This is a genomic window from Thioalkalivibrio sp. AKL10 (genome assembly GCF_000381845.1).
Taxonomy (GTDB): domain Bacteria; phylum Pseudomonadota; class Gammaproteobacteria; order Ectothiorhodospirales; family Ectothiorhodospiraceae; genus Thioalkalivibrio; species Thioalkalivibrio versutus.
The window spans coordinates 568207-683549 of record NZ_KB907142.1; the positions used below are offsets into that span (position 1 = coordinate 568207).

A 115343-nucleotide genomic window follows, 5' to 3' on the forward strand; every position below is an offset into this window, starting at 1 on the left:
GGCGCTCCTGTGCATGGCGGGCGGCAATCACCACGTTGTTGAACAGGCAGAACCCGGCCGCCCGGTCGGCACGGGCGTGGTGCCCCGGTGGCCGCACCGCGCAGAAGGCCCGCCGGTTCGCCGCCCCCATCACCCAGTCCACCGCGCCAATGCCCGCGCCGGCCGCCAGCAACGCGGCCTCGCGACTCCCCGGCGACAGGGCCGTGTCGCCATCCAGCATCACCCGCCCCCCTTCCGGGACGTGCTGCTGGATAGTGTCGATAAAGTCGCGTGTGTGAACCCGGCGCAGGTCCGCCCGCGTCGCCGGGAACGCCTCGCGATGCAGGACCCACGGATCCAGCCCGCTGGCCACCAGCTGGTCACGGATTGCGCTCAGCCGCTCCGGACATTCCGGGTGGCCGGGACCATTGTCGTGCTCAAGGCCGGCGTCCGGCGAGAAGAACGCTAGATTCATGTTATGAAGACACTTGGCACGTCATAACCGAGAGCATGCATGGGAACCCATATCCTGGACAAGCTGTTCAATCCGCGCGGTGTCGCCGTGTTCGGCGCATCCGAACGCGAGGGCAGCGTCGGCCGCACGGTGCTGGCCAACCTCCTGGCGGCCGGCTTCAAGCGCACCCTGCTCCCGGTAAATCCCAAATACGCCGAGGTACAGGGCCTGCACTGCGTGCCCGAGCTGAAACCCGGCGAGCACATGGTGGACCTGGCGCTGATCGCCACCCCGGCTCGGGCCGTCCCCGGCATCCTGCGCAACTGTGGCGAGGCGGGCCTGCGCGGCGCCGTCATCCTCTCGGCCGGCTTCGCCGAAGCCGGCCGAGAGGGCGAACGCCTGCAGCAGGAATGCGTCGAGATCGCACAGCGTTACCGCATGCGCCTGATCGGCCCCAACTGCCTGGGCATCATGCGCCCGGGCATCGGGCTCAACGCGACCTTCAGCCACAACCAGGCGCTGCCCGGCAAGCTCGGGCTGATCTCCAGCTCCGGGGCGCTGATCACCGCCGTCCTGGACTGGGCGGAGCCCACCGGCATCGGGTTTTCCAGCGTGGCCTCGACCGGCGACGCCGCAGACGTCGACTTCGGCGAGCTGCTGGACTACCTCGCGGTGGACCCCGAGACCCAGGGCATCCTGCTGTACGTCGAGGGCATCCGCCACACGCGGCGCTTTCTGTCGGGCTTGCGCGCCGCCGCGCGCATGAAGCCCGTGGTAGTCCTCAAGTCCGCTCGCCACGCGGCCACCGCCCAGGCGGCCGCCACCCATACCGGGGCGATGATGGGTTCGGATGCGGTGTTCGACGCGGCCCTGCAGCGCGCCGGCGTGGTCCGGGTGGAGCGCGTGTCGCAGTGGTTTTCCGCAGCCCAGACACTGGCCAGCGGCGTGCGCCTGCGCGGCGAGGATCTCGCCATCCTCACCAACGGCGGCGGACCCGGCGTGATGGCCGTGGACCGGGCCGCCGACCTCGGCCTGAACCTGGCCACGCTGGCCGACGGCACGCTGGCGGCGCTCAACGCCCTGCTGCCCGCCCACTGGTCGCATGGCAACCCGGTGGACATCCTCGGCGACGCCACCCCCGAACGCTATGGCGAAGCCCTGCGCATCGTGCTCGCGGACCCCGGGGTTCACATGGCGAGCGTCCTGCTCACCCCCCAGGCCATGACCGACCCCGACGCCTGTGCCGAGGCCGTGATCGAACAGGCCCGCAAAAGCCACAAGCCGGTGCTGGCCTGCTGGATGGGCGACCCGCTGGTGGCCCGCGCACGGAATCGCTTCGACGCGGAAGGGATCCCCCAGTTCCGCACGCCCGAAGGCGCGGTCGAGACCTTCGCCTGGCTGATCGAACACCGACGCAACCAGCGCATGCTGCTGCAGGTCCCCGGCCCCCGCAGCGATGACCAGCCCGCGGATATCGAGGGCGCGCGCCTGATCCTGCAACACGCACGCAGCCAGGGCCGCAGGGTCCTGAGCATGCGCGAGTCCCGGGCCGTGCTGGCCGCCTTCCACATCCCCTGCAGTCCCAGCATCCTCGCCCGCGATCCGGCCGACGCGATGCTGGCCGCCGAGACCCTGGGCTTCCCGGTCGCGCTCAAGATCAGTGCGCCCGACCTCACCCACAAGAGCGACTTTGGCGGTGTACGACTCAACCTGCGCAGCGTGCAGGCCGTGCGCCAGCAGGCCCAGGAGATGCTCGACCAGATCCACGAGCAATTCCCGGAGGTCGAAGTTGAAGGCGTGAGCGTGGAACGCATGGCCGAGGTCGGGCATGTTCGCGAACTGCTGGTGGGGATCTCGCGCGACCCGGTGTTCGGCCCGGTCATCGCCTTCGGACTGGGCGGGACCGCGGTGGAGGTCATCGGCGACCAGGCCGTCGCCCTGCCGCCGTTGAACCCCTCGCTGGCCCGGCGCCTGATGGCGCAGACTCGCGCGGCGCGCACCCTTGGCACCTTTCGCGGCGCGCCCCCGGTGCGCGAGGGCGCGGTGGAACAGGTCCTGCTCCGGGTCTCGGAGATGGCCTGCGAGCTGCCTGAACTCGCCGCGCTGGATATCAACCCCCTGCAGGCCGGCGAGAACGGCGTGATGGCCGTGGACGCCCGCATCGAACTGGCCGATCCCGCGCACGACGGCCGTGACTACGCGCACATGGCCATCCACCCCTATCCCGGCCACATGGCCCGGAAGGTCACCACCCGCGACGGCCATGAACTCGAGCTCCGGCCGATCCGGCCCGAGGACGCTGCCATCGAGCAGGAATTCGTGCGCAGCCTGTCGGAGAAGTCCCGCTATCTCCGGTTCATGCGCTCGATGGACGAACTCACGCCCGAGATGCTCGTACGCTTCACCCAGATCGACTACGACCGCGAGATGGCCTTCATCGCGGTCGACCACCACACGGGCCGGGAGGTGCAGGTCGGCGTCGCCCGCTACACCACCGAACCCGACGGCGAGAGCGCGGAGTTCGCCGTGGTCATCAGTGACGCCTGGCAGGGCCGCGGCGTGGGCAGCCTCCTGATGGAGGCCGTCATCGATTCCGCCCGCAACGCCGGCCTGCGCGAACTGTTTGGCGAGGTGCTGCGCCACAACGGCGGCATGCTCGCGCTCGCCCAACGCCACGGCTTCCAGCGCGAGATCCTCGCCTCCGACGAGGAGATCATCCGCGTCAGCCGGCGCCTCCACTGACCACCGGGACGGTCGCCCGCAGCCGCCGCACCCGACTCGGCGGGCATCCGGCACCCCGGCGCGTCGCTTGCGAGTGCCCGGGCGAATGGGTAGCGTCCCCGGGCATGCATCGACCCCTGGCCCGCCCGTGAATCGCGCCGAGCGCATCTTTCACCTGCACCGATTGTTGCAGGGGCGGCGGCCGCCCTCACTGGCGGACCTGATGGAGCGTCTCGAGGTCTCGCGCGCGACCGTCAAGCGCGACCTCGAATACATGCGCGACTTCATGCAGGCGCCCATCGAATACGATGCCCAGGCCAATGGCTACCGCTACGCGCAGGATGCCCCGGCGTTCGAGCTGCCGGGGCTGTGGTTCAACGAATCCGAGCTGCTGGCGCTGCTGACCATGGAGCAACTCCTGGAGGACGTGCAGCCCGGGTTGCTGGCGCCCACGCTGGGGCCACTGAAGGGCCGCATCCGCGAGCTGCTCGCCAGCGGCGGGCACCAGCCGGACACCGTGCGCCGCCGCATCCACATCCAGCCGCTGGCCCAGCGCGGCAGCCGCGGCGAAAGCTTTCAGGCCGTGGCCACTGCGACCCTGGACGAGCACCCCGTCGAGATCGAGTATCACGGCCGTGCCCGGGACGCCGCGAGTTGTCGCGTCGTGCACCCGCAGCGCCTGCTCTACTACCGCGACAACTGGTACCTGATCGCCTGGTGCGAGCAGGCCCGGGACCTGCGCACCTTCGCCCTTGAGCGCATCCGCTCGGTGCAGCCGGTGGAGTCTGCCTACCGCTCCATCGACGAGGCGACCCTGGATGCTCATACCGGGGACGCCTTTGGCATCTTCACCGGTCCCGCACAGGAATGGGCCGTGCTGCGCTTCACCCCGGAACATGCCCGCTGGGTCGCCGACGAGATCTGGCACCCGGAGCAGATCGGCGAATACGAGGGCGACGCGTATCGCCTCCGTATTCCCTACGCCGACCCGACCGAGCTGGTCCAGGAGATCCTGCGCCACGGCCCGGGCGTCGAGGTGCTGGCGCCCGCCGACCTGCGCCAGCGCGTGGCCAGCGACCTCGCGCGCGCCGCTCACCAGTACACCTAGGGAAACACGGATAAGAACCGATTTCGGGGGTGGCTCATCCTGTGAGCCACCCCCGGTGCTACAACGGACACCCAGGCCACACCGAGGAGTCCGAACATGTCGCACAACCGCCAGGCACGCCCCGTCCCGCCGCTCGCCGGCTACTACGCCGAGCGCGGCACCTACAACCGCACCGCCACCACCGAGGAACTGCTGGACCGCATCCCCCTGGCCGGCTTCCGCCACCACGAGGCGCCCCGGCTGTGGGAGATCCTCAAGCGCGGCCAGGCCCTGACCGTGGAACGCGAACGCACCAACACCCACGACGGCCAGGCCGTCGCCGTGCGCTGGATGGACCATCACCTGGGCTATCTGCCTCGCGACCGCAACGGCCTGGCCGCCCAGCTACTGGACCAGGACCAGCCCCTGATCGCCCGCATCCTCGAGAAGCGCGATCACGCCGACCGCCACCACCGTCTCGAGCTCGGCCTCTACCGCGCGAAGTCGAGGCCCACCCCGGCCCACTAGACCCATGCACTCAAGGCGACGCGGATCAACCTTCAACGGGCATGAATCAACCCACCCAGATGGTCTTGGCGTTCTGGAACTCGCGGATGCCGAGCTCGGAGAGTTCGCGGCCGTAGCCGGAGTCCTTCACGCCGCCAAAGGGCAGGCGCGGGTCGCTCTTGACGATGCCGTTGACGAAGGCGCAGCCGCATTCCAGACGCCGAGCCAGGGCCTCGCCACGTACCGGATCGGCGGTCCAGACGCTGCCACCCAGGCCGAAGCGCGAGCGGTTGGCGAGCTCGATGGCATGATCCGCGCCGCGCGCCCGGGTGACCGCCGCGACCGGGCCGAAGGTCTCCTCGTCGAAGGCCGCCATGCCGGGTTCCACGGCATCCAGTAGCGTGGGCGGGTAGAAGTACCCCGCCCCGTCGCGGGGCTCGCCACCCGCCACCAGGCGGGCGCCGGCCGCCACGCTGCGGGTCACCTGGTCGTGCAACTCGCTACGCAGATCATCGCGCGCCAGCGGCCCGATGTTCGTTCCCTCGGCCATCGGATCCCCGATGACCAGGGCCTCGATGGCCGCCTGGAAGCGCTCGACGAAGGCATCCGCGATGGCCTCCTCGACGATGAAGCGCTTGGCGGCGATGCAGGTCTCGCCGTTGTTCTGGAAGCGCCCGCGTACCGCCTGCTCCACGGTGTGATCGAGATCGGCATCCGCCAGCACGACAAAGGCATCCGAGCCGCCCAGTTCCAGCACCGAGGACTTCAGGGCCTTGCCGGCCGCAGCCCCCACCGCGCGGCCGGCGCCTTCGGAGCCGGTCAGGCTGACGCCCTGCACGCGACGGTCAGAGATGATGCCCTCCACCGCATCGGAGCCAACCGGCAGGTTGCGGAACACGCCCTCGGGAAAACCGGCCGCCGTGAACACCTGCTCCAGGTGCTCGGCGCAACCGGGGACGTTGGAGGCGTGCTTCAGCAGAACGGTATTGCCGGCCAGCGTGGCCGGGATCGCCTGGCGAAAGGCCTGCCAGTAGGGAAAGTTCCAGGGCATCACCAGCAGCACGGTCCCCAGCGGCTGCCAGGCGATGAACGACCGGCTCGCATCCGAGGCGACCATGGTGTCCTGCAGGAAGTCCGGGCCGTGCTCGGCATAGTACTCACAGGCGTTGGCACACTTGTCGACCTCGGCGCGCGCCTCGACCAGCCGCTTGCCCATCTCGCGGGTGGCCGTAGTCGCCAGGGTCTCGCGCGCGTCGCGCAGCACCCCGGCCAGGTCGTGCAGGCGGGCGGCGCGCTCCGCCACCGGTCGTGCCGCCCAGTCCGGTGCGGCGCTGGCCGCGCGTGCCAGGGCGGCCTCCAGCCCGTCCCGATCCATGCGGGGATAACGCGCGAGCATGTCGCCGGTCGCAGGGTTGATCGCGGTCAGTTCGGTCATGTCGGCGCCTCGGTTTGGTGACCCGGAAACAGGCCATGGGAAACACAGGTCCACTATTTGCTAGTTTGAACAATGCGGGTCACCCGAGTATAAGACGATCCGCATTCGCTTTCGGAAGGACCTTGCCCCATGTCGATCGATTCGATTCGCAATGTCTGCCTGCTCGGCGGCACGGGCTTTGTCGGCCACCACATCATCCGCCGACTGATTGACCGCGGCCTGAAGGTCCGCGTGTTGTCGCGCCGCCCGCACCGCCATCGCGACCTCCTGGTCAACCCCGAGGTCGACCTGGTCGAGGGCAGCGCCCATGATCCCGCCACCCTGGAACGCCTGTTCGCGGGCCAGGACGCGGTGATCAACCTGGTCGGCATCCTCAACGAACGTGGCCACAGTGGCGCCGGCTTCCACGCCGCCCACACCGAGCTGACCGAGAAGGCCCTGGCCGCCGCCGAGTCGCAGGGCGTGCGCCGCTTCCTGCAGATGAGCGCGCTGAAGGCGGACATGGACGACGCCCCCAGCCACTACCTGCGCAGCAAGGGTGCGGCCGAGCAGGCCGTGTTCGCCAGCGAGTCCCTGGCGGTCACCGTCTTCCGTCCCTCCGTCATCTTCGGGCCGGAAGACTCCTTCCTGAACCGCTTCGTGACGCTGCTGAAATTCTCGCCCGTGATGCCGCTGGCGCGTGCCCGGGCGCGCTTCGCCCCGGTGTTCGTGGGCGATGTGGCCGAGCACTTCGTCGAGGCCCTGGAAGACCAGGATACCTTCGGCCAGGGCTTCGAGCTGTGCGGCCCGAAGACCTACACCCTGGGCGACCTGGTGCGGTATGTGGGCCGGGTCTCCGGCCACCGGCGCCCGGTAATCGGCCTGCCCGACTGGGCTGGCAAGCTGCAGGCCAGCGTGCTCGAGTTCGTGCCCGGCAAGCCGTTGTCGCGCGACAACTTCGCCTCGCTGACCATCGACTCGGTCTGCGACGGCGAACAGCAGCTGCCCTGCCCGACCCGCCTGGAATCCATTGCCCCCAGCTATCTGGGCGGTGGGGGCGCGGGGCGCGAGGCCCGCATGCAGCACCTGCGCACGCTCAATCGCGGGGCCAGCCGCGGCTGATCGAAGGGTGAACCGGTAACCGCCATGCAGACCTATCTCGTCGGCGGTGCGGTTCGCGACCGCCTGCTAGGGCGCCCGTTCACGGAGCGCGACTACGTCGTTGTCGGCAGCTCGCCGGAGGCGATGGAGTCCAATGGCTTTCGGCCGGTCGGGCGCGACTTCCCGGTCTTCCTGCATCCCGAAACCCACGAGGAATACGCGCTGGCGCGCACCGAGCGCAAGACCGCACGCGGCTATCACGGCTTCCAGTTCAATGCCTCGCCCGAGGTCACCTTGGAGGACGATCTCGAACGCCGCGATCTCACCATCAACGCGATGGCCGAGGACGCCGACGGCCGCTTGATCGACCCCTACAACGGCCAGGCCGACCTGGAGGCGCGCCGACTGCGGCATGTCTCCCCCGCCTTCGCCGAGGACCCGGTGCGCCTGCTGCGCGTGGCGCGGTTTGCCGCCCAGCTCGCGCCATGGGGCTTCGAGGTCGCGCCCGACACGCTGACGTTGATGCGCGAGCTCGTCACCTCCGGCGAGGTCGACGCCCTGGTACCCGAACGCGTGTGGGCGGAATGCGAGAAGGCCCTGAAGAGTCCGGCACCACGGCGTTTTCTGGAGGTGCTGCGCGAGGCCGGGGCGCTCGCCGTCCTGTTCCCCGAGATCGAGCGGCTGTTCGGCGTGCCCCAGCCGGAGCGCTACCACCCGGAGATCGACACCGGCGTGCATACCCTGATGGTGCTGGACCAGGCGACCCGGCTTTCCGACGCACCCGAGGTCCGTTTCGCCGCGCTGGTGCACGACCTCGGCAAGGGCACCACTGACCCGGAGATCCTGCCCAGCCATCACGGGCACGAGGAACGCGGGGTGGACCTGATCCGCGCCCTGACCGAACGCCTGCGCATACCCAACCGCTACCGCGACCTGGCGGTGCGCGTGGCGCGCTACCACGGGCTGGTGCATCGCGTATTCGAGCTGCGCCCGAAGACCGTGATGAAGCTGGTCGACGGCCTGGACGTCCTGCGCCGCCCGGAGAACGTGGAGCCCTTCCTGCTGGCGGTGGAGGCGGACTTCCGCGGCCGCACCGGCTGGGAAGACAAGCCCTATCCACAGGCCGACGCGGTGCGCCGCGCAGTGGCGGCCGCGCAAGGCGTGCAGCCGGCGGCCCTGATAGCCGAGGGACACAAGGGCAAGGCACTGGGCGAGGCCCTGCAGCGCGAGCGCGTTCGCGCCGTTGCCGACGCCCTCGACGAACACCCCGACGCGTAGGAACCTGCTCGCAGGCTCCTACTTGCCTGTTTCGGCCCGTGAACGTACTCTTTCGCGGCTGTCGAGCGCACTGAGGAAACCGCGATGGATTACGCCAAGGCCCGGATCAACATGGTCGAACAGCAGGTCCGCCCCTGGGACGTGCTGGACACCCGTGTACTGGACGTAATGGAAACGCTCCCGCGCGAGCGTTTCATGCCCGAGCCCTATCAGGCCCTGGCGTACGCCGATTCCGAGATCCCCCTGGGGCACGACGAGAACACCCTGCCGCCGGTCGTGATCGGCCGCCTGCTGCAGGCCGTGTCGCCGCAGCCTACCGAAACCGTGCTGGAGATCGGCACCGGTTCCGGCTACGTCACGGCCTGCCTGTCCCATCTGGCAGCCCAGGTCGACAGCGTCGAGCGCATCGACGAGCTGCGCCTGGCCGCCCGCAACCGCCTGACCGATCTCGGCATCGAGAACGCGCAACTGCGCACCGCCTCGGTGACCCCCGACTGGACCCCGCCGCGCCCGCGCTACGACGCGATCATCCTGACCGGCGGCATGACCGAATATGACGACTTCCTCGAGCCCTACCTGACCCTGGGCGGGCGACTGTTCGTGATTACCGGTGACGGTCCGATCATGGAGGCCCAGCTGATCATCCGCACCACCGAGGACGGCTGCCGCCACGAGGAGCTGTTCGAGACCCGCGTGAAGCCGCTGGTTGGATTCGAGCCGAAGCCCGCCTTCGAATTCTGAGCGGCACCCGAGGGGCCCGTTTCAGGCGCGGGCAACCAGGGGTGAAGGTCCCATGCCCGAACCGGCTCTGATAGGATAGGCTTTTCCTAATATCCTTCCGGAGTCGCGTCCATGAACCGTCTGCCGTCGCTTCTCGCCACCGCCGGGCTGGTCCTTGTGATCTCGGCCCCCGCCGCCGCCTCGAGCCTCCTGGAGGTCTACGAGCGCGCCGCCACGGAAGACGCGGAGCTGCGCACCGCCGAGGCGGAATACCGCGGCGTGCTGGAAAATCGCCCGATCACTCGCTCTGCCCTGCTGCCACAGATCTCCGGGCAGGCCGAGGCCGGCGCGTTCTACCGCGACGACCGCGATTCGCAAACCGGCAGCCTCGACGGTCGCCAGACCAGCTTTGGCGTCAATCTCTCGCAGAGCATCTACGACCGCCGCAACTACATTGATCTTGTGCAGGTGGATCTCGAGATCGCCCGCGCCGAGGCGGAACTGGATTCCGCCCGTCAGGACCTGATCCTGCGCGTCTCCCAGGCCTACTTCGACGTGCTGATCGCACAGGAGACCCTGGCCTTTCGCGAGGCCGAGGTCGAGGCAATCGAGCGCCAGCTGGAACAGACCGAGCGCCGCTTTGAGGTCGGCCTGGTCGCACGCACCGACGTCACCGAGGCCCAGGCCCAGCGCGACCTTGCCGAGGCCGAGCGCATCAGCGCCGAGAACCAGCTGGACCTGACCCGCGAACAGCTCGCGGTGATCACCAACACCTACTGGGACCAGCTCGACATGCTGCGCGACGACGCCGAGCTGACCCCGCCGGATCCGGCCGATCCGCAGGCCTGGGTGGATATCGCCCTGGCGAACAACCTGGAACTGGCCGCCCAGCGTCTGAGCACGGAGAGCGCGCGCGAGCAGATCCAGCGCCAGCGCGCCGAGGGCCTGCCACGCATCAATCTGAACGCCTCGGTCAACGAGAACCGCTATCACGGCCTTGATGCCGGCACGACCGGCGGGGCGATGTTCTTCGAGGGCACCGAAGCCCAGGTCGGGATCCAGCTGGAGATCCCGTTCTACACCGGCGGTCGTGTCAGCGCCCTCACCCGTCAGGCGCGCGAGAATTTCCAGGCCGCGCAGGAAGGCCAGTCGCTGGTTGAACGCCGCACGACCCAGGACACCCGCAGCGCTTATCTGTCGGTGATCTCCAACAACTCGCGCGTGCGCGCCCTGGAGCAGGCCCTGGCCTCCACCCAGTCCGCGTTCGAGGCGGCCGAGGCCGGCTTCGAGGTGGGCACCCGCACCCAGGTGGACGTCCTGCTCGCCCTGCGCGAGGTCTTCCGCGCCGAGCGCGACTACGCCGAGGCCCGCTACGGCTTCCTCAGCGAGTCGCTGCGCCTGCAGCGCGCCGCCGGCCGCCTGAGCGTGACCGATCTCGAGGCCATCAACCGCCTGCTGGAGTAATGGCCGCTGCCGCTTCCAATCCGCGAGCCCGCTGCGAACGTGAGCGCTCGCGTCTGGTCCTGATCGACCTGCAGGAACGCCTGCTGGCCGCCATGCCGGACGCGCGGGACGAGGTCGAGCGCAATACCGCCCGCCTGATCGAGGCCGCGCGCAAGCTGGATATCCCGATCGAGGTCTCGCGTCAGTATCCGCAGGGCCTGGGCGAAGTCACCGCCACTCTGCAGCAAGCGCTCGACGGCTACGGCACGGTCACCGACAAGACGTCCTTCTCCTGCTGCGCCGAGGATGACCTGCGCGCGCGCCTGACAGGCGGCGACCAGGTCATCCTGACCGGTTCGGAGACGCATATCTGCGTGACCCAGACGGCGCTGGAGTTGCTGGACGCGGGCGTAACCGTGTTCGTGGTCGAGGACGGGGTCTGCTCGCGCGACGCCGGGCGCAAGCGCAACGGGCTGGAACGCCTGCGCGCTGCCGGCGCCATCATTACCAACCACGAATCGGTGCTGTTCGAATGGCTGCGCGACGCGGCCGATCCGCAGTTCCGCGAACTGAGCCAACTGATCCGCTAACCGGAGGATTCCGCAGGGATGCGCATACTCGGCAACATTCTATTGGGCGTCTGGCTGATCCTGTTCGGCCTGCGCGGCCTGCTGGGACTGCAGTTCCAGTACGACCATTACGTCATCAGCGGCCTGGCGGTGATCGCCGGTATCCTGTTCATCCTGCGACGCTAATCGAGTCCCCATGCGCCTGACACCCGACGAATACCGCAACCAGGAGCACCGCCGCATCACCCTGCTGGGGATGTCCGGTGTCGGCAAGACGCGCCTGTCCAACATGCTCCGGCGCGAGGACTGGTTCCACTATTCGGGGGACTACCGCATCGGCACGCGCTACCTGAGCGAGCCGATCCTGGACAACATCAAGGCCCAGGCGATGGCGGTGCCGTTCCTGCGCGACCTGTTGCGCTCGGACTCGATCCAGATCATCAACAACATCACCGTGGACAACCTGCACCCGGTGGCGAGCTTCCTCGGCAAGCTCGGCAACCCGGAGCTGGGCGGCCTGCCGCTGACCGAATTCAAGCGCCGCCAGACCCTGCACCACCAGGCCGAGGTGCAGGCGATGCTCGACGTGCCGGACTTCATCCACAAGGCACAAACGCTGTTCGGCTACCCGCATTTCGTCAACGACGCCGGCGGCTCGGTCTGCGAACTGGACAGCCCCGGCGTACTCGAGACGCTGGCCGAGCACACCCTGATCCTGTACATCAAGGCGACGGACGAAGACGAGCGCCAGCTGATCGAACGCGCAGAGCGCGACCCCAAACCGCTGTACTACCGCGAGGCCTTCCTCGACCAGCAGCTGGCCGAATACATGCGCGACGAGGGGCTGGACTACGTCGCCCAGATCGACCCGGACGCCTTCGTGCGCTGGGTCTTCTCGCGCCTGTTCCGCGCACGCCTGCCGCGCTACGAGGCAATCGCCGAGACCCACGGCTACACGATCAGCACCACCGAACTGGCACGCGTACGCAACGCGGGCGAGTTCGATGACCTGGTCTGCATGGCCCTGGAACGGGAGGCACGCCTCTAATGCCACTTGTCGCCTATTCCGATCTGCCCACCTTTGCCCGTCTGCGGAGCGAGGGCGAGACCGTACTGCCCAGCGACTTCGCGCAGCAGCAGGAGATCCGTGCGCTGCACATCGGGCTGCTGAACATGATGCCGGACGCCGCCCTGTCGGCGACCGAACGTCAGTTCTTTCGCCTGATCGGCGAGAGCAACCAGATCGCGCAGTTCTATATCCACCCGTTCACCCTGCCGCAGCTCAAGCGCGGGCCGAAGGGGCGCGATCACATCAAGCAGTACTACGAGGACTTCGAGGACCTGAAGAAAGAGGGTCTCGACGCGCTGATCATCACCGGGGCCAACGTCACCCAGCCGGACCTGGCACTGGAACCCTTCTGGGAGCCGCTGGCCGAGGTGGTGGACTGGGCCTGGGAAAACGTGACCTCGACGCTTTGTTCCTGCCTCGCCACCCACGCCGTGCTGCAGGCACGCTACGGCGAGCGTCGCGTGCACATGGGCGAGAAGCTGTGGGGCGTGTTCCCGCACCGGGTGGTGGACCGCGGTCACCCGCTGGTCACCGGCGTCAACACCCGCTTCGATGTGCCGCACTCGCGCTACAACGATGTCTCGCGCGAACAATTCGAACGCCACGGCCTGCGCGTACTGGTGGACAGCGAGCAGTCCGGGATTCACCTGGGTGCCTCGCCGGACGGCTTCCGCATGGTCTTCTTCCAGGGCCACCCGGAGTACGACTCCATCAGCCTGCTCAAGGAATACAAGCGCGAGGTCGTGCGCTACATCCAGGGCGAACGCGACGCCTACCCGCCGCTACCTGAGAACTACCTGATGCCGCAGGCCGCCGCGATCCTCGGCGAGCATCGCGAGCAGGTCGAGGCCGCGCTGGAGCACTGCACCGAAATCCCGGCGCTGCCCGAGGCGCTACTGCTGGACCGCCTGGACAACACCTGGCATGACACCGCCCTGGCGGTGATCAACAACTGGCTGGGCAACGTTTACCAGCTGACCAACCTCGACCGGCGCAAGCCGTTCCGCGACAGCGTCGATCCGAGCGATCCGTTGGCCGGACGGCGTTAGTCAGCCGCCGTCATTGCGAGGAGCCGAAGGCGACGTGGCAACCTCCCGAAGTTGGCAACGCGCCAGGTCCCGGTGGCTCCGGTGGGAGATTGCCGCGTCGCTGCGCGCCTCGCAATGACGGGGGGCAACGCAACGGAAGGACTCCATGGCCGAACATGACCCGGACAAGCTGCCGCGCCCGCTGATCTCCCTGTACGAAACCATCGCCGGGGACGAGGATGCGCGCGTCTGCAAGGACATTCCGGAAAACGCCTGCAGCGCCCAGCCGACTAACTTTTTCGTCCACCTGGTCTCCAACACCCTGAGCAAGATCGGCGACGAGCTGGCCTCGGCCCGCCTGGTCCTCGCCTGGCTCTTGGGCGCCCTGGGGGCCCCGGCCGCCTTCGCCGGCTTCCTGGTCCCGATCCGCGAGTCCGGCTCGCTGCTGCCGCAATTGTTCGTGGCCGCCGCCATCCGGCGGCGGGCCATCCGCAAGGGCTTCTGGATCCTCGGCAGCCTGCTCTCCGGGCTCGCGGTGGCCGGCATGGCCGTGGTCGCGCTGACCCTGGAGGGCGCAGCCGCCGGCTGGGCCATCCTCGGGCTGCTGGTGGTCTTTGCGCTTTCGCGCGGGATCAACTCGGTCGCGGCCAAGGACGTGCTGGGCAAGACCATCGCCAAGCATCGCCGCGGCACGGTGATGGGCTACGCCGCGTCGCTGGCCGGGTTCTTCACCCTGGGGCTGGGCATCTACCTCACGCTCGCGAACCTGGAAGAGGCCGGCATTGGCGTGTTCGTGGCCCTGCTGGCCGCCTCGGCCGGGGCCTGGTGGGTCGCCGCCGCGACCTTCACCCGGCTGCGCGAGGATCCGGGTGCCACCGAGGGTGGCGGCAACGCCGTCACCGAGGCCATCAAGTCGATGCGCCTGCTGTGGACCGACCGCGCCTTCGGTCACTTCGTCCTGACCCGCGCGCTGCTAATGAGCACGGCCCTGGCACTGCCCTTCTACGTCCTGCTCGCGGAGGACGCGACCGCCGGTGATCTGGGCACCCTGGGCCTGCTGATCCTCGCCAGCGGCCTGGCCTCGGCCGTCAGCGCCCCGGTCTGGGGCCGGCTGTCCGACCGCTCCGCCCGCTGGGTCCTGATCCTCTCGGGACTCCTTGCAGCCGGCCTCGGCATCGCGGTCGCCCTGAGCGTCTGGCTCGCGCCCGTCGGCACCGACCATGCGCTGGTTCCCGGCGGCTGGGTCTATGCGACCCTGTTCTTCCTGCTCGGGGTCAGCCATGCCGGCGTGCGTCTGGGCCGCAAGACGTACCTGGTCGACATGGCAACCCAGGAAACGCGTGCCGCGTTCACCGCCGTCAGCAACTCCGTCATCGGCGGCCTGCTACTGATCGGCGGCCTGTTCGGCCTGCTGGCCCAGCTGGCCGGCACCGAAGTCGCCATCTTCGTGCTCGCGCTGATGAGCCTCGCCGGCGCCGTGAGCGCCTGGCTCATGGGCGAAGCCTGACGCCCGCCTCGTCCCCGCCGACTCCGCCGGCTGGCCACGGCTCGTCGTCGGTGTTTACATGCCTTCGCCCAGCCGCCTGCCTAGTTGTGGCTGGTCCGGGTTCGTCCTCCGGTGTTTACGGTGCCTTCGTCCGACCGCCTGCCACGCGCTCTCTCGCGAGCGCACCGCGAGGTACTTCTTTGCTCGTGCAAAGAAGTACCCAAGAAACACGCCCGACTGCCGCGACCCCGGCCCGCTGCGCGGGCCGGGGTTTCCCTCGCTCCGAGGCTTTTCGCGGGCGGCGCTGAACTCGCTACGCTCAGACATCCAGCGCCTTGAATCCCGCGAAAAGCCTCTCCACTCGGCGCGACGACAACGGGGAGGCAGGTCAAAACAACGGCTATCCCAGCGTTCTTGCCAGTGGATGATGGCTAGGTCTTCATACATCTTCGGCACGCGTGGCCTTTGGCCATGGCGTGCCGCGCCCGCGTGGCGGGCGCCGGGGGGGTAGGGGCGTAGGATGTGATGAGCGCAGCGAATCGCATCAGGGTTTCGCACGGCGTGGGAGATGGTGCGTTTCGCTGGGCTCAACCGCACCCTACGAGATGCCGACTGTTTTGACCTTCTCCTCCCGTATGGAGCCCCTCGCGGAGGGCGTGATGGGCCGGAAGAAGGCGCTGGATGTCTGAGCGAAGCCGTAGGCGTAGCGAGTTCAGCGCCGCCGGCCCAGCACGTCCGGAGCGAGGTTCCCGGGCGGAATCCGGGTGCCCTTCTTTGGGTCCTTTCTTGGGCAAGCAAGAAAGGACCTCGCGTTGCGCTCGCGAGAGAGCGCGTGGCAGGCGGCGGACCGGAGCCACCGCAAACACCAGATGCCGAACCATGGTCTGCCACAACGCGGCAGGAGGCCCGACGAAGGCACCGTAAACACCGACGACGAACCAGGGCCAGCCTCTCCCGGCAGGCAGTAGAAAGAACGCAATTCGCGCTCCGGGATGGCGAGCCTGAAAGGCCTCACGGTGCGCGCTACGGCACGCCAAGGTGATAGTCTTGGCGCCCGCAACAACACTTGCTCGCGACCGGAATTCGAATGGCACTGCTCACCCTGCGCAACATCCACCTGGCCTACGGCATGGCCTCCCTGCTCGATGGCGTCAACATGAGCCTGGAGCCCGGCGAACGCGTCGCGATCGCCGGGCGCAACGGCGAGGGCAAGTCCACCCTGCTCAAGGTCATCACCGGCGAGGCCCAGGCCGATTCCGGCGAACTGACCCGCCAGGATGGCCTGACCACCGCCTACCTGACCCAGGAACTACCGCCCGGGATCGAGGGCACCGTTTTCGACGTGGTCGCCGAGGGCCTCGGCGAGGCCGGCCGGTTGCTGGAACGCTTCCACCACCTGAGCCAGGCCGCGGCATCGGGTGACATGGACGCCCTGGACAAGATGGGGCCCGTGCAATCGAAACTCGACGCCATCGACGGCTGGAGCCTGCAGAACCGGGTGGAGACCACGATTTCGCACCTGAGCCTGGATCCCGAGGCGCAGTTCGCCGCGCTGTCGGGCGGGCTGAAGCGACGGGTGTGGCTGGCGCGCGAGCTGGTGCAACGCCCGCAATTGCTGCTGCTCGACGAGCCCACCAACCACCTGGACGTGGCCGCGATCCGCTGGCTGGAACAATTCCTGATCGAGAGCGGACTGACCGTGGTGTTCATCAGTCATGATCGCCAGTTCATGGAGAGCGTGGCCACGCGCATCCTCGAGCTGGACCGCGGGCATCTGTACGAGCACCCACCATCCATCGAGGCCTTCCGCGAGCGCCAGGCCGAAAGGCTGGAAACGGAGGCCACCCAGCGCGCGGAGTTCGACCGCAAGCTGGCCCAGGAGGAGGTCTGGGTGCGCCAGGGCATCAAGGCGCGACGCACCCGTAACGAAGGCCGCGTGCGGGCACTTCAGGCATTGCGTCGCAAGCGTGCCGAACGCCGCGAACGCGGCGGCCAGGTGAAGATGAAGCTGAGTCCGGAGCAGCGCTCCGGACGCCTGGTGATCGAGGCGGAACACGCCGATTTTGGCTACGACACCCCCATCGTGCGCGACGTGAACCTGCTGCTGCAGCGCGGGGATGCCCTGGGCATCGTCGGACCCAACGGGGCGGGCAAGACCACCCTGCTGCGCGGGCTCCTGGGCCAGATGGAGCCGCTCGCAGGCAGCGTCAAGCTGGGCACCCAGCTGGAGATCGCCTACTTCGACCAGGCCCGTGCCCGCCTGGACGAGGCGACCACGGTTCAGGATGCGGTCGGCGAGGGCCGCGACCGGGTCATGGTCAACGGCGAGAGCCGCCACATCCTGTCCTATCTGGAAGACTTCCTGTTCCCGCCCGCGCGTGCCCGCCAGCCGGTATCGGCGCTATCGGGGGGCGAGCGCAACCGCCTGCTGCTGGCGAAGCTGTTCCTGCGCCCGGCGAACCTGCTGGTGCTCGACGAGCCGACCAACGACCTCGACGTGGAGACCCTGGAGCTGCTGGAGCAGCTCCTGATCGAGTACACCGGCACCGTTATCGTGGTCAGTCACGACCGCTCGTTCCTCGACAACGTCGCGACCTCCACCCTGGTCCTGCCGGGCGATGGCGCGGTCGAAGAGTTCGTCGGCGGCTGGTCCGACCTGCCCGAACGGGTCACCCGGCGCCTGCTGGAGGGCGAGTCCGGAGCGACCGCGAAGGCCGAGCCCGCGGCCAAACCCGCGGCGCCCGCACCCGAGCCGGCACCGGCGACCCCACGCAAACGGTCCTACAAGACCGCGCGCGAACTGGAGGCCCTGCCGGCACAGATCGAGGCCCTGGAACAGGAACAGCAAAGCCTGACCACGGCCATGACCGAGCCGGATGCCCTGCGCGACGGTGACCGCATGCGCGAACTGCAGACGCGGCTCGAAGCCGTCGAGTCTGAACTGGCCCTCTGCTACGAGCGCTGGGAACAGCTGGAATCCGACTGAGCCCCGGCACGTCTATCCTCCGGCGACTCCCTGAATAACCGGCTCAACTCTGAGCGCGGCCGGCCGTAACAGGGGTTGAATCACCACCTTTCGAGTCCGCGGTCGTAATGGTCGCGGCCGGTTCGTGAAGCGCCGGACACAAGGCGCCCAGAAGGAGTCATCGCATGCTGGACAAACTCTCCATTCGGGGGCTACTGATCGCCGGCTTTGGCCTGGTGGTCGCCATCCTGATCATCAACTCCCTGCTGGCCCTGCGCGCGATGAGTACGGGCAGCCAAGGGGTTGAACAGCTCACCCAGTCCGACTACCCGGCGGTAGCCCGGGTCAATGACGTCGAGCAATTGCTGCAGGAGAGCGCGGCGTTTCTCGGGTTCTACCTGATGAGCGAGGAGCAGTCCCACCGCGACGCGTGGCAAAACGCGATGCGTGACCTCGATGGCGCAACCCGCGCCCTGAACGAGAACCCGGTGATCGCCGCCGACGAGGAACTGTCCGCCAGCGCGACCGAGGTCCGCCGGCTGGTCAACCAGTTCGCCAGCTTCGAGGACCGACTGATCGAGGTGGCCGAAAACCCCGCCGAAAACATGCCGGCGCTGGGCATCGCCAATGCCCGGGCCAACCCCGCCAGCCGCGAGATGACCCAGCAGACCAACATGATGATCAGCGCCGAGATGGGGCTCCCGCGCTTCCAGCGGTCCTGGGATCGTCTCGACACCCTGCATGACCTGCGTATGTCGGTGGTGCAGGTCACCTCGAACCTGCGCGGCTTTATCGCCTTCCGGGACGATGCCTTCCGCGAGAATGTCCGACTGTTCTCGACCCGCACCAACGACATCACCGCACAGCTGATGGACCAGTTCGACGATCTGGACTTCGAACAGCAGATCGCGCTGGAGGACTTCCAGGGGGCGCTGGACACCCAGAACACGGCGCTGGATGACCTGATCGAGATCCACGGCAGTGAACAGGCACTGCAAGACGCCTACCTGATCCGTACCGAGATCGGGCCCGTGCTGATCGAGGCGCGTGACCACCTGCAGGGACTCAGCGAGCGGATTACCAATCGCGCCGAGCGCAGCGCCGCCGCGCTGACCGCCGACATGCGCGCGACCCAGACCACCCAGGGCGTACTGGCCCTGATTGGCGTGATCCTGGGCTTGGCCGGCGCGGTGTTCATCATCCTGGTGGTCCGGCGCGCCCTGGCCCACTCGACCGCGGCACTCGAGGAGATCGCGAACGGCGACGGCGACCTGAGCCGCCGCCTGGACGAGAACGGCCTGATCGAAACCGCACAGCTGGGCCGGGCCTTCAACCGCTTCACCGACAAGATCGCCCAGGCCATCGGCAATGCCCGCGGCGGCACCGAGACGCTGAATCGCGCCACCGAGAACCTGAACCAGGAGGCCTACCAGGCCCGCGAGGCCGTGTCGCGCCAGCGCGACGAGACCGACCGCGTCGCCACCGCGATCAACGAACTGCAAAGCAGCGCCGAGGAGATCGCCCGCAACACCGATGCGACCTCCCAGGCGGGCCAGGAGGCCGGGAATGCAGTGAACAACGGCTCCGAGGTGATGAGCAAGAACATCGAGTCCATGGCCTCGCTGCTCGGGACGGTCGAACAGGCGGCCGACACCGTGGCCAAGCTGGGCGAGGACTCGAAGCAGATCGGGACCATCCTCGAGGTGATCCGCGGCGTGGCCGAACAGACCAACCTGCTGGCCCTGAACGCGGCCATCGAGGCCGCCCGCGCCGGTGAACACGGCCGCGGCTTCGCGGTGGTGGCCGACGAGGTACGCAAGCTGGCGACCCGTACGCAGGAATCCACCGACGAGATCGAGACCATGATCGCGCGCCTGCAGTCCGCCACCACCAGCGCGGTGAAGGCCATGCAGCACGGCCAGGAAGAGGCCGAGGCCACCATGGAACACACCTCCGAGGTGAACGGTGCCCTGCAACAGATCCGCCAGTCGGTGACCACGATCGTGGAGATGACCGAGCAGATCGCGGTCGCCTCGCGCGAACAGAGCACGGTAGTCGAGGACATCAACCGCAACATCGTGCAGATCTCCGACGAGGCGGATCAGTCGGCCAATACCGCCGACCGCGTCAGCGCCGCCTCCGACGAGCTCAAGCAGGTAGAGAAGGAGATCCAGCAGGCACTGGCCCAGTTCCGGCTCTGACCGGGCGGGTTACAGACTCCGGGCCTCCAGCCAGTTCCGGGCGGCGCGACGCAACCTTCGGGTGACGCCGCGCCGCCCGGAAACCTCCAGCTCGCGTGCCAGTCGGTCCCAGTCGATGGGCTGCGCCAGGCTCGCCTCGAGCAGCTGACCTTCCGGCTCGTCCGGCGGCGCCACCGCCAACTGCCGCAGCAACGCGGGAAGCGCCCACTCCAGGGGCCGCGCCCGCTGGGAAAAGGCACGGACCTCCTTCAGATCCGCCACCGGGTCAACCGGCGACAAGGGACCATCTCCCTCCGCATCCTGATCCCCAAGGACTTCACTCACCATGGCTGCGGTCGTGTCCGGCAGGAACTGTGGATGCCAGGCCGGCCAGTCGCGCCGAAAGGCCGCCAATGCTTGTTGCAGCCGGGGCTGCAATCGGGGCGCGGTCGCACGCAGGACCACACCGCTCACCTGGCCACTGGCCGCATCCGGCTGGATGCCGACTCGCACCAGGCCATAACCCGCGCGCTGCCAAAGGTGCAGCAACACAGGTTGCAGCCCGAAACTCGCGCCAATCAGCGCCACCCCCTTGGCACCAGCCCGGTCCTCGACCGCACGCAACAGACGGCTCCCCAGGCCGCGCCCCTGCCAGTGCGGATGCACCGCAATGCGCTGAATGCGCCACGCGCCCTCCCCCGCCAGGTCGAAGTCACCCCGGGCCGCAACGGTGCACGGCAGGAAATGCCCCTGCGGGCGCCGTTCGCCCGACCAAACCGCTTCGGCTATCGCGCGCTCCAGTCCGCCCTCTTCCTGGATCAGAACCACCCCGAACAGGGCGCCATCCGCCGCCCCTTCCAGCAGCAGCAGGTGAACACCCGCATCATCCAGCCAGCGCGCCAGATCGGAGGGCCGTGTGCGGTAATGGGCGTCCGCCAGCAGGCCCATTACCGCCTCCAGGGTTTGCGGCGTGCCCGCGAGCGCCGCGCCCGTGCTCCAGCGCAGCCGCACGGCCTGGGAGACCGGGGGGCGACTTGCCGCCTCCAGCAGGAACAGCCGATTCAGCCAGTCCTCGAGCGGATCGCCCGGGGCCCAGCGAACCGGTGTATCCAGGGTCTGTAGCCGTACGCGAAAGCCCGCCCCCTCCAGGGCCGGCAGCGCACGCAGCCGAAAGCCCTGGCCGCTCCCCTCGAAGCCGCCGGTCGTGGTCGCCAGCACCAGGCGCCGTGCCAACCGGGCCAGCTGAAGCAGGCGCTCGACCGGCATGCTCGCAGCCTCGTCGATGATCAAGGTATCCAGCGGTTCCGCCTGTTCCAGCAAAACGTCCGGGGCCCGGTAGTACCGTTCCGGCGCGGGTGTCCAATGTCGGGCGCGTGCCAGCAATGCGTCCACGGCCCGTGGTCCCGGCGCCGTCAGCGTGATCGTGGATTCGCCGCGCTGCAGTGCCGTGCCCAGGAACTCGCCCAGCAGGGTCGACTTGCCGCGGCCACGCGGGGCGGTCAACGCCACACATGCGCCCGGCGCGAGTCCCGCCAAATGCCCCAGCGCGACGGCCTGATCCGGCGTCCACGCAAACGGGCCCGCCGCCCTCGGCATGATTCCGGGCCGTCGATCCGCCGACGGTGGCTCCACCGTCCGCACCCACGGCTCGGCCAGCGCCGCCTGCCAGCGGCGGGCAAACGCCCCGTCTCCGCCGGTGCCGTCGAGGATGACCAGGGTGCCACCGCCGAGCAGCAGGCCTGCGACCTTGACCAGCGCGTCCACCGCGAGCGGTTGCCCGGCCTCGAATACCAGGGCCTGTACCTCGTGCCCCAGCCAATGCCCAGCCTGCGCCGGTGCCACATGTGGCACCCCGTCGGGCGGCGAGCGGCCCACCCACAGCACCGGCCCCTCCACCGCCGCAGCCCGCAGCCAGTTCGCAGCCACCTGACAGGCTGCGGCATCGGTGGTCAGGCGATAGAGCGTACGGGCCTGCATATCGGCGGCTCCTTCCGATCAAATGACACGTGAGACAAGCGGGTTTCCTGAGCTGAAAGCGGCGAGATGTCCAGACTGTCGAGCCAAAAATCCAGCCCTTTATCGGCTGATCAAGGTGAAGCGCGTCTCAAGTTTTCTTGCTCCCAGCCGTACAAGATTTCTACACAGGACTGGAACAAGCCTGTACAAAACCTGTACAGTGCTCACCCAGACAAGAGAAGGTTACTGCAGATGAACCCCATTGCGTTGCCGGAACGCCTGCGCATCGATACCGCAGCCGAATGCTGGCAGGAACTGCGCGCGGCACTGGATGCCGGCGAAGACCTGCAGCTGGATTCGGCGGCCGTGAATGATGTGGACGCCGCCGGCGTGCAGGTCCTGCTGATGGCCCGCCATTCCGCCGCCCGCAAGGCGCAGGGCTGTTCGCTCATCGGGACCAGCGCGGTTCTGGCCCAGGCCCTGCAGGCACTGGGCGCACCCGAAGACGGTTTTGCGTCGAGCGGCGCACAACACGACGACAAGGATTCAGGAGACATCAATGGCTAAGGTTCTGGTGGTGGACGATTCCGCCTCGATGCGCCAGATGGTCGCATTCACCCTCAAGCAGGCCGGGCACGAGGTCGTCGAGGGCCGCGACGGCAAGGATGGCCTGAGCAAGGCCCAGGGCGCCAAGGCGGATCTGGTGATCACGGACGTGAACATGCCCGCCATGGACGGCCTGCAGCTGACCCGCGAGCTGCGCAAGCTGGGCGACTACAAGTTCACCCCCATCCTGGTGCTCACCACCGAGGCCGGGCCGGAGAAGAAGCAGGAAGGCAAGGCGGCCGGCGCGACGGGCTGGCTGGTCAAGCCGTTTGACCCCGACCAGCTGATGAACACCGTGAACCGGGTGCTGCGCTAGTCATGTCGATCGACATGGCCCAGTTCATCGATGCCTTTCTCGAGGAGAGCTTCGAGGGGCTGGAGCGCATGGAGACCGAGCTCCTCGCGCTGGACGATGGCGACCCGGAGACGCTGAACACGATCTTCCGCTGCGCCCACTCGATCAAGGGCGGAGCCGGGACCTTCGGGTTCGGCGCGATCTCCGGGTTCACCCATGGCGTGGAGACCCTGCTGGACCGCATGCGCAACGGCGAGCAGGAGGCGGCCCCGGACACGGTGAACCTCCTCCTGCGCGCGGTGGACACTCTGCGCGCGCAATTGCACGCCGCCCGCGATGGCGGCGAGGCCGACCCCGCCGAGGTAGCCGAAGTGCGCGCCCTGATCGAGGCCCATCTGGGAGATGCCGCGCCCGCCAGCGAAGCCGGAAACCCGCCGGCAGCCGGTGGCAACGATGGTACCGATGCCTCCAGCGGCGGGGACCACGGTGGCCCGCGCGGCTGGCGAATCCACTTCCGGCCCTACGCGGACCTGATGCGCACCGGCAACGACCCCCTGCGCATGTTCGAAGTGCTGGAGGAACTGGGCAGGCTGACCGTGCACTGCGACACCGACCGCCTGCCGGACAGCGTCGATGCCTTCGATCCGGAGGACTGCCACCTCGCCTGGACCCTGGAGCTGGAAGGCGATGCCACCCGCGACCAGATCCAGGAGGTCTTCGAATGGGTCGAGGACGAATGCGATCTGGAGATCGAGCCTCTCGAGTCGGGCGGCGAATCGGGCGACGAACCGACCGCTGATGCGCCCGCACTAACCCCCGAGACGGCTGCACCATCCGACAGCCAGCCGGAGACACCGGCCGCACGCGGCGCCAGTGGCGCACGCGGCTCGGAGTCCAGCTCCATGCGGGTGAACACCGGCAAGATCGACGCCCTGATCGACATGGTGGGCGAACTGGTCATCACCCAGTCGATGCTGACGGACATCAGCGAACAACTCGAGGAAGACCCTTCGCAGATGGAGGCGCAGATCGAGCGCCTGCGCACCGGCCTGGGCGAACTGGAACGCAATACCCGCGAGCTGCAGGAAAGCGTGATGAGCATCCGCATGGTGCCGATCGCGCAGGTCTTCAACCGCTTTCCGCGGCTGGTACACGACATCTCCGGGCAGCTGGGCAAGCAGATCGAGCTGACCCTGAAGGGCGAATACACCGAGGTCGACAAGACCGTCATGGAACACCTGGGCGACCCGCTGGTGCACCTGGTGCGCAACGCGGTGGATCACGGCATTGAAATGCCCGAAGAACGCGCTGCGGCCGGCAAGCCGGAGACCGGCCAGGTCACCCTGGAGGCCTTCCACCGGGGTGGCAACGTGGTCATCGAGATCCGCGACGACGGCAAGGGCATGGACGCCGACCGCATCCTCGCCAAGGCCCGCGATGCCGGCCTCGTTGGGCCCAACCAGCATCCGGACCGCCACGAGATCCTGCAGCTGATCTTCGAACCCGGCCTGTCCACGGCCGACCAGGTCAGCGACCTGTCGGGTCGCGGGGTCGGCATGGATGTGGTCAAGAAGAATATCCGCGGTCTCGGCGGCAACGTCGAGCTGGAGTCGGAACCCGGCAAGGGTTCGCGCCTGACCATCCGCCTGCCGCTGACGCTGTCGATCATGGATGGCCAGTTGCTGAAGATCGGCGAGGAGACCTTCGTGATCCCGCTGATCGCGATCGTCGAGTCGCTCCAGACCCTGCCAGAGAGCGTGAAACAGGCCTTCGGCAAACTGCCGCTGTACCGCCTCCGGGACGAATACATTCCGATCGTCGACCTCGCGGCCCTGTTCGGTCGTACCGAGCCCAGCCCACTGCCGGAGCGCGCCCTCCTGGTGGTCGCCGAGGCCGACGACCAGCGCGTGGCGCTGCGGGTCGATGACCTGCTCGGTCAGCAACAGGTGGTCATCAAGACGCTGGAAACCAATTTCCGCAAGGTCCCCGGCACGGCCGGCGCGACCATCCTCGGGGACGGCCAGGTGGCCCTGATCCTGGATGTCGCCGGGATCGCGCGCATGGCCAGCGGGCGCGATACCCGCGCGGCCTGATCATCAAGGAGCCGAACGCAATGGCGAACGACGCAACCCAATCGATCCACGACCCGGCCACCGCCGGCGAGGACCAGTACCTCACCTTCATCCTCGCGGAGGAGGAATACGGCGTGGACATCCTGCGGGTGCAGGAGATCAAGGGCTGGGAACGCCCCACACCCCTGCCCAACACGCCGGACTACATCCGCGGCGTGATCAACGTGCGCGGCATGATTGTGCCGATCATCGACATGCGTCTGCGCTTCGGCATGGAGCCGCTGGAATACGGCCCCACCACGGTGGTCATCATGCTGCGCGTGGTCGGCGAGGAACGCGAACGCGTAATGGGCGTGGTCGTGGATGCAGTCTCCGAGGTCTACAACATCGGCTCGGACAACCTGCAGCCGGCACCCGACTTCGGGACCCGCATCGGGGTCAACTTTGTACGCGGTCTGGCGACCGTCGAGGAACAGATGATCCTGGTGCTGGACATCGACACCCTTCTGGGTCCGGGCCTGATCGCCAGCGCCGATGCCATCGAGGCCGAGGCGACGGCGTAAGCCCGACCTCGCACACGGACCATGCGAACCATCGCGGTGATCAACCAGAAAGGCGGGGTCGGAAAGACAACGGTGACCCTGAACCTCTCCCATGCCCTGGCCCTGCAGGGCTACCGGGTGCTGGCGATCGACGCCGACCCGCAAGGCCACCTGAGCATGGCCTTCGGGCTGGAAGACCCCGCCGGCCTGGACCGCGTACTGCAGGACGGGGCCCGGTTGCAGGATGCCTTCAGCGAGGCCGGCAACGGACTGCAGATCGTCGCCGCCGGGGATCAACTGCAGGAGGTCGAGAACCTGAACCAGGGCGGCGCCGAACGCGGCTGGCGCCTGAAAAAGGCCCTGGACGCACTGGATCAGCCATTCGATTTCGTGCTGATCGACTGTCCGCCTTCGGCGGGCTTGCTGGGAATGAACGCGATCATCGCGGCCGACGAGATGCTGATCCCCGTGGCCGGTGACTTCCTGGCCCTGAACGGCCTGTCGCGTCTGATGCGCATCCTCCAGGGCGTCGAGGCGCGCCTGGGCTCGACCCGCAAGAAGTGGATCGTGCTGTCGCGCTTTGTCGAGCAACGCCGGCATGCCCGCGAGGTCCGCGAACGCATCCGCGAGCACTTCGCCGAGGCGCTGCTGCCGACCACCATCCGCGAGACGGTGGTGCTGGCCGAGAGCCCGAGCTTCGGGCAGACGATATTCGAGTACCAGCCGCGCCACCGCGCGGCCGGGGACTTTCAGCAACTGGCCGCCGACCTGGTCGCGGCCGGGGCACCAACAACCACCCGCCCGACGGCGGCACACGCCTGAGCCTCGAGCCAGGGAGAACGGGCCATGACGACACGCAAACGCAACAAGCTGGGCAACGACCCGCTGGGCTGGCTGGACGAATCCGGCGCGGCCGGCGAGGCGAGCGGCGACGAGCCCTCGACCGCGCCCCAGCCGACCGCTACGGCCACGCCCGAGCCCCTATCCGGCCCGCAAACCGACACTTCCAAGAAAACGAACAAACCCGCGCGTCGCCGCACCCCGGCATCACGCCAGACGAACAAGCAAAGCGAGGACACCCCGATGGCCGCCACTCCGCAAACCGACGCCGCACACAATGCCCCGAACGAGATGATGGACGGGCACTTCATGCGTGCCGCCTGCGAAGGCTCGCAGATGGCCGTGATGATGTGCGACACCGACATGAACATCATCTACGCCAACTCGGCCGTGATCAGCCTGCTGCGGAAACGCAGCCATGTCCTGCAGCAGCACTTCCCGAACTTTGACCCGGATAACCTCGTGGGGCAGTCCATCGACCAGTTCCACAAGGACCCGTCGCATCAGCGCGCCATCCTGTCGAACCCGGCACGCATGCCGTACACCGCCGAGATCGAGGTCGGTGGCATCGATTTCAAGCTGCAGGCTTCCGGCATCACCGATGACAACGGCGCGCTCGTCGGCAGCATGGTGGAGTGGCAGGACATGACCGAATGGAACCAGTCGGAACGCGAGCGCGCTCGCTTCAAGGCGGCGATCGATGGCGCTACATCGTCACTCATGATGTGCGACGAGAACATGACCATCACCTTCTCCAACGCAGCGCTGACAACCATGTTCCAGAAGCATCGGGCAGCCTTCACCAAGGCGTTCCCAAGCTTTGATCCGTACAACATGGTTGGCCAGTCCATTGACCAGTTTCACTCGGTTCCGTCGCATCAGCATTCGATCCTGAAAGACCCCTCCAAGCTGCCCTACCAGACCGAAATCAGCCTGGGTGATCTGCGCTTCTGGATTAACGCCACAGCGATCATTGACGAAGACGGCAATTACGCCGGCAACATGCTGGAGTGGCGGGATGTCACCGAGATGCGAAACGCCGAGGCCGAGATCGATACCCTTATCCGGGATGCCGCAAGCGGCAAACTGGGTGAACGCCTTGAGGCCGAGCGCTACAGCGGCTTTACCCAGAGCGTTGCGGAAAGCGTAAACGAACTGCTCGACGCCGTCGTGCCGCCCGTTCGCGAGGGCTCCCGCGTCATGCAGGCCATGGCGGAGGGCGACCTCAGCGTCCGCATGGAGGGCGAATTCCAAGGCGAATTCGGCGAGTTCCGCGACGCCATCCACACCTCGCTGGAAAACCTCGACGACCTGGTCGGGCAGATCCTCGAGGGCGCCGGCAACGTGCGCTCGGCCTCGGCCGAGATCGCCCAGGGCAACACCGACCTGTCCCAGCGCACCGAAGAGCAGGCCTCCTCGCTGGAGGAGACCGCCTCGTCGATGGAGGAGATGACCTCCACGGTGAAATCCAACGCCGACAATGCCCGCCAGGCCAATCAGCTCGCCAGCGCCGCGCGTGACAAGGCTCAGGAAGGCGGCCAGGTCGTGGAGAAGACAGTCTCGGCAATGGGCGAGATCAACCAGTCGTCGAAGAAGATCGCCGATATCATCGGCGTGATCGACGAGATCGCATTCCAGACCAACCTGCTGGCGCTCAACGCGGCAGTGGAAGCCGCCCGCGCCGGCGAGCAGGGCCGCGGCTTCGCGGTGGTCGCCACCGAGGTGCGCAACCTCGCACAGCGCAGTGCCCAGGCCGCCAAGGAGATCAAGACCCTGATCAACGACTCGGTGGAGCGCATTGGCGAGGGCAGCAAGCTGGTCGACAACTCCGGCAAGGCGCTGGAGGAGATCGTCGACTCGGTGAAGAAGGTCTCCGACATCATTGCCGAGATCGCCGCGGCCAGCGAGGAGCAGTCCACCGGCCTCGACGAGATCAACAAGGCCGTGACCCAGCTCGACGAGGTTACCCAACAGAACGCCGCCCTGGTCGAAGAGGCCGCGGCCGCCAGCGAGTCACTGGACGACCAGTCACGCGAACTGCTGGACCTGATGAGCTTCTTCAAGGGCGAACAGTCCGCGGCCGCTGGCCGCTCGATGAAACAACCGAACGCCAAGCCGGCACCGCAGCCCGCCTCCGGGAGCGCCGGCGGGCTGAAGCGCCCGGCCTCTGCCGGTGGCAACGCCGCCGCCAAGCGTCCGGCTGCAGCGCCCTCGCGCCAGGAAAGCTCGGAAGAATGGGAAGAGTTTTGAGTCCTGACACTCAACCCATGCCAGGGAGAGACTGATTGGCCGCCTCCGATCGCCTGAGCGAACGCGACTTCCGGCGCGTAGCCCGCCTGACCCAGGAACGCACCGGGATCATGCTCAACGAGAGCAAGAAGGAGCTGGTGTTCAGCCGGCTCTCGCGGCGGCTGCGCGTGCTCGGTCTCGACGCCTTCGACACCTATCTGGACCGGGTCGAGGGGGGGGACGAGGGCGAACTCGAGGAGTTCATCAATGCGCTGACCACCAACCTGACCGCGTTCTTTCGCGAACCGCATCACTTCGAGATGCTGGGTGGCCCAGTGCTGCAGGAGATCCGACGGCTCAACCCGAACGGCCCGCTGAAGGTCTGGTCGGCGGGGTGCTCCACCGGCGAGGAGCCCTACTCCATCGCCATGACCCTGGCCGAGGCCCTGCCCTCGCCGGATGACGTACGCATCCTGGCCACCGATATCGACTCGCGCGTGGTCGAACATGCCGACGCCGGGGTCTATGACGCCAAGCGCGTCACCGGCATCCCGCGGGCACGCCAGAAACGCTGGCTGCTGCGCGGCAAGGGGGCTAACGAGGACCGGGTGAAGATCCGCGACGAGCTGCGCGCCATGGTGCACTTCCGCCAACTGAACCTGTTCGATCCGTGGCCGATGAAGGGCCCGCTGGACGTGATCTTCTGCCGCAACACGCTGATCTACTTCGACAAGCCGACCCAGAAGCAGCTGGTGGAGCGTTTTGCCACGCTGCTACGCCCGGAGGGCTACCTGTTCATCGGCCATTCGGAGTCCCTGTTCCGCGTGACCGAGGACTTCCGGCTGCTGGAACAGACGCTGTACCGGCGGGCCGGCTGATGTCCGCCCTGCCGCAGCTGCACGATGGCGCCTTCGCGCACATCAATCGCTACTGGGATCGGGTGCATGCCTGCCCGGCGGCGAAGCTGCTGCCGGGCGAATGCTATGTCTCGGTCTCGCATTCGGAGCTGATCACCACGGTGCTTGGCTCCTGCGTCTCCGCCTGCGTGTGGTCATCCGAAGCCGGGGTCGGGGGCATGAACCATTTCATGCTGCCGGATGGCGACCGCGACAGCGGCTGGGGGCCGGCCGTCTCCAACGCCACCCGCTACGGTACGCACGCGATGGAGTTCCTGATCAACGAGCTGCTCAAGCTGGGAGCCCGGCGCGAGGATCTGCGCATCAAGATGTTTGGCGGTGGCCGCGTGATGGCCGGAATGAGCGATATCGGCGCGGGCAACATCGCCTTCATGCGCCGGTTCCTCCGTGACGAGAAACTGGAATTGGTAGCGGAAGACGTGGGCGGGCGCTGGCCGCGCAAGGTCGTGTTCTTTCCCGCCACCGGGCGGGCACGGGTCAAGAAACTCGTGTCCCTGCACAACAACACCCTGCTCGAACGCGAGCAGGACTACCGCCGCCGACTGCAGGACGACCCCCTGCAGGGCGACGTGGAGCTCTTCTAGATGTCTGCCACCTCCAAGCCCATTCGCGTCCTGGTCGTCGACGACTCGGCCCTGATCCGCAAGCTGCTTACGGAAATCCTGTCCCAGGCGCCGGACATCGAGGTCGTGGCTGCCGCAGCCGACCCCTTCGACGCTCGCACCAAGATCAAACAACACGAGCCGGACGTGCTGACCCTGGATGTGGAGATGCCGAAGATGGACGGCATCACCTTCCTGCGCAATCTGATGCGGCTGCGCCCGATGCCGGTCGTGATGGTCTCGTCACTGACCGAGGAAGGGGCCGACGTGACCCTGGAGGCGCTGGAGGTCGGCGCGGTGGATTTTGTCACCAAGCCCAAGGTGGATGTCTCCCACGCCCTGCAGGACTATGCCGACGTGCTGATCGACAAGGTCCGCACGGCGGCGCGCGTCCGCCTGCAGGCGCGCAGCGCCACCCCCGCCCCGGCACCGCAGCGGCTGGCCAGCGCGGGCAGCGGACGTTTCCGAACCACCGACCGGGTCATCGTCCTGGGCGCCTCCACCGGTGGCACCGAGGCCCTGCGCGAGGTCCTGGTCGCCCTGCCACCGGACGCCCCGGGTATCCTCATCACCCAGCACATCCCGGCGGGGTTCAGCCGCGCCTTCGCCGAGCGCATGGACCGCAACACCGCGCTCAGCGTAAAAGAGGCCGAGGACGGCGATATCGTGATGCCGGGGCATGCCTATGTGGCCCCTGGCAGCGACTACCACCTGCGCCTGGCGCGCGACGGTGCCCGCTACATCTGCCGGCTCGACCAGGGCGGCCCGGTAAACCGCCACCGCCCCAGCGTCGACGTGCTGTTCAACTCCGCCGCCGAGCAGGCGGGGGCCAACGTCGTCGCCGCCCTGCTGACCGGCATGGGCGACGATGGCGCCCGCGGTCTGCGAGCGCTGCGCGACGCCGGCGCCCACACCATCGCCCAGAACGAGAACACCAGCCTGGTCTGGGGCATGCCTGGCGAAGCGGTCAAACTGGACGCCGCGGTGCAAGTCCTGCCGCTGGGAGGCATCGCCGCGTCCCTGATCCGTGACCACCGCAACGCCGCCGCATCCGGCCAATAGGAGCAATGTGAATGGACGACCGCATGCAATGGCTCACCCGTGATTCGGCCCAGAAAGGCCTGGCGCTGGCACTGACCGCCCTGCTCCTGCTCGCGGCCATCATCGCCGGCTTCTACGCCGCCTGGTGGCAGGCACTGGCCGCCGCGATCCTGGCCGGGCTGGCAGCGCTGCTGGCCCTGGGCATCCAGCAGCGCGGGCCGACAACCGCTGACACCGTGTCCGATGAGCGCGCATCCCCGGGCCAGCCCACCGGCGGGAGCGAACTCTCCGACGAGCTGGATCAGGCAATGGACTTCGAACTGGGGCAGCTGTCGGCCGAGATCGGCCGCCAGCGCGGGCTGATCGCCGAGGCGGTGAAGGAACTGGGTTCCAGCTTCAACGAGATGCACCAGATCGCCGGACGCCAGATGGAACTGATGACCAGCGAGGTCGCCCAGGACGGTGACGACGAGGGCATGACCCATGCCGAAGTCATCACTGAGCTGACCCGCAAGTCCGACCAGACCCTGCAGATGTTCATCGACACCCTGGTCCAGATCAGTCGCCAGAGTGTCGAGAGCGCCCACCACATGGAAGACATGAGCCAGCACATGGACGGGGTGTTCAAGCTGCTGGACAGTGCCGGCGCGATCGCCGGGCAGACCAACCTGCTGGCGCTGAACGCCAGCATCGAGGCGGCCCGCGCCGGCGAGGCCGGGCGCGGCTTCTCGGTGGTGGCGGACGAGGTGCGCTCGCTGTCGCAGCGTTCGGCAACCTTCCACGACGACATCCGCAAGCAGATCGACCAGGCCCGCGAGTCGATCAGCAAGGTGCATGGCACGGTGCACGACATGGCGTCGCGCGACATGAGCGAAAGCATGGGTGAAAAAGAGCGCATTACCCACCTGTTCGACTACGCCCGGCGCGCCACCGACGAACTGGACGAGCGCATCCGCGAGGAGGCCGAGTTGAGTGAGCGCATGAATCAGGCGGTTTCCATCGCCGTGCGCTCACTGCAATTCGAGGACATTGCCCGGCAGTCGCTGGGCACCGCCGAAGAGGCGGTTACCCACCTGCAGGAACTGCAGGGTATCCTGCACGAGGCCCGCTCGACCGAAGACGCCCGGGCCATGGCGCAGCGCGTGCGCGAGTGGCGCGACCGGCGCCAGGAGAACTACCACCGCGCGGTGGACCAGCAAAACATGGGCACGGGCGAGGTGGAATTGTTCTGAGCTTTTGCCGTCCTACTCTCCCCTGACGGCTACCTTGTTACGAAACGCCTGTTGGTCATTTTTCGGCGGGGCTCAGATCCCGCTTGCCGTGCACCATACGCTGAGGCCACCAGAAAGGGTTGCGTCAGTGTTTCCATTACCGGGCAGCAAGCCCGCCAGAACGCCAGGAACCACACATGAGCATCGAGCAACACGCCTCCGACGATGGCAAGGATGTCCGCATTCGGATCAAGGGTCGGTTCGACTTCGAACAGCACCAGGACTTCCGCGCCGCTTACCGCGCAACCGCCGGGACCGGCGTGCGCTACACCGTGGACCTCTCGCAGACCGAGTACATGGACAGCTCGGCGCTGGGCATGCTGCTCCTGCTGCGCGAGCACGCTGGGGGTGAATTTTCCGATGTCACCATCGCCGGCGCCTCCGAGGGTGTGCGCAAGGTCCTGGATATCGCCAATTTCGGCCGCCTGTTCCGCATCCAGTAACGCGGCATCGTGAACCAGCCGACCGATACCTCAGCCACCTACCCGCCCCCTCCGGATGAACTGATCTCCGGCCAGGGCTTGGTGCTAGTCGCGGACGACGACCCCCACAACCGCCGCCTCCTGCGCATGATGCTGATGGGGGCCGGATACCGAATCCGCGAGGCCAACAACGGCCTTGCCGCGGTCGAGGCCTGCCGCGAGCAGGTACCGGACCTGGTCCTGATGGACGTAATGATGCCGGAGATGGACGGCTACCAGGCCACGTCCATCATCAAGACCGAGATGGGAGATCACTTCGTGCCGGTGATCTTCCTGACTGCCCTGGATGACGAGAACGCCCTGCTGCGCGGTATCGAGTCGGGCGGCGACGACTTCCTCAACAAGCCGCTGAATCTGGCGATCCTCAAGGCCAAGATCCATGCGATGGAGCGCCTGCGCGATCTGCACACGGGGCTGCAAAGCCGCAACGAGGCCCTGCTGCGGGCCCAGGCGCGTCAGGCCTGGGAGGAAGAAACCGCCGAGGGCCTGTTCTCGCGCGCCATCACCCGCCGCAATCGCGGCCTGGATCGGTTGTGGCTCCACCGCTGCGCCGCTTCCACCTTCAGCGGCGACGTGGTGCTCTCCGATTACACCCCCGACGGGGCCCTGCGCGTGCTTGTAGGAGACTTCACCGGCCACGGCCTGACCGCCGCCATCGGCACCTATCCGGTCAGCGAGACCTTCCACACCCTGACCCAGGAGGGCGTGGACGACCAGGAGTTGTTGCACGAACTGAACCACGTCCTGCACGACTTCCTGCCCGCGGCGATGTTCATGGGGGCGGTTCTCGCCACATTCTCCCCCGACGGGCACCGCGTTCGCCTGTGGAACGGCGGCATGCCCGACGCCTGGCTGTGCAACACGCACCAGGACCGCGTGCGACGCATCCAGTCGCAGGCCATGCCGCTGGGTATCCTCGACCGTCTCGACCACGATACCGGCGCCCGTTCCTTCGATCTCGACGAGGGCGACTGGCTCACCCTGGTCAGCGACGGGGTGCTGGAGGCAACCGATGTTGCCGGGGTCGCCTTCGGCGAAGACACCGTCTTTCGCCAATGCCGCGCCAGCCATTCCGCTGCCGACGCCTTCGAGCACATCCGCGAGGCCCTGGACACCCACTGCGGGGACCAGACACCCGCCGATGACATGACCCTGGTGACCATTGACTGCACCCCCACCGTGGTGACCGAGAGTGGCCGCCCGCAAGGCCGCCAGCTGCGGGGCACCCTGCGCTGGTCGCTGGATGCCAGCGACCAGCGCCTGGCGGAAGTCGATCTGGTCGGCGCGGCCCGCACCCAGCTACTCGAATGGCTGCCCAACCTGGGGGGCGGGCACGCCGAGGCACTGCAAACAGTGATCGCCGAGCTTTGCAACAACGCCTTCGAACACGGCGTTCTGCGCCTGGACTCCGACATGAAGGCCACGGTGGAAGGCTTCGAGCAGTACTACCAGCAGCGAGCCGAGGGGCTGCGCGACATTCGCGGCCGGATCGGCGTATCCCTGCGCTACCGACCGATGGCCACCCAGCACTGCATCCGCATTCGGGTCCGCGACAGCGGGCCGGGCTTTGACCACCAGCATCTCCAGGAAACACTGGAAGGCCGGGGAGACAAGCGGCTGTGGGGCCGCGGGCTGACCCTCGTACGCCAGCTCTGTGAAGACGTTCGCTACCACGGCAGTGGCAACCTGGTGGAGGCGGATTACCGCTGGGATGTCGCCCCGGGCGTGACGGACAAGAAGAGGGCATCCGCATGACCTACGCCCTGGAGTCCGTGCGCAGTCCGGCACCGATCAATTTGGTCAACGCCCTGGGCGAGGCGGTCCTTTTCGTGGCAACGGATGGCCACGTGCGTTACGCAAACCCCGCGGCGGAGCGCCTTTTCGGTGCTACCGCCTGCAGCCTGGACGGATGCGATCTGACCACCCGGATCACCCCCCACGACTCGGCCTTCGATCTGATTGAACAGCTACGCGAATCGACCCTGGCCGATGGCCTGATCCCCCGCCGCGACCCGGTGGAGATCCTCTGCGAGGATGGACAGACGCGGTCCGCCCTGCTGGACATCGGAAGCTGCCAGCACCCGCATGAAAGCGTGCAATTCGTGGTGCTGCGCGAGCCGCACACGGACCAGCCCTACGACACGCCGGAACAGGTCGAACACCTGCGCGAGGCCATCGACCTGCTGACCCGCCAGGTGCAAGAACGCATGCGCGCCGAGCAGGCCCTGCAGGATAGTCACCGACGCCTGCTGGCCGCCCAGCGCGTGGCCCGTATTGGGCATTGGGATCTGGACTTGGTGACCGACGAAATCCAGCTTTCTCCGGAAGCCAGTGTGCTGTTCGGGCATGACGACCGCCCCCGCTCCATGACCCGCGAGGCGCTGATCGAAGCGACCCACCCGGATGACCGCGCAGCCCTGGCCTTCGCCCTCCTGCGTCTGGCCAACGGCGAAACCCCGCGGTTCTCCATCCGTCACCGCCTGCTACTGCCGAACGGCGAAGAACGCTACATGCTGGCCGAGGGTGAACGCGCCGGAGACACCCCCGGCCGCATCCTCGGGATCCACCAGGACCTGACCGACCGCGAGAAGACCGAACAGGCGCTGTTCAAGCTGGTCAACTTCGACGCCCTCACCGGCCTACCCAACCGCACGGGTTTGCGCACCCGTCTGCGGGCGGCCCTGGAAGACGCCGAACGGCAGGGTGAATCGCTGGCGGTGCTGCTGCTCGACATCGACCGGTTCACCTCGATCAACAGCACCCTGGGACACGACGCCGGGGATGCGCTGCTGCGCGCCTTCGCCCAGCGGCTGCAAAACCTGCTGCGCCCGCGCGACACCCTGGCCCGCCTGGCCGCCGACGAGTTCGCCGTGGTCCTTACGGAAATCGACAATCTCGAGCAGGCGAAAGAACGTGCCAACGCCATCCTGCAACACTGTTCGGAACCGTTTGCCGTGAGCGGCGGCCAGCATGTAGCCACCAGCAGTATCGGCGTCAGCCTGTTTCCTCAGGATGCCCATGGCAAGGACGACCTGTTGCGGCATGCCACCGGCGCCCTGCACGAAGCCAAGAACCTCGGGGGCCACACCTACCGCTTCTATACCCAGGAGCTGAACAGCTTGGCGCGCGAACAACTGGAGCTGGAGCAAGCGCTACGCGCCGCGATCCGCCAGCAAGAATTCGAGCTCCACTATCAGCCGCAGACCGGGCTCAATCGCGGCGACACCGTCGGCGTCGAGGCCCTGATCCGCTGGCATCACCCCGAGCGCGGCATGGTATCGCCGGGCGACTTCATCCCGCTGGCGGAGAAGACCGGGCTGATCGTGCCCATCGGCGACTGGGTCCTGCGCACCGCCACCCGGCAACTGGCGGAATGGGATCGCCTGGGCCTGCCACCGCTGCGCCTGGCCATCAACCTGTCCGCCCGGCAGTTCGCCGACCCCGAACTGCCCGAGCGCATCCTGGAGACCCTGCAGGCGGCCGGGCTCGCCCCCGAGCGCCTGGAAGTGGAGATCACCGAGAGCGTACTGGTCGAGGATATCGACGCGGCGGCCGCGATGCTCCAGCGTCTGGTGCACCTGGGCGTCTCGGTGGCGATCGACGACTTCGGCACCGGGCAGTCGTCCCTGCGCTACCTGCGGCGGCTGCCGCTGACCACGCTCAAGATCGACCGTGAATTCACCTGGGGCATCGGCAACGACCCGGACGACGAGGCGATTACCCGGGCGATCATCGGCCTGGGCAAGACCTTGAAGCTCCGGGTATTGGCCGAGGGCGTGGAGACTGAACAGCAGCACGCCTTCCTGCGCGACATGGGCTGCGACGAGGTCCAGGGCTTCCTGCTCGGCCGTCCGATGCCCGCCGCCCAGCTCGAACGCGAATGGAAGGAACACTCGCACACCGGGGTAACCGCATTGGGTGTACACCACAGAGGACGGGGCGAAAACCGAGGATGGCCTTGAAGCGAGCAGGATGCTGATGAGCGCAGCGAATCGCATCGATCCCACGGGGCAACCCGCCCCCGATGCGTGTCACATAGCTCAACGCATCCTACCGCTGCACGCCGCGAATCCGCCTGAAGGCCTTGTGGTGTCCTCTGTGCCCTCTATGGTGAAAACGCTTTTCACCTGACCCTTCTGCGTGTCTTCGTGGGCTTCGTGGTAGACAATCCCTCCATCGGCAAAACCAAGGAGAAAGAGCATGCAGGACGGCAGTTTCGGTTCGGCACTCGTCACCGGTAACTCCAGCGGTCTGGGCCTGGGCCTCACCCGGGCACTGCTGGAACGCGGCGCGAAGGTCTACGGCATGAGCCGGCGCGGCTGCCCCGAGGCCGGGGTGAGCGGCGACGAAAAAGTGGATCTGGGCGATTTCAACGCCACCGGGGCCGCAATGGAGCGGCTGCTGGGCGGCGTGGACCGCGTTGATCTGGTGGTGCTAAACGCCGGGCTACTGGGCCACATGCAGCGCATGCAGGACGCGCCGATGGACGAGTTGCGCCTGCTGATGGACGTGAACACCTTCGCCAACAAGGTCATCCTCGACGCGCTGCTGAAGCAGCGCGTGGCCGTCGGCCAGATCATCGCGATCTCCTCCGGCGCGTCGGTCTCCGGGCATGCCGGCTGGAGCGGCTATTCGCTGTCCAAGGCCGCGCTGAACATGATGATGCAGCTCTACGCGCACGAGTTCCCCGAAGAGACCGCCATCAACGCCTTCGCCCCGGGCCTGGTCGACACCGCGATGCAGGACTACCTGTGCGACGAGGCCGACCGCGAGAGCTTCCCGGTGCTCCAGCGCCTGAAGGCGGCGCGCGGCACCCCGGACATGCCCGACCCGGAAAACGCCGCGCGCGCCATCCTGGATGCCCTGCCGCGCCTGCGCCACACGACCCGCGGCAGCTTCGTCGACATCCGCCAACTCTGACGCCCGTTTCGGTTTCGCACGCAGAAAACTGCGGTGGAAACGCTCTTGACGCTGCCCTTCTTCGCGGCTTCGGGCGGTTGGGGCGCGGACCGCGACCCAACCCGGAAAATCGGCTTCGCAGCGCCAAAAAAGGTTCATGAAGGTGCGTTGGATTTTGCCTGGGATGGCGCGTATAGTCGGGAGCGTGATTCGTGGTTGAGCGACAACACTAGGAAGTTTCTAGTTTCTGAACCAGTGCTCCCGTTGATCTGTTGGCAGCATGCCGCGAACACATTTGTTAGTTACATGAAGAGGTTACAAGTTGTGAATACTGGTGTTGTGAAGTGGTTCAACGAGAGCAAGGGTTTTGGTTTCATTACCCCCGATGATGGCGGCAAGGACGTGTTCGTCCATTTTTCCGCGATCAGCGGTTCGGGTTTCAAGACCCTGGCCGAAGGCCAGAAGGTCTCCTTTGAAATCCAGGAAACCGCCAAGGGCCTGGCCGCCGGCGAAGTGACCGCCATCTAAGGCGCCACTCCCAAGGCTGACGGCTCCTTCGTTGGACCGTCCGAAAAGGCCGCCTCCGGGCGGCCTTTTTCGTGTCCGGCGTTCTGCATTCACCACGAAGCACACGAACAGACGGATTCGCAGTGCTCATCCGCAGTGCAATCGCCCTTGACCCGGACCTCCTGCATGTCTTCGTACGCTTCGTGGTGAATGCAGAAGTTCATCGAGAATGATTCAAGTACACTGCGGGGCTTTCCCGAAGGCTGCTCCCGCACGCGATGAACCGCCTGTTTCGCTCCACCGCCGTCGTCAGTGGCATGACCATGATCTCCCGGATCATGGGCTATCTGCGCGACATGGTGCTGGCGGTCACCTTCGGCGCCGGGCCGGCCACCGACGCCTTTTTCGTCGCCTTCCGCATCCCGAATTTTCTGCGCCGACTGTTCGCCGAAGGCGCCTTCAACCAGGCCTTCGTTCCGGTGTTCGCGGAGTTCCGCGAGAAGCGCGGGCGCGAGGCCCTGCGTGATTTGCTGGATCACACCGCCGGCACCCTGATGACGGTGGTCACCGTCGTGACCCTGATCGGGATCCTGGCGGCGCCGGCACTGATCTGGGTGTTCGCCCCGGGGCTGGGCACCCAGGAGGCCGGGCGCCAGGACCTCGCCGCAGCCATGCTGCGGATCACCTTCCCTTATCTGCTGTTCATCTCGCTGACCGCAATGGCGGCCGGCATTCTCAACAGCATCGGGCGCTTTGCGGTGCCGGCCTTCACCCCGGTCTTCCTGAACCTGTCGATGATCGTCGCCGCGCTGTGGCTGGCGCCGATGTTCGACGAGCCGGTGGTGGCCCTGGCCTGGGGGGTGTTTATCGCCGGGGCCCTGCAACTGGCCTTCCAGATCCCCTTTCTGTGGCGCGCGGGGCTACTGCCGCGCCCGCGCTTTGGACGCGCCCACGAGGGGGTGCGCCGGATCGTGAAGCTGATGCTGCCGGCGATCCTCGGGACCTCGGTGGTACAGATCAACCTGCTGGTGGACACCCTGATCGCGTCGTTCCTGGTGGCCGGATCGATCTCCTGGCTGTACTTCGGCGATCGCTTCGTGGAGCTGCCGCTGGCCCTGTTCGGGATCGCGATCGGCACGGTGATCCTTCCGCGCCTGGCGCGGCAGTACAACCTGGCCGACCCGGCCGCCTTCGGTCGCACCCTGGACTGGGCCCTGCGCCTGGCGATGCTGGTCGCCCTGCCGTCGATGGTCGGTCTGGTCGTGCTCGCAGTGCCGATCCTGGCCACGCTGATCCAGTATCAGGCCTTCACCCAGTTCGATACCTACATGACCGCGATGGCCCTGGCGGCCTATGCCCTGGGCCTGCCCGGCTTCATCCTGATCAAGGTGCTGGCGCCTGGCTTCTTCGCTCGCCAGGACACCAAGACCCCGGTGAAGATTGCGATCATCGCCATGCTCTGGAACATGGTGCTGAACGGCGCCTTTGTGCTGCCGTGGTATCTCTCCGGCACGCCCGGAGCGCACGCCGGACTGGCACTGGCCACCTCGGCCTCGGCCTATATCAACGCCGGGTTGCTCTACCGCGGGCTGATCCGCGAGGGCATCTACCAGCCAGGACCGGGTTTGCGCTCGTTACGCCTGGGGCTGCCCCTGGGGCTCGCCGCGATGATCGGGGTGCTGATCTGGCTCTCGCCGGAGTTCGGCCAGTGGACCGAGTGGCCCGTCGACACCCGCCTGCTGGCGCTCGCCGGCCTGATCCTGGCCGGCACCGCCACACTCGCCGCCACGTTGTGGCTGACCGGCGTGCGCCCGCACCACTTGCTGCTGCGCGAAGGCACCGATCAATGATGCCGGGGAAGGCCTCGGCGGGTTATACTTTCGGTTTTGCGCGGGATCGGGGCGATGCGGCTGATTCGCGGCCTGGGGCCGGCCGACAGCAAGGCGTTCGAGGCAGCCGGCATGCATGGCGCGGTGGTGACCATTGGCAACTTTGATGGTCTGCATCGTGGTCATCAGGCTGTTCTGGGACGGCTACTCGAGGCGGCGCAGGATCGCCAGGCGCCGGCGCTCCTGATGACCTTCGAGCCGTTGCCACGCGAGTACTTCGCCGCACGTTCCCAGGCCCCCGCGCCACCCGGCCGCCTGCAGCGGCTGCGCGATCGCCTGGTGACGCTGGGCGACAGCGCCCTCGGCGCAGCCTGGGTCCTGCGTTTCGACGCGCAGCTGGCGGGGCTTTCGGCCACGGCCTTCATGGAGGAGGTCCTGCATCGCCGTCTGGGCGCCCGCCATGTGCTGGTGGGCGACGACTTCCGCTTCGGACGCGGACGCGAGGGCGATCAGTCGGCCCTGCAGACGGCCGGAAAACGTCTCGGCTTCACCGTCGAATCCACCCCGACGGTGCGTGACGCCGAGGGGCGCATCAGCAGCACGCGGGTGCGCGCCGCCGCCGTCGCCGGCGACTTCGCCCGCGTGGCGGAGCTCCTGGGGCGGCCCTACCGGCTGCACGGCCGGGTTGCACACGGCGACAAGCGCGGGCGCACCATCGGCTTTCCCACCGCGAACCTGCGCCTGGGGCCATGGCCGCTGGCACTGCGCGGGGTGTACTCCGGCTGGCTGCGCCGGGCCTCCGGCGAGGCCCTGCCCGCCGTCGCCAACATCGGCTGGCGTCCGACGGTGGGTGGCACCGAACAGCGTCTGGAGGCCCACGTACTCGAGGGCCAGCCCGACCTGTACGGCGAGGCCGTCTGTTTTGAACCCGTCGCGCAGGTGCGCGGCGAGCAACGCTTCGAGGGCCTGGAGGCGCTGCGCGCGCAGATCGCGCGTGACGTCGAAACCGCCCGCACGCAACTCTCCGCACACGACTGAAAACCGGCCCGCAGGGCCGATCCGGAACTCGCTAATGGCACGCAAACCGGCACCGCCGAACCCCTACAAGGACACCCTCAACCTGCCCGAGACGGCCTTCCCCATGCGCGCCGGCCTGGCGACGCGGGAGCCGGAGTGGCTGGAGGCCTGGAAGGCCGAGGACCGCTACCAGCGCCTGCGCGAATACTGTGCCGGGCGGCCGCGCTTCGTGCTGGCCGACGGCCCTCCGTATGCGAACGGCTCGATCCACGTCGGCCACGCGGTCAACAAGATCCTCAAGGACGTGATCGTGAAGAGCCGCACGCTGGCCGGCTTCGACGCGCCCTACGTGCCGGGCTGGGACTGCCACGGCCTGCCGATCGAGCTGAAGGTGGAACAGAAGCTGGGCAAGGCCGGGCGCGACGTGGACGCCGCGACCTTCCGCAAGGCCTGTCGCGAATACGCCCAGGAGCAGGTGGACGGCCAGAGCGCGGACTTCCAGCGTCTGGGCGTACTGGGTGACTGGGACAACCCCTACCTGACCATGAACTACCAGGTGGAGGCGGACACCGTCCGCGCGCTGGGCACCATCTTCAAGCGTGGCCACGTGCAGATGGGCGAGAAGCCGGTGCACTGGTGCGTGGACTGCGGCTCGGCCCTGGCCGAGGCCGAGGTCGAGTACGAGGACAAGTTCTCGCAGGCGATCGACGTGCGCTTCCGCGTGGTCGACGACATCGACTTCCTGCGCCGCTTCGACGGCATCGACGGCTCGCGCGGCCCAATCAGCGTGGTGATCTGGACCACCACCCCATGGACCCTGCCGGCCAACCAGGCGGTCGCCCTGCACCCGGAACTGAACTACGCCCTGGTGGAGCTGGAACACGAACGCATCCTGCTGGCGGAGGACCTGGTCGAGGACTGCCTGGCGCGCTACTCCCTGGGCGAAGGCCACATCGTGGCACGCACCAAGGGTCAGGCACTGGAAGGCCTGATGCTGCGCCACCCGTTCCTGGAGCGCGACGTGCCGCTGATCCTCGGCGATCACGTGACCACCGAGACCGGTACCGGCGCGGTGCATACCGCCCCCGGCCACGGCCAGGAGGACTACGCGGTCGGGCTGCAGTACAGCCTGCCGGTGGAAAACCCGGTGGGCCCGGATGGCCGCTTCCTGCCCGACACCCCGCACTTCGCCGGCGAGAACGTGCACCAGGCCAACGGCCACGTGATCGACGTGCTGAAGGAGCACGCCGCGCTGATCGTGGCGGTAAAGTTCGAGCACAGCTATCCGCATTGCTGGCGCCACAAGACCCCGATCATCTTCCGCGCGACGCCGCAGTGGTTCATCAGCATGGACCGCGCCGAGCTGCGCGCCGATGCCCTGAAGGCCATCGCCGACACGGAGTGGATGCCGAGCTGGGGCCAGGCCCGGATCCACGGGATGGTGGTCAACCGCCCGGACTGGTGCATCTCGCGCCAGCGCAACTGGGGTGTGCCGATCCCGTTCTTCGTGCACAAGGAAACCAACCGCCTGCATCCGCATACCGCAGAGCTGATCGAGACCATCGCACAGCGCATCGAGCGCGACGGTATCGAGGCCTGGTTCCAGCTGGATCCGCAGGAATTGCTGGGCGAGAAGGCCGACGACTACGTGAAGCTCAACGACACGCTGGACGTCTGGTTCGACTCCGGCGTGCTGCACTCCACGGTCGTGGAGAAACGCCCGGAACTGGGCGAGCTGCCGGTGGACCTGTTCCTGGAGGGCTCGGACCAGCACCGCGGCTGGTTCCAGTCCAGCCTGCTGACCAGCGTTGCCATGCGCGGCGAGGCGCCCTACAAGGCGGTGCTGACCCACGGCTTCACGGTGGACGAGAAGGGCGAGAAGATGTCCAAGTCGCGCGGCAACGTGGTCGCGCCACAAGAGGTGGTCTCCACCCTGGGGGCGGACATCCTGCGCCTGTGGGTCGCGGCGACCGACTTCTCCGGCGAGATGGCGATCTCCAAGGACATCCTCGACCGCACCGCCGATGCCTATCGCCGCATCCGCAACACGACGCGCTTCCTGCTGGGCAACCTGAACGGCTTCGAGCCGGCCGAGCATGCCCTGCCACTGGAGGATCTACTGCCACTGGACCGCTGGATCGTCGCCCGCGCACTGCAGGTGCAGGGCCAGGTCACGCAGGCCTACGACGGCTACCAGTTCCACCAGATCTACCAGCGGGTACACAACTTCTGCTCGGTGGAGCTGGGCAGTTTCTACCTGGACGTGATCAAGGATCGCCAGTACACCACCCAGGCAGACTCGCACGCCCGCCGCTCGGCACAGACCGCGCTGTATCACGTGGCCGAGGCCCTGACCCGCTGGGTGGCCCCGATCCTGACCTTCACCGCCGAGGAGATCTGGGAACTGCTGCCCGGCGAGCGTCCGGACAGCGTGCTGTTCGCCACCTGGTACGAGGGGCTGGCGCCCCTGCCGGAAGACGCCACGTTCTCCGATGGCGACTGGGACCGCATCCTGGAGGTGCGCACCCATGTCGCCCGCGCCCTGGAACTGGCGCGCAACGAGCAGGGCATCGGCGCCTCGCTGAATGCCGAGATCGACCTGCACCTGCCGGCCGACTCGAGTGCCCGCAGCCTGCTGGAACGCCTCGGAGACGAATTGCGCTTCGTGCTGATCACCTCCGAGGCACGCCTCGCCGAAGGCGCCGCACCGGAAGCTGCGCATGCCGCGGAACTCGGCGACGGGACGCCGCTGGGCGTGGCGGTGCACAAGAGCGAACAGCCCAAGTGCGCCCGCTGCTGGCACCGCCGCCCGGACGTCGGTCAACACACCCAGCATCCGGAACTGTGCGGGCGCTGCGTCAGTAACGTGGACGGCCCGGGCGAGACCCGGCGTTTCGCTTGATGGGCTTGCGGGGGTCCGGCCTCGGCCCGGGGCTGCTGATCGCGGTGGCCATCGTGCTGGCCGACCAGGTCACCAAGGTCTGGGCGGAGCATGCGCTGACGCTGTTCGCGCCGGTCGAGGTCACGAGCTTCTTCAACCTGTCCCTGGTGTACAACCCGGGTGCGGCCTTCAGCTTCCTGGCCGGGGCCGGGGACTGGGGCCGCTGGCTGCTGACCGGCATTGCCGTGGTGATCGGGCTTCTGATCCTCGTCTGGCTGGCCCGCCTGCCACGCCAGGCCTGGTGGTCGGTGACCGCCCTGGGCCTGGTGCTGGGCGGCGCCATCGGCAACCTGATCGACCGCGTGCGCTACGGCGCGGTGGTGGATTTTCTGGACTTTCACTGGGCGGGCTATCACTGGCCGGCCTTCAACGTGGCGGACATGGCCATTGTTGTGGGGGCGATCACGCTGATCGTCGCCACCTTCATCGAGGGCGATCGCAGCCACTCGGGCAACACAGACTAGTCGGGAGCACACATGACCACGGCCACCAAGGGCGCGCACATCGAGATGCACTACCGCCTGATCCTGGAAAACGGCTTTGTCGTGGACGGGACGGGCGAAGAACCCATCACCCTGGAGATCGGTTCCGGCGAGATCCTGCCCGGGCTGGAGGATCTGCTGGTCGGTCTGATCGCGGGCGACCACCGGGAATTTGCGATCGAGGCCGGCGTCATGTTCCCGTTTCGGGACCAGGCGGCGGTACAGCAGATGCCGCGCTCGCAGTTCCCGGCCGACCTGCCGCTGGAAGTGGACTACATCTACGAGTTCAACAGCCCGGCCGGCGATGCCGTACCCGGCCGCATCGAAGCGGTGGAGGACGCCACCGTGACGGTGGATTTCAACCACCCGCTGGCGGGGCAGAACTTCACCTTCGAGGTGGATGTGCTATCGGTAAGTGAACCGCAATAGGTCGCAGGAGAGTCTCCTATGAGCATGCAGGCCCAGCTCGCCAATCCGCGCGGTTTCTGCGCCGGGGTGGAACGCGCCATCGAGATCGTGGAACGCGCCCTGGAGATCTACGGCGCGCCTCTGTACGTCCGCCATGAAGTGGTGCACAACCGGCACGTGGTCGGGCGTCTGACGGATGCCGGCGTGCGCTTCGTCGACGAGCTGGACGAGGTCCCCGACGGCCAGGTGGTGATCTTCTCCGCCCACGGCGTGCCCAAGCGTGTGCAGCAGGAGGCCGAACAACGCGGCCTGACGGTGTTCGACGCCACCTGCCCGCTGGTCACCAAGGTGCATCTGGAGGTAGCGCGCTATGCCCGCGAGGGCCGCGAGGTGGTGCTGATCGGCCACGCCGGGCACCCCGAGGTCGAGGGCACCCTGGGCCAGTTCGATGATTCCCGGGGCGGGAGCATGATGCTGGTCGAGACCATCGCGGACGTCGAGAACCTCGAGGTGGCCAACCCCGACCGGCTTGCCTTCGTGTCCCAGACCACGCTGTCGATGGACGACACCGCCGGGATCATCGACGCCCTCACCGCGCGCTTCCCGAAGATCGAAGGCCCGCGCAAGATGGACATCTGCTACGCCACCCAGAACCGCCAGGACGCGGTGAAGGACCTGGCGAAGCAATGCGACCTGCTACTGGTGGTCGGGTCGAAGAACAGCTCGAACTCCAACCGCCTGAGCGAGATCGGCGCACGCATGGGCGTGGAGTCCTATCTGGTGGACGGCGCAGCCGACATCGACCCGGCCTGGCTCGAGGGCAAGAGCAGCATTGGCGTCACCGCCGGCGCCTCGGCCCCGGAGGTCCTGGTCAACGAGGTGCTCGACTTCCTGCGCGGACACGGCGTCAACGCCGTCTCCGAACTCGCCGGCCGTGAAGAGACCATCACCTTCTCCATCCCCACCGGCCTGCGCCGCGAATCTGCCTGACCCGCCCCGTCCTTCCTTGCGCCGATTTGTTCACCACGAAGCGCACGAAGAGGCGGCGAATGAACCACAGAGGTCACGGAGATAACCGGGGATGGCTTTGTGGCAGGCAGGATGCTGAGGCGCGCCGCGAATCGCATTGATCCTTTGGCACCGCCCGGACCCGATGCGTAGCAGACTCTGGTCATCCCCGCCGTAGCGCAGTGGAGAGCCGGGATCTTCCAAGGCTGCCACCGACGCATCGCCAACCCCGGGAGATCCCGGATACCGCTACGCGGTTTCCGGGATGGCTTCGGTTGGGGCGATGCCCTCTGTGGTAAAAATGTCCATGACCTTCTCCGCGCCTTTGCGCGCTTCGTGGTGAAACCCGCCCTGGACCTTATTCGGGATACTTAAACGACATGGATGATCGACCCCGTTTTCGGCTGAGTATCCGCTGCCCCGATCAGCACGGAATCGTCGCGCGTATTGCCAACGCAATCGCAAATACCGATGGCTGGATCACCGAGGCGGCCCAGCACACCGATGCCGAGGCCGGCTGGTTCTTCATGCGCTGGGTGTTCTCATTGCCCGTGGACGCCGAGCCCGCCCTGCGTGAACGGCTGGATGAACTGGCCCGCGATCTTGGCATGGACTGGTGGCTGGCGGGGGCCGACACCCGCCCGCGCGTGGTGCTGATGGTCTCGCGCGAACCGCACTGTCTCAGCGACCTGCTGGCCCGCTGGAGCAACGACGAACTGCCGATGGAGATCCCGGCAATCCTTTCCAACCACCGCGACCTGGCACCGCTGGCGGATTGCTACGGCATCCCGTTCGAGCACATCCCCGTGCCGCGCGAAGATCGCGAGGCCGCCTTTGCCACCCTGCAGGCGCGCCTCGCCGAGCTGGCGCCCGATGCCATCGTGCTGGCGCGCTACATGCAGATCCTGCCGCCCACGCTCTGCGACGAATACCCCGAGCGTATCCTCAACATCCACCACAGCTTCCTGCCGTCGTTCGTCGGTGCCCGCCCCTACCACCAGGCCTTCGCCCGCGGCGTGAAGCTGATCGGCGCCACCTGCCACTACGTCACCGAGGACCTCGACGCCGGCCCGATCATCGAGCAGGACGTCACCCGCATCCGCCACGACGACGGCGTGCAGGACCTGATCCGCAAGGGCCGCGACGTCGAACGCTGGGTCCTCGCCCGCGGCCTCCGCTACCACCTCGAGGGCCGCGTCCTCACTCACGGCAACAAGACCATCGTCTTCAACTGACGGGGTGTCGACGCGGCGTTAAAGCGCCCACTGGCCATGACCCCCTTCGCCTAACGCATCACCACCACGGCCGGAACCGCCTGACCTAGACTCGAACCATCGACTGGCGGGGATGGCCCATGGACAGCACGACGAGCAAGCGATCCGCCCTCTTCTCCCGGGGCTTTTCGGCAGACACCTGGCAGCGCGCGAGGAAGACGCTGAAGGTGCTGGCCACGGCGAGCCTTCTGGCCCTGCTGGTTACCCAGCGCCCGGCTGCCGCCGACGGGCTGCCGGACACGATCGAGCGCATCAAGCCCTCGGTAGTCAGTATCGCGACCCACCAGCCGTCGCGCAGCCCGCGAGCCAATTACCTCGCAACCGGATTTGCGGTCGGCGACGGGCGCCTCATCGTTACGAATCACCATGTGATCCCGGAATCACTGGATCATGCAAACCGCGAGCAACTCGTGGTAGTCAGCGGCGAAGGTCGCGACACCTCCATCCACAGCGCGGAGCTTGTGGCCCATTCGGCGAACGACGACCTGGCCCTGTTGCGGATCGCCGGCCCTCCACTGCCCCCCTTGCGACTGGGATCGTCGGACGCCGTACGCGCGGGCGAGCAGCTAGCTTTCACTGGCTACCCGATCGGCATGATCCTGGGCATCTACCCCGCGACCCATCGTGCCAACGTGGCCGCACGCACCCCCATGGCGATCACCGCCCGCCGCTCGAGAGAACTGAGCGAGGCTCACATCCGGCAACTGCGCGCCGGCGCGCCGATGGTGTTTCAGCTGGATGCCACCGCCTACCCCGGTAACAGCGGCAGCCCCCTCTACCGCATCGACAGTGGCGAAGTCGTCGGCGTAATCAACCAGGTCTTCGTCCAGGGCGGGCGCGAGGCCGCAGTAAGCCGGCCCAGCGGGATCAGTTACGCGGTCCCGGCCGACCGGATCCGCCCGCTGCTGGCCGGCTACCAGGAGTAGGCCGATCCGCACCCCCTACCCTCACGGCAAGTCCGAGCCGGACAAAGGCACACCCATGGCGGCCTCATCGTCCGATAGTCGCTGCGTTTACCGCCAGATCCACATCGATGTGGCGCGCAACGCCACGGACGACTTCAACCCATTCCATGACGGCGACAAGTGGACGCGCATCCGCGGCAATCCGTTTGGCGGACCGATCGTGCTGGGCTTTCAGCTGGAGTGTCTGGCAGAGGCCCTGGTCACCCGGATGCGGATCGCCGAGGGCGATGCCGGAAGCACCTCGCAACTCCGGTTCCGCAACTACCAATTCACGTTCGCCGGCGCCCTGCGCGTGGACGAGCCGTTCACCACCGTCGTCAAACCCACCCTCCGGGGCACGGATGCGTCGGGACAGCCGCAGGTATCCAATCGCATCGCGATGCGCAAAGGCAGCGGACTGGTGCTGCTCGGCCATGTACGCGACTCCCTGACACCCCAGGCGTTGCCTGGCGAGTCATTGCCGCCGCCCGCGGATGTCCGACTCGAGCAGCTCGAGGATCGCTGCGTGCTCGCGGACAACGGGTGGTTCCACAAGCGCAAGTTCATGTCCAACAGCAATGCCAAGAACCTGCTGTCGGGATCACTCGTGCGTCAGGCGGACTACTTCGACGAGCTCGAAGATCGCATCAACTTTCCGGACATGTTTCCCGCCGCGCTAATCTCCTGCGCCCTGCTCGAAAAGGCCGATGCGGACGGCCACGATTTCTACCGCGACCCCATGGTCTACACCGCGCACCACATCAGCGTGGACCAGCGGCTGGCACGCGCCCTGCGCAGCGCCGACGCCCTGCACATCCTGGTGAGCCCCGCGGAGCAAGTGGAAACCGCCGGGCGCGGCCTGGCGGGCTCCGGCATGGCACAACTACGCTATCGGTGCATGGGGCTGGTGGCAGGCCCGCGCATCCTGTTCCGCGGCGAACTGTTTCTCGCACCCCTGATGGCCCTTTCCGAAGCCATGGTTTCCGGCCCCGCAGCCCCCTGAGCCCTAGGGAAACACTGATCAATGAACGCGTTCGCGTTGGTACCCCAGGTTTTCCGAGACAAGGCGCGTCGTGCAACAGGTAGTGGTTCTACCTGTAAGCGGGCAACGCAGGATCGGGGAACCTGAGGTGCCAACCCCGCAAGTTACTGAAAGACGGGGCTCGGCCGCCCGTCGTTATCAAAAACGGGCGCGCACACAGCGTTGCGGCTCCCTTGTGCAGAATGACTGCACGGCAGTCACCGCGCCTTGTTCGCACGCAAAAGCGACTCGAGCGCGAACGCGTTCATTGATCAGTGTTTCCCTAGCCACTCCGATCAGGGCTCGGCCTGGTTCCTGTTGCCCTTGCGATGGTCCTTGGCCGCCTTGCGCAGCAGGTGCGGAACCAGCAAGTGCAAGGGCATGCGCAGATAGTGCGAGCGTACATACAACAACCAGCGGGCGGTGCCGGACAACCGGCCGTCGCAACTCCAGTGATGCGGTTTCAGGCCGCGCCGGAACAGGCCGTCCATCAGCGCCAGAAGAGGAGGCGCCGGACGCGCCGCGGCCAACGCGCGGAACGCCGAATCGGGGACGGGGGTCTGCAGGAACTCGCGACCATAGCGCAACGCATAGTAGAGCGGGCGTGCCAGATCCATCTCGAAGGCGCGCGCCGTCAGGTGTTCCCAGAAGTCCGAATCCTCCGCCACAAAATGACGCAGTAGCGCATCCATATCCGCCAGGTCCCGCAGGCCGTTCTCCAGTTCGCCATCGTGAAACAGATGCGTCGCACTGTGCAGGACCATGTCGGCCGGCCCCGGAACGTACATTCCGGGAAAGCCATCCAGCGGCAGCGCGGCCGCCCACAGGCGTTCCGGATCGGGATGCAACCGCGCGGTCGGCGGCAGGATGGTGTGATGCACATCCAGCACGCTCTTGCGCCGCATGTGCGTGAGCGGAGGCAGCTCGTGCATCCACTGGCGATAGTAGGTCTGGTCGTAGGTGTCGTAGCCCTCGCAGACCCACCCCTGAACGAACAGGTGCTGTTCCGCCGACTGGATCTGCGCCTGCGGGACCAGGATGTCGACATCGGAGAACTGGCGCCCCGGCGCACTGGGCAACCCGGCCATCACGTAGGCCGCGCCTTTCAGGAGCATCACCGGGGTCGCCTCCGGGGTCAGGGCCTCGTGAATCCGTGCCACCTCCCAGCGAACCATGGCGTGCTGGCGATCCGCCAGGACCCGCGCGACGTGCAGGTGTCGCCGGGGCGCCGGAGGCACATCCGACAATGCCCCCGCATCCTTGATCAAGGCTTGCAACCGCCCCTCGAGAGAGGCCACTCGCGCCACCCGTACCAGCCAATCCCAATCCGCCAGCGAAAGACTTCGGGAGGCTGCCGGCTCGACCAGGACCGCGAGCAGTTGCTCCAGCGCAGGGCGCGTCATGCGCCCGCCCCGGCCAGATCGTTCAGCAACCCCAGGGAGGCATCCAGGTCCGCGTACTCCAGATTCAGGCAGGCGCTTTTCTCGATCAGATCGGCCGCTGCCTCGAAACCCGCTCCGCCCACCACGCTGTAATTGAAGGACGAGCCGACCAGCTTCAGCAATGCCTCGGCCCGCTCCAGCGGCTGCAGCCGGTCGCGCCCTCCAGCCGCAAAGCGCGGGAAGACCAGCCAAGCCGGCCCGGCCTGCTGGTGCATCCGTTCAATGCTCGAATCCGGTGGCTTCAGATGTGCCACGGTCCCCTTGCTGGTGTCGTGGGAGGCGGGACCGATGATCGCCTGCGGATAGCGTTCGCGGATCAGGTCAATGGCGGCATTCTTCAGGCTGACCGGACGCGGCAGCGCGACCAGCTTGCCGGTCGCCAGCGACAGCAGGGCGAATTCGTCCGACAACAACCGCCAGCCCGACAGGGTCAGGGCCGCGGTCAGCGTGCTCTTTCCCGCCCCGGGCTCGCCCGGCATCACCAGCGCCCGGCCGTCGCGCTCCAGCACCGCCGCGTGGATCATCAGGAAGTCATGGGCGTGCTGGGCAATGCACCAGTTCAGCCCCCACTCGAACAGCGGATAGGCGTGCGCCAGCGGCAGGGGGCGGAAGGGCGAGCGGCCATCCAGAAAGAAACGCGCCTGCGGACGCCAAACCGAGCGCAGGCCGGGGGAACCCGCAAGGGTGACGTGGAAGTCGGCGAAGGGGGTACTGGCGGCCGGCAAAAGCTGCCGGTCGTAGAACAGGGCCACGGAGTGCTCGACCCGGTCCAGCCGCGAACGCAAGCGGACCACGAAGGGCCCCACCTGGATGGCAAGGCCGGCGCCCCGCAACCCCGCCCTCAGGTCTTCATGGGCAATCACGCGTCCCGCGACTCCGGGGAGACACGGATCAGATCATGCTGCCGCAACTGGCTCAAGCCGGCGTGCATCGCATCCTCCAGGTCCCCTTCCGTGGCGTCATATCGCTGTTCAAGGTACTCGAACAGGGTGGCCGGCGTCATCGGCCCCTCTTGCAGGGCCTGGAAGATGTCGATCAGAGGGGGCTGCAGCACGTGCGTCTCGCCACAGCGCTGATCATAGACCACCACCGATTCACCCCATGCCCGCACGTGAGCGGCAGGCAGCGGGATCAGCGCAAGGGATTCTTCAGAAACGGACAAGGGGGCCTCGTGTACCGACCGGCCCAGGAGCGCTGGTGGGCAGCGCCCCGGGATATCAACGATTGAGAGTGGAAGAGTTGGTCCGCACCTCCACGCACTCGCCCGCCTCGTTGCGCGTGTAGCCGTCGCCGCAGTCGCCCAGGCCGTTGATCGGGCAGAAGCGCTCGTTCATGTAGGCGAAGACGTTCCTCACCGCGGAGTGCTTGCCCACATCCTCGCGGGCCATCGAATAGGCCTTGATCACGTCGTCGACCGAGGCGCCGAAGTCGATCGAGGTACACGCTGCGTTCAGAACAGCACCCACGGCATGCCAGTCGAGCGACCCCCTGCACACGCCCCAGGCATGGAGCACCTCCATCAGCGAGGGTGTGCCGGTCAGGCATTCCGGCCTGTAACCGAAGACCTCCTCGAAGGAGGTCGCCCCGCCCGTACCCACGGTGGCGTCAAAACGCTGGCAGTTGTTGTCGGTCCCGCTGGTCTGAATGCAGGAACCCGGGGAATACCCGGTGCACTCCCAGGCACCCCAGTTGTCCTTCCAGAACGCCGAGGTACAGCCATCGCCCGCGGTGCACTCGTGGTCAATGTTGGAAACGTTGGCGGAGAAGATGTTGCCCGACAGCGAGCACTGCCCCTGAGCGCCCCAGACCGACTTGGCCGGGAGCGACACCAGCATCGCCCCACCCAGGCCGGCCGCGGTCAGGCGGCGCCGGCTGCGACTGCGAAGGCCGGACGAACCCGTGTCCGGGTCCACGGGAGCGGTGGACTTGCTCTCGCCTACGTCTTCGGGGCCATGATTTCCGTTGTGCTCGTGTTCATCACTCATGCTTGCCTGCTCCAGGTCAAACCTCGCCATTTCGCCGTCCGGGCAACGGCACCCGGCCACGCCGCAATGGGCTGCGATCCGGGGGGTACACTGCAATCAGACGCTTTCTCCTGGAACATAGCAAGCGGGATGCCAGCCTTTTGAATAACGGGTAACTTACTGATATAAAAACTCCGACCCTCGACGATACAAAGCCCGCGGGGCACGCGGAGGCGCCGAGTGGAAAGTTTTCCGACAGCCCTGAGTGGCCCGCCCCTCATACCCGCCGCACCCGCAGAATGAACGAATGACTCAGCCACGCCCCGGCGGCCGGCACCGCCTGCAGGAAACTCCGGGTGCCCCGGTTCTCCAGGAGCGGCTGCAAGCGCGCCAGGCGGCCGGGGGCCAACGGAAGCCAGTACAACGCCTCGGGCCGCAGACCCACGGCCTCCGCCGCCGCGCGAAGACCCTGAGGGTCGTCGTAGCGCAGATGCGGCGGACGCCCTCGCCGACACCGGCGCCATTCGCGAACCGCCGTGGGCAGGCAACGCAGGTTCAGCGCATCGACCCAGGCCTCGCCTCCCGGGCGCAGAACGCGCCGAATCTCGGCAAGTGCCGGCTTTGGATCCGACAAGGCCTGCATAACGCCGAAGCACAGCACCCCGTCGAAGGCGGCGTCCGCCAGCGGGAGGTGATTGATGTCCGCCGCCAGCCAGGGAATTGCCGGATCACTTCGATCCCGCGCCTTCTGCAGGGAGGGCGTTGAGTAGTCCAGCCCCCAGACCCCATGGCCCTGCGCATGCAGCATCCGTGTGTAGGTTCCCGCGCCACAGCCGACATCCAGCCAGCGACCGGGCTCCAGGTCGGCGCGCCGCCACAGCCGCTCGAACTGCCGGATGCGGCTATGCAGGCCGCTGTGTGTCCAGCCCGCGATCCCGGCATCGTCCTCCAGGTTCGCCCCGCGCTCCAGGAAGCGCTGGCGCCAGCGGCGTTCGAAGCCGGCATCCTTCACCGGTTCGCACCTTGCGCCATCGCCATGACCGCGTGATGGTTCATTCCCGGCCCTCGCTGACCTGACCAATGAGTTCGGTCGCGGCAATCAGCACATGATCGCGGGAGAATCCGGCCCGGCTCATCTCGTCGTACAGCGTGCGCGCCAGCAACCGGGCCACGCGTTCCGGGGCGTGAGTAATGGGGCCCGTTGCCGCCCCCGGCTGTCGCGCCAGCGCCATCTGCGTAAAACTCGTGCGCAACAACCCCTTTAGCCGATGGACGAGGACCGACTTCGCCACCACCAGGGCCAGGATCAACGCCCGGCGCAAATCCTCCTGCGTCAGCCGGCCCCGCCCCTCGGGGCTGTCGATGTTGATCACGCCCAGCAGATCGCCCTCCAGAATCACTGGCACCGCGATCACGTCGACCGGACCCGCGCCCTCGGCCCGCCGCGCCTCGGCTGCAAGATCGGAGGCATGCAGGTCACGAATCAGCAGCCCCTTGCGCGCACTCGCCACCCGCCCCGAAATTCCCGAGCCAAGCGGTTGCCTCACGTCATAGGCCTGATCGGGCAGATACCCGTGATGTGCCTGGACGCGCAAGCGCGCCGCACCCCCGTCCGGGTCCGGCTTCAGCAGCATGATCGAACAGCGCTCGCACTCCATGGCGTGACTGACCAGCGCGGCCAGGCCGGCCAACCCCTTTTCCAGGGACTCGGCCTCCTCCACAAAATGAGCCAGCTCCATCAGCCGCTCGTCGAATGCATCAAAGGCCTCGCCCATCTCCCCGGCCCCACCGCGGTTTCGTCCTGCGAGCTTAACAGCCCGACCGGGCGCCGGATCGAGGCAGCGTTAGGCACAAGCCGAGCGGACCGGACGGCCCCATAACGCCCCGGACCGCGCACCGCACGACTGCCCCAAATTCAACCTGCTCGGGGCTTCGCGGATTGCCTGACGCCCTTTGCGGCCGGCGCTGCGGACGCCGCCACGCCCAGCAACAGCACCAGGTAGAACAACAGGGCGATCCGCGGGGAGTAGAACAGCGTACTGAACACGCCGATCGACAACGCCCCTGTTAACGCGGCAGTCGACGCCAGCGCCACCGCATCGCCCGCCAGCGAACGCCGCACCAGCAAGACCAGGGCCGCCAGTGTCAGCCACACAAAGGCCAGCAGGCCCAGCCAGCCCTGATCGAAATAGATCTCCAGCCACTGATTCTCGACCCGCCACGGCCACAGATGGTCCGTGGTGAAGTACCAGTAACGGCCCAGATGCTCGAAGTCGCCGTTGGCGACGTATTCACGACCGGCCGAATCCCGAACCTGCACGCTGTAAAATTCGGTGACAGACCGCTGGCGCGCATCGACCCCCAGCGACAACACCAAGCCGCGCTGAATGGGCCAGGGGCGTGTCTCCATCGGATCCAGATCGAAGGTCCACTGGAAGGTCTGACGTCCGCCGTCTTCCAGACGCATGCCTTCGCTGCGACAAACGAAGGAATGGCGGATGGGCTTCTCGCAGATGAAGACTCGAAATCCCGTGGGCTGGGCACTGGCGGCCTCCACGGTCAAGGTATAGAGACCGTCGCGGGGCAGGCTCACCCGCTGATTCACGAACAACGAATCGCCACCGCCGATTTGCAGGCGCGGCTCACCCTCCGCGCGGGTGAAGGCCAGATTGCCGGGCAAGCGCCCGTCCCGGTTTCCGGTCCGGTAGTGCTCCGGAAAACTGCCGACACCCCGCCCAAAAAGAGGTGAAAGCGGCCCGCCGCCCGGGAGTTCGAGGGCGGCCTGCCAGTGATCCATGCGGATCCCGAAGTCACGTTCGATGTGGCTCATCCGCTGCTCGGCAAACCCGCCCAACGTGGTGCCCGCAACCAGGGCAATCGCCACCACGGGCAACAGCACACCGACCAGTGCCCCCTGCCGAGCCTGCATGCGCCCATGCAACGCCGCCAGCAGCACCCCGACCGCGAGCACGGCCACAGCCACGGCCAACCCCAGATACCCGCCGCGCGAATAGGTCATCGCCACGGCGTATGCCGTCCCGACCGCCAGCAGGGCCGAGCCGGCGAGCATCAGGCCGAGGCGCTGGCGCCAGCACCAGATCAGGGCCAGGGGAAAGGCCAGCACCAGAAAGGTCTCGATGCTGGGCCCTCCTGCCTGCATCTCCGAAAACAGCCCGGACAGCCGATAGCCACTATCGAAGTTCAGCAGCCCGGGATAGGTAACCCGCTCGCGCACCACGAACGCCAGTTGCGCCAGCAGGGCCAGCGCCACCCCGGGGAGAAACCAGCGCGTCACCTGCTCCGGCACCGGGACAGGCGCAACCCTCAGCATCGCCAGCAGGACAACCGCCCACAGCAGGCCCTTGGCCACCCGTAGGGCATTCCACTGGTGGGCAAAATGCACCGCCTCGCCGGGGTTCCAAGTGCCGGGCGGGAACAGGGCAACCGCCAGGCTGATCAGCGTCGAGGCCACCAGGAGACCCAGCGCCCAACGGATGCCGCGCGGCAACAACGATACCCCCGCATGCAGCGCATGCGGCCCGAGCCAGAGGGCCATGGCCAGGGTCATCAACAGGAACAGGTCCAGCTCGGAGACGAAAAGGCGCCCGTGGTAGAGCGTCAGGTCCAGGGTGGCCAACAGCACGGGGATCACGAACAGCCAGCCCTGCGGCCGCCACGCCAGCAATGCGGCATAGGCCAGCAACCCGGCGCTCAGCGCCACGGGCACGACCGGCCAGGTCACCGCCAGCAACAGAGTCGCCAGCGCCAGCAGGCCGGCAAGTGCCTGGCGCAGGCGCTGAAAACCGCGCGAACTCGGGCCCGGTCCAGCCGGCTCCGGGTGGGGACCGCGTGGCTCAGCCGCAGCCCGTCCTGCGGGTGCGCCCCCCACGGCACTGGCACGACCCAGCCATTGCAGCAGCGCGGCCATCGCCCAGGCGGCCAGGCCGGCAAGCACCAGGCTGGCCGGGTCCGGGCGCGCGCCGTCCACGAAGAGCTTCGCGGCCTCGATCAGCAGCGCCAGGACAACCCCTGCCACGACGGCCAGCAGGTTCAGCGCCGACGGCTGCAGGGGACGGCGCAGCTGCCACAACCAGACCAGGAACCCTAGCGGTGCATACATGGCCAGATGCAGCGCCGTACTGCGCAGGGCGTGAATCTCGTCCACGTGATAGTGGTAGTAGAACGGCCACAGGTTCAGGTCGGCCCACTGGATTCGGGCCGCTTCCACATCGGCGTGGAACGGGCCGAAACCGTGGTTGAGTGCGACCAGCAACAACGCGTAGAACACGGCACCGATCACGAGTATCGGCGTGGCGAACTGCTGCAGCGTCCGGATCACGCCATGGGGATGCACGGGCAGGTTCCGGAACAGGACCAGGCCGATGCCCATCCCCAGGGCCCGCAACAGCACGGACCGCCCCTCGGCGATGCCCGACAGGGTGGCGAGATTCAACAGCTCCAGCAGCCCCGCAAGAAGCAGGGCCAGCGGGATCCCGGCCCCCAGCAGCGAGGCGCCGCGCCGGTGCAGCCACAATGCCAGGAGCAGCCCCACCGGGATACTGGCGACCACCTCCAGCGTCAGCCAGCTGATACAGCGAATCCCGCTGGTGCAGGCCCCGGCAGCGACCCACCAGCCCCAGGCATCGGATGCCAGGCGAGCCCGCAGCTCGTCCATGGCGAGCACCAGGTCAAAGGGGACGAAGCCGACCATCACATAGGCGGCGGCATAGATCACCAGCCCGGCGGTCAGGGCCTGCGCACCCGCACCCTCCAGCACCCGACGCCAGCGCGCCAACGGGTCGCGCAACGCCAGCCAGGCGAGCGAGCCGGCCACTGCCCCGGAAAAGTTTCCGGCGATATCGGCCGCCGCCGGATGCCGGTACGGCAACCACACCTGCAAGAACTCCACGCCGGCCGTAACCGCCAGGCCCAGGGCGGCCACGAAGACGAACGCGCCGGCCGCAAGCAGCCGGTTGCGGCGACCATGAGTCAGCCATGCGGTCCAGAAGAACCCCAGCGGCAGGAACATCAGGGCATTGGCCATGAACTGCTGGCGGCCACTGGTTCCGGGGCCGGTCAGGCTCATGCCACGGTAGATCTCCCAGGCACGCTCCAGGCTCATCGAGCCGAATTCGAAGGGCAGCAGCGTCAGGTAGACCGCAGCGCCCAGCGACAGCCAGGCCCACAGCGCGCAGGTACGCAGCGACAGCGGTTCCGAACCGGCGCGCGGCCGGCTCATCGAAGGGTCAGGGAAGCGCCGATCCATGAATCGGTGCGGGCGCGCGTCACGCCCGAATGCACTTGCGGGGCAGCGACGCCCCTGCAATCAGGCGGCACGTCGGAAACCATGGGGCAACAACGCGGACGGACACACGGTTCAGCGTCTCCCGGGACGAAAGCGTCCCGCCACTGTAGCTCCGGCCGCGCCCATGAACAGCGCGGGCGTTATGCGGGCGTGGCGTTCGCCATCCGTACGCCGCGCCGGGGCCCAGGGGTACGGTGCGCGACGCGCCAGGTCCCGGAGCCTCCCCATCAGGAACATGGGGGGGTACCAACGCGAACGCTGATGGGCTCGGCGCCCCCTTACAGGCGGAGATCCGTGGCAGTGCGGGGGAAGACCGATTTCACGTCGAAGATCACCGACTCGGGCCGGGCCAGTTCACGGATGGCCTCGATCCCCATCTGCAGGAATTCGCGGTGCGGCACGGCCACGATGATTGCATCGAACTGCCCCGGTGCCGGCGTCTCGGTCACCGGCGTGATGCCGTACTCGTGCTCGGCCTCGGCCGGGTCCACCCAGGGGTCGAAGACCGTCACCTCGGCGTTGTAGCCAGCCAGGGTGGCGTGGATGTCGATCACCCGGGTATTGCGCAGGTCCGGGCAGTTCTCCTTGAAGGTCAGGCCCATCACCAGGATCCGCGCCCCCACCGGGTTGATGCCCTTGCGCACCAGGGCGCGCACCGTGTTGTCCGCGATGTGCGCGCCCATGGCATCGTTCACGCGCCGCCCGGCCAGGATCATCTCCGGGTGATGCCCCACCGCCTGTGCCTTGTGCGTCAGGTAGTAGGGATCCACGCCAATGCAGTGTCCGCCCACCAGGCCCGGCCGGAAGGGCAGGAAGTTCCACTTGGTCCCGGCCGCCTTCAGTACCGCCTCGGTATCCAGGCCCAGGCGCTCGAACAGCAGGGCCAGCTCGTTGATCAGCGCGATGTTCACGTCGCGCTGGGTGTTCTCGATCACCTTGGCGGCCTCGGCCACGCGGATGCTCTCGGCCTTGTGCGTCCCGGCGGTGATGACTCGCGCATACAGCCCGTCCACGAAGTCGGCCACCTCCGGGGTGGAGCCCGAGGTCACCTTCATGATGGAGGTGACCCCGTGTTCCTTGTCGCCCGGGTTGATGCGCTCGGGGCTGTAGCCGGTGAAGAAGTCCCGGTTATGCACCAGCCCGGACTGCGCCTCGAGGATCGGCACGCAATCCTCCTCGGTCGCGCCCGGGTAAACGGTGGATTCGTAGATTACCGTGTCGCCCGGCTTGAGGACCTGCCCCACACTGCGACTGGCTCCCAGAAGCGGGCCGAGATCGGGACGCTTGTGCAGGTCGATCGGCGTCGGGACGGTTACCACGAACACGTTGCATTCGCGCATGGTCTCGAGATCGGCGGTGTACGTCAGCTGCGGGGTCGCGGCGAGCTTCTCCGGCTCTACCTCGCGCGTGCGATCCACTCCAGCCTGCAGCTGCCGCACCCGCTCCGGGTCGATATCGAACCCGCGGGTGGGCCATTGATGGCCGAATTCCACGGCCAGTGGCAGGCCAACGTACCCCAGACCGACTACTCCGATGGTGACTTCATCCAGCTCGGGAAGCGTATGCATAAGATGTCCGTTCTCGTTGCCAATCGTAATGGAGGGCGCCCGGCCGGATACCTCTCCGTTTTCGTATGCGATACCGATGCTCGCAACCCAGTTACCGGCAGGGTGCACAGCCCGGGACACGCGGCCCGACACCGTCCGCTCGTCCGGGGTTGGGCCCCGGCGGCCCGGCATAGGCACCCCAGACTGCCTGCTCGCGCAAACGGCCATTGTAGTCGCGATCCGCACCCGCGACCGGGGCCGAACTCACGCTGTCAGAACGCTCGGGCATAGCGCCCTTCCGGGGATAGAGATCCAGCGCATCCAGCCCGGCATCGGGTGCCGCCAGATACCGGGCTGCATCCTCGCGCGGCGCGGTGAAATTGTCGCTCCTCGCGATCCCCCCCGAGAGCTGCAGAGGGTCCCCGGCAAACACGGCATTGCCGGCCACCAGCTGGTCATAGGCTTGGTCAGGCGCGTCCACGCGGATACCGAATCCGGCGGCCAGGATCGTGTTGTTCACGATCCGGATCTCGCGTGGCAGGTGGTTGTGCGGCCGCACCAGTACCGCGTCGCCCGTATCGTTCAGGAACAGGTTGTCGTGTAGCTCGATATTCCCCTCGCCCTGAAACAGACGCTCGTGCGGATTCTGATAGAACAGGTTCCCCGCGATGCGATAGCGGTCCTGCGACCCCGGCCCGGCAGGCGGGAAATGCCCCACCAGCAGGTTGGGCCGCGCCCGCCCCCCTTCGCTGGCGCGCTCTGCCTTGCTCAGCAGGTTGTACCGAATGCGCGTCTCCCGCGGCTCCGCCGACATTCCCGGGATCCCCTCGCGGTCCGTCTGGTGCTTGATCTGGATGTTGTACCCCAAGGTGCGGTGAACATGATTGTGCTCGATCACGCCATCAACAAACGGGCTGCTCCCGTCCGGCTGTCCCAGGTACATCCCCGTACCCACATCGTGGATCTCGTTGTGCCGGATCACCCAGCCCCGGGCCGGCGCCCGCGTGGTGATCCCGGTGTTGCCCTGCGAATGGTCGTAATGACGGATGGTCAGGTGTTCCAGGGTCACGTGATGGACCCCATCACCGCGCGCCTCGGCGACCACCCCGGCCACGGGTTCGCCACCACCATCCAGGGTCAGGTGCCGGATCACGACATGCTCGGCGTCCACCAGACTGATCGTGTTCTCCCCGCGGCGTCCGCGCAGGATGGCGGGCTCGCCGTCGACCGGGCCACTGATCACGATGGGTTGCTCCGGCGTTCCGCGCACGCCATGCAGCCGCAGGGCCTGGGGGTAGTCGCCCGGTGCCAGCTGCAGCCAGTCGCCGGGCTCCAGCGACGCCACCCGCGCACGGTAATCTTCCGGACCCGCCCGTACCACGTTCCAGGCCGTATCCGGCAGGTCTGTTCCAGGCTCACTTGTGACCGGAGAAGTGCCTGGATCTGCAATGGCGGCCGGTATCCCCTGCAGCAAGACGCACGCCGCCAGCACCCCGCCAAGGGCACGGCACAGCCCGCGATCGAAACGTTCCATCACCGAGGCCTCCCTTGCCGAAAACGCTTACCCAACCCACTTGCCGAACTCAACGATGGCCCCCGGCCACCCTGTTGTCACGCACTACCACCCACACCGGATCTAACGAGCCATTCACGAAGGCCCAGCATGTTTCTGCAGACACGATAAAGTGATTCAACAGGGATCCCGACCGGGCCTCGCGGACCCATCGCGGATGCCCAGCAGCGCCCGTTGGCGTCGTCGCAAGCGGGCCCCGCCCATGCGCCCACAGGACATCTCGACAGCCCATGACAAGCCATCAGCAATGCGACATCGTGTGCGTCGTTGGCGCACGGCCGAATTTCATGAAGATCGGCCCGGTGATGCGCGCGCTGGCCGGCGCGGGCATCACCGCGCAGCTCGTGCATACCGGCCAGCACTACGACCCGGCGATGAACGAGCGCTTCTTCACCGATCTGAACATCCCGTACCCGGACATCAACCTGGAAGTCGGCTCCTCCTCCCACGCGGTACAGACCGCCGAGGTCATGAGCCGCTTCGAGCCGGTGCTGGACACGCTGAACCCGCGGGCCGTGCTGGTCGTCGGCGACGTGAACTCCACCATCGCCTGTGCCCTGGTCGCGGCCAAGAAGGGGATCGGCGTGATCCACGTCGAGGCCGGACTGCGCAGCTACGATCGACGCATGCCGGAGGAGATCAACCGGGTTCTGACCGACCAGATCTCCGATCTCCTGTTCACCACCGAAGGCCATGCCATCGACAACCTCGCGCGCGAGGGGATCGATCGCGAGCGCGTCCACTTCGTCGGCAACGTGATGATCGACACCCAGCTCCACAACCTCGAGCGGGCCGTGCCCTGGGACGCATCCCTGCAATCCGCGGGTATCGACCCGGCGCGCTTCGCCCCGGAGGGCGCCTACGGCGTACTAACCCTGCACCGTCCCTCCAATGTCGACGACCCGGCGATCCTGGAACGCCTCATCGCCACTCTCGCGACCATCGCCCGCGAACTGCCCCTGGTCTTCCCGCTGCACCCCCGCACCCGCGACCGGCTGCAGGCCTCCGGGCTGGACCACCACCTGAGCGAGGCGCCCATCGCGGTCCTGCCGCCGGCCGGCTATCTGGAAATGCTGGGCCTGATGAAGGACGCGCGAGTCGTGCTCACCGACTCCGGCGGCATGCAGGAAGAAACCACGGCCCTGGGCGCACCCTGCATCACCCTGCGGGAGAATACCGAACGGCCCATCACCATCGACGAGGGCACCAATGTCCTGGTCGGACACGACCCGAAGCGTCTGCAGGCCGCCTTCCGCGACGTCATGGACCATGGCGGCAAACAGGGCCGCGCCCCGCAATACTGGGATGGCCGCGCCGGCGAGCGCATTGCCTCCGTCATCGCCCAGTGGCTGGGGCACGAGCCGCGCGCCCGCGCCACGGGCTGACCCGCATGCTGCTGCGCTCGCTGCTGTCCCTGATGTCGCCCGGCGGCTCCCGCGCGCGGCTGTCCATCCTGATCTATCACCGCGTCCTGCCGGCACCCGACCCGCTGTTGCCCGGCGATCCGCACGCCGATGCGTTTCGCTGGCAGATGCGCCTGCTGGCCCGCACCATGAACCCGCTTCCGCTGGAGGAAGCCGTGGACCGCCTGCGGGCCGGCACCCTGCCCGCCCGCGCGGTCAGCGTGACCTTCGACGACGGCTACGCCGACAATGCCGAGGTCGCCCTGCCGATCCTGCGCGAGGCGGGCGTGCCGGCCACCTTCTTCATCACCACCGGGTATCTCGACGGCGGGCGCATGTTCAATGACACCCTGATCGAGACCGTACGCCGCCTGCCAGCAGGACCCATCGACCTGACGCCGGAAGGTCTGGGACAGCGGCAGCTGGACACCATCGCCGACCGGCGGGAGTTGATTCGCGCCCTGATCGGCCAGTTCAAGTACCAGCCCGCCGAGCAGCGTACGGCCGGCACCGAGGCACTTGCCCGGCGCTTCGGGCTGGAGCTGCCAGACGACCTGATGATGACCCGCGCGCAGGTCCGCGAACTGGTGGCAGCGGGCATGGGGATCGGCGGGCACACGGCCACCCACCCGATCCTCACCGAGGTGGACGCCGCCACCGCGCGCGCCGAGATCCAGCGCGGCAAGGCCGATCTGGAGACGCTGCTGGACCGCCCGCTGCGCCTGTTCGCCTACCCGAACGGCCGCCCGGACCGCGACTACGCCGCCGAGCACGTGCAGATCGCGCGCGAGTGCGGCTTCGATGCCGCCGTCTCCACCGCCGCCGGCGCCGCGCGCGCGGCTTCCGATCCGTTCCAGCTCCCGCGCTTTACCCCCTGGGACCGCACGCCCCTGCGCTTCGGCCTGCGCCTGGCCCGCAACCTCGCCGAGCCCCTGGAACGCCGCGCCGCATGACCACCCGTGTCCACATCACGGTCGACACCGAATTCAGCATCGGCGGGGCCTTTGCCGACCCGCAGGGCCGGCGGCCGATCGGCCCGCCGTCCGTCTACTGCGAGCGCCATGGTCGCTCGGAAGGTCTGGGCTATCTTCTGGAGACCCTGGAGCAGTACGGCATTCGCGGCACCTTCTTTGTCGAGACCCTGAACACCTGCTATTTCGGAGACGAGCTCATGGGGGGCATCGCGCGCGAGATCGCCGCGCGGGGGCATGACGTGCAACTCCACCTGCACCCCTGCTGGACGTACTTCGAACAGCCGAACTGGTCTCAACAGCTGCAGACGAATCCGCCGAACGATGACATCACCCGCCGCAGCGAGGACGAGCAGGTTCGGCTGATCCGGATGGGCCAGGACACCTTCACCCGCTGGGGCCTGCCCGCGCCCACGGTCCTGCGTACCGGCGGGCTCAAGGTCGGGCTTGGCGTCTACGCGGCGATGCGCCGCTGCGGCATGGGGATCGCCTCGAACATCGGCCTGGCGATCTACCGCCCGCGCGAGCCCGAGCTGCACTTGTTCGCCGGGCATCACGATATCGACGGCATACGCGAGTTCCCGGTCACCACCTACACGGACTTTTGCCTGCGGGGCGAACGCCACTACAAGACCCTCACGATCACGGGATGCTCCTGGCCGGAGACCCGGACCGTCCTGAAAAAGGCCCGCGAACAGGGCGTATCGGATGTCGTGGTCCTCACCCACCCATTCGAGTTCGTGAAGCACCGGGGCGACGCCGCCCGGTCGCCGACCCTTGATCGCATCAATCGTCACCGCCTGAAACGACTGTGCAAATTCGTCGCGGAACAGCCCGATCTGGAGGCGGCCTGCATGAGCACACTCGGAAACGAGCCGGCAGCACCCCATGACGACACGCTTGATGTCCCCGCCTATCGGGCTCTGGGGCGCATCCTCGTCAACCGCCTCAACCACGCCTCGGTCGGGGTGTGAGCATGGCCCGCTCCCCCAGCGCCACGGCGACCCACCAGAACGATCGTGCCCGCGCAGCGAACTGGGTCCTGCGCCAGGCCTCGCCGGGCGAGACCTTCACGCCCCCGGCGCCGGGCACGATGATGGAGCATGACCCGGAGTGGCTGCTCGCCATGCGGCATCCCGGCCACGGCAGCGTGCTGCTGGCCGAGCGGGACTCCCGCCAGTTACCCATCTATGTCCACGACGGGGCCCTCAGCTTCGTCCTCGGTGGCATGGCCCTGCGGCGCATCGAGATCCGCCGCCATGTGCTCACCGGCAACCTGCCCGACTGGTCGCAGGAGGACCTGGTCGCCATCCTCGGCGAGTTGAGGGGTCACCTGGACCGCCGCGGCGTGGTCTTCCTGATCGGCGTGGTCGAAGGCGAACCGCTCTGGCAGGCGCTGCAATCGGCCGAGCTCCGCCGTCACTACCACGTGCTGCAAAGCGGCCGGACCGACATACGCCGGGGCATCGACCTGCAGGAAAGTTTCGACGACTACCTGTCCAGCATCCCCCGCGATCATCGCAAGGACCTGAAACGGCGAGAGCGTCGATTCGACCGACAATTCGGGCCCCGGGCCGAAATCCGGGTCATGACCTGCGAGGACGAGCTGAAGTCATTCCTTGAAGAAGTGGGGCCGGTATCCCGTCGCACCTATCAGCACCGGCTCCTGAAACTCGGCGTGGGGCCGGGCGGGGCAATCGAACGGCAACTGCTGGCGGCTTCAAGCAGGGGGCGTGCCCGCTGTTATGGCCTGTATGTCGACAACGCGGTAATCGCCTGGAGAATTGGCTTTCTCCATGGCGGGACCTACTTCAGCCATCACGTGGGCTTCGACCCGGACTATGCCGAATGGACGCCGGGGATGGTGCTACACGTCAAGTCGATCCGGGACCTGGTCTCGCTGCGCCCCGCCGTCCCCCGCATCGACCTCCTCTACGGCGACAACCCTGCCAAGCGCAAGCTCGGCAATCGCCTGCACCATGAGGGAAAATTCTATCTATTCCCCAAAGACTGGCGCGGCGCCCTGCGGTATGCCGCACTCGGTCTGTTCAACACCCTGTCCGACAGATTATCGGCACTGGCGAAGGGCTTGCGCATCAAGGGCGGGATTCAGCGTCACCTGAGGCAGCGCTGACCAAAACGATCCGCAAACCGTGACGGCTCGCTCTCGGCGTACCGAGGAGCCGCCCCGACAAGGTGCTCACAATGAGCCCCGCCGACCGCCAGCCCGCACGCCGGAATGCCCGCCGGGAGGCAATGTTGGTGGAGCGGACATGGCAGTACGCGCGCCCGTAGCCCTCCCAAAACAGCGTCTCGCAGGCATGCCGCACCAGTGCCTGGGCGTACCCACGACCGCGCTCGGCTTCCGGCGTGTACAGGAAGGAGACGAAGAAGGCATCGGCCGGAAGGGAGAATCGCAACGGAATCGGCGTGGACACATCGAACTCGCCGAACTGCACATTCAGCTGCGACACGATCCGCCCGTGCTCCTCCATCGCATGGATGCGACCGCCCTCGCGCAACAGGCGCCGGGGTGACCGGCCGGTGTGGCCCGCGATCGCCCGGGCCTGGTCCTCGGGCAGACTGTCGAACCCGGAAACATCACGGAACTGGTGATAGCACACATCCGGTGAAGCCCCGTGCGAGCCCCCGGTGTCCGAGGCGTCCGCGCCCAGTTCGTAGAGCCAGTGAACCTGAATACCGGTCAAGCGTTTCAGCAGCCACAGGGTGGATGCCTCGAACATCATCGGCGACAGACGCGATCGGCGCACGAGCAATCCCGCCTCAGTCTGTCGAGGCCGCCCGGGCGTGACGCTTGGCCCGGCCCTTGAGCCGCAAGCGGCTCAGTACATCACTGGCCAGACGCGAAAGGTCCGTTACCGCCAGATGTGAGTACACCAGGGCGCGGTTGCGCCAGGACGGGCGCAACAGGTACACGTCGGCGCAATAGCGGGAGTCCTTCCCGAACAGCGACTTGTGCGCGCCTTCCCCCGGGCTGAAGTCGAACAGGGCAAAGCGCTCCTCGTGGAACAGCGCCTCCAGCACCAGCCACTGCAGGACCGTGCCGGGGGACAGGTCGGCATGCTCCTGCAAGTAGCCGAGGAATGCGTAACGCAGAATCCCGTCGTCGATCGGACAGTACAGATAGGCAATGGGCTGCCCCTGCAGAAACAGCAGATAGCCCCGTACCCGACCCTCACGGGCTCGTTCCACCAGTTGCTCGACGAACGCCTTGCCTCCGGGCAGACCGGCATCCAGCAAGCGCTCCTGATAGGTCCGGGCGGACACCTCGCGGGCAAGGCCATGAAACTCCTGTATCCCATCCGGCGTGTCGTACTGCCGCCAGTCCACCGCGCCGCCGGAGGCCTCCGCCAGCTTGCGCACCTTGCGGCGCATGCTCGCGCGGGTCTTGGCGGTGAACCGCCCCTGATACGCGTCCCACCCGGTAGCCAGATCAATGAAGTGGCGCTGGTATTGTCGGGGCACGAAGCGCAACCGCCCACGAAACCGCGAGACGCGGGGCAGGGGCGCCTCCACCGGCATGGAGCGGATCAGGCAGTCCTCGTCCGGTGCGGCCGCCAGGATCTCTTCGGCATGCTCGGCACGAATCCGGGTAAACGGGAGCTGCAGCACCTGCATCGTGCGCACCGGCTCCGCCAGGGTGCGATACCCGAAGCGGAAAGGCAGATAAACCGCTTGCCTTTCCAGTGGCAACTCCGTGGCCTCTGCACAATCACCCCCACCCTCCTTCGAGCGACTATCTGTCATCGTCTGCATACACCATTTTACGCTGAGACCCAATGTCAGGAGCGGAGAAAAACGCCGAGAAAAATAATCCTCAGCAAGGTTTACAACCGATCCATACCACGTATACAGCGGCACGCAATCAACACATAAAGCAAGACCCGCTAGCCTTATTATATCGCTTGAAGCAATAGGCCCGATCGTTTTTCTGCACCCATGAACGGATAACTACTCAGAGGCCAAAACATGGTCGATATCGTGCACGTCAGAGTCGGTTAGTAAAGAACGCCACTTATCTAGAGATCCTTGCTTTATAGAAGGCCTCTTGATCGGACAGGAAAGACCCAGAAAGTCCTTCAGCTCATCCAGAACCACATCGGTTTCATTGTGCAACCGGAGATAATCCACTTGATACATCCGCTCCCCAAGCTCCTGCTCAAGTCGATCGAGTCGCCGTTCGTGCGCAAGCCACCTCAGGGCACATCGGCCGGCCAGGCTCATTTCCCGGTAGCGATCCTTGTTTTCCTCAGTGACACCCAGGAAACGATTAGGGACTGGAAATTCCTCCCATTGCTCGACCCATTTCCGCACGCCTTTGTGCTGCAACATGCTGGAAACTGTGCCGTACACATCCCGGCGAACACCAAGGAAACGCGCCTTCGGGAGCTCCTTTTGCAAGAGATCGGCAACCCAGATATTCGGGTGGCTCTTGTCGAGAAGGTATAGTCGTCCGGCCAGAGAGCGCTCTGCCCGGTACCTCGAAACAAGCCTGGGGAACAATACCTCTTCTGACGATTTGTTCAGAGCCATCTCCACCACCCAATTGAATATGGGTGGCTTTTCGATCAACGTTTCTATTTCTGGATGATCCTCCAAAATCCAGGCAATCCAATGCGTACCCGAACGACCGGTTCCCAGAACAAATATCATGGGCGCATCAGTTGGCTTTCGGATGCGGTTAAATATTTCCTGAACCCACAAACGCCCAGACCGAAGACGGCCATCATCCTCTCCGCTAGCCAGACCTATGGTGTTCAGAGATGAGAGACGGATTCGCATGGCTTCTACACCTCGCCGGACTTGGATTTCGCGCTGGCATCAAAACCGATCGACAGCGACCCAAAGAAGGCCTCGGCCCAAATATTAGATGTAACATGTTTGCAATTTTCGATAACCCGCACCTGCAAACCCTTGGCTAATAAAAACATCCAACCCCAGACAAGCCACCAACCAATCGATTTGCATTTAAAAACAAACATCAAACAAGTACTTCTACGGGGCCAGGGTGACTAAGGAAGCGTGTGGGGCTCGCGGTGTAGCCATAGGCGCCCGACTGGAAGACCACGATCAGGTCGCCAACGTCGGCGCGCGGCAGCTCCATCTGCTGGGCCAGCACGTCCAGCGGCGTGCACAGCGGGCCCACCACATTCACGACCTCGCGCTCGGTACCGCGCACCCGGTTGCCCACCACCACTGGATAGTTCTTGCGGATCACCTGGCCAAAGTTGCCGGAAGCGGCCAGGTGGTGATGCAAGCCGCCATTGGTGACCAGGAACACCTGACCGCGCGACTCCTTGCGATCCAGAACCTCGGCCACGTAAATGCCCGCTTCGCCCACCAGGTAACGCCCCAGTTCGAGAATGATCTCTGCATCCGGGAGCGCATCCCGCACCGCAGGCAGACGGCCTTCCAGGTGCTCCGCGACCGGCCCGAGATCCAGCGGTTTGTCGCCCGGGAAATAGGGGATACCGAAGCCGCCGCCGATGTTCAGCATCTCGACCGGCCCCGGGGCGGACTCGGCCAGACGCAGGGCAAGCTCGAACGTCTGCCCCTGCGCCTCGACCAAGGTCTCTGGTCGCAGGTTCTGCGAGCCGGAGAAGATATGGAAACCGCGAAAATGCAGCCCGAGTTCGCCAATGCGGGCCAGCAGGTCGGGAACCCGTTCGGCATCGATCCCGAAGGCCTTGGGGCCGCCACTCATGCGCATGCCGGAGCTCTTCAGCTCGAAATCGGGGTTCACCCGGACCGCGACACGGGCCTGATACCCGGTACGCGCGGCAATCGCGCCGACCCGCTCGAGTTCGGTGGGAGATTCCAGGTTGATGGTGATCCCGGCCGCGACGGCGGCCTCCAGCTCCGGCACCGACTTGCCCGGTCCGGCAAAGCTGATGTCATCCGGACGGGTCCCGGTATCGAGCGCCACCTGCATCTCGCGCTGCGAGGCCACGTCGAGCCCGTCCACCTGCCCGGCCATGTGTTGTACGACCGCCGGCATCGGGTTGGCCTTGATCGCGTAATGCAGCGAGAGGCCCTCCGGCAGGCTGCGGCGCAGCTGCGCGACCCGGCGAGTCATCGCCTCCCGGGCATAGGCATAAAAGGGGGTCTGCCCGACGCGTGCGGCCAGATCCACGAGCGACTGGCCACCGATTTGCAGGCAGTCGTCCACGACATTGAACTGGTCCATCGGGCTGTGGTCGGGGCGGGTATCGTTCACGCCGGAACCCCTTCCCGGAACAGGTCGCCAAACTCGCTGGCAAGCGCCTTGCGGTCGATCTTGCCGTTGGCGTTGCGCGGCAGTGGCTCGGTGCACAAACCGACATGCGCCGGCAGCATGAAGCCCGGCAAATGGGGGCGCAGCGCGTCGATCAGGTCATCCGCCCGCAGCCCCGGGGCCTGCGGCAGGGCCACCAGCACGATCGCTTGCCCCAGGCCCGGGTGTTCCACCCCCAGCGCGGCGGCCTCCGCCACCAGCCCTGTGGCATAGACCGCTTCTTCCACCTCGTTGGGGCTCACGCGGTACCCGGAAGTCTTGATCATCTCGTCACGGCGCCCGACGAAATAGAGGAACCCATCCGCATCCATGCGTACCGTATCGCCGGACCACACCGCCATCTCGGTCAGGGGCACACCGGGCGGTTGGCCCGGCGCGGGGCGGAAACGCTCCGCCGTGCGTTCCGGATCGTTCCAGTACCCCATGGCGACCAACGCACCCCGGTGAACCAGCTCGCCCGGCTCGCCGGGGGCGCAGGGGCTGCCGTCCTCGCGGACCACCTGGATCTCCGCATTGGGGATCGCCCGGCCCATGGAACCGGGGCGCTTGTCCAGCTCGGCCGGCGGGAGATAGGTAGAACGAAATGCCTCGGTCAATCCGTACATCAGGTAGCAATCGGTGCGAGGAAGTTGTTCACGCAGGGCCGCGAGTGTCTCCTTCGGCATCGCACCGCCGGAGTTGGTGATATAACGCAGGGAGGCGCGTGCCGCTTCCGGCCATTCCAGGCGGGCGAGCTGGATCCACAGAGGCGGGACGGCCGCAAGGCCGGTGATGCCGTCGCGCTCCACGGCCCGGATCACGTCGCGCGGCAGCAGGTAATTCAGCAACACGGCCTCGGCCCCGATCCGGAAGGCGGTGGTCAGCTGACTCAGGCCATAGTCAAAACTGAAGGGGAGCACCGCTAGGATGCGGTCCTCCGGCCGGTTGTCCAGGTAGGTCGACACGCTCTGCGCGCCCGCGACCATATTGCGGTGCGAAAGCACAACCCCCTTGGGGCGTCCGGTACTCCCGGAGGTGTAGAGGATCGCGGCCATGTCGGTATCGATCACCCGGTGCCCGCTCAAACCATCGCGATCCGGCTCGGCATCCCAGGCGTCCACTCGCACATGCCCGCCCCCGGCATCGCCCGAGTCCTGACCCGAGTCCTGGCTCGGCTCCTGCCCCACCACTAGCACCGTGTGCAGGTCGGGGCACCCGGCGAGTGCCGCACGCAGTGCCGCCAGGCGGTCCGCGGAGGTCACCAGGATGCGTACGTTGCAGTCGCGCAGGATGTGCGCCACCTGTTCCGCCTTGAGTAGCGGGTTGACCGGAACGAAGACACCGCCGGCGCGAGCCGCACCGAACAGGGCGTGCACCGTCTCCGGCCGCTTGTCGAGGTAGACCGCCACCCGTTCCTGACACTCCAGGCCGCCCCCCATAAGGCGCGACGCGGCGCGCTCGATACTGGCCGCCAGCGTCGCGTAGTCCTCGACGGCACCCCGATGGCGCAGGGCCGGCACGGCCGCCGAGCGCTCGGCTTGCATCAATACGGAATCGTGCAGGAGAAAGGACATTCGGCGCCAAGGGGTCTCGGAGGCTGACGGATCGATCATACCCCACGCACTTTGCACCGCTGGCCGCGACCCGGCCGCAGCGTTAGTAGTCCGTTCGTCGGCCCGGCCTTAAATGCCTCTCGCCGCGTGTAACATCCGAAAAGACGCGCCATGAGCCATCCCTTTTCCGTCCGTCCCGGCCACAGCGGCGCGAGGTTCGAACTGCATGCGTGATTACCTGCTCGCCCTGATCGTCGTCGTGCTCGTGCCCCTGATCGTGCGCTACGCGTGGATCGGAATCCTGGCCTGGTTCTGGGTCGGGCTCTTTGCGCCCCAGTGGCACACCTGGACCTTCATGCGCGGCGCGCCCCTCGCCACCTACTTCGGCGGGGCGACCCTGATCGCACTGTTCCTGGCAAAGGATCGCAAGCCGTTTCCGTTCACACGCGAGACGGTGATGCTGTTCGTGCTAGCCGCCTATTTCGCCATGACCAGCCACTTTGCGGTGAACTCCAGCGGGGCCTGGGACTTCTGGTTCCACTTCATGAAGATCCTGCTGATCACCTTCATCACGCCCCTGCTGATCTACGGCGAGCGCCGCATTGTCTGGCTGCTGCTGGTGATCACCGCCTCGCTCGCCTTCTACGGATTCAAGGGCGGCATCTTCGCTATCCAGACAGGCGGCGCCCACATGGTCCTCGGCCCCACCGGATCATATCTGTCCGGCAATACGTATATCGGCCTGGCCATGCTCATGGTCCTCCCGCTCATCCTGGCCTCGGCCCGGATGTTCCACCAGCGCTGGTCAGCCGACCTTGGCTTCGAGCTCCTAAGCCGCTTCTCTCGCCCGATCGGATGGTTCCTCTACGGGGTTTTCTGGCTCACCGCAATCGCGATCCTCGCCACCCACTCGCGCGGGGCGTTCGTCGGCCTGCTCGCGATCGTGCCCCTGCTCTTCTGGCACATGCAGAAGAAGTGGCTGATGGTGCTCGTTGGATTCTTCCTGGTCGCGGTCGTCGGCGTGACAGCACCCGAGCCCCTCGTCGAGCGATGGCAGACCATCGAGACCTACGAGGAAGACCAGTCCGCCATGCAGCGGATCCAGTCCTGGGGCGTGGCCTGGAACATGGCCATGGAACGGCCTCTAACCGGCATGGGATTCCGCAACGCTGCCCTGGGCTATGACTGGTGGATCGGTTATGCGAACTTCGAAGGCCGGTGGCGCCACGTGTTGTCGCCCCACAGCGTGTACTTCGGCATATTGGGCCAACACGGATTCGGCGGTCTGGCGGTATTCCTGCTCCTGATCGCCTTCACCTTTCACACCCTAAACCGTATCCGGCGAACAGCACGCCAGAGAACCGGAGAGGTCTGGCTGTCGGAATACGCCTGGGCGCTACAGGTGGGGCTGGTTGGCTACCTGATATCCGGCATTTTCCTCGATGTTGCCTACTTCAACCTCCTGTACGCCTTTGTCGCCCTGGCCGTCATCATGCGCAGGGAACTGGAACAGGCCCCACAAGCGGCCACGGCCCCGGCACCCAATCGGCCCACGCAGCCGGAACCGCCCGCCGGTCCCGAACCGGAACCGGTCCGCGCAGACAAGGACACGGTGATGTCCGGCACCCTGATGGGGCCATCGTCGTCCAGGGGCTGACTCGGTTGCGGATGCCGACCTGATGAGGGCTACACCGATCATTCTCCCCTCCGACGCGGCGGCACCCGGGTTGGGCCTGTGTCTCGACACGCTCGCCGCCGCGCTACGCGCCCACACTCGGCCCGGCGTTGGCTTGTACGATCCAGTGGATGAAGCCCCTACACCCGCGGATCACTACGGCCAAACCGGCGCAGCCCTGGCGCTTGCCATCCTGGATGGCCCCGACTCACGGACATGGCGGTACCCCTTGGAGGCGTGGGAGACCGTGCCCGCGCAACAGATCGGGCACGCCCCGTTCAACCGCTTCCTGCTGAACCTGCTCGCGGGACACCTCGAGCGGTCCGGTGCACCTGCAAGCGAGGTGACGCAAATCCGAGGATCGGCGCAAGAGTGCAAACTGGCGCGCCTCTACCCATCCAACAACTGGACCCTTCTCGCCCGGCTATGCGAACTGCAGGAGGCCAACGGGAAAGCCGGATCCCGGGCACATGCGCGCCTGCGCGGGCTCCTTGACTGCTGGACAACCCCTTCCGGCGCGTTCGTTGATTACCCGGCCCGAGCGGGTACGCCAGCGCGCGGGGCGACACCCGCGGCTTATCACCACAAGGCGTTGTTCGTGGCGGTCATGGCCGCGGAGCTTGGCGAACCGGAGGCATGGCAACCCACTATCGAGCGCCTGTTGCGATGGAGCCTGTACGGGTGGGATGGCTACGGTCATGCCGGCGGCCTCGGCCGGAGCAGCCACGCGCTGTTCGGCGACGCCTGCCTGGTGGCGAGCCTGCTCCTGCTCGGGGCCGGGAGTGACGCACACCAGGACACCGCACCCGGCCGGATGCTGAGAGGCCTTCTGGGGCGCTGGTCCGGCCAGATCCGGCCCGATGGCTTCCTGGCACTGAACCCCGCCGACACCACCCTCTCGGGCACCGGCTGGGACCCCTACATGCACCTGTCGGTCTACAACGCCTGGGCCGCTGCCGTAGTCGCATGGGCGCGCGGGCGCGCGCGCCGCCCCGAGCGCGAGCATGCCGTCCACCTCGAGGCGTTCGGATCCACACAGCCAGCCCGTACGGGGCTCGAGCTCCTCCGGGCTGGGAGTGCGTCTGCCGCCTTTGCCCTGGTCTCGACGCACGGGCAGCCCCCCCAGGGCTTCAGTCGCGACGCCGTGGAGCTGCGCTATGCCGGTGGCGTACCACTGCACATGACCTGGGAGGGCCAAGTGCTGTGTCCCGCGCCAGTCCGAATACCCGCACAAGCCCTGCTGGACGCTCCCGCTCTGGCCGGCTGGACGCCCGTGTTCCTAATCGATGACCGGCTTTTCGGACTCACCGACTTCGAGCACTGCGAAAGCCAGGCCTCGGAAGAAAGCCTGCAAATAACGCTATCAGGACACCCGCGCCCCTTGCTTCGCCTTGCCGGCACAAGCTTCCCGGCCAGGGCCTTGGCAGCACTGGACTGGCGACTGCTTGATGGCGCGATGGGGCGGCGGGCAGCCCTTCAGAGACATCCATCCCGGGAAGTCGCGGGCACCCTCACTCTGATCATTTCCCTGAAGAGGCCCTGCCTCATTCAACGGCTGGAACTCGAGCACGACGGACAGCGTCCGGTCACCCTCCTTAACCCAGGCGGGCACGCAGTCACCGACGTGCGACTGGCGAAGCGTTGCTTTCAGCAAGAATTGAATGGAGCCACACCCGATCGCTCACCGGGCGACTGGCACGAGGCACCCTTGCCCTCCGCCATCGCTGGTGGCAGGGGACTTTGCCAAAACCCCGAAACAATCCCGAAAGGCACTTACACGTCCGAACTGATACTCGAATGGCCCACTCGGCCCCGGGATATCACGGGTTCGCCATGCTAGCCCGCCAACATCGCCTACCCTGCTGGCCGGCGCCTCCCTCCTCCAAGACGCCTGGTGGCCAGGCGAAGGGTGTTCGGCAAGAACAGCGCGGCCCCTGCAGGATCGCGGCGCAGCGTCGCCCTCACCTGCGACCAGTCAAGGGGTTTTCGGTGCCTCAGCTGGTGCAAGACTGCCGCGACAAAAGCACGCCGCGAGTCCGCCAGTTGCCCCCGCACAAATGCCCGCTGTTTCGGATCGAGACGGATCTCTTCAAGAACCATCCGGGAGAGCGAAATGTAGTTGGATGTCAGGCGAAGATAGCCTTCCGTCTTCCACCCCGACTTGTCAAAGATGTTAACGCCCTCGCCTTCTTCGGCATAAATGCGGGGCGAAAATGCCACGCGTCCGAGCGATTGCCCCAGGGTCAGTTTGAACAACCGGTCCTCGCCCTGAAAAAGACTCTCGCGGAAACGGACCTCGGGAAACCGGTCGAGTCGGTACGCCATGGTCGTGGGGCCAATGATATTGCTTCGCCGAACCAGAAGGTCGAAGAAATCCCCAACGTATTCGTACAGGTCGTGTGCCGGATCCACCAGGTGGTGCTCCTCGGGGCGGATGTTGTCGCTCCGAGCATCGGACCACTGGAACCGCGATGTCGGGATTCCGGTTCGTCGGCTGTTTCCCACAAAGAGATCGAACCCTTGATCAAGTGCTCGGACGGCATCTTCCAGAAAGGGCCCAATCCATTCGTCATCGGAATCCAGAAAGGCGACATAGCGGGTGCCCGGAGCAACATGCTCGAGGCCCATATTTCGGGCGGCCGCAGGCCCCGCATTCTCCTGGTGAATGACCTCGACAGGACAATCCTCCAGGAAATCGCCGATCTCCTCCTCGGCTGGAAGTGGCGACCCGTCGTCGACCACCAGAACCTCTATTTCGAGGCCCTCGGCGTTTTCCAGGACCGAGCGCACGCACTGACGCAGAAGCCCCCGCTTGCGCTGGAAATACGGTATGACCACGGCAATCTTCGCAGGGCTCACGGACAAGTCGATTTCTCCACGACGGGGACCGAACAGCTGCCTTATGGCGCTTACAGTCCTTTCATGCAACCCCAACATTCGGGGAACGTTCCCCTGGATTGTGCTGGAGCCCGAGATGTATCTCTATAGCTATCGCAAACGTCCCAACTTTGGGGATGCCCTGAACGACTACCTTTGGCCACGTTTCATTCAAGCGCCGCTGGAGACGCAGCCAGGCTCCGACGAAGTGTTTGTGGGCATCGGGACCTTGCTCAATGAACGCCTGCCACCCAAAGGCATATTGCATATCTTTGGCAGTGGCGCTGGGTATGGCCGGGTACAGCCCGACGCGATCAATCGCTGGCGGGTGCACTTCGTGCGCGGCCCCTTGACCGCCAAGACCCTCGGCCTGGACCCCGAACTCGCCATTTCCGACCCGGGCATACTCGTTCACGACACGCACGACCTGAATTCTCCCAAGGATATCGAATGCGCTTTCATGCCCCACCACGGCCTGTACTCCGAGCACATGAAGGATCTATGCGAACAGGCCGGCGTTCATTTCATCCACCCGGAAGCACCCTGCGAAAGCGTCCTCGACCAGATCGCGCGGTCCCGCCGACTCGTCTGCTCTGCCATGCACGGGGCCATTGCGGCAGAGGCATTGCGGGTCCCCTGGTTACCGGTCACGACCAATCGGGAGATGTTGCTGTCGAAATGGGACGACTGGGCAGCCTCTATCGACACCTCGATCCGGTTCCGCAGCCTCCCGGTGATCTGGTCCAAAACCGCTCCCTCTATCGTCGGGAAGGCGGCAGCTCGACTCAAGGCCGTCACGTTCCGGCAGCAGCTTGCCCGCCTGTCTCGGAGCCAGGACTTTCGACTCGGCTCCGATTCAGTACTGAACAACCGGTTGAGCCGAATCCGGGAGCACATCGAGATCTTTAACAGTCAGCAGCCTCTCCGGCGGGAGGCGTAATGCGCAAACCAAGCGGCACTTCGGAGAGGCGTAATCCCGAACGAACATCGCGCCCCCGGCGCCTGACTCGGGCCCCGGGACCTGCAAAACACCCAGCCGTGGGAAGCGCATGAAGCTGATCGATCGGGCAGCGTTACCCGCCAAGTTTCGCGAACAACTCACTCGCGACGTTCAACAAAACCAGGGCTGCTCCTCCCCCCCTCGACTTCACCGTTTATGGGTCGAGGACTACCCGTATTCGCGGATCTTCCGCCTCCATTATCTGGGCACGCAAGGCCCCATTTTGGTGTACCTGAAGACCCTCCCGCGGTGGGCCAACGGCATGGCAGCGGCCGTTCGAGCCGAGAAGCTTCGCAAGGAATACACGACGCTCCTCCGGCTGAGTGCGGCCACCTTCCAGAGCGGACGCAGCACCCCGGATCCAATCGGGTATTACCCCGATCACGATGTCCTGGCCATGGGCGCTCTCCCGGGACAGCCGCTCCGACACCTGATTGCCCGACACATTTCCGTCTGGAACCCGACCGCCCTGCTTAAGCTGAGGGAGCCTGCGGCCCACGTGGGAGCCTGGTTGCGCGAACTCCACGCGCTTCCCAACGGCGACCGGACTACGTTCGATGCCGACACCCTGCTGGAATTCTGCGAGGCTCAGTTCGTCCGAATTCTGAGCCACAGGGTCCACTGGCTCCCCGCCGACTACCCCTCGAAGTTCGAGCGCGTGGCGCAGGAAGTTGCCTCCCAGCAACAAACCGGCCAGTCCGCCACCGTGCTGTCCCACGGGGACTACAAGTCACACAACATCTGGATCGAGGATGGTCGAGTGCAGGTGCTCGATTTCGGCAATGCCGGACCGGAGTCGCCACTGATCGATATTTGTTCCTTCTGGGTCGAGCTGGAATGTTCCAAATGGGAGCACCTGAATGTCGCGGGTGCTCTGGGCCAACTGCAAGATGCCTTTCTGGAAGGCCGATCGGTCAGCCGCAGGGACAACCCGCTCTTCGATCTTGTGGCCGCACGCTATTTCCTTCTACGGCTCGCTAACGGCGCCGAAACGTTTCCACGATTACGGCGCCGCAAGGCGCTGGAAGCCCGGGTACTATGGAATTGCAGGCAGTACATGCTGAATCTTGTGCAACGCTACGCCTGAGCGGCTTGGTCAATCCACCTCCATCAAGTGGCATGACATATGACACAGCTGACACGTCACGTCCTCTGGACCGGAGGTTTCGACAGCACCTTCCGGGTTTGCCAGATTCTGGCCACGTCCAAGGACACCCTCCAGCCGCACTATCTGGTGGACGAAACACGACAGTCTACCGGTGAAGAAATCCGAGCCATGTCGGCGATCCGGACCACGGTCGAGGAGCTGTGGAGCGGGGCATCCTGCCGTCTGCTCCCCACAAAGTACACGTCGGCGCGGGGAAACCCCATTCCAAATGACATTCGGCAGGCCTTCAACACCGTTTACAGTCAGAAAGACATCGGCACTCAATACCCATGGCTTACCCGGTATGCTCGAAGTCTTGGCCTCCCCCTGGAGCTGGGTATCCAGGGCGGAGGCCGGCTTGAAAAAACCCTCGGGCCCTACGTCTGGGATGGAGAGCTCGCTGGTTCCGGCGACACGGAGTTCGAAGAAGCTCTATTGAAACTTTTTGAGCCGTTCCGCTTCCCGATCATGGATCTGTCGAAAACCGACATGATTCGGATCGCCGACGAACAGGGCTTTCGTCCGATCATGGAACAGACGTGGTTCTGTCACCAGCCCAAAACAGGGAAACCCTGCGGCCGCTGTGCGCCGTGCAAATACGCGATCGAGCAGGGCATGGGCTGGAGGATCCCTTTTCTACGGCGCATACAGCATCGAAGCTTCTGGGAAGGGCTCTCCGGAAAACACCGCGCCTCTTAAGGCCGTTGAGACTTATCTATCTGCACGGAGTCCACACACTCGGTCTTGTCCAGCCGAAACGCTTGCTCCCCTCCGGAAGTGAAGCACAGCGTCTAACCGGCGCGATACAGTGCAGGAAATGCCACCATGGCAAGCAGCGGGCATCACCGCACGCCCGCAATATCGTCTACCGCATCAAGCAGGGCTTCGGCAGCACGCGCACCGGTTCGCCTGGATAAAAACCCCTGGATTGTGGTGCGGTCCAGGAGGTGCAATTGCGCCAGTACCTGATCCGGACCGCTCAACTCGTCGTTAAACGCCGCACCACCCTCTCGCTCCAAACCACCTCTGGAACCACGGATCCAGGCATTGCCAGAACCGGCGCACCCGCCGATACCGCGTAGTAGATCGCGTGCGACATCGAAAGGTCAGAGTATCCCCGCAACAACGCAGTGGGACAATCCCGGTGGATGCCCATACCCACCGATCGTACAGCCGGGTCGGGTCACTGAATCCCGCCGGCCGCGAGCAATTTGAACGACCCACTGCGCGCCGAAAGCTCGTCCCAGGTCCCCGCATCGGTGACCGTCCCCTGTTCGAGGATGAATATACGGTCACAGGGCGCAACGGTGGTCAGTCGGTGAGCGACAAGGATGATTGTCTTCTCGCCCGCGAGTTTATGAATCGCGTCCATGACGGCGCGCTCGGTGGCATTGTCCAGGGCACTGGTCGCCTCGTCGAAGAAGAGCACTTCGGGGTCGCGGTAAAGGGCCCGGGCGATGCCAATACGCTGGCGCTGACCGCCGGAAAGCCGAGTACCTCGCTCGCCCACGATCGTGTTGTAGCCAAGGGGGAGCTCCCGGGTAACAAAATCATGCAAATTCGCCTGACGCGCAGCCCTTTCCACCGCCTCATGATCGATTCGGGCCTGGGGAACACCCAAGGCGACGTTGGCTGCCACACTCTGGTCCGCAAGGAATATGTGCTGCGGAACGTACCCGATTGCTTGTTGCCAGTTGCGAACATTGCCTCGCGCAAGGGGCTCGTTGTCGATCCGAATCTCACCTTGGTCCGGCTCGAGAAGTCCCAGAAGCAGGTCAAGCAGAGTGCTTTTTCCGGCACCGGACGAACCAATGAATCCGACGGTCGTCCTGGCCTGGATTGCCAGTGAAACATCGCGGATGGCGGGTTGATCGTGGCCGGGGTAGGTGTAGGCAAGATCCGTTGCCGTCAGGGCCGACTGGGGCGCCAATGGCGCAAGCTCATTATCGCTCTCAGCTGGGAGTTCGTCCCGGGTTGGATGGCCGAGATCCTGCAGAATGTTGTCCACCGCGGCAACATTGAAGCGCAGCGACGCAAACTGCTGAAATATCTTCTGGAACGCCGGTATCAGTTGACGGCCCGCCAACGCGTAGAGACCGATCAACGGCAGTGCCTTGGCAAGCCCGCCATCACCGGCCATCAGGAAAAGCACCAACAGGAGAACACCACCAAAGGCAATCGCCTCGATAGCGTACTGGGGGATCTCCTTCAGCAAGATCGCGTTGGCCTGGTGGCTTGCAAAACGTTTTGAAGGATCGCGGTAACGCTCCAGGTAATCGCGCTCGCGGCCAAGTAGACGTATCTCCTTGGCACCGGCAAAGGCCTCCGCCGCTGCGGTAAAGCGCTCGCGGTTCGCCTCAACGCGATCCTTCCCGATGCGGTTCAGCCACGTGCGCGCGAGAAAGTAGATAGCTCCGTAGATGCTACCCAGAGCGAACGCGACGGTCAGGGCCAGCCAGGGCTGAACCACGATCAGCAATGCAATGATGAAGATCGCCAGCAGTCCTTGGCTGGCCAACCGGAGAACCGGCATCAGGGCGCCATTAATCGCCTGGGTGGTCTCCTGCAGAACGGTCTTGGCCAGGTCGCCTGAATTGCGGTTGAGGAAGAACGTGAACGGGCGACGGAGGTAGTCCCCCATCAGGCGCCGGGAGAGCTCGTACTGCTGCATGTGGGTAAACCGCGTAATGGCCCACTGGTTGAGCGCCTGCAGCGCCGTACCGGTTATGAACACGACGAAGGCCGCAAGGCCCAGGAAATACAGGAAACGATTGGTCGACTCGAAGCCTATCCATTCATAGGCAACGCGAAGCACCTCGTTGTCGTGGACCATATTCGGGTCGGAGAGAACCGCCAGAAACGGCATGACCGAGGCGATGCCCGCAGTCTGCATGAAGGCCGTGGCGATCATCAGGAGCACCAGCAGGCCGACCTTGCCGCGATCGCGGGGGTCGAGCAGGGCATTCAGCTTGCGCAGGGTTTGCAGCATGGTTTCGCCGACCGGGGATCCTTCGTACGAGGGGCCTTCGAACGGGCCCTGTAGTCGACCGCCATCAGGCGGCCGTTAGCCAAGCCTTGCGGCCTGTATCTCGTTTGGATTGTACGAGATGGGGCGATCGCGGATGCTTCGCTGAAGGCACCGTGGACGTGCGATCGCACGGTTGGCCGGGCTGATCGCCCGTCCGGACCGGCCGGAAGATCCCGAATGCCGCAGCGACAAAGGGTTCTGGAGGATAACGAGGACTGCAGCCATGCCAAACGCCAAGCTAACGAAGGGTTTGCTCACCGGCTTCCTGCGCTCGGTCGAGTGCTTCCCGGAACGCCCCGCGCTGGATGTCGAGGGTGGCGTCCTGAGCTACAACGAGCTGTTCGCGGCCGGCGCGGATATCGCGCACGTGCTGCAACAGAGCTTGACCGGACACGCGCCCGGCCGGACCGGTGTGCTCGCCCAGCGCTCGCTCGCGATGTACCGCGGGATCCTGGGGACCCTGATGGCCGGCCACACGCTGGTTCCACTGAACCCGGGGTTTCCCGCCGAACGCACGGTGGCCATGGCCGACCAGGCCGACCTGTCAGCGCTGCTGGTTGATCGCCAGGGTCTGGAGCGGCTCGATGAAATACTGGGAGCATTCTCCCGGCCACTCACGATCCTGCTACCCGATGCACAGCGGCTGGAGGACCTGCAAACGCGCTGGCCCCGGCACGCCTTCCGGGTAATCGGCGATTCCCCTCGGCCCGCGGATTGGGCGCCGGCGACCGTATCCCCGGATGATCTGGCCTGCCTGTTCTTCACCTCCGGCAGCACGGGCATACCCAAGGGCGTGGGCGTTCTGCAGCGCAATGCAGCGCGCTTTGTGGAGATGTCGCAGGAGCGGTATCGGGACTTCGGCATTAGCGAGACGGACCGTTTTTCGCAGTTCTACGACATCACCTTCGATTCCTCGATGTTCGACCTGTACGTGTCGTGGGCCTTTGGTGCCTGCCTGTGCTGCCCCTCCGCCCGGGAGTGGTTCAACCCCAACCGCTACATCGCGGACAAGGCGCTCACGGTAATCGACATCACCCCCTCGGCCGGGCACGGGATGAATCGCCGCAACGGCTGGGCGCCGGGACGGTTCCCGGATCTGCGCCTGTGCCGCTTTGGCGGGGAGGCCCTGTCAGCGGAGCTGGCCGAGGCGATGGTGGCCGCCGCCCCCAATGCCATTGTCGACAATGCCTACGGGCCCACCGAATGCACCGTGGATGCCTGCTACTACCGCTGGGACGGGGAGCGATCGCCGGCGGAATGCGAGCACGGCATGGTGCCGATCGGCTATCCGGGCAACCAGGTCGGACTGCGCGTGGCGAACGAGACCCTGCAGGAGGTACCGGTCGGGGCCGAGGGCGAACTGCTGATCAGCGGCCCGCAGGTGACACCCGGGTACTGGAAAGACCCCGAGCGCACGGCGAAGGCCTTTGTGCACCTGGACGATGGTCGCGTGCACTACCGCACCGGGGATCTGGTGCGCCGTCCGGCCCCAGGCCAACCGATCATCTTTCTCGGGCGCCTGGATCACCAGATCAAGATTGGCGGGGTGCGGATCGAGCTCGGCGAGGTGGAGGCCGCACTGCGCGAAGCCGCCGGCACGGACCAGGCAGTGGCCGTTGGATGGCCGCGAACGGAATGCGGCGCCTCGGCGATCGTGGCATTCGTGGTCGCGGAAGATATGGACGAATCGGCCATACGCGACCGGCTCCGCCAGAGACTGCCCGCGGTGATGGTCCCGCGAACCATCCACTCGCTGGACAGCCTGCCGCTCAACGCCAATGGCAAGGTCGATCGCAAGATACTTGTGACAGGACTGGAGACCGCCGAAGCGTGAACAGCCCTCCACCTTCCAGCCCTGCAACCACGAGAACGACATGATGGATACGCTTGTTCGGCTGCGCGCCTCCCTGCGCAAGAATGGCTGGTGGCGCACCCTGACACTCATCCCGCGGAACATCCTGTTCCAGCTGACGGATTTCGACCGCAAACACGGTACCAATACCGGCTTTCAGGCCGAGGACGACGCGGGTCTGCCACGGGAACACGAGGGCTACGAGGGCGCTCCGCCGCGTCTGTTTCACCGGATTATCCGGTCCCTGGATATCGCCCCCGAGCACTACGCGTTCATTGACCTGGGCTCGGGCAAGGGCAAGGCACTGCTGCTCGCGGCACATCATCCGTTCCGGCGGATCATCGGGGTCGAATACAACCCTCGTCTGGACGCAATCGCTGCCGAGAACGCCCGGATCTATCGACACCCCGAACGCCGCATGCACGCGATCGAAACCATCCGCGACGATGCCGGAGCATTCGATCTTCCGCCGGGCGACCTGCTGATCTACCTCTTCAACCCCTTCAAGGCAGCGATCATGGAGCGGGTGCTGGCGAATCTCGAAAGGGCCTTGCAGGCCGAGCCGCTGGACGTACTGATCGTCTATCAGAACCCCACGCAGAGGCGCCTACTGGACCAAGCCCCGTTCCTGGAACGGATCGCCTACCGGGAATACCGCACCAAACGCTTCAGAAAGATGCCAATCGGCCGGGTTGCGATATACCGCAACCGCCGCTGAAGGGGCCAGAGACGTGCACTAATCAGCCTCTCCCTTGCGGGTGAGCAAGGCCTTCAGGGTACTCGCCCCCAAGTATCCCCAAGTCTTCACCCGTCCCGGACTGCGCAGCAGGGCCTGAAAGAACGCGCGCCGGGCGATGCGTGGGTCACCTTCCCAGTAATGGTGATACCCGAAGGTGAAACAGGCCTCGCCAAGCCGCTCGCGCACCTGGGACCAGGGGGTCTCCTCGCCATTGGGGCCCACCAGACCCCAGCGGTCCAGCGCCCGCCGGACCACCTCGACCTCGTAATTCACATTCGGATACTTGGTAATGCAGCCATGTCCGTGCAAGCGATACAGGGCCGTCACCCGGTCCAGCTGGCGATACTCGGTCAGTCGCGAGGCCCGAATCCAGTAGTCGTAATCCTGGCCGCGCTTGAGTTCCGGATCGAACTTGCCGACCTGCTCCACCAGCGCGCGTCGCATCATCACAGTGATCGTATGCGGCAGGGATTCCATCAATAGCTGGTTGTAAACCCAGCCCGACCCCTCCGCGACAATAGCCGGTGCCTCGGTCACCGGGACCGGGGGGTCAGCCAGTGTGCGGGCCGAAGCGAACTGCCCGTCGGCATCCGGCTTCCATGAAAGAAAGTCCGTATGCACGAAACCGATCTCCGGGTGCTGCTCCATATACAGCACCTGGGCAGTAAGCTTGCCCGGCAACCAGACGTCATCGGAATCGATAAAGGCGATATAGTCACCGCCCGCCTTCGCGATACCGGCATTGCGGGCCACGGCCGCCCCCTGGTTCTGCTGGGTCAGCAGCGTCAGGCGGTCGCCATACCCGCGCAGGATGTCGATCGTCCCGTCGGTCGAGCCGTCATCCACCACGATCAATTCGATGCTGGGGTAGTCCTGATCCAGAACACTGTCGACGGATTCGGCAATATATGTGGCCGTGTTGTAGGCCGGCATGATCACCGAAACCCGTGGCTTGCGGTTACCATCCTCCAGCGCGGCCGGGGACTTGCTACTCGTCGGGGCTTGTTCCATGGACGACATCACTCCCGCCCTCGTTCCGGCACTCTCTGCAGCCAGTCATGCGACCACATGGCCACCTGGTCGCGCCACTCACGGCGGGAAAAGGTGTGGTTGGCACCGGACAGTTCGCGCAGGGTCACCCGCGACCCCTGCAGCAGCCCGCTCCATGCCGGCGCAGTCGTCGCCACATCGCGAAACTCGGCGGCCGTCAGGTCCTCGCCGCTCAGGATCACCAGGATTGGCCCCTGAAAACGCCGCCAGCCCTCGGCCATCCGGTCCGGCAGCGGGCCATTACCGATATCGGGACTTGCTTGGCCGGACTCGCCAGGGGAGGCCCCGGACCTGGAACCGAGCGCAGCACCGACCATGCGCCCCAGGGAGCGCAGGGACGCCCAGGGGTTGAAACGCCCCTTCAGGGCCCCGGACCAGAAATCGCGCGCGAACAGGCGCTGGAGGTAGTAGGTCTTCAGGTAGGCCCGAGCCAGGCCCTCGTCGGTGCGGACCCAGGGGTTGGCCAGCACCAGGCCCGCCACCCGGCCGTCGCGCCAGGCATAGAACAGCGCCGCGGAGGCCGCGCCACACAGGCCCCATATGACCACATCGTGCATCCCCGGCACCTCGGCCGAGAAGGTATCCATCGCGGTCCGCAGATCATCGTGGACCTCTTCGTAATCGCGCTGGGCACCGGAAGAATCGCCCATGCCGCGAAAATCAAAGCGGAACACGGGTATCCCCTGTGCTGCGAAATGCCGGGCCAGAAGCAGGAACTGGCGGTGGCTGCCCACCCGGTACTGCGGCCCGCCCACCGCGATCAAGACCCCGCGCCGGGCGCCATCTGCTCCGGGATGCACAATGCCCAGCAGTTCTTCCTGCCCAACCCGGAAGATCACGGCGTGTTCGGTCATGCGATGGTCTCTAGGGAAACACTGCCTAGCCGGCGCAGGGTCGCGTCCAGCAACTGGGGCACCTCGACGATGTCCTGAGTCGACCAGAAGGCATCGCCACCAACGACCGTCGCGGTAACCGCGGCGCCCTCCTCGCGCCAGCGCTCGATCAGGCGTTCGCTCGCCGGCGGCAGCGGTGCGGTGTCCTGCGCGGCCACTTCGAACCACTCGATCGCCTCCGCGTGCGGCGGGCGCAGACGGGCCGCCGCCAGGCGCGCGGCCAGCTTGGGCGCCAGGGTATACCCGGCGACTTCCAGCGACTCGCCGGCATCCAGTTGCGAGCGCAGCTGGGCGGTACCTTCCTTTTGCCCACCCATCAGCCCGGCGGCCATGCGCAGGCGCAGGAACTGGGTCAGGTGCTGTTCGCCATTCGTGACTGGGGCCCAGTAGACCGCGGCCGTCGCCGATTGCGTGCGCGCGGCCAGGAAATCCCCCGCAAGCAGGCAGCCCGCCCGCAGCCCCCAGACCATGAACGGCGCCGGGCAGCGCGCCTCGAGGTGTTCGCTGCAGCGTGCCAGGTCGTCCAGCCAGAGATCCCAGTCCGCGTCGCCAAAGTCACCGCCGCTGTCGCCGCACCCGTAGAGGTCCGGGATCAACACGGCGTAGCCCGCCTGCGCCAGGCGGCGCGCCTGCAGGCTCACCATGCGACGGGACTTGTTGAGCTCCTCGGCCAGGGGCGGGACAAACAGCACAGCACCCCGGATGGAGGGACCATCCGGAAGATGGAGCACATGGAATACCGGCCCGGCCTTGCCCTCCAGGAACCCGGCTTCCATGCCGCGCGCCTAGCTGTCGAGCTTGGAGTCGATGAAATCGACCAGAGTGCCGAGCGTCTCGAAGGTCTCGGCGCTGACATCGTCATCATCGATCACGATGTCGAAATGGCTCTCGATCGAGGTGATCAGCGAAACGACCGCCATCGAGTCCAGCTCCGGTACGCCACCCAACAGCGTGGTGTTGCGGTCGAAGTGCTGCGCTCTCCCGTTCAGACTCAGGGCACTGTCCAGCAGGTTCTTGGTGTGATCGAGGGTCGACATATGACGGGTTCCTGAAGGTCGGGTATCCCTGCCCGGCCGGGATGCGGGATTGTCCGGCAGGTTACCGCATCTGCACGGGCTGTCCAGATCGGCGCCGGCAGACCGCGCCCCCTGCGTGATCGGCACGTTAAGCCCCTGGGCCTCGGACCACCTCGCACACCCGGACCCGCACGTAGAATGAGGTCCAGCACGGCATGGATTCGTGCTCGCGAGCAGTGCGCGCGGCCTCGCCCCGCGCATCCCGCGCCTTGTCAGCAAGCAACAACGACTCGAGCGCGAACGCATACATCAATCAACGTTTCCCTGGCCCGACCAGGCAACAGGCGGACGGATGGCGGGACTTTGTGGATGGTTCGCGGTGAATGCCGCATCACCGGCCGGCGCCCTTGAGGCCCAGGGACAGGCGCTCCCGGGGCTCTCCGGGGCGCCGGACGCCCAATGCACGAACCGCCTGGGCGGCTGCCGGGTCCGGGGCGGCTGGATCGCGCAGGAGGCCGACGTCATTGCCGCCATCACTGGCCATCCGCAATGGCGGGACCCTGCCCTGGCCCGACGGGCGCGAGAGCACGACCCCGCGCAGGCCCTGCTGGAGGCCTGGCGGCAGCACGGCGTCGGCCTCTTCGAGCAGGTTGGCGGCGACTATGCACTGGCCATCGTGGATGCCGGGCACGGTCGCCTGGTGGCCGGCATCGACCGCCTGGGCCAGACACCGCTTCACTTTGCGCACCTGGATGGCGGCGTGGCCTTCGGCACCAGTGCCGGATGCGTGGCCGCACACCCGGCGGTTGCCACCGAGGTGACCCGCGAGGGGCTCTACCACTACTGTTTCTTCCACATGCTTCCGGCCCCGGTCAGCCTGTTCTCCGGGCTGGAGAAACTGCCGGGCGCCCACCGCCTGACCCACAACGGCGACCGGGCCGAGGTGTCCCGCTACTGGCGCCCGCGCTTCGAGGAAGACAGTGCGGCCACGCCCGAGGCCCTGGAAGATGCCCTGCACGAACACGCGCAAGCAGCGGTGGAACGACGTGCGGACTCCCCCCGCCCCGGCGCCTTTCTGAGCGGCGGCCTGGACAGCTCGACGGTGGCCGGGATGCTCGCCGGCATGCACCCCGGGGCCGACAGCTTCAGCATCGGCTTTGATGCGCCCGGATACGACGAGATGGAGTACGCGCGCATCGCCTCGCGGCACTTCGGGACCCAGGCGCACGAGTACTACGTGACGCCGGAGGACGTGGTCGACGCCGTGCCCCGGATCGCCGGCAGCTACGACGAGCCCTTCGGTAATTCGTCGGCCCTGCCGGCCTATTTCTGCGCCCGCATGGCGGCCGACGCCGGCATCACCCGGCTACTGGCCGGGGATGGTGGCGACGAGCTGTTCGCGGGGAATGCGCGCTACGCCAAGCAGGGCGTATTCGAACACTGGGGCCGGATCCCCGCGCCGCTACGCCACCACCTGCTGGATCCGCTGTTCACCCGCCTGCCGCGCGGCCTGCCGCTGGCCGGCAAGGCCCGCAGCTACGTGGAACAGGCGCGTATCCCGCTGCCGGATCGACTGCAGACCTACAATTACCTGCACCGCCTGGCGCCGGAGACGATGTTCGCACCCGAGTTCCTCGCGGCCGTGGACCGCGAGGCCCCCTGGGAGCTGATGCGCGGGATCTACGCGCAGCCCCAATCGGCGTCGTCCCTCAATCGCATGATGTACCTGGACTGGCAGCAAACCCTGGCCGACAACGACCTGCGCAAGGTGACCGGGATGTGCCAGCTGGCCGGCGTCGATGTCGCCTTCCCGATGCTGGACGACGAACTGGTCGAGTTCTCCTGCCGCGTGCCGTCGGACCTCAAACTAAAGAAGGGCCGCCTGCGCCACTTCTACAAGGAGGCGTTTACCGGTTTCCTGCCCGACGCCATCATCGACAAGAAAAAACACGGCTTCGGCCTGCCGTTCGGCGTCTGGATGCAGGAGCACGCGCCGCTGCGGGAGCTGGCATACGACAGCCTGCTGCGACTGAAGGGCCGCAATTTCCTCCGCGACGACTTCATCGACGAGTTGATCCGACTGCACCGCGAGGGCCACGCAGCCTATTACGGCGATTTCGTCTGGATCCTGATGATGCTCGACCTCTGGCTCGAATCGCACCCCGCCGCCCGCCTGGCATGAGTCACGAAGACACGACGCAAGGGCGGGGGCAAGGGCGGGCCACAGGAAGGCGGGAAACGCGCGAACGCTCTGGACGAAATGGCCCGCGATCGACCGCTTGGGGCTCCCGACTGCAACGGTTTCCATATCCCCGTCATCCGGGCCGCAGCACACCACCATCGTCATCCCGGCCGCAGCGAAGCGGAGAGCCGGGATCTCCAGGCCGTGACACCCACGCCGCCCTTCGCCCCGCCCTTTTCAGGTTTTGGAATAGCATGGAACCCGTGATACCGTGTTTCCATGATTGTATGCTTCAAGGATCGAGGCACTGAGGATATCTTCAACGGGCTTTCGTCGAAGGCTGCTCGCAAGGTCTGCCCACAATCTGTATGGCGGGTTGCCGCAAGAAAGCTGGAATTGCTGGATTCGGCCATGAACGTTGAGGAGCTGAGAGTCCCACCGGGTAACCGACTGGAGGCCCTGGCGGGAGAGCGAAAAGGCCAATACAGCATTCGAATCAACGAGCAATATCGGATCTGCTTCGCCTGGACAGACTCCGGGCCCGACCAGGTCGAAATCACGGATTACCACTGAGGCACAATCATGGTCCGCATCCCTACCCACCGACAGCCGACCCACCCCGGTGAAATGCTGGCGAAAGAGTTCCTGGAGCCGATGCATATCTCCCAGCGCCAGTTGGCGGACGCGCTCCATGTTCCGTATCAGCGCATCAACGAGCTCGTGAACCAGAAGCGTGGCATTACGCCAAGCACGTCGCTGCGTCTAGCACGCTTTTTCGGCATGTCGCCCGATTTCTGGTTGAACCTTCAGGTGCGCTGGGATTTGTTCAAGGCGGAGCAATCGGAACAGGCGGACCTGGAACAGATCCGGGAATTCCGTTCGTGTAAGCAAACTGCCTGAGCCGGGTTCCCAGCAAAGGCTGATACCGAGACACAGAAAGGCGGCAGACCTGCAGAAGCCGCCGTGACGGCTCTGTCATTGCGAGCGTAGCGCCGCAGTGTTGGAAAACGCGTCGGACGACCTCTCGCAGATCGCCGCGCCGCTCCCCTTCTCACAACGACTGCCTTATCGGCGTGCAAACGCGTGATGGCAGTCAAAGTTGCGTGCGCGCTGGAGGCTCCCCCGACCGTCACCCGGCACGCCCCGGCACCACCATCACGAATCTTCCCGTTTTCCCTGCGTCCTGTTAACTAGCCCTTCTTCGTATCTTCGTGCGCTTCGTGGTGAGTACTCAGGCGTTCCGGGCTGGCTGATCGGTATCGGGAACGCGGCAGACAACATGGCGGTGCTTGCCGTTGGGCTCCGGCGGGATGGCATCCACCGCGCGAACCTCCACCTGGACCGCCTGCCCCAGCGCGTCGACCAATGCACGGCGCAGGCGCTCCTCGGCGGCCGCCGGCAGGGCGGCGACCAGGCTCAGCAGCACCTCGACGTGGTGTCGGTCGTGCTGGATGACCTTGTAGGCGCGCAGCCCGGGCAGGTCGCGCATCAGGTAGTTGAAGCGGCTGCCGTGGATCCAGGAACCGTCCGTCGCGATCAGGCCATCGTTGGCACGGCCGTCGATGTCGCGCAGCAGCGGCAGGCCGCGCCCGCAGGGGCAGGGACGCGGGTCCAGAGCGCCCCGGTCCCCGGTGCGATAGCGGATGAACGGGAATTCCGGGCCCACCAGGTTAGTGATGACGATGTTTCCGGTCGCGCCGGGCGGCACCGGTCGATCCTCCGCATCCAGGATCTCGACGATCAGGGCCTCGGCCGTGATGTGCATGCCCCCCGCCGGACATTCGCGGGCGATGAACCCGGCGTCGCGCGCGCCGTACTCGTTGGCGACCCCACAGCCCATCACCTCGCCGATCACCGCGCGCCACTCCGGGCGCAACACCTCGGAGGTTGTGAAGGCGACACGAATCCCGAGATCACCCAGCCGCTGCCCTCGCTCGCGCGCCCGCCATGCCACGCGGGACAATGCCGACGGATACCCGAACAGCATGCGCGGACGCCGCTGGCGGATCTGCTCGATGATGCGGTCGAGCCGCGCCGGATTCAGGTCGCGGGCCGGCACCAGGTACGAACGGAACAGGCGATCGCGCCAGGCACGCAGGCCGTTCTGGGCCTCGTTCTCGACGGCGGATCCCCACAGGACCAGTTCGCGGTCGCCCACGTCCACGCCCCACCAGCGGGTTGCCCGCCACTTTGCGGCGATATCCATGCCGATGCGATCCGCGCCCAGCCAGAACCTCAGAGGCTCGCCGGACGACCCGCTGGTGTGCTGCTCTTCGAGGTTCCTCGCGCCCTCCGCGCGCCAGGCCGCGCCCTGTTCGCGGATCAGCGCCTTGTCAACGACCGGGAGGCGCTGAAGGTCCGCGATGCCGGAGAACGCCGCAGGCGACCAGGCCTGTTGCGCAAACCATTCCCGGTAGAACGGCACCTGCCGCGCGACACGTTCCAGAAGCCCCTGCAGCCGCTGCTGCTGCAGGCTCTGCAGGGCCTCCGGCGTCCACCACTGAGTGGCTTCCAGGGCCTTGTGCCACGCCACCGTGGGGTGACCCTTGAGCCGCTCCTGCAGCGGGAACAGGCCGCGCGCCACCCATTGGGTATAAAGCCCCATGTTCAGCCGGACCGCGCGGTCCCGGGGGCCGTCGCGGTATCCGCGGCCGCGATCTGCTCGAAGGCTGCAACCAGCTCCGGGATCCGCGTCTCCCAGGCATTCGCCCGCGCATGGGCCAGGATGGCCTCGCGGTCCCATTCGCGCTCGAGCGCCTCCAGCAGGGCGTCGCGCAGCGCGTCATGGTCGCCGTACGGGACCACGATCCCGACCTGATCGGAATTCACCACCTCGGCGTTGCCCCCGACCCGGGTGGTCACGATCGGCAGGGCGCAGGCCGACGCCTCGAGGAAGACATTCGCCCAGCCCTCGAACCGGGTGGCCAGGACGAACACGTCGCCAGCCGAATAGACGAAACGCAGGTCTTCCGGCGATACCTGCCCCAGGAACCAGACCCGGCCTTCCAGACCCAGGCCCTTTACCTGCTGGCGCAACTCGGCCTCGTTGTTGCCCTCGGGGGTCGCGCCGCCGGCAATGACCAGGTGCAAATCGGGCTGCGTGCGCAGCAATTCGGGGAGGGTCGCGATCACCCGGTGAAAGCCCTTGCGCTCGGTCAGCCCCCCCACCGACACGAGGAAGCGGCCCTCCTGCGGCAGGCCCAGGCGCTGGCGGGCCCCGGCCCGGTCCTCGGGATGGAAACGCCGCAGGTCCGCGCCGTTGCCGACGACCTGCACATGCCCGGGGGCCTGCCCCCAGGCGATCGCATCCTGCCGCAGCGAGTCCGCCACCGAGAACATCCGCGCCGCCGCGCTCATCGCCCGGTTGATCTGGCGCCGATGCAGGGCGCTGCCGGCGAAACGCACGAGGCTGCCGCGCAGGGTGATGGTGTAGGGGCAGCGCAACCAGCGCGCCAGCCAGCGCGCAGCCACGCCATCGGGATAGACAAAGTGGGCGTCGATCAGATCAAACCGGAAATCGCGCCGCAACCGCCGCATCAGCCAGAAACTGCCCAGCGCCAGGAAGAACCCGTCGGTCCACTTGAGCACGCCCGGAAAACAGAAGAACCGCGGGTGATAGACCACAATGCCGTCCTGCTCCTCGTAGCGCGGCAGCGGCGGGCGCGAGTGCGGCCGGAGACGCCCGAGCAGCCCCTGGAACGGAAACCACGGGGCCGGCGCCACGACGACCAGGTCCAGGTGTTCGGCCACCCGCCGCATGCGTTCGCGCACGAACAGCCCCAGGTTGGGTTGCGCCGCGTTGGGGTAGACGCGGGTGAACACCACCAGGCGCGGGCGCCGGCCAGCGTGACGCCGGTCACCGGGCATGGGTGGGCTCCACGACACCCCGCAGACGTTCGTAGATCGCCTGGTAGCGGGCAACACTCCTCGCCCAGGTGCGTTCCTGCTCGACAAAGCGGCGCCCCGCGGCGCGTACCGCATCCCATTCGGGCTCGCGGGCCAGGGTGTCGAGCACCGTGTCCGCCAGCGCCCCCGGGTCGTCGGCGGGGAACAGCCAGCCGGTTTCGCCATGCCGGATCAGTTCCTGGTGTCCGCCGACGTCCGAGGCCACCAGCAGTCGCCCCTGGGCCATCGCCTCCAGCGGCTTGAGCGGGGTCACCAGCTCGGTCAGCCGCATCGAGTGCCGTGGGTAAACCAGCAGATCCACCAGGTCGTAGTAGCGCTGGACCTGGTCATGCGGCACCCGGCCCGCAAAGGTGACCTGATCGGCGATGCCCAGGCGCCGGGCCTGCTCCTGCAGGCGTTCCGCCTGCGGCCCGCCACCCACCAGCAGGATGCGTACATCCGGGGCCTGCGCCCGGATGCGCGGAAAGGCCTCCAGCAGCAGGTCCAGCCCCTCGTAGGCATAGAACGAGCCGATAAAACCCAGCACCCGGGCATCGGCCAGCCCCAGTTGCGCCTTCAACTCGGCATCCGGCGCCCCGCCCAGACGGAAGGCCTCGGCATCCACGGCATTCGGGATCACGGTGACGCGGTCCTGCGGGATGCCCCGGGCGACGATGTCCCGCCGCAGGCCTTCGCAGATGGTCGTCACGTGGTCCACCCGGCGGAACACGTACGACTCGAAACCGCGCGTCATGCGGTAGCGCAGCCCGTGTTCGCGGCTGGTCCCGTGATCCACCGCGGCATCCTCCCAGAAGGCCCGCACCTCGTAGACTACGGGGATGCCGAGACGCCGGCCGACCCGCAGGGCCGGAAGGGCATTGAGAACCGGGGAATGGGCATGCAGCACATCCGGCTGCACTACCCGGGCCACGGCCTCCAGGCGCCGGGTCAGGGCACGCATCAACCCCCATTCGCCAAGCCCCGGCAGCGTCCCGGGGCGATAGCGCGTGCGGTAGAAGTGCAGGCCGTCGACATCCTCCTCGTCCGCCTCCACCGCACCCTGCTTGGGGCTGGTCAAATGAAACGTCTCCCAGCCGAGCCGGTGCTGCTCGCGCAGGATGGCGGCCGTGCGGAAGGTATACCCACTGTGCAGCGGGATGGAGTGATCAAGGACATGCAGGATCTTCATTGCCACCCCCGCATCAGGCCGTCGACCGGGCCAGGAAGCCCTCGAACATCAACAGCGACCACAGGGCCGGGCTGTGGTCGCGGGCGCCACTGGTGTGCTGGTCCACGAGGGTCTTGAGATAGTCCATGTCGAAGATGCCGGAGTCGGCGATGCGCGGCCCCAGCACCTGCGCCCGCATGCGTTCACGCAGCGGTCCGCGAAACCACTCGGCGACCGGGACGGCGAACCCCTTCTTGCGCCGATAGAGGATCTCCTCCGGCAGGTAGGGCTCCATGGCCTTTTTCAGCACGTACTTGCCCTCCGTCCCCCGCAGCTTGAGATCCGGGGGCAGGCCCGAGGTCCACTCGACCAGCTGGTGGTCGAGCAGGGGCACCCGGACCTCCAGCGAATGCGCCATGCTCGCGCGGTCGACCTTGGTCAGGATGTCGCCCGGCAGGTAGGTCTTCATGTCCAGGTACTGCACCAGCGACAGCGGGTGCTCGGTGGGCGCGCGCGCCGCATGCCGACGCAGGACCTCCACCGCGCTATAGCCCTGAAGCGAGCGCCGAAACGCCGGGGAAAACAGGTGCGCGCGCAGATCGTCACGCAGGATGGATACCCCCTGGAAATAGCCCTCGACCGAGTCCCGCGCCAGGGCCTGGAAGGTGGCGCGGGCGCGGAACGGGCGCGGTGCCCAGTCGGCCTTGGGATACCACCGCGCCAGGGTCCCGAACACGGCCCGCCGAAGCCCCAGGGGCAGCGGCGCGCGCAGGCGTTCCTCCGCCAGGTGATGGCGATAGCGCCGATAGCCGGCCAGGTTCTCGTCGCCGCCGTCCCCGGACAGCGCAACCACGACCTGCTGGCGTGCCTGTTCGCAGACCCGATAGGTCGGCAGCGCGGAACTGTCGGCAAACGGTTCATCGTAGAGCCCGCTCAGGCGGTCCAGCAGCGCAAAGTCGTCGGGATCAACCTCCTGCGTGCGGTGATCCGTGTGGTAGCGCTCGGCGACCATCCGCGCGTAGCGGGATTCGTCGTAGGCCGGATCGGCGAAGCCGATGGAACTGGTGCGCACCGGGTCGTCGGACAGACCCGCCATCATCGCGACCACCGCGCTGGAGTCCACCCCGCCCGAGAGGAAGGCCCCCAGCGGGACCTCGGCGACCATGCGGACGTCCACTGCCTCGCGCAGGCGCGCCGTGAGTTCCTCGGCGGCGTTCGTTGCATCCGCCACACCACTGTCGCCGAACGGGATGTCCCAGTATTCACGCGGCTCGCTCAGGTTGCCCTGTCCGCGGCGCACGGTCAGCGTGTGGCCAGGCGGCAGCTTGTGCACGCCGCGGAAGATGCTGCGCGGCTCCGGCACGTAACCGAAGGCGAAATAGTCCTCCACCGCATGCGGGTCCATATGTCGCGGCATCCCCGGATGCGCCATCAACGCCTTGAGCTCCGAGCCGAAGATCAGGTGCCCGTCCGCCAGCGCACTGTAGTACAGCGGCTTGATCCCCAGGCGGTCGCGGGCGAGGAACAGGGTGTCGCGATTGCGATCCCAGACGGCGAACGCGAACATGCCACGAAAGCGCTGTACGCAGGCCTCGCCCCACTCCTCCCAGGCATGCACGATCACCTCGGTATCGCAGTGGGAGCGGAACCGGTGCCCCGCCTGCTGCAACTCGGCGGTCAGCTCCGGGAAGTTGTAGATCTCGCCGTTGTAGGTCACAACGACGGTTTCGTCTTCGTTGAACAGCGGCTGCTGCCCGCCGGAGAGGTCGATGATCGACAGGCGACGATGCGCCAGCCCGACGCCCGGCTCCAGGTGCACACCCCCCTCGTCCGGACCGCGGTGAAACTGGGTCTCGTTCATCGCCTCCAGCAGGGACCGATTGATCGGCTGCCGGTCGCGCAGATCGAAGATGCCGGTAATGCCGCACATGTCGGGTTCCTGATCGCTTCCTTGCCGAGGCCAAGTGACGCCGGACGGTGCCCCCGGGGAGGCCCTGATCGGGGCAAGCCCCGCCGCACCATCACGGAAAATTCAGCATAAACGACAACCCCGCCGCGGACCGACCGCGATACGCGCCACAGGGCCCCTGGCGTTAGCGCCGGAACTAACGGTGGCGCCGCCCTGCGTTCTGCGCCACCAAGGTAGACGCTGATCCATCCACGCAGTCGCGTCGATGGATCAGCGTCTACCTAATACCCGGTCGTACACCCCCATGTACCCCGCGACCATCGCGTCCATGCTGAACTCCGCCTCGGCCCGTGCGCGGGCGGCCACACCTTGCCGTTCGGTCCGTGCCGGGTCGCCGGGATAGGCCATCAGCGCGGCCGCAATCGCGTCCGGATCGCCCGCCGGGACCAGCACCCCGGTCACCCCCGGCTGGACGAGGTCCGGGTTCCCCCCGACATCCGTCGCGACCACCGGGAGCCCGGTGGCCATCGCCTCGAGGATGGTGTTGCAGATGCCTTCGGCCAGCGAGGGAAGGACGAAGAGGTCCAGCGCCCGCAGGCAGTCGGGGATATCCTCCCGGGCACCGGGGAGCCAGGCCTGGCCCGCCACCCCGGACTGCTCCAGCAGCTGGCGGACCTCCCCGCGCAGCGGGCCGTCCCCGATCATCGCCAGACGCAGGCGCGGAAACTCCGTCGGCATCCGGTCGCGCAGTGCGACAAAGGCCCGTGCCAGGTCCAGCGGCGCCTTGACCGCCTGCATGCGCATGACCGAGCCGATCACGAAGGTGCCGGGGCCCCGGAAGCCCTCTGGAAACGGGGGCACGAACGCCTCTGACGTTGGTGCGAAACGGCCGGTATCCACACCATTGAAGATGTGCGAAAGACGCGCTGCGGGCACCCCGATCGCATCCCGCAGGTAGCCCTTTTGATGCTGCGAAAGGGCAATGTAGTGTCGGACCAGTGGCCGCATCAGCCGGCGCAATCGACGGTTGCGGTCGCGCGTGCCGTCCAGGTCGCCGACATCCCAACCGTGTTCGCCATGCACGCGCGCGCGCACGCCGGACAGCGCGGCGGTCACCTGCGCCTCCAGCGTGCCGAAGTTCCGGGTATGGACGATATCCGGCTGCAGGGCGCGCAGCAGTCGCCACAGGCGAACGTGGACCTGCGGGTCCTTGCCTTCGCGCTTGTGCAGGGCATGCAGACTGACATCGTCGCGCCGGATGCGCAGGCGAAAATCGGTGTAGTCCGTCATGCAGATGATGGCGTGCCGGAAGCGGTCCGCGGGCATGTGGTTGATCAGGTTGACCAGCCCGTTCTCCATCCCGCCGATGTCCAGGCGATGGATGATATGCGCCACGCAGGGTCGCGGATCGCCATCCCGGACGGTCTTGGCGGATGCGACCGTCACTGTCGCGCGACAGCGGCGAGCTGCTCGAGGATCTCGGGCAGGACGTCGGCCGCATAGGCCTGTAGCGTCGCCTCCTCTTCCCCGGGCTCGGAGCCATAGGGCACATAGAGCACGACCACGGCCGCGTCATCGCGGCCACCCACCAGGCGGTTCAGCGCCTCGCGAGCCTTGACCGTATGCGGCAGCGTGGTCAGCTGGCCGTCCACCCAATACCAGCGCCAGACCAGCAATTGCTGCCCGGGCCCGCGCAACAGGAAACGTTCGGGATTGGGGTAACCGTCGACCGTGGCCTGCCCGCGATGGGATTGCGACCAGGACCCCACGCGGTGACGCCCGGCCAGGGTATTGCTCCAGCCCACCATGTTCCCGTAATGGTGCTGTTCGCGGTAGAACAGCACGTGCATGCCCACCGGCGGCCCGCCATATTCCGCCGTGACGAGACCACCCCGGCCATCGCGGGCCCCGCGATAACCCGGCTCCCAGGCATCGGCCTGATCCTCCAGCACCCGCCAGCCGGGCGGGACCAGCGGGCCCGCGCCCAGACCCGCCACCGGACCGAGATCACGCTGGTTCATCCAATCCGCATACAGCGGGGCCACACTGGCCAGCACCACCGCCAGCAGGGCCGCCACGGCGAACGGTCCGGCCTGCAACGAACGGCGCTGTTTCGGCGTGTGCACGCGTGCGGTGGGCGGGTCCATATCTTCGCGCCAGAAGGCCCCGATCCCGAACATCAGCGCAATGACCACCCCGAAGAAGATCCACCCATAGATCAGGTGATCGACCCCGGCCGCATACTCCATGTCGCTCAGATGACCAATCATCACGATCATGTAGGCCCGCAGGCCATTGGCGACGATCGGCACCACGATGGAGACACCGACAAACACGAGCCGCCGCCAGGGGCTGCGATACATGAGATAGGCGTACAGGGTACCGAGCGCGACCGACGCGATCAGATAGCGCACGCCACTGCAGGCCTCGACTACCGACCAGCGGCCCGTGGGCAGATCGAAATACAACCCGTCGCGATAGACCGGGATCCCGGTGAGCTGTACCGCCGTTACGGTGAAGTCCGCGGTGAAATCCATCAGCGGCGGCACCAGGAACTCACCGAACGGGACCGCGAACAGCAGGTACGCCAGAGGGAATTGCAGGCGCCAGGTGATCGCATTGCCCAGCACGAGCCAGAACAGCGCGGGGATCATCAGGACGGCCGCGAACTGACGCACGGACACCACATCCACCAGCTCTCCCGCCACCCAGACCAGCGAAAAGCCCAGCAAGGGCAACAGCGCCCACCAGGAAGGACGCGGCTCCAGGGCCAGCACCTCCTCGCGCTTGAGAAACAACAGAAACAGCACGATGGGGACAATCAGGAAACCATGGGCAAAGGTCTCCGAACGGTTCCAGACGGCCACAATGGATTCGAACGTCGGGTAGAACATCCATCCCAGCACGACCAGACCCAGCACCAGCACCGGCCCGGCCAGCCACCAGGACGAGCCGCGCACGGACGCCCGGATGTTGAGCGTTTCAGCGTCCATGGGCAGCCTCCGGGACCGGCTCGGCGCCGGGAACCCCGCCGGGGTGCAGGCGGAGAAACTCGCCCAGGTGCGCGAGATTGCGCGCCCAGTCATAGTCCGCCAGCACCCGGGTGCGCGCCGCGTGCCCGAGCGCCGGATCCGGTGCATGCAGATATCCGGAAACGGCCTGCAGGAACGCGCCCGGTTCGGCCTCGGCACGGATCACCTCGCGCCCAACCATCGCGGTCAGGCCTTCCAGAGCCTGCGGGCTGGCCACGACCGGGCGCGCCAGGGCCATCGCCTCCAGGACCTTGTTCTGCACGCCACGGGCGATTCGCAGGGGCGCAATGACGACGGTCGCGTGCGCGATCCACGGTCGCACGTCGTCCACGAATCCGGTCACCGTGACACCGGGGCGATCCGCCAGCGCCATCACCTCCGGGGCCGGCCGGCTGCCAACGATGCAGAACTCCACACCGGGATGTTCGAGCCGCAGCGCAGGCAGGACGTGGTCGGCGAACCAGATCACGGCATCGACATTGGGCCAGTAATCCATCGCCCCCGAGAACACCACGGTGCGCACCCCCTCCGCATAGGGACCGGGTGCCGCAACCGCATCGGGCGAGAAGAAGGCGGCATCGACACCATTGTTCAGGGCGTGTACCCGGCCTGCCACTTCCGGTGCTTGCTCGCGAAAGGTGTCCGCCTCGGCCGGCGACACGAACAGGCTGGCGTCACTGGCTTGCGCGACCTGTCGCTCGTATGCCAGCAGCCGCCGCCCTTCGCGCCGATATATGGCGCTCATGGGCCAGCGCCGCGTCGGCGCATACTGCGTCCACTTGTCGGAATCCACGTCCACGAAGTCGACCACCCGGGTCAGCCCGCCCCCCTCCGGCAGGTACTGGGCCATCGCCGAGGAAAAGGCCAGGGCTCGGGCGACCGGCTGCCTTGCCAGCGTTGCACGGACCCAGCGCGCAAGTTCCCGGTCGCGATACCACGGCACGCTGAGCGCCTCGCCACTCAGCAAGCCGCTCAGGGCGCGCAACTGGGCACGGCGGCGCGGCAATGGACGGGCACAGACACTGGCGCACAGCCCTTCGAGTTCGGGCAGGTAGGCAGCGTCGGCCGGGTCATCGATGAACGTGCCGAGATGCACGCGATAGTGCTGCGCCAGATAGCGCAGGATGTGGTGCGAGCGGATCTTGTCCCCCTTGTTGGGCGGCCACGGAATCCGGTGCACCAGATACAACAGATCATCCATAAGGCTTGTTCACCACGAAGCTCGCGAAGGCACGAAGAAGGGCATTCAAATCAAAGAACCAGGCGTTTGAGGCCATCGTTGAGGCGCACGCTGTTGAAATGGATCAACAGGGCTTGCGCGCTATTCGCGAGTTTCATGTGCCTGAGGGTTTGGGCCTCGTGAACGCGTTGCAGGTCATCCACACTTTTCAATTCCATCATCAGTCTGTCCTCGACCAGGATGTCGATACGGCATCCACAATCCAGCGTCTGCCCCTTGTAAGTGACGGGTATCGGAACCTGAGAGACGCAGGACAGGCCCGATTCCAGCATTTCGTGCACCCGGCAGTTCTCGTAAACCGACCTTCGTGGTCAATCCGCCCTTGACCTGCTCAGTGTTCTCTTTGGCCCTGTGGTGAAAAGGCCCTTCAGCCGAGGGAGCGGGAGATCTTGGGGCCCAGCCAGTTGGCCACGGGCAGCGGCAGGCGCTGCCAGGCGGCGATGAAGTAGCGGTACTTCGGGTTGAGGGGATTGACGTCCGGCATCTCGCGGGCACGCACCAGGTCGTATTCGTAGTACAACGGCTGCGGCTCGAAGCCCCAGTTCTTCTTGAAGCTGAAAGACCCGGTATCGCGCTTGCTGCGGCCGAAATCGAATACCCGGTAGCCCGCCTCGCAGGCACGGCGCATCAGCTCCCAGTAGAGGAAGTCGTAGCCCGCCACTTCGCGGGCTCGCGGGGTTCCCGCGCCGTAGTAGGGCAGCACCTCGTTGCGGAACCAAAAGCTGACCACGCTGGCGATCGCTTCGCCCTCGTGCGTCACCGTCAGCACGTCGCAATCATCACCGAACACGTCGAGCAATTTGCGGAAGTAATGCGGGCCGAAGACCGGGGTCCCCATGCGCCGGACATTGGCCGCGTAAATCGGGTAGAAGCGGTCGATGTCATGTTCGACTTCGCTGACCAGGCCCGCCTTGATGCCCTTGCGCACCATGCGCCGCTGTTTGCGCGGGATCGCATTCATGTTCGCGTCGACATCCGGATCCAGAAGGCGGCGGAAGGTGAAGTAGAGCTCGCTCTTGGTCGGCCAGTCCGGGTGCCTCGGTTCGCGCAGGCGATACTCGAGATAATCGACATTCAGGCTGCGGGCGAGCTCCTGTGCTCGGGCATCCAGCGCCGCGGCCGCGGCGTCGGTGACTGCGGCCACACCGCCGTAGACACAGAACGGCAGCGATGACAGCGAGTCCCCGAACAGGCGGGAACGGATACGGCCCAGCGGCAGCACGCCCTGTATGGCGCCATCCACCTCGGCATAGAGGAAGTGCGTCTCGTGTCCGAACGCCTCGCGCAAGACCGTCGACCAGCCCGCGCGGTGGAAGAAGGTGGCCTGCGGACAGTGCTCCACGAACGCATCCCAGCGCGCATGGTCGGCCGCACACAGCGTCCGGACCTGCAGGGCACCGGTACCGCTGGCACGTTGATCAGGCGGTTCGTACATTGTCTTCCCCTGTCACTCTTGCATGGTCCTCGGGTGCCGCCAGTTCCGCGGCAAACACGCGGTCCATGCGATCCCAGCGAAAGTCCTGCAGAAGACGCTTCAGGCGCGACTCCATCCGGTGCAGGTTCACGTAGTGCCGGAAACGGCTCCGCGCCCCGAGCCCGGACACCCGCGGCTGATCGGGATCGATCTCCCAGGGGTGGAAGTAGAAAACCGCCGGCATCCCGTCCAGTGCCCCGATACGCCGAAGGGCCCCGCGCGACATCACATAAGGCAGCAACCGGAAATAGCCGCCACCGGCCGCCGGGAGGTTGCGCCCGCCCATGCGGAGGGTCGCCGGGGGCAGCTCGAGGACCCCGGCAGGCATCGGGCGATGCGGGTGTCGCGGGGCCTTCGGCATACCGTAGTGATCGTGATGCACCGGGTAGATACTCGAGCTGTACTCCAGTCCCGCCTCGCGCAGCACCTCCAGCGCCCAGAGATTGCCCTCGCCGATCGAAAAGCTGGGCGCGCGATAGCCGCGGACCGGGGCTCCGGAGAGGTCTTCGAGGATGCGCTGGGCGCGCTCGATATCGGCGCGGAAGGCGGCGGGCGCCAGATCCGTGACGCGCTCGTGGCCGTAGCCGTGACTCGCCAGCTCATGGCCGGCGTCGACGATGCGGCGGATCGCGTGCGGGTAACGCTCGGCGATCCAGCCGAGGGTGAAGAAGGTCGCCTGCGCGCCGCTCTGATCGAACAGCTCGAGGATGCGATCAAGGTTGCGCTCGATCCGGCATTCGCGGGTGTCCCAGGTATCGCGCGGGATGCGCGGGGCCAGTGCCGAGACCTGGAAGTAATCCTCCACATCGACGGTCAGGGCGTTGGGCCGATCGGCACTTTGCGTCTGCATGACAGGCCTCGGCCGCTACGACTGCGCGGCACTGGAAACGGGCGCCAGCGCCTCCGTTTCGTAGCCCTCGTCGCGCACGATCTTCAGCACCTCCTGAGTCGCCCGGAAGTTGACCAGGAGATTGCGCTCAATCCGCTGCAGGCGTTCCTCCAGTGCCTCGATATCCTGTTCGATCCGCAGCATGGAGACCTGGCTGGCCACCAGGCGATCATCCAGGCCGTCCGACCCCGACCCGGCTTCGGGGCGCCCCGTGGCAGACGGCCCCTCATCCAGCAGGACCCCTTCCAGGTCTTCCTCGATCTCGTCGATCACCTGCTGCGCCCGCGCGGCATCCAGGTCGGTACATTCCTCCAGGTACCCCATCAGCAGCAGGCGGTCACAGAAGGTGTTTACCTTGCGCGGGATGCCACTGGTGTAGTCGTGGATGCGCGCCCAGATGTCGTCGTCGAAATGCGGCCGTTCGTTCCAGCCGACCCGGGCGAGCCGGTGCTCGACGTAGGCCCGGGTATCGTCTGCGTCCATCGGCCCCAGGTGGTAGGTCGCGATCACCCGCTGGCGCAGCTGCTGCATGTCCTCGCTCCGCAACAGGCGCCGGAATTCCGGCTGCCCGAGCAGGAAGCTCTGCAGCAGCGGCCCGTCCTCGCCCTGGAAATTGGAGAGCATGCGCAGCTCCTCCACGGCATCGGGGCCCAGGTTCTGCGCCTCGTCGACCACCAGAAGGGCGCGCTGGCCACGCGCCCGGGTATCGCGCAGGAAGGTCTCCAGACGGCGCAGCTGGCCGGCCTTGTGACTGGGGGCATCGTCCAGCCCGAACGCGAGACAGACCGAACGCAGCAAGTCTTCTGCATCCAGCTGGGTGCTGACCAACTGCGCCGCCACCAGAGGCTTGTCACTCAGGGTCTCGAACAGACTGCGCACCAACGTCGTCTTGCCGGCCCCGACCTCGCCGGTAATAACGATGAAGCCCTCCTCCAGCTGCACGCCGTATTCGAGATACGCCATCGCCCGACTGTGGCCCTTGCTGGCATAGAAAAAACGCGGATCGGGGCTCAGGGCAAAGGGCCGACCGGTGAAGCCGTAGAATTCTTCGTACATGCCTCAGAACTCCTTGGTCAGCGTGCCGATGATCGCGTTCTCGCGATACTCGTTGTCCGCGCTGTTCGACTCCCGCCGCTGGTGCCGGACGGCCAGGCTCGCGGTGGTGTCCGGGGTCAGCTGACGGCTGACACTGGCACGCAGGTACCAGAGGTCGTCCTCGCGATCGCTGTCGGCGAAATCGGTCCGGGTGACGCCAGTGCTCACCAGGGAGGTCGTGCGCGGGCCGTACCGCCATTGCCAGAAGACATTGGCCCCGCGCTGGGTCCGGTTGTCCTCGAACAGGCCGACATTGGTCTGGGTCTCGGATTCACGCTCGGTCTGCACCAGATTGATCCCGAATACACTGCGGCCGGTGTCATAGCTCCAGCCCGCACGCCAGCTACGAGTAAAGTAGAAGCCTTCAACGAAGGCCTCGTCGCCCAGCTGCGGATTGAGGGCGAACAGGAAGATCTCCTCCAGGGTGTAGCGATCCAGCAACTCGTCGATGGTCATGAACTGCGCATCCTCCGCCAGCTGGGCAAAGGGGCCCTCACGCCGCTGCCGGGTCGAGCTCACCCCCTCGTCGTAGCTGAGACGGTAGGTCGCGCGGCGACTGCGATGATTCACGGACAGCGCGCGGTTCTTGCCGAAATAGCGCTCGCCGTAACGCGCCTCGATGTTGGTGACCCGGGTCGGGGCCCAGCCTGCGCCGACCTGCCAGAAACTGCCGTCATCGTCTTCGCGGGTCGTCGCGTAATCATTGAAGTCCTCGCCCACCACGCCAAACAGACGCAGGGACCGCCCGAAACGATAGCCGAGCGTCCCGCTGACCTGCCCGAACTCGCCCTCCAGGCCATTGTCGAAGCGCTCCTCCTCGTAGAACCCGGCGACCTGCCAGAACGGGCGGTTGAAGGCAGCCCCGCTATTGAGGACGTACTCGCCCCGGTGGTAGTCGCTGTCCTGGCGATTGCTCTGGTGGTTCAGGGTCGCGCCATAGGTATAGCGGACCTCCTGCGTGGCGAAACTGCCGTAACGGGTCCGCAGCATCGGCGAAACGCTGTAGGAGGTGGTCTCCTGCAGGTTTCCGCGCGGGGTACTGCCACCGATGCCGACCGGGTCGAGAATCGACGCCACCTGCTCGGTACGCGAGGCCCCGGCATTGACAAAGAAAGTGTCGTCCACCAGCTCCCAGTTGCTGCGCCCGCGCAGGGCGTGCGTCGTGCGCCCCTGGCGCGAGTCGTCGAGATAAAAGCGCGAGTTCAGGCGGTAATCGATACGGGTATCGCTGCGGGCGCCTTCCCCGCGCAGCGTAAATCCGGGGCTGACGGTACCGATCAGGTCCGCTTCCTCCTGGCCTCGCGGGGCCAGACGGGCGTTGTCGGTGACCTCGGCCGACACCGTGACCCGCGGGGTCAACGTCCACTCGACGGCCAGCGCACTTGCGGGCGATGCCAGCGCGACCACCGCCGTGCCGACCAGCCACCAGCGCGCCGGCAACGGCCACCCCTGGCGCTGGAAGCTAGCGGGCGGGGGTGTCGGCGACATGATCACGCTCGATGCCATAGTAGCTACCCCCGTAATATTGACCGCCGATGCCGATACCCGGCGTCGCGCGGTTGAGGGAGGTGAGCACGACGCCGCAGGAATCCAGCTGATGCATGGCTCGCTCCACCGTACTCGCCGGGGTGCGATCAGCCTCCACTACCATCACGACCTGCCCCATGTGCGTCGCCAGGACACCCGGCTCGCTGGTGGCCAGCAAGGGCGGGGAGTCGAACAGGATGATGCGATCCTCGTACCGGTCATGCAGGTCATCGACCAGATCCCGCATCACGTCGCTCGCCAGGATCTCGGTCGAGCGTCCGTGGGGGCGGCCTGCCGGCAAAACGGTCAGGTTTTCCACGTTGGTGCGCAGCAGGACATCGGGGATCTGGATGTCGGGTTCGCTGAGGACATCCATGAGCCCGAGATCGGCGTGAAACCCAAGGGTGCGGGGGATAGCCGGTCGTGATACATCGGCATCCACCAGCAGCACGGTGCGCTCCAGCTCCATCGCCATGCTCAGGGCCAGATTCACGCTGGTAAAGGTCTTGCCCTCCCCCGGCAGGGAGCTGGTGATCATGATCAGCCGGCCCTTGGGCACGCGCATCGCGGCATGTCGTCCGAATGCATTGTTCAGCAGGGGGCGTTTCATCATGCGGAACTCTTCCGCCACGCTGGAACGCTGATCCCCCGGAACGATGAGCCCCTGCTTGCGCAGCCAGGCAAAATCGATGCTGACTTCCTGCGACACTGGCTCTCGCCAGCGTTCGGGCTCGCGCGTGGCGGCTTCGGAGGTGGCCGCCTGTTCGGCCGTTGTTTCGGGGACCGGCTGACGCGCCCGGTTCTTGTCCAGCGCCTTCTCGATAATACTCATTATGCTGTCAGCCCCTTGCCGGCAACCGACTCCATCGAGTCGGCCGGTTCCCTGAAAGATAGTCGGCACGCCACCGGATTGCCGGGGCATCCCATCCCGCATCTGCGTGGTTCCGTCATCGCAACAGCCCCAGGAGATCGTCCAGAAGGACTTCCGAGCCGGTCGCGTAAAGTCCCATGACCACGGCATACACCAGCACCAGCGTCCCCAATGCGGCGGTGAATACCATCAGCTCCGACAAGCGGCGATGGCGACTCATCGGCGTACGCACACGCGAGACACTGCCCAGGACCGGGCGGCCGGTGACCGCCGCCAGCTGCTGGCTGCTACTGATCGTTCGGCGCAGCTGCGACAGCAGGAACGCAAAGCCGGTGCCCGCACCCAGACCGACCAGGAGTACGGCCGTGGCCAGCATGGGTCGATCCGGCGAGGCCGGCGCTGTGGGCTGACGCGGCGGCTCGAGCACACGGAAGTCGACGGCGTCGGTCTGACTCTCGACGGCCCCCGACATCACCGCCTGTTCGCGGCGATCCTGCAACTGGCGATAGGAGTTCCGCATGACGTCGTAATTGCGGGTCAGGGAGGTCAGCTCGGACTCCACCGCCGGTGCGCGATCCACGTCGCCCTCCAGCCGCGCAACCCGGTCCTCGAATTCGGCGATCCGAGTGGTCAGCGACGCGATCTCGCTTTCGGTTTCGCTGATGGCGTTTTGCAGCACCTCGTTGCCGCTGCCCACGCGTCGGATGGCCTGCGGGTTGCGCGCCTCTTCTTCACGACGCGCCTCCAGCTCTTCGACAATGCGCCGTGACGAGACCACGTCCGGGTGCTCGTCGGTGTAGTGCAGACGCATCGCGTCGATGCTTTCCTGCAGCTCGCTGATGCGCCGGTCCAGCTCCAGGTTGTCGTAACCACCTTGTCCGCTTCCGGCGCGCCGCCGGAGGGTTTGCAAGCGACTCTGCGCCTCGCGCTCCTGCAAGCGCGCCTGCTGCAGCTGGTCACGGGTGCGCTCGAGACGCGAGTAAAAGTTGCCGTCGCCGCTGAGGAAGCGCGCATTGTCGCGCTTGAACTGCTCGATCTTGGCCTCCTTCTCCTGCAGCTGCTGTTCGTAGTTATCAAGCTGGCGCTCGATGAACTGCTGCGAGGTGGTGAGATCGAGGCGCGAGTCGCCCATGCCACGGGCCATGAAGAGGTCAACCGTCTCGCGAACCACGCGATAGGCCACCTCGGGGTTTCCGTGACGGAAACTCACGCTATAGATGTTGTCGCGGTCGCCGACGTCCAGCGTCAGCCGTGCGCGCAGCAACGCGACCTGGGCATCCAGGTTGGAGTTGCCGGTCAGAACGTCGAGATCGCTCTCGCGGGCGATCTCCTCGAGGTTGTCACGACTGAACAGCGTACGGGTGATCATGCGCAGGCGCTGCTCGGTGTTCGGCCGCACCGTCATCCCGCGCAGCAGCGGATCCAGAACCGACTGGGTATTCACATAGACCCGGGCCTCCGCCTGATAGGTGTCCGGCAGGTTGTGGGCGTAAGCCCAGCCGCCCAGACAGATCAGCCATGCAATGGGCAGGATCCACCAGCGCTTGCGCCAAGTAGAGCGAACATGCTGCCAGAGCTCTTGAACGATCTTTTCCATACAACCCAGCTTCCCGCCGACCGCACCGGCGCCTGGTAGCGTCCGCGGGCCGATCTGCTAACGAATACCTGCCCCCCGGACGCGCCTGCCTTGCGCCGGGACCCCCCGGGCTCGACACCGGCGTGCCGGTGAGGCCGGGTTGGGAGAAATCCCAGGTTCATTGAAGTGGGTTTGCCAGGGACTGTCCACAGATGTCGGGATTGTTTACAGCTGGCGAACTGACGGGCGAATCACGGCGCAGGCGGCCCGCACCAGGGTGAGCGAATCCCCGTCATTTCTGTGTACTGGTACAGAGTTTGCTGCTGAACACACAGGGTAGAGTTTCACAACCGCAGCGGCCCCTGCACCGACCATCAAGGATCGCTGATGAGTCACGAAAAGTTGGCACTGGAACTCGCGGACTTCTGGTTCCCGGCAATCGCAAATGAACCCTGGGATCAACGCCTCCGCATCCTCGACGAGATCCATGGCCAGCTATATCAGGACCTGGAATCCGCCGGGGAGTACGAACAAGTCTCCGCCAGCTTCGTCGCGGCGTTGATCGACCGGCTGGGGTCGCCCCCAATCACCGATCCGGCACAGGCACAGATCTACGCCGGATCGGCCGAGGAGCAGCACTGGGGCGCAGCCATCGCATGGCAATTCGGCGAGGGACAAGAGGCCGAGGAGGCGGCCAGCGAGCAGAGGGAACGCCGCGGCTGGCCGCGCGAGGCGGTCAACCTGCGCACGGAAATGTGGATCCAGGGACGGCCGGGCCTCTGTCGTCTGGTGGATGTCTCGCGCTCCGGCGCACGCGTCATGCCGCTGCGCTACCAGCCGCGGCTGCCAGCCGGGACCGCTATCCGGGTAATCGTGCCGAATGACGGCGCGCGCGACGGCGTCGTTGTGTTTTCCAGTCCACGAGGGGTCGGACTGCAGTTCGTGAATGCCGCCGCCTGAAGCGAGCGGCTACCTATCTCCAACCCACGGGAGCAGACAGATGCAACACTGGATGACCACTCAAGCAGAAATCGAAAAAACGACCCCGCAACCGCTTGTCGCGTCCGCTTTCGGACGCGCCCTTTCAGATGGGTAGCCCCGGCCGGATCCGCACCTACCTCGCCCGTTCGGAGGCCGCCCGCCGCATTCATTATCGGCTGCGTTACGAGGTGTACTGCCGCGAAACCGGGTTCGAACCCGCCGAGCAGCATCCTGAGGGCATCGAACGCGACGCCTACGACGAACATGCCGAACACTTCCTGATCAGCCACGAGGGTCGCCCGCCGGAAACGCGCTGGGTCGGCGCGATGCGCCTGATCCTCCCGGGCAAACGCCCACTGCCTACCACGGAAAACTGCCGACTGTTCCCGGAGGTGGAGGCCGAAGCCGATGTTCCAGCAGTGGAAGTTTCGCGCCTGATCGTACGCGGGGCCTCGCCCGAGGTGCTTTATCACCTGTGTCAGGCCTCGCAGGAATACGCGCGACGGCATGGATACCTGCGCATGTTCTTTCTGGTACGCCCGGCGCTCGCGCGACTGCTGCGATGTCATGGCCTGCCCGTCGAGGTCTGTGGCGCGCCGCACCGGCATCGCGGCACACGCATACCCTGCCTGACGCACACGGACGAAGCGGGCGAGGCCCTGAAGGCCTGGCGGCAGCGATTGCAGCTTCCGGCACTTTCGGAAGTTCCGCACTACACTGCATGGGAGAGTCCCGGACCGGAATGCACGCCGCGCCATGCGGAAGCTCCCGAGCCATGGGGTCCGCCCTCGGATACGGCGGGGCTCGTAGCAGGAGGAAACTAGTCGTGGAAAGCGACTCGGTAGTCAGTGCGTTCAATCGGTACTTCGACCTCTCCACGCGCACCGGGCAAAGCCTGGAGGAGATCCAGCATCTTCGCTATCAGGTGTACTGCAAGGAGTTCGGCTTCGAGCGTGAAGAAGACTGCCCGGGGCACAAGGAGATCGACGAGTACGACACCCAGGCCTGGCACTGCCTGCTGGAACACAAGCCCAGCGCCATGGCGGCCGGGTGTGTGCGCGTGGTCCATGTCGACGCCCATGATTCGATCACGCAATTGCCGATGGAACGCCATTGCAGCGAGAGTTTTTTCGACAGCGCCTGGCGCCCCGACCGGCTGGACCGCGACAACATCTGCGAGGTATCCCGCCTCGCCGTCCACGGCATGTTTCGGCGGCGCCATGGCGAGACCGCCACACCGTTCGGCGACATCGAGGCACTGGAAATCTCGCCCGACCAGGTTCGCGTATTCCCGATCCTGGCGGTCAGCCTGTTCGTGGCCGCGACCCTGCTCTGCGTGCACCACCGCAAGCAGCATGCCTTTGCCATGATGGAGCCAGCACTCGCCCGCATCCTGCGCCACACCGGACTCGAGTTCACCCAAATTGGCGAGATCGTGCACTATCACGGCAAGCGCGCAGCGTTCTATATCGACTCCGGGGAGGCGTACGAAAGCATCCGGCAATCCAGTGCCCTGAGCGAGCTGTGCCGGCACGTGGAATCGACCCTGCTGCACCGACCGCATCCACTCCCCGCCACCACGCCGATGAAGGCCGCCCGGCCCCGCGTCGCCCCCATGCGCCCGGCAGGCCTGCCGGGCGGTCGGGCGTGGCGCCCGCGACCAACGAGGCCTGAAAATGGATACCACGGGTTGAGGAATTGAGCTCCGCCTTCGACTACCAGACGGCATTCGCCCGCACCGTCGGCTGGGTGACCACCAGCGAACTGCAGCGGATGCGTGGGGCGCGGATTGCAATCGCGGGCCTGGGCGGTGTTGGCGGTGCCCATCTGCTGACACTCGTGCGCCTCGGGATAGGCCACTTCCGCATCGCTGATCCGGATATCTTCGAACTGCACAACATGAACCGTCAGGTCGGGGCGGCCCTGTCGCGCCTGGACCGGCCCAAGGTCGAGGTGCTGGAAGAGATGGCCCGGGACATCAACCCGGAGCTCGAGATCGACGCGTTCCCGCAGGGCATCGGTCCGGACAACCTCGATGCATTCCTCGCCGGCGTGGATGTCTATGTCGATGGCCTCGACTTCTTCGCCTTCGACATCCGGCGCCAAGTGTTCGCGGCCTGCGCCGAGCGCGGCATCCCGGCCGTCACGGTGGCGCCCCTCGGTATGGGGGCGGCGCTCCTGAACTTCCGTCCCGGCGGGATGAGCTTCGATGCCTACTTCGACCTGCACGACGGCCTGGACGACGAGGAGCTGGCGCTTCGTTTCATGATTGGCCTGGCCCCCGCCATGCTGCAGATGGGCTACCTGGCCGACCCGACAGCCGTCGACCTGGCCGCGCGGCGCGGGCCCTCCACGCCCATGGCCTGCGACCTGTGCGCCGGCGTCATGGGAACCGAGGTGCTCAAGCTCTTGCTGGGCCGCGGGACGGTCACGTGGGCCCCGCGGGGCGTGCATTTCGATGCCTACCGCCAGCGCCTGGCGCGGACGTGGCGCCCGGGCGGCAACCGCAACCCGCTGCATCGCCTGCTGATCCGCATGGCCCGCAAGCGACTGCACGCCCAGCGCGCCCAACAGCGGGCCGCAAACCCGGGAGTACAATGACGCCATGATGACCCGGATCGCCATATTCGCCGGCACGGCCCTGCTGCTGTCGGCCGCCGTCCTACCCACCGCGGCCCTGGCCGAGGAATCCGCAGCACGCGATCTGGCGCGCGCGGTGCACGAACGCCCGGACGGCGACGACGCCGTCACCCGCGGCATCATGACCCTTACCGGCGGCGGCCGCCGCGAGCGGGTACGCGAAAGCTACGAATACCGCCTGGAAGGCGACGAGCCCGGCGCCAGCCGCAACCTCATCCGCTTCACCTCGCCGCGCAACATCGCCGACACCGCCATCCTGATCCACAACCACCCCGGGGGTGACGTCGATCAGTGGTTGTATCTCCCCGCCATCCAGCGCGAGCGCCGCATCAGCAGCGAGAACCGGGGCGGCAGCTTCGTTCAGTCGGAACTCTATTTCGAGGATCTGGAAGACCGCGAACCACACAAGGACCACCATCGCATCCTGGGCGAGGAAACCTACGAAGGGGCGCCCGTCACTATCCTCGAAAGCATCCCCGTGGACTCCGGCAACTCCGTCTACAGCAAGCGCGTCAGCTGGATCCACAAGGAAACCCTGCTTCCGCTGCGAATTGACCTGTACGAAGGGGGGGACGAACCGTCCAAACGCCTGGAGGTCCAGCGGATCGAGGACATCCAGGGCTACTGGACGGTCACCCGTAGCGCCATGACCGATCTCGCCAGCGACCGCACCACCATCCTCGAGGCCGAGGACGTGACCTACAACAGCGGCCTGCCGAGCGAGTTGTTCACCATCCGCGGCCTGTCGGACCCGAGCCTTGCGCGCCCCTACCGCCCATAACGCCGACGGCCTCAGGGCCGGGGGGCACCCCGCCCTGGCCCTCGCCGCGTTGCTGGTGCTGGGCCCCCTGCCCCTGGCGGCCGCCTCTCCGGGTCCCTATACGGTTCAGCCGGGCGACACCCTCTGGGACTTGGCCGAGCACCTGCGCCCGGACCAACACACCTCGATCCAGGAAACGGTCCGGCTTCTGTTCGAGCACAATCCGCACGCCTTCACCGGCGACGAACGCACCCTGCAGGTGGGCGCCGTCCTGTCGAGCCCGGATACCCCTGCCGGCCAGGCCAGGGCCGCGGACCCCGCGAACGCCGCACCTCCGCGAGCCCCCCAACCCACCGACTCGGCATCGGCGGACAGCGTGGCGGCCGCCCCCGACGGCGAAACACGGCGCGAATTTGTATTTGGTGAACGGCCGGACGAGGACACAGAGGCGGAAACCGAAACCGGCACCTCCGCCTGGGACCTGCGCGTCGACGAGGCGATGGTCGAACTCGGGGTCCTGGGCACGTCCGGGCGCCCCGTGGATTACGTGCAGCACGGGCGCGCCGTGGTCAGCGCCCGGCACAACCTGAACGAGGACTGGGACCTGCGCCTGGGCGCCCGCCTGGACGTCCAGGCGCAACAGGGTGGCGACTATCCGCGCACGACACGGGCCCGCGCCGACTACGACGAGAACTTCCTGCGTTACCGCGGCGACCGCACGCGCATCACGGTCGGCACCCAGCGCATCCTGTGGGGACGGGTGGACGAGATTCCACCCACCGACCGGCTCAGCACCAAGGATCTGACCCGCTTCGGGCTGGACCCCTACGGCGAACGCCGACGCGCGAATCCCGCCATCCGCGCGGAATTCTTCGAGGGGCCCTGGCACGCCGACCTGGTGTTCCTGCCCATCTTCCGGCCGGCGGAGCTGCCCGATCGCGACAGCCTCTGGCACCCGGTGGACCGCAACCGCGGCCGCCTGCTGGGGCTGCCGCAGGACCCGGCACTGGCGCCCCTGATCGAACAGGCCACGCTCGACGACGATGTCTCCGGCAACGGCGGCGCCGGGGTGCGGCTGGGACGCTCCGGGCGGGGCGCCGACTTTGCCGTGACGATCCAGCGCGCCCGGCACTCGCAGCCCTACTACCGCTTCGATGGCGATACCCGCCAGGCCATCCTGACCGGTCAGCCCGCCGGGAACCCGACGCTGGAGGCCGTGCACCCGCGCACCTGGGTGGTCGGCGGCGACACCGCCTTTGCCACCGGCGCCTGGACCTGGCGGGCCGAGGCCGCCTGGCTCGGCGATGTACCGGTCACCCGCGCGGACGATCTGCGCCAGACCACGGTGGAAGGCGTCGACTGGGTGATCGGTGCCGAGGGCTTCCCAGGGGACGGAGATTTCCGCATGACCACGCAACTGGCCGGCCAGCACCTGCTGAATGCCGGGGACATGCTGGATGCCCGGGAAAGCTACTTCCTGACCGGGGAACTGGAAAGCCCGTTTGCCGGCCACAACTGGCGCGCCCGCATGCGGTACTCGGTTGGCCTGAACCGGCGCGACATCTACCTGAACCCGGAACTCGCGTGGATTGCCCGCGAGCCCATGGAATTTTATATCGGCCTGCACTGGCTGGACGGTGCCGAGGGGACCGCCGGGGGCTTCTATCGCGATAACCGCATGCTAGTAACGGGCTGGCGGGGGCAGTTCTGATGCGCTGGCTCCGGGGGCACCCCCTGCTCGCGCTGGGGATCCTGGCCCTGCTGATCCTCCTGCCCGGCCCCGTCCTGCTGCAGGTCAATCTGGACAACGCGCCCGAGTCCTATTTCCCCGAGGACGCCCCGGCCGTCACCTTCGATCGCGAACTGCGCGAACGCTTCCCCCAGGACCAGGTCCTGGTCGGCCTGTTCACCGGAAGCGATCTGTTCGAAGCGGACTTCCTGGAGCGCATCGATGCGCTGGCACGGGACATGGAGGCCGACTCCGCCGTCGAACGGGTGCTGTCGGTCACCACCCTGGATCACATCCGCGCGACAGCGGACGGATTCACGGTGGATCGTCTGGTCGACGGCCGGGCACTGGACGAACGCACCCCGGAACAATGGCGCGAGCGAGTGCTGCGCGATCGCTTCGCCCCCGGACTGGTGGCCGGCACCGGAGGCGAGGCGCTGGCCGTGGTCGTACGGCCGCACGCCCTCGACAACAGCCTGCAACGCCTGCAACTGGAACGCCTGCTGCGCGACCGGATCGGCGCACACGACCTGGAAGACGAGCTGGCGGCCATTGCCGGACATATTGCCCTGGATGTCGCCCAGCTCCGGGCCATGGTCAAGGACCTCGCCTTCCTGGTTCCGGGCACCATGACCGTGAGCCTCCTGCTCTTGTGGTGGCTGTTCCGGCGTCCGCTGGTGGTCGTGCTGTCCGCAGCCACCATCAGTGCGGTGACCGGCCCCGCGATCGCCCTGCTGATCCTGCTGGACCGCCCGTTCACGCTCATCTCCGCCATCCTGCCGCCCTTGCTGACGGCGCTCACGGTGGCGATGCTGATGCACTTCTTCAACGCCACACTGCACGCCGCGCAACGCGGCCACCAGGGGCGCGCGCGCGTGGAAGCGGCGCTTGCCGCCGTGGCCCGGCCCACGTGGTTCATGGCGCTGACCACCGCGGCGGGGCTTGCCTCGCTGCAAGTCAGCAGCATCCGGCCGATCGAGACCTTTGGCCTGATCGGGGCCTTTGGCGTCCTCCTCGCCGCGGCGATTGTGCTGCTACTGCTGCCCGCGATCATGGGACGCTGGGACCGCGGCGACTGGCTCACGCCCAAGCGCGGATTGCTCCTGCTCGACCGCGTGACCGCGCTGGCGGCACACCTGGCGATCCGCCGGGCTGGGTGGGTGCTGCTGGCCACGGCCATCCTGTTGGCCCTGGCGATCCCGCAGATCCGGCACGTCGAAGTCGAGACCGATCTCTACGCCTTCTTTGACGACAACCACTCGATTACCCAGGCCACCCGAGCGGTGGAGAGCGAACTCTCCGGGGTGATGGCACTGGAGGTGGTGTTCGACGGCCCGGACTGGGACAGCCTCCAGGATCCGGGCCGACTGCAGGCGATCCAGCGCGTACAGCACTGGCTGGACCAGCGACCGGAGGTCGACTACAGCCTGTCCCTGCCGGACCTGGTCGCGGAGATGCACTGGGCCTTCAACGAGGAAGACCCGGACTACCGCCGGATCCCCGACGACCCCAACCTAGTCGCCCAGTACCTGTTCATCTATGACGGCCGCGATCTGTTCGATGCCGTGGACCGCGACTTCGAACGCAGCCGCATCCTGCTCAACCTGAACGCCCACGGCGCCCGGTCCATCAACGCGCTGATGGACGATCTGCGGGGGTATCTGGAGGCCAACCCGCCGACCGATCTCGAGTGGGACATGGCCGGCATGGCAAGGCTGTTTGCGGATCAGGAACGCCTGCTGATTCAAGGCCAGCTCCACAGCCTGTATGCCGTGGCAGCGATGATCACGCTGCTGATGCTGCTGATGTGGCGCTCCGTTCCCCTGACCCTCCTCAGCATGATCCCCAACCTGGCTCCGGTGGCGATGATCTTCGCCCTGATGGGCCTGCTG

The 115343-nt window shown here is 66.5% G+C and carries 95 protein-coding genes and 2 pseudogenes (2 of these 97 only partly in view); 60 read left to right on the plus strand and 37 right to left on the minus strand.

Annotated features, from left to right (window positions below; genetic code table 11):
• Positions 1–454: the start of a histone deacetylase family protein gene (locus tag G333_RS0102755; RefSeq protein ID WP_019627599.1), read on the minus strand. 470 nt of this gene lie to the left of the window's left edge; 454 of the gene's 924 nt are visible here — the first part of the coding sequence; it begins with the start codon at positions 452–454; its stop codon lies off the left edge, out of view.
• A 39-nt stretch (positions 455–493) separates the two neighbouring features.
• On the opposite strand from G333_RS0102755, the gene G333_RS0102760 reads away from it, so the two are divergent.
• From G333_RS0102760 to G333_RS0102770, 3 genes are all read left to right on the plus strand, one after another.
• The gene (locus G333_RS0102760; protein ID WP_019627600.1) at positions 494–3175 is read left to right on the plus strand and encodes a bifunctional acetate--CoA ligase family protein/GNAT family N-acetyltransferase; all 2682 of its coding nucleotides are present in this window, start codon (positions 494–496) and stop codon (positions 3173–3175) included.
• 127 nt (positions 3176–3302) lie between these two features.
• A complete protein-coding gene (locus tag G333_RS0102765; RefSeq protein WP_019572085.1) occupies positions 3303–4262 on the plus strand; it encodes a YafY family protein in 960 nt (319 codons plus the stop codon).
• Positions 4263–4358: 96 nt separating this feature from the next.
• Entirely contained in the window at positions 4359–4769 is a 411-nt protein-coding gene (locus G333_RS0102770; protein ID WP_018176325.1) for an HIRAN domain-containing protein, read from the plus strand.
• A 46-nt stretch (positions 4770–4815) separates the two neighbouring features.
• Here the strand turns inward: G333_RS0102770 and G333_RS0102775 are convergent, their stop codons facing one another.
• Positions 4816–6183 (minus strand): NAD-dependent succinate-semialdehyde dehydrogenase, encoded by a 1368-nt coding sequence (locus G333_RS0102775; RefSeq protein WP_018938337.1) that lies wholly within the window; start codon positions 6181–6183, stop codon positions 4816–4818.
• A gap of 129 nt (positions 6184–6312) precedes the next feature.
• Between G333_RS0102775 and G333_RS0102780 the strand changes: the two genes are divergently transcribed.
• The 12 genes and pseudogenes from G333_RS0102780 to G333_RS0102835 all read left to right on the plus strand — a co-directional run bounded on the left by G333_RS0102780 (position 6313) and on the right by G333_RS0102835 (position 20022).
• Positions 6313–7284 (plus strand): complex I NDUFA9 subunit family protein, encoded by a 972-nt coding sequence (locus G333_RS0102780; protein ID WP_018169242.1) that lies wholly within the window; start codon positions 6313–6315, stop codon positions 7282–7284.
• Positions 7285–7308: 24 nt separating this feature from the next.
• Positions 7309–8541 carry a multifunctional CCA addition/repair protein gene (locus G333_RS0102785; protein WP_018938338.1) on the plus strand — a complete coding sequence of 411 codons (1233 nt, stop codon included), beginning with the start codon at positions 7309–7311 and terminating at the stop codon, positions 8539–8541.
• An 84-nt stretch (positions 8542–8625) separates the two neighbouring features.
• The gene (locus tag G333_RS0102790) at positions 8626–9282 is read left to right on the plus strand and encodes a protein-L-isoaspartate O-methyltransferase (protein ID WP_018144765.1); all 657 of its coding nucleotides are present in this window, start codon (positions 8626–8628) and stop codon (positions 9280–9282) included.
• A 111-nt stretch (positions 9283–9393) separates the two neighbouring features.
• A complete protein-coding gene (locus G333_RS0102795) occupies positions 9394–10725 on the plus strand; it encodes a TolC family outer membrane protein (protein WP_019563427.1) in 1332 nt (443 codons plus the stop codon).
• Positions 10725–11294: an isochorismatase family protein gene (locus tag G333_RS0102800; RefSeq protein WP_019563428.1), complete on the plus strand. Its 570-nt coding sequence runs from the start codon at positions 10725–10727 to the stop codon at positions 11292–11294. The genes G333_RS0102795 and G333_RS0102800 overlap by 1 nt, the downstream gene beginning before the upstream one ends.
• A gap of 18 nt (positions 11295–11312) precedes the next feature.
• Complete coding sequence (locus G333_RS15145; protein ID WP_018144768.1) at positions 11313–11459, plus strand: hypothetical protein; 147 nt, start codon at positions 11313–11315, stop codon at positions 11457–11459.
• A gap of 10 nt (positions 11460–11469) precedes the next feature.
• Positions 11470–12321: a hypothetical protein gene (locus G333_RS0102810; protein ID WP_018938341.1), complete on the plus strand. Its 852-nt coding sequence runs from the start codon at positions 11470–11472 to the stop codon at positions 12319–12321.
• Positions 12321–13391 carry a homoserine O-succinyltransferase gene (locus G333_RS0102815; protein WP_018952373.1) on the plus strand — a complete coding sequence of 357 codons (1071 nt, stop codon included), beginning with the start codon at positions 12321–12323 and terminating at the stop codon, positions 13389–13391. Before G333_RS0102810 ends, G333_RS0102815 begins: the two co-directional genes overlap by 1 nt.
• A 145-nt stretch (positions 13392–13536) precedes the next feature.
• Complete coding sequence (locus G333_RS0102820; protein WP_019627601.1) at positions 13537–14877, plus strand: MFS transporter; 1341 nt, start codon at positions 13537–13539, stop codon at positions 14875–14877.
• Positions 14878–15280: 403 nt separating this feature from the next.
• A pseudogene (locus G333_RS15220) lies at positions 15281–15545 on the plus strand (hypothetical protein).
• A 398-nt stretch (positions 15546–15943) separates the two neighbouring features.
• Positions 15944–17842 carry an ATP-binding cassette domain-containing protein gene (locus G333_RS0102830; RefSeq protein ID WP_018169249.1) on the plus strand — a complete coding sequence of 633 codons (1899 nt, stop codon included), beginning with the start codon at positions 15944–15946 and terminating at the stop codon, positions 17840–17842.
• A 164-nt stretch (positions 17843–18006) separates the two neighbouring features.
• Positions 18007–20022: a methyl-accepting chemotaxis protein gene (locus G333_RS0102835; protein ID WP_019627602.1), complete on the plus strand. Its 2016-nt coding sequence runs from the start codon at positions 18007–18009 to the stop codon at positions 20020–20022.
• A 9-nt stretch (positions 20023–20031) separates the two neighbouring features.
• Here G333_RS0102835 and G333_RS0102840 read toward each other — a convergent pair whose 3' ends face one another.
• Positions 20032–21978, minus strand: coding sequence for a GNAT family N-acetyltransferase (locus tag G333_RS0102840; protein ID WP_019627603.1), 1947 nt, complete (start codon positions 21976–21978; stop codon positions 20032–20034).
• Positions 21979–22209: 231 nt separating this feature from the next.
• Between G333_RS0102840 and G333_RS0102845 the strand changes: the two genes are divergently transcribed.
• The 24 genes from G333_RS0102845 (at position 22210) to G333_RS0102965 (ending at position 49166) form a co-directional block, all read left to right on the plus strand.
• Entirely contained in the window at positions 22210–22524 is a 315-nt protein-coding gene (locus tag G333_RS0102845) for a lipid asymmetry maintenance protein MlaB (protein ID WP_019627604.1), read from the plus strand.
• Positions 22517–22879: a response regulator gene (locus G333_RS0102850; RefSeq protein WP_018169253.1), complete on the plus strand. Its 363-nt coding sequence runs from the start codon at positions 22517–22519 to the stop codon at positions 22877–22879. The genes G333_RS0102845 and G333_RS0102850 overlap by 8 nt, the downstream gene beginning before the upstream one ends.
• Before the next feature lie 2 nt (positions 22880–22881).
• Positions 22882–24951 (plus strand): chemotaxis protein CheA, encoded by a 2070-nt coding sequence (locus G333_RS0102855; protein WP_019627605.1) that lies wholly within the window; start codon positions 22882–22884, stop codon positions 24949–24951.
• Positions 24952–24971: 20 nt separating this feature from the next.
• On the plus strand, positions 24972–25493 hold the full coding sequence (locus tag G333_RS0102860; protein ID WP_018938350.1) for a chemotaxis protein CheW: 522 nt from the start codon (positions 24972–24974) through the stop codon (positions 25491–25493).
• A gap of 21 nt (positions 25494–25514) precedes the next feature.
• The gene (locus G333_RS0102865; RefSeq protein ID WP_019627606.1) at positions 25515–26294 is read left to right on the plus strand and encodes a ParA family protein; all 780 of its coding nucleotides are present in this window, start codon (positions 25515–25517) and stop codon (positions 26292–26294) included.
• 24 nt (positions 26295–26318) lie between these two features.
• Positions 26319–28562: a methyl-accepting chemotaxis protein gene (locus tag G333_RS0102870; protein ID WP_019627607.1), complete on the plus strand. Its 2244-nt coding sequence runs from the start codon at positions 26319–26321 to the stop codon at positions 28560–28562.
• 35 nt (positions 28563–28597) lie between these two features.
• Positions 28598–29419 (plus strand): protein-glutamate O-methyltransferase CheR, encoded by an 822-nt coding sequence (locus G333_RS0102875; protein WP_019627608.1) that lies wholly within the window; start codon positions 28598–28600, stop codon positions 29417–29419.
• A complete protein-coding gene (gene cheD / locus G333_RS0102880; RefSeq protein ID WP_019627609.1) occupies positions 29419–30042 on the plus strand; it encodes a chemoreceptor glutamine deamidase CheD in 624 nt (207 codons plus the stop codon). The genes G333_RS0102875 and cheD overlap by 1 nt, the downstream gene beginning before the upstream one ends.
• Positions 30043–31122 (plus strand): chemotaxis response regulator protein-glutamate methylesterase, encoded by a 1080-nt coding sequence (locus G333_RS0102885; RefSeq protein ID WP_019627610.1) that lies wholly within the window; start codon positions 30043–30045, stop codon positions 31120–31122.
• Between the two features lie 11 nt (positions 31123–31133).
• Positions 31134–32333 (plus strand): methyl-accepting chemotaxis protein, encoded by a 1200-nt coding sequence (locus G333_RS0102890; RefSeq protein WP_019627611.1) that lies wholly within the window; start codon positions 31134–31136, stop codon positions 32331–32333.
• 176 nt (positions 32334–32509) lie between these two features.
• Entirely contained in the window at positions 32510–32815 is a 306-nt protein-coding gene (locus G333_RS0102895; RefSeq protein ID WP_019563018.1) for an STAS domain-containing protein, read from the plus strand.
• A 9-nt stretch (positions 32816–32824) separates the two neighbouring features.
• Positions 32825–34609: a SpoIIE family protein phosphatase gene (locus G333_RS0102900; protein WP_019563019.1), complete on the plus strand. Its 1785-nt coding sequence runs from the start codon at positions 32825–32827 to the stop codon at positions 34607–34609.
• Positions 34606–36816 (plus strand): bifunctional diguanylate cyclase/phosphodiesterase, encoded by a 2211-nt coding sequence (locus G333_RS0102905; protein WP_019627612.1) that lies wholly within the window; start codon positions 34606–34608, stop codon positions 36814–36816. The genes G333_RS0102900 and G333_RS0102905 overlap by 4 nt, the downstream gene beginning before the upstream one ends.
• A 238-nt stretch (positions 36817–37054) precedes the next feature.
• Positions 37055–37774, plus strand: coding sequence for an SDR family NAD(P)-dependent oxidoreductase (locus G333_RS0102915; protein ID WP_018650621.1), 720 nt, complete (start codon positions 37055–37057; stop codon positions 37772–37774).
• 285 nt (positions 37775–38059) lie between these two features.
• A complete protein-coding gene (locus tag G333_RS0102920) occupies positions 38060–38281 on the plus strand; it encodes a cold-shock protein (RefSeq protein ID WP_196799411.1) in 222 nt (73 codons plus the stop codon).
• A gap of 257 nt (positions 38282–38538) precedes the next feature.
• Entirely contained in the window at positions 38539–40110 is a 1572-nt protein-coding gene (gene murJ, locus G333_RS0102925; RefSeq protein ID WP_019627613.1) for a murein biosynthesis integral membrane protein MurJ, read from the plus strand.
• 54 nt (positions 40111–40164) lie between these two features.
• Complete coding sequence (gene ribF, locus G333_RS0102930) at positions 40165–41127, plus strand: bifunctional riboflavin kinase/FAD synthetase (protein WP_018650622.1); 963 nt, start codon at positions 40165–40167, stop codon at positions 41125–41127.
• Between the two features lie 34 nt (positions 41128–41161).
• Positions 41162–44008 (plus strand): isoleucine--tRNA ligase, encoded by a 2847-nt coding sequence (gene ileS / locus G333_RS0102935; protein WP_019627614.1) that lies wholly within the window; start codon positions 41162–41164, stop codon positions 44006–44008.
• The gene (gene lspA / locus G333_RS0102940) at positions 44008–44511 is read left to right on the plus strand and encodes a signal peptidase II (RefSeq protein WP_018169269.1); all 504 of its coding nucleotides are present in this window, start codon (positions 44008–44010) and stop codon (positions 44509–44511) included. The genes ileS and lspA overlap by 1 nt, the downstream gene beginning before the upstream one ends.
• A gap of 12 nt (positions 44512–44523) precedes the next feature.
• The gene (locus G333_RS0102945; RefSeq protein WP_018938361.1) at positions 44524–44958 is read left to right on the plus strand and encodes a peptidylprolyl isomerase; all 435 of its coding nucleotides are present in this window, start codon (positions 44524–44526) and stop codon (positions 44956–44958) included.
• 18 nt (positions 44959–44976) lie between these two features.
• Positions 44977–45927, plus strand: coding sequence for a 4-hydroxy-3-methylbut-2-enyl diphosphate reductase (ispH, locus tag G333_RS0102950; protein ID WP_019627615.1), 951 nt, complete (start codon positions 44977–44979; stop codon positions 45925–45927).
• A gap of 398 nt (positions 45928–46325) precedes the next feature.
• Positions 46326–47180 carry a formyltetrahydrofolate deformylase gene (gene purU, locus G333_RS0102955; RefSeq protein ID WP_019627616.1) on the plus strand — a complete coding sequence of 285 codons (855 nt, stop codon included), beginning with the start codon at positions 46326–46328 and terminating at the stop codon, positions 47178–47180.
• 119 nt (positions 47181–47299) lie between these two features.
• Positions 47300–48145, plus strand: coding sequence for a S1C family serine protease (locus G333_RS0102960; protein WP_019568593.1), 846 nt, complete (start codon positions 47300–47302; stop codon positions 48143–48145).
• 55 nt (positions 48146–48200) lie between these two features.
• Positions 48201–49166: a hypothetical protein gene (locus G333_RS0102965; protein ID WP_019627617.1), complete on the plus strand. Its 966-nt coding sequence runs from the start codon at positions 48201–48203 to the stop codon at positions 49164–49166.
• Positions 49167–49480: 314 nt separating this feature from the next.
• On the opposite strand, the gene G333_RS0102970 is transcribed toward G333_RS0102965, so the two are convergent.
• The 9 genes from G333_RS0102970 to G333_RS0103010 form a co-directional block, all read right to left on the minus strand.
• Positions 49481–50587, minus strand: coding sequence for a nucleotidyltransferase family protein (locus G333_RS0102970; RefSeq protein WP_019627618.1), 1107 nt, complete (start codon positions 50585–50587; stop codon positions 49481–49483).
• The gene (locus tag G333_RS0102975) at positions 50584–51489 is read right to left on the minus strand and encodes an HprK-related kinase A (protein ID WP_019627619.1); all 906 of its coding nucleotides are present in this window, start codon (positions 51487–51489) and stop codon (positions 50584–50586) included. Before G333_RS0102975 ends, G333_RS0102970 begins: the two co-directional genes overlap by 4 nt.
• Positions 51486–51788: an HPr-rel-A system PqqD family peptide chaperone gene (locus G333_RS0102980; RefSeq protein ID WP_019571926.1), complete on the minus strand. Its 303-nt coding sequence runs from the start codon at positions 51786–51788 to the stop codon at positions 51486–51488. Before G333_RS0102980 ends, G333_RS0102975 begins: the two co-directional genes overlap by 4 nt.
• Before the next feature lie 55 nt (positions 51789–51843).
• Complete coding sequence (locus G333_RS0102985; protein ID WP_019627620.1) at positions 51844–52611, minus strand: hypothetical protein; 768 nt, start codon at positions 52609–52611, stop codon at positions 51844–51846.
• A gap of 256 nt (positions 52612–52867) precedes the next feature.
• The gene (locus G333_RS0102990) at positions 52868–53602 is read right to left on the minus strand and encodes a class I SAM-dependent methyltransferase (protein ID WP_018650630.1); all 735 of its coding nucleotides are present in this window, start codon (positions 53600–53602) and stop codon (positions 52868–52870) included.
• Between the two features lie 40 nt (positions 53603–53642).
• Entirely contained in the window at positions 53643–54365 is a 723-nt protein-coding gene (locus G333_RS0102995; RefSeq protein ID WP_018650631.1) for a GAF domain-containing protein, read from the minus strand.
• A gap of 140 nt (positions 54366–54505) precedes the next feature.
• On the minus strand, positions 54506–57829 hold the full coding sequence (locus G333_RS0103000) for a VanZ family protein (RefSeq protein WP_019627621.1): 3324 nt from the start codon (positions 57827–57829) through the stop codon (positions 54506–54508).
• A gap of 344 nt (positions 57830–58173) precedes the next feature.
• Positions 58174–59463 carry a nucleotide sugar dehydrogenase gene (locus G333_RS0103005; protein WP_019627622.1) on the minus strand — a complete coding sequence of 430 codons (1290 nt, stop codon included), beginning with the start codon at positions 59461–59463 and terminating at the stop codon, positions 58174–58176.
• 91 nt (positions 59464–59554) lie between these two features.
• Positions 59555–60685 carry a hypothetical protein gene (locus G333_RS0103010; RefSeq protein WP_026340862.1) on the minus strand — a complete coding sequence of 377 codons (1131 nt, stop codon included), beginning with the start codon at positions 60683–60685 and terminating at the stop codon, positions 59555–59557.
• 560 nt (positions 60686–61245) lie between these two features.
• On the opposite strand from G333_RS0103010, the gene wecB reads away from it, so the two are divergent.
• From wecB to G333_RS0103030, 4 genes are read left to right on the plus strand one after another with little or no spacing between them, the layout of a single operon-like run.
• Positions 61246–62400, plus strand: a complete 1155-nt coding sequence (wecB, locus tag G333_RS0103015) for a non-hydrolyzing UDP-N-acetylglucosamine 2-epimerase (RefSeq protein ID WP_019627624.1) — start codon at positions 61246–61248, stop codon at positions 62398–62400.
• A gap of 5 nt (positions 62401–62405) precedes the next feature.
• Complete coding sequence (locus G333_RS0103020) at positions 62406–63371, plus strand: polysaccharide deacetylase family protein (RefSeq protein WP_019627625.1); 966 nt, start codon at positions 62406–62408, stop codon at positions 63369–63371.
• Entirely contained in the window at positions 63368–64363 is a 996-nt protein-coding gene (locus tag G333_RS0103025) for a polysaccharide deacetylase family protein (protein ID WP_019571936.1), read from the plus strand. Before G333_RS0103020 ends, G333_RS0103025 begins: the two co-directional genes overlap by 4 nt.
• 2 nt (positions 64364–64365) lie before the next feature.
• Positions 64366–65523, plus strand: coding sequence for a GNAT family N-acetyltransferase (locus G333_RS0103030; RefSeq protein ID WP_019627626.1), 1158 nt, complete (start codon positions 64366–64368; stop codon positions 65521–65523).
• Here the strand turns inward: G333_RS0103030 and G333_RS0103035 are convergent.
• The 5 genes from G333_RS0103035 to G333_RS0103055 all read right to left on the minus strand — a co-directional run bounded on the left by G333_RS0103035 (position 65486) and on the right by G333_RS0103055 (position 71237).
• Positions 65486–66136, minus strand: coding sequence for a GNAT family N-acetyltransferase (locus tag G333_RS0103035; RefSeq protein ID WP_019627627.1), 651 nt, complete (start codon positions 66134–66136; stop codon positions 65486–65488). The two genes, G333_RS0103030 and G333_RS0103035, sit on opposite strands and share 38 nt — an antisense overlap.
• 37 nt (positions 66137–66173) lie before the next feature.
• The gene (locus tag G333_RS0103040) at positions 66174–67157 is read right to left on the minus strand and encodes a GNAT family N-acetyltransferase (protein WP_026340863.1); all 984 of its coding nucleotides are present in this window, start codon (positions 67155–67157) and stop codon (positions 66174–66176) included.
• A 204-nt stretch (positions 67158–67361) separates the two neighbouring features.
• Entirely contained in the window at positions 67362–68063 is a 702-nt protein-coding gene (locus G333_RS14195) for a sulfotransferase (protein WP_019627629.1), read from the minus strand.
• A gap of 328 nt (positions 68064–68391) precedes the next feature.
• Entirely contained in the window at positions 68392–69627 is a 1236-nt protein-coding gene (locus tag G333_RS0103050) for a pyridoxal-dependent decarboxylase, exosortase A system-associated (protein ID WP_019627630.1), read from the minus strand.
• On the minus strand, positions 69624–71237 hold the full coding sequence (locus tag G333_RS0103055) for an acyl-CoA ligase (AMP-forming), exosortase A system-associated (protein ID WP_019627631.1): 1614 nt from the start codon (positions 71235–71237) through the stop codon (positions 69624–69626). Before G333_RS0103055 ends, G333_RS0103050 begins: the two co-directional genes overlap by 4 nt.
• Before the next feature lie 205 nt (positions 71238–71442).
• Here G333_RS0103055 and G333_RS0103060 point away from each other — a divergent pair, with 205 nt between their 5' ends.
• Together G333_RS0103060 and G333_RS0103065 are read left to right on the plus strand one after the other, a co-directional pair.
• Positions 71443–72873, plus strand: coding sequence for a putative O-glycosylation ligase, exosortase A system-associated (locus tag G333_RS0103060; RefSeq protein WP_019627632.1), 1431 nt, complete (start codon positions 71443–71445; stop codon positions 72871–72873).
• Positions 72874–72895: 22 nt separating this feature from the next.
• The gene (locus G333_RS0103065; RefSeq protein WP_019627633.1) at positions 72896–74731 is read left to right on the plus strand and encodes a hypothetical protein; all 1836 of its coding nucleotides are present in this window, start codon (positions 72896–72898) and stop codon (positions 74729–74731) included.
• Positions 74732–74745: 14 nt separating this feature from the next.
• Here the strand turns inward: G333_RS0103065 and G333_RS0103070 are convergent, their stop codons facing one another.
• Positions 74746–75756, minus strand: a complete 1011-nt coding sequence (locus tag G333_RS0103070; RefSeq protein WP_026340864.1) for a glycosyltransferase family 2 protein — start codon at positions 75754–75756, stop codon at positions 74746–74748.
• A gap of 109 nt (positions 75757–75865) precedes the next feature.
• Between G333_RS0103070 and G333_RS0103075 the strand changes: the two genes are divergently transcribed.
• The 3 genes from G333_RS0103075 (at position 75866) to G333_RS14200 (ending at position 78614) form a co-directional block, all read left to right on the plus strand.
• Positions 75866–76708 carry a polysaccharide pyruvyl transferase family protein gene (locus G333_RS0103075; protein WP_019627635.1) on the plus strand — a complete coding sequence of 281 codons (843 nt, stop codon included), beginning with the start codon at positions 75866–75868 and terminating at the stop codon, positions 76706–76708.
• 109 nt (positions 76709–76817) lie between these two features.
• Complete coding sequence (locus G333_RS0103080) at positions 76818–77855, plus strand: aminoglycoside phosphotransferase family protein (protein ID WP_019627636.1); 1038 nt, start codon at positions 76818–76820, stop codon at positions 77853–77855.
• Positions 77856–77894: 39 nt separating this feature from the next.
• Positions 77895–78614 carry a 7-cyano-7-deazaguanine synthase gene (locus G333_RS14200; protein ID WP_019627637.1) on the plus strand — a complete coding sequence of 240 codons (720 nt, stop codon included), beginning with the start codon at positions 77895–77897 and terminating at the stop codon, positions 78612–78614.
• A gap of 484 nt (positions 78615–79098) precedes the next feature.
• Here the strand turns inward: G333_RS14200 and G333_RS0103090 are convergent, their stop codons facing one another.
• Positions 79099–80904: an ABC transporter ATP-binding protein gene (locus G333_RS0103090; RefSeq protein ID WP_019627638.1), complete on the minus strand. Its 1806-nt coding sequence runs from the start codon at positions 80902–80904 to the stop codon at positions 79099–79101.
• A gap of 262 nt (positions 80905–81166) precedes the next feature.
• On the opposite strand from G333_RS0103090, the gene G333_RS0103095 reads away from it, so the two are divergent.
• Complete coding sequence (locus tag G333_RS0103095; RefSeq protein WP_019627639.1) at positions 81167–82777, plus strand: amino acid adenylation domain-containing protein; 1611 nt, start codon at positions 81167–81169, stop codon at positions 82775–82777.
• Between the two features lie 40 nt (positions 82778–82817).
• Complete coding sequence (locus tag G333_RS0103100; RefSeq protein ID WP_019627640.1) at positions 82818–83513, plus strand: class I SAM-dependent methyltransferase; 696 nt, start codon at positions 82818–82820, stop codon at positions 83511–83513.
• Between the two features lie 18 nt (positions 83514–83531).
• On the opposite strand, the gene G333_RS0103105 is transcribed toward G333_RS0103100, so the two are convergent.
• The 4 genes from G333_RS0103105 to G333_RS0103120 are packed head-to-tail and all read right to left on the minus strand — an operon-like array spanning position 83532 to position 86514.
• A complete protein-coding gene (locus tag G333_RS0103105; protein WP_019627641.1) occupies positions 83532–84554 on the minus strand; it encodes a glycosyltransferase in 1023 nt (340 codons plus the stop codon).
• Positions 84554–85438, minus strand: a complete 885-nt coding sequence (locus G333_RS0103110; protein WP_019627642.1) for a hydrolase 1, exosortase A system-associated — start codon at positions 85436–85438, stop codon at positions 84554–84556. The genes G333_RS0103105 and G333_RS0103110 overlap by 1 nt, the downstream gene beginning before the upstream one ends.
• The gene (locus G333_RS0103115; protein WP_019627643.1) at positions 85435–86253 is read right to left on the minus strand and encodes a hydrolase 2, exosortase A system-associated; all 819 of its coding nucleotides are present in this window, start codon (positions 86251–86253) and stop codon (positions 85435–85437) included. The genes G333_RS0103110 and G333_RS0103115 overlap by 4 nt, the downstream gene beginning before the upstream one ends.
• Before the next feature lie 9 nt (positions 86254–86262).
• Complete coding sequence (locus tag G333_RS0103120) at positions 86263–86514, minus strand: phosphopantetheine-binding protein (RefSeq protein ID WP_019627644.1); 252 nt, start codon at positions 86512–86514, stop codon at positions 86263–86265.
• A gap of 331 nt (positions 86515–86845) precedes the next feature.
• On the opposite strand from G333_RS0103120, the gene G333_RS0103130 reads away from it, so the two are divergent.
• From G333_RS0103130 to G333_RS0103140, 3 genes are all read left to right on the plus strand, one after another.
• Entirely contained in the window at positions 86846–88675 is a 1830-nt protein-coding gene (locus G333_RS0103130; protein WP_038037892.1) for an asparagine synthase, read from the plus strand.
• A 279-nt stretch (positions 88676–88954) separates the two neighbouring features.
• Positions 88955–89248: a type II toxin-antitoxin system RelE/ParE family toxin gene (locus G333_RS0103135; protein ID WP_018175555.1), complete on the plus strand. Its 294-nt coding sequence runs from the start codon at positions 88955–88957 to the stop codon at positions 89246–89248.
• 9 nt (positions 89249–89257) lie between these two features.
• Entirely contained in the window at positions 89258–89575 is a 318-nt protein-coding gene (locus G333_RS0103140) for a HigA family addiction module antitoxin (RefSeq protein WP_018144822.1), read from the plus strand.
• A gap of 331 nt (positions 89576–89906) precedes the next feature.
• Here G333_RS0103140 and G333_RS0103145 read toward each other — a convergent pair whose 3' ends face one another.
• The 14 genes and pseudogenes from G333_RS0103145 to G333_RS0103210 all read right to left on the minus strand — a co-directional run bounded on the left by G333_RS0103145 (position 89907) and on the right by G333_RS0103210 (position 107362).
• The gene (locus G333_RS0103145; RefSeq protein WP_019627647.1) at positions 89907–91280 is read right to left on the minus strand and encodes a phenylacetate--CoA ligase family protein; all 1374 of its coding nucleotides are present in this window, start codon (positions 91278–91280) and stop codon (positions 89907–89909) included.
• Positions 91281–91282: 2 nt separating this feature from the next.
• The gene (locus tag G333_RS0103150; protein WP_019627648.1) at positions 91283–92542 is read right to left on the minus strand and encodes a glycosyltransferase; all 1260 of its coding nucleotides are present in this window, start codon (positions 92540–92542) and stop codon (positions 91283–91285) included.
• Complete coding sequence (locus tag G333_RS0103155; protein ID WP_019627649.1) at positions 92532–93749, minus strand: TIGR04063 family PEP-CTERM/XrtA system glycosyltransferase; 1218 nt, start codon at positions 93747–93749, stop codon at positions 92532–92534. The genes G333_RS0103150 and G333_RS0103155 overlap by 11 nt, the downstream gene beginning before the upstream one ends.
• A gap of 13 nt (positions 93750–93762) precedes the next feature.
• Positions 93763–95658, minus strand: coding sequence for an XrtA/PEP-CTERM system amidotransferase (locus G333_RS0103160; protein WP_019627650.1), 1896 nt, complete (start codon positions 95656–95658; stop codon positions 93763–93765).
• Between the two features lie 249 nt (positions 95659–95907).
• On the minus strand, positions 95908–97032 hold the full coding sequence (locus tag G333_RS0103165) for a TIGR03088 family PEP-CTERM/XrtA system glycosyltransferase (protein WP_026340866.1): 1125 nt from the start codon (positions 97030–97032) through the stop codon (positions 95908–95910).
• A gap of 47 nt (positions 97033–97079) precedes the next feature.
• On the minus strand, positions 97080–98630 hold the full coding sequence (gene xrtA, locus G333_RS0103170) for an exosortase A (protein ID WP_019627652.1): 1551 nt from the start codon (positions 98628–98630) through the stop codon (positions 97080–97082).
• The gene (locus G333_RS0103175) at positions 98620–99870 is read right to left on the minus strand and encodes a TIGR03087 family PEP-CTERM/XrtA system glycosyltransferase (RefSeq protein WP_019627653.1); all 1251 of its coding nucleotides are present in this window, start codon (positions 99868–99870) and stop codon (positions 98620–98622) included. Before G333_RS0103175 ends, xrtA begins: the two co-directional genes overlap by 11 nt.
• 50 nt (positions 99871–99920) lie before the next feature.
• A pseudogene (locus tag G333_RS0103180) lies at positions 99921–100199 on the minus strand (GxxExxY protein); the annotation flags it as partial.
• A gap of 77 nt (positions 100200–100276) precedes the next feature.
• Positions 100277–101344, minus strand: a complete 1068-nt coding sequence (locus G333_RS0103185; RefSeq protein WP_019627655.1) for a FemAB family XrtA/PEP-CTERM system-associated protein — start codon at positions 101342–101344, stop codon at positions 100277–100279.
• Complete coding sequence (locus tag G333_RS0103190; RefSeq protein ID WP_019571962.1) at positions 101328–102233, minus strand: XrtA system polysaccharide deacetylase; 906 nt, start codon at positions 102231–102233, stop codon at positions 101328–101330. The genes G333_RS0103185 and G333_RS0103190 overlap by 17 nt, the downstream gene beginning before the upstream one ends.
• Positions 102234–102248: 15 nt before the next feature.
• Entirely contained in the window at positions 102249–103328 is a 1080-nt protein-coding gene (locus tag G333_RS0103195; protein WP_019571963.1) for an XrtA/PEP-CTERM system-associated ATPase, read from the minus strand.
• A gap of 3 nt (positions 103329–103331) precedes the next feature.
• Positions 103332–104807 (minus strand): TIGR03016 family PEP-CTERM system-associated outer membrane protein, encoded by a 1476-nt coding sequence (locus G333_RS0103200; protein WP_026331571.1) that lies wholly within the window; start codon positions 104805–104807, stop codon positions 103332–103334.
• Between the two features lie 22 nt (positions 104808–104829).
• The gene (locus tag G333_RS0103205; protein ID WP_019627657.1) at positions 104830–105726 is read right to left on the minus strand and encodes an XrtA-associated tyrosine autokinase; all 897 of its coding nucleotides are present in this window, start codon (positions 105724–105726) and stop codon (positions 104830–104832) included.
• Positions 105727–105841: 115 nt separating this feature from the next.
• A complete protein-coding gene (locus G333_RS0103210) occupies positions 105842–107362 on the minus strand; it encodes an XrtA system polysaccharide chain length determinant (RefSeq protein ID WP_019627658.1) in 1521 nt (506 codons plus the stop codon).
• 366 nt (positions 107363–107728) lie between these two features.
• Between G333_RS0103210 and G333_RS0103215 the strand changes: the two genes are divergently transcribed.
• From G333_RS0103215 to G333_RS0103245, 7 genes are all read left to right on the plus strand, one after another.
• Positions 107729–108301, plus strand: coding sequence for a PilZ domain-containing protein (locus G333_RS0103215; RefSeq protein WP_019627659.1), 573 nt, complete (start codon positions 107729–107731; stop codon positions 108299–108301).
• A 128-nt stretch (positions 108302–108429) separates the two neighbouring features.
• Positions 108430–109146 (plus strand): acyl-homoserine-lactone synthase, encoded by a 717-nt coding sequence (locus tag G333_RS0103220; RefSeq protein ID WP_019571968.1) that lies wholly within the window; start codon positions 108430–108432, stop codon positions 109144–109146.
• Between the two features lie 2 nt (positions 109147–109148).
• Positions 109149–110024 (plus strand): PEP-CTERM/exosortase system-associated acyltransferase, encoded by an 876-nt coding sequence (locus G333_RS0103225; RefSeq protein WP_019627660.1) that lies wholly within the window; start codon positions 109149–109151, stop codon positions 110022–110024.
• Positions 110021–110923: a ThiF family adenylyltransferase gene (locus tag G333_RS0103230; RefSeq protein WP_019627661.1), complete on the plus strand. Its 903-nt coding sequence runs from the start codon at positions 110021–110023 to the stop codon at positions 110921–110923. The genes G333_RS0103225 and G333_RS0103230 overlap by 4 nt, the downstream gene beginning before the upstream one ends.
• 4 nt (positions 110924–110927) lie before the next feature.
• Positions 110928–111743 (plus strand): outer membrane lipoprotein-sorting protein, encoded by an 816-nt coding sequence (locus G333_RS0103235; RefSeq protein WP_019627662.1) that lies wholly within the window; start codon positions 110928–110930, stop codon positions 111741–111743.
• Positions 111721–113433, plus strand: coding sequence for a LysM peptidoglycan-binding domain-containing protein (locus G333_RS0103240; RefSeq protein ID WP_019627663.1), 1713 nt, complete (start codon positions 111721–111723; stop codon positions 113431–113433). The genes G333_RS0103235 and G333_RS0103240 overlap by 23 nt, the downstream gene beginning before the upstream one ends.
• On the plus strand, positions 113433–115343 hold the 5' portion of the coding sequence (locus G333_RS0103245; protein ID WP_019627664.1) for an RND family transporter. Its footprint extends 348 nt past the window's final position; 1911 of the gene's 2259 nt are visible here — the first part of the coding sequence; the start codon lies at positions 113433–113435; the stop codon falls past the right edge of the window. The genes G333_RS0103240 and G333_RS0103245 overlap by 1 nt, the downstream gene beginning before the upstream one ends.

What these genes read in the sequence shown, in the direction of transcription:
- G333_RS0102760 (WP_019627600.1), top strand. Translation starts at nt 494, where the DNA reads ATGGGAACCCATATCCTGGACAAGCTGTTCAATCCGCGCGGTGTCGCC.
- G333_RS0102770 (WP_018176325.1), top strand. Translation starts at nt 4,359, where the DNA reads ATGTCGCACAACCGCCAGGCACGCCCCGTCCCGCCGCTCGCCGGCTAC.
- G333_RS0102775 (WP_018938337.1), bottom strand. Translation starts at nt 6,183, where the DNA reads ATGACCGAACTGACCGCGATCAACCCTGCGACCGGCGACATGCTCGCG.
- G333_RS0102780 (WP_018169242.1), top strand. Translation starts at nt 6,313, where the DNA reads ATGTCGATCGATTCGATTCGCAATGTCTGCCTGCTCGGCGGCACGGGC.
- G333_RS0102785 (WP_018938338.1), top strand. Translation starts at nt 7,309, where the DNA reads ATGCAGACCTATCTCGTCGGCGGTGCGGTTCGCGACCGCCTGCTAGGG.
- G333_RS0102790 (WP_018144765.1), top strand. Translation starts at nt 8,626, where the DNA reads ATGGATTACGCCAAGGCCCGGATCAACATGGTCGAACAGCAGGTCCGC.
- G333_RS0102795 (WP_019563427.1), top strand. Translation starts at nt 9,394, where the DNA reads ATGAACCGTCTGCCGTCGCTTCTCGCCACCGCCGGGCTGGTCCTTGTG.
- G333_RS0102800 (WP_019563428.1), top strand. Translation starts at nt 10,725, where the DNA reads ATGGCCGCTGCCGCTTCCAATCCGCGAGCCCGCTGCGAACGTGAGCGC.
- G333_RS15145 (WP_018144768.1), top strand. Translation starts at nt 11,313, where the DNA reads ATGCGCATACTCGGCAACATTCTATTGGGCGTCTGGCTGATCCTGTTC.
- G333_RS0102810 (WP_018938341.1), top strand. Translation starts at nt 11,470, where the DNA reads ATGCGCCTGACACCCGACGAATACCGCAACCAGGAGCACCGCCGCATC.
- G333_RS0102815 (WP_018952373.1), top strand. Translation starts at nt 12,321, where the DNA reads ATGCCACTTGTCGCCTATTCCGATCTGCCCACCTTTGCCCGTCTGCGG.
- G333_RS0102820 (WP_019627601.1), top strand. Translation starts at nt 13,537, where the DNA reads ATGGCCGAACATGACCCGGACAAGCTGCCGCGCCCGCTGATCTCCCTG.
- G333_RS0102830 (WP_018169249.1), top strand. Translation starts at nt 15,944, where the DNA reads ATGGCACTGCTCACCCTGCGCAACATCCACCTGGCCTACGGCATGGCC.
- G333_RS0102835 (WP_019627602.1), top strand. Translation starts at nt 18,007, where the DNA reads ATGCTGGACAAACTCTCCATTCGGGGGCTACTGATCGCCGGCTTTGGC.
- G333_RS0102840 (WP_019627603.1), bottom strand. Translation starts at nt 21,978, where the DNA reads ATGCAGGCCCGTACGCTCTATCGCCTGACCACCGATGCCGCAGCCTGT.
- G333_RS0102845 (WP_019627604.1), top strand. Translation starts at nt 22,210, where the DNA reads ATGAACCCCATTGCGTTGCCGGAACGCCTGCGCATCGATACCGCAGCC.
- G333_RS0102850 (WP_018169253.1), top strand. Translation starts at nt 22,517, where the DNA reads ATGGCTAAGGTTCTGGTGGTGGACGATTCCGCCTCGATGCGCCAGATG.
- G333_RS0102855 (WP_019627605.1), top strand. Translation starts at nt 22,882, where the DNA reads ATGTCGATCGACATGGCCCAGTTCATCGATGCCTTTCTCGAGGAGAGC.
- G333_RS0102860 (WP_018938350.1), top strand. Translation starts at nt 24,972, where the DNA reads ATGGCGAACGACGCAACCCAATCGATCCACGACCCGGCCACCGCCGGC.
- G333_RS0102865 (WP_019627606.1), top strand. Translation starts at nt 25,515, where the DNA reads ATGCGAACCATCGCGGTGATCAACCAGAAAGGCGGGGTCGGAAAGACA.
- G333_RS0102870 (WP_019627607.1), top strand. Translation starts at nt 26,319, where the DNA reads ATGACGACACGCAAACGCAACAAGCTGGGCAACGACCCGCTGGGCTGG.
- cheD (WP_019627609.1), top strand. Translation starts at nt 29,419, where the DNA reads ATGTCCGCCCTGCCGCAGCTGCACGATGGCGCCTTCGCGCACATCAAT.
- G333_RS0102885 (WP_019627610.1), top strand. Translation starts at nt 30,043, where the DNA reads ATGTCTGCCACCTCCAAGCCCATTCGCGTCCTGGTCGTCGACGACTCG.
- G333_RS0102890 (WP_019627611.1), top strand. Translation starts at nt 31,134, where the DNA reads ATGGACGACCGCATGCAATGGCTCACCCGTGATTCGGCCCAGAAAGGC.
- G333_RS0102895 (WP_019563018.1), top strand. Translation starts at nt 32,510, where the DNA reads ATGAGCATCGAGCAACACGCCTCCGACGATGGCAAGGATGTCCGCATT.
- G333_RS0102905 (WP_019627612.1), top strand. Translation starts at nt 34,606, where the DNA reads ATGACCTACGCCCTGGAGTCCGTGCGCAGTCCGGCACCGATCAATTTG.
- G333_RS0102915 (WP_018650621.1), top strand. Translation starts at nt 37,055, where the DNA reads ATGCAGGACGGCAGTTTCGGTTCGGCACTCGTCACCGGTAACTCCAGC.
- G333_RS0102920 (WP_196799411.1), top strand. Translation starts at nt 38,060, where the DNA reads ATGAAGAGGTTACAAGTTGTGAATACTGGTGTTGTGAAGTGGTTCAAC.
- murJ (WP_019627613.1), top strand. Translation starts at nt 38,539, where the DNA reads ATGAACCGCCTGTTTCGCTCCACCGCCGTCGTCAGTGGCATGACCATG.
- ribF (WP_018650622.1), top strand. Translation starts at nt 40,165, where the DNA reads ATGCGGCTGATTCGCGGCCTGGGGCCGGCCGACAGCAAGGCGTTCGAG.
- ileS (WP_019627614.1), top strand. Translation starts at nt 41,162, where the DNA reads ATGGCACGCAAACCGGCACCGCCGAACCCCTACAAGGACACCCTCAAC.
- lspA (WP_018169269.1), top strand. Translation starts at nt 44,008, where the DNA reads ATGGGCTTGCGGGGGTCCGGCCTCGGCCCGGGGCTGCTGATCGCGGTG.
- G333_RS0102945 (WP_018938361.1), top strand. Translation starts at nt 44,524, where the DNA reads ATGACCACGGCCACCAAGGGCGCGCACATCGAGATGCACTACCGCCTG.
- ispH (WP_019627615.1), top strand. Translation starts at nt 44,977, where the DNA reads ATGAGCATGCAGGCCCAGCTCGCCAATCCGCGCGGTTTCTGCGCCGGG.
- purU (WP_019627616.1), top strand. Translation starts at nt 46,326, where the DNA reads ATGGATGATCGACCCCGTTTTCGGCTGAGTATCCGCTGCCCCGATCAG.
- G333_RS0102960 (WP_019568593.1), top strand. Translation starts at nt 47,300, where the DNA reads ATGGACAGCACGACGAGCAAGCGATCCGCCCTCTTCTCCCGGGGCTTT.
- G333_RS0102965 (WP_019627617.1), top strand. Translation starts at nt 48,201, where the DNA reads ATGGCGGCCTCATCGTCCGATAGTCGCTGCGTTTACCGCCAGATCCAC.
- G333_RS0102970 (WP_019627618.1), bottom strand. Translation starts at nt 50,587, where the DNA reads ATGACGCGCCCTGCGCTGGAGCAACTGCTCGCGGTCCTGGTCGAGCCG.
- G333_RS0102985 (WP_019627620.1), bottom strand. Translation starts at nt 52,611, where the DNA reads ATGAGTGATGAACACGAGCACAACGGAAATCATGGCCCCGAAGACGTA.
- G333_RS0102995 (WP_018650631.1), bottom strand. Translation starts at nt 54,365, where the DNA reads ATGGGCGAGGCCTTTGATGCATTCGACGAGCGGCTGATGGAGCTGGCT.
- G333_RS0103000 (WP_019627621.1), bottom strand. Translation starts at nt 57,829, where the DNA reads ATGAGCCGGCCGCGCGCCGGTTCGGAACCGCTGTCGCTGCGTACCTGC.
- G333_RS0103005 (WP_019627622.1), bottom strand. Translation starts at nt 59,463, where the DNA reads ATGCATACGCTTCCCGAGCTGGATGAAGTCACCATCGGAGTAGTCGGT.
- wecB (WP_019627624.1), top strand. Translation starts at nt 61,246, where the DNA reads ATGACAAGCCATCAGCAATGCGACATCGTGTGCGTCGTTGGCGCACGG.
- G333_RS0103020 (WP_019627625.1), top strand. Translation starts at nt 62,406, where the DNA reads ATGCTGCTGCGCTCGCTGCTGTCCCTGATGTCGCCCGGCGGCTCCCGC.
- G333_RS0103025 (WP_019571936.1), top strand. Translation starts at nt 63,368, where the DNA reads ATGACCACCCGTGTCCACATCACGGTCGACACCGAATTCAGCATCGGC.
- G333_RS0103030 (WP_019627626.1), top strand. Translation starts at nt 64,366, where the DNA reads ATGGCCCGCTCCCCCAGCGCCACGGCGACCCACCAGAACGATCGTGCC.
- G333_RS0103035 (WP_019627627.1), bottom strand. Translation starts at nt 66,136, where the DNA reads ATGATGTTCGAGGCATCCACCCTGTGGCTGCTGAAACGCTTGACCGGT.
- G333_RS0103040 (WP_026340863.1), bottom strand. Translation starts at nt 67,157, where the DNA reads ATGACAGATAGTCGCTCGAAGGAGGGTGGGGGTGATTGTGCAGAGGCC.
- G333_RS14195 (WP_019627629.1), bottom strand. Translation starts at nt 68,063, where the DNA reads ATGATATTTGTTCTGGGAACCGGTCGTTCGGGTACGCATTGGATTGCC.
- G333_RS0103055 (WP_019627631.1), bottom strand. Translation starts at nt 71,237, where the DNA reads ATGTCCTTTCTCCTGCACGATTCCGTATTGATGCAAGCCGAGCGCTCG.
- G333_RS0103060 (WP_019627632.1), top strand. Translation starts at nt 71,443, where the DNA reads ATGCGTGATTACCTGCTCGCCCTGATCGTCGTCGTGCTCGTGCCCCTG.
- G333_RS0103065 (WP_019627633.1), top strand. Translation starts at nt 72,896, where the DNA reads ATGAGGGCTACACCGATCATTCTCCCCTCCGACGCGGCGGCACCCGGG.
- G333_RS0103075 (WP_019627635.1), top strand. Translation starts at nt 75,866, where the DNA reads ATGTATCTCTATAGCTATCGCAAACGTCCCAACTTTGGGGATGCCCTG.
- G333_RS0103080 (WP_019627636.1), top strand. Translation starts at nt 76,818, where the DNA reads ATGAAGCTGATCGATCGGGCAGCGTTACCCGCCAAGTTTCGCGAACAA.
- G333_RS14200 (WP_019627637.1), top strand. Translation starts at nt 77,895, where the DNA reads ATGACACAGCTGACACGTCACGTCCTCTGGACCGGAGGTTTCGACAGC.
- G333_RS0103090 (WP_019627638.1), bottom strand. Translation starts at nt 80,904, where the DNA reads ATGCTGCAAACCCTGCGCAAGCTGAATGCCCTGCTCGACCCCCGCGAT.
- G333_RS0103095 (WP_019627639.1), top strand. Translation starts at nt 81,167, where the DNA reads ATGCCAAACGCCAAGCTAACGAAGGGTTTGCTCACCGGCTTCCTGCGC.
- G333_RS0103100 (WP_019627640.1), top strand. Translation starts at nt 82,818, where the DNA reads ATGATGGATACGCTTGTTCGGCTGCGCGCCTCCCTGCGCAAGAATGGC.
- G333_RS0103105 (WP_019627641.1), bottom strand. Translation starts at nt 84,554, where the DNA reads ATGTCGTCCATGGAACAAGCCCCGACGAGTAGCAAGTCCCCGGCCGCG.
- G333_RS0103110 (WP_019627642.1), bottom strand. Translation starts at nt 85,438, where the DNA reads ATGACCGAACACGCCGTGATCTTCCGGGTTGGGCAGGAAGAACTGCTG.
- G333_RS0103115 (WP_019627643.1), bottom strand. Translation starts at nt 86,253, where the DNA reads ATGGAAGCCGGGTTCCTGGAGGGCAAGGCCGGGCCGGTATTCCATGTG.
- G333_RS0103120 (WP_019627644.1), bottom strand. Translation starts at nt 86,514, where the DNA reads ATGTCGACCCTCGATCACACCAAGAACCTGCTGGACAGTGCCCTGAGT.
- G333_RS0103130 (WP_038037892.1), top strand. Translation starts at nt 86,846, where the DNA reads ATGGCGGGACTTTGTGGATGGTTCGCGGTGAATGCCGCATCACCGGCC.
- G333_RS0103135 (WP_018175555.1), top strand. Translation starts at nt 88,955, where the DNA reads ATGATTGTATGCTTCAAGGATCGAGGCACTGAGGATATCTTCAACGGG.
- G333_RS0103140 (WP_018144822.1), top strand. Translation starts at nt 89,258, where the DNA reads ATGGTCCGCATCCCTACCCACCGACAGCCGACCCACCCCGGTGAAATG.
- G333_RS0103145 (WP_019627647.1), bottom strand. Translation starts at nt 91,280, where the DNA reads ATGGGGCTTTATACCCAATGGGTGGCGCGCGGCCTGTTCCCGCTGCAG.
- G333_RS0103150 (WP_019627648.1), bottom strand. Translation starts at nt 92,542, where the DNA reads ATGCCCGGTGACCGGCGTCACGCTGGCCGGCGCCCGCGCCTGGTGGTG.
- G333_RS0103155 (WP_019627649.1), bottom strand. Translation starts at nt 93,749, where the DNA reads ATGAAGATCCTGCATGTCCTTGATCACTCCATCCCGCTGCACAGTGGG.
- G333_RS0103160 (WP_019627650.1), bottom strand. Translation starts at nt 95,658, where the DNA reads ATGTGCGGCATTACCGGCATCTTCGATCTGCGCGACCGGCAGCCGATC.
- xrtA (WP_019627652.1), bottom strand. Translation starts at nt 98,630, where the DNA reads ATGGACGCTGAAACGCTCAACATCCGGGCGTCCGTGCGCGGCTCGTCC.
- G333_RS0103175 (WP_019627653.1), bottom strand. Translation starts at nt 99,870, where the DNA reads ATGGATGATCTGTTGTATCTGGTGCACCGGATTCCGTGGCCGCCCAAC.
- G333_RS0103185 (WP_019627655.1), bottom strand. Translation starts at nt 101,344, where the DNA reads ATGTACGAACCGCCTGATCAACGTGCCAGCGGTACCGGTGCCCTGCAG.
- G333_RS0103190 (WP_019571962.1), bottom strand. Translation starts at nt 102,233, where the DNA reads ATGCAGACGCAAAGTGCCGATCGGCCCAACGCCCTGACCGTCGATGTG.
- G333_RS0103195 (WP_019571963.1), bottom strand. Translation starts at nt 103,328, where the DNA reads ATGTACGAAGAATTCTACGGCTTCACCGGTCGGCCCTTTGCCCTGAGC.
- G333_RS0103205 (WP_019627657.1), bottom strand. Translation starts at nt 105,726, where the DNA reads ATGAGTATTATCGAGAAGGCGCTGGACAAGAACCGGGCGCGTCAGCCG.
- G333_RS0103210 (WP_019627658.1), bottom strand. Translation starts at nt 107,362, where the DNA reads ATGGAAAAGATCGTTCAAGAGCTCTGGCAGCATGTTCGCTCTACTTGG.
- G333_RS0103215 (WP_019627659.1), top strand. Translation starts at nt 107,729, where the DNA reads ATGAGTCACGAAAAGTTGGCACTGGAACTCGCGGACTTCTGGTTCCCG.
- G333_RS0103220 (WP_019571968.1), top strand. Translation starts at nt 108,430, where the DNA reads ATGGGTAGCCCCGGCCGGATCCGCACCTACCTCGCCCGTTCGGAGGCC.
- G333_RS0103235 (WP_019627662.1), top strand. Translation starts at nt 110,928, where the DNA reads ATGATGACCCGGATCGCCATATTCGCCGGCACGGCCCTGCTGCTGTCG.